This window comes from Variovorax sp. LjRoot84 (assembly GCF_964254305.1).
Taxonomy (GTDB): Bacteria; Pseudomonadota; Gammaproteobacteria; order Burkholderiales; family Burkholderiaceae_C; genus Variovorax.
Window position 1 is genome coordinate 2013666 of sequence record NZ_CAXUTE020000001.1, and the last position, 110442, is coordinate 2124107.

The 110442-nt window shown below is 67.2% G+C and carries 105 protein-coding genes, 1 tRNA gene and 2 pseudogenes (2 of these 108 running past the window's edge); 52 read left to right on the forward strand and 56 right to left on the reverse strand.

Features of this window, described 5'->3' with window-relative positions; translation table 11 throughout:
- Positions 1–275, forward strand: partial view of a metalloprotease PmbA gene (pmbA, locus tag ACSQ9I_RS10460; protein ID WP_093102386.1) — the 3' portion only. The gene continues 1096 nt to the left of window position 1, outside the view; the window shows 275 of its 1371 coding nt (coding positions 1097–1371); its start codon lies beyond the left edge, outside the window; the stop codon is at positions 273–275.
- Here the strand turns inward: pmbA and ACSQ9I_RS10465 are convergent.
- The 11 genes from ACSQ9I_RS10465 to nirB form a co-directional block, all read right to left on the reverse strand.
- Positions 272–736, reverse strand: a complete 465-nt coding sequence (locus ACSQ9I_RS10465) for an NUDIX domain-containing protein (RefSeq protein WP_093102388.1) — start codon at positions 734–736, stop codon at positions 272–274. The genes pmbA and ACSQ9I_RS10465 overlap by 4 nt on opposite strands.
- 2 nt (positions 737–738) lie before the next feature.
- Positions 739–1203, reverse strand: coding sequence for a GatB/YqeY domain-containing protein (locus ACSQ9I_RS10470; protein WP_093102389.1), 465 nt, complete (start codon positions 1201–1203; stop codon positions 739–741).
- Positions 1204–1301: 98 nt separating this feature from the next.
- Positions 1302–1514 carry a 30S ribosomal protein S21 gene (gene rpsU / locus ACSQ9I_RS10475; RefSeq protein WP_007833691.1) on the reverse strand — a complete coding sequence of 71 codons (213 nt, stop codon included), beginning with the start codon at positions 1512–1514 and terminating at the stop codon, positions 1302–1304.
- A gap of 112 nt (positions 1515–1626) precedes the next feature.
- Positions 1627–2829 carry an NAD(P)/FAD-dependent oxidoreductase gene (locus tag ACSQ9I_RS10480; protein ID WP_436313128.1) on the reverse strand — a complete coding sequence of 401 codons (1203 nt, stop codon included), beginning with the start codon at positions 2827–2829 and terminating at the stop codon, positions 1627–1629.
- 59 nt (positions 2830–2888) lie between these two features.
- A complete protein-coding gene (locus ACSQ9I_RS10485) occupies positions 2889–4019 on the reverse strand; it encodes a sterol desaturase family protein (protein WP_436313129.1) in 1131 nt (376 codons plus the stop codon).
- A 79-nt stretch (positions 4020–4098) separates the two neighbouring features.
- A complete protein-coding gene (cobA, locus tag ACSQ9I_RS10490; RefSeq protein WP_436313130.1) occupies positions 4099–4887 on the reverse strand; it encodes a uroporphyrinogen-III C-methyltransferase in 789 nt (262 codons plus the stop codon).
- Positions 4884–5798, reverse strand: a complete 915-nt coding sequence (gene ybiB / locus ACSQ9I_RS10495) for a DNA-binding protein YbiB (protein WP_436313131.1) — start codon at positions 5796–5798, stop codon at positions 4884–4886. Before ybiB ends, cobA begins: the two co-directional genes overlap by 4 nt.
- An 86-nt stretch (positions 5799–5884) precedes the next feature.
- The gene (locus ACSQ9I_RS10500) at positions 5885–8686 is read right to left on the reverse strand and encodes a nitrate reductase (protein ID WP_436313132.1); all 2802 of its coding nucleotides are present in this window, start codon (positions 8684–8686) and stop codon (positions 5885–5887) included.
- A 9-nt stretch (positions 8687–8695) separates the two neighbouring features.
- Positions 8696–9076 (reverse strand): nitrite reductase small subunit NirD, encoded by a 381-nt coding sequence (gene nirD, locus ACSQ9I_RS10505; protein WP_093102398.1) that lies wholly within the window; start codon positions 9074–9076, stop codon positions 8696–8698.
- 10 nt (positions 9077–9086) lie between these two features.
- The gene (locus tag ACSQ9I_RS10510) at positions 9087–9866 is read right to left on the reverse strand and encodes a type IV pili methyl-accepting chemotaxis transducer N-terminal domain-containing protein (RefSeq protein ID WP_436313133.1); all 780 of its coding nucleotides are present in this window, start codon (positions 9864–9866) and stop codon (positions 9087–9089) included.
- Positions 9867–9889: 23 nt separating this feature from the next.
- Complete coding sequence (nirB, locus tag ACSQ9I_RS10515) at positions 9890–12322, reverse strand: nitrite reductase large subunit NirB (protein WP_436313134.1); 2433 nt, start codon at positions 12320–12322, stop codon at positions 9890–9892.
- Between the two features lie 58 nt (positions 12323–12380).
- Here nirB and ACSQ9I_RS10520 point away from each other — a divergent pair, with 58 nt between their 5' ends.
- On the forward strand, positions 12381–14087 hold the full coding sequence (locus ACSQ9I_RS10520) for a protein kinase domain-containing protein (RefSeq protein WP_436313135.1): 1707 nt from the start codon (positions 12381–12383) through the stop codon (positions 14085–14087).
- 32 nt (positions 14088–14119) lie between these two features.
- Here the strand turns inward: ACSQ9I_RS10520 and ACSQ9I_RS10525 are convergent, their stop codons facing one another.
- Positions 14120–15397, reverse strand: coding sequence for an MFS transporter (locus ACSQ9I_RS10525; RefSeq protein WP_093102404.1), 1278 nt, complete (start codon positions 15395–15397; stop codon positions 14120–14122).
- A 277-nt stretch (positions 15398–15674) separates the two neighbouring features.
- Here ACSQ9I_RS10525 and ACSQ9I_RS10530 point away from each other — a divergent pair, with 277 nt between their 5' ends.
- Positions 15675–16928 carry a type IV pili methyl-accepting chemotaxis transducer N-terminal domain-containing protein gene (locus tag ACSQ9I_RS10530; protein ID WP_436313136.1) on the forward strand — a complete coding sequence of 418 codons (1254 nt, stop codon included), beginning with the start codon at positions 15675–15677 and terminating at the stop codon, positions 16926–16928.
- A gap of 21 nt (positions 16929–16949) precedes the next feature.
- Here ACSQ9I_RS10530 and ACSQ9I_RS10535 read toward each other — a convergent pair whose 3' ends face one another.
- From ACSQ9I_RS10535 to ACSQ9I_RS10550, 4 genes are all read right to left on the reverse strand, one after another.
- Positions 16950–17747 (reverse strand): ABC transporter ATP-binding protein, encoded by a 798-nt coding sequence (locus ACSQ9I_RS10535; protein ID WP_093102407.1) that lies wholly within the window; start codon positions 17745–17747, stop codon positions 16950–16952.
- 32 nt (positions 17748–17779) lie between these two features.
- Positions 17780–18703 (reverse strand): nitrate ABC transporter permease, encoded by a 924-nt coding sequence (gene ntrB / locus ACSQ9I_RS10540; RefSeq protein ID WP_436313137.1) that lies wholly within the window; start codon positions 18701–18703, stop codon positions 17780–17782.
- 10 nt (positions 18704–18713) lie between these two features.
- A complete protein-coding gene (locus ACSQ9I_RS10545; RefSeq protein ID WP_093102409.1) occupies positions 18714–19958 on the reverse strand; it encodes a CmpA/NrtA family ABC transporter substrate-binding protein in 1245 nt (414 codons plus the stop codon).
- 319 nt (positions 19959–20277) lie between these two features.
- Complete coding sequence (locus ACSQ9I_RS10550; RefSeq protein WP_436313138.1) at positions 20278–21579, reverse strand: nitrate- and nitrite sensing domain-containing protein; 1302 nt, start codon at positions 21577–21579, stop codon at positions 20278–20280.
- Between the two features lie 85 nt (positions 21580–21664).
- Here ACSQ9I_RS10550 and tsaD point away from each other — a divergent pair, with 85 nt between their 5' ends.
- The gene (gene tsaD, locus ACSQ9I_RS10555) at positions 21665–22717 is read left to right on the forward strand and encodes a tRNA (adenosine(37)-N6)-threonylcarbamoyltransferase complex transferase subunit TsaD (RefSeq protein ID WP_436313139.1); all 1053 of its coding nucleotides are present in this window, start codon (positions 21665–21667) and stop codon (positions 22715–22717) included.
- Here tsaD and ACSQ9I_RS10560 read toward each other — a convergent pair.
- The gene (locus tag ACSQ9I_RS10560; protein ID WP_436313140.1) at positions 22662–23393 is read right to left on the reverse strand and encodes an alpha/beta hydrolase; all 732 of its coding nucleotides are present in this window, start codon (positions 23391–23393) and stop codon (positions 22662–22664) included. The genes tsaD and ACSQ9I_RS10560 overlap by 56 nt on opposite strands.
- A 219-nt stretch (positions 23394–23612) precedes the next feature.
- Entirely contained in the window at positions 23613–23984 is a 372-nt protein-coding gene (locus ACSQ9I_RS10565) for an Hsp20/alpha crystallin family protein (protein WP_436303517.1), read from the reverse strand.
- A gap of 122 nt (positions 23985–24106) precedes the next feature.
- On the opposite strand from ACSQ9I_RS10565, the gene ACSQ9I_RS10570 reads away from it, so the two are divergent.
- The 25 genes from ACSQ9I_RS10570 to ACSQ9I_RS10690 all read left to right on the forward strand — a co-directional run bounded on the left by ACSQ9I_RS10570 (position 24107) and on the right by ACSQ9I_RS10690 (position 47916).
- Positions 24107–25390 carry a branched-chain amino acid ABC transporter substrate-binding protein gene (locus ACSQ9I_RS10570; protein WP_436313141.1) on the forward strand — a complete coding sequence of 428 codons (1284 nt, stop codon included), beginning with the start codon at positions 24107–24109 and terminating at the stop codon, positions 25388–25390.
- 20 nt (positions 25391–25410) lie between these two features.
- Complete coding sequence (locus tag ACSQ9I_RS10575) at positions 25411–26568, forward strand: pyridoxal phosphate-dependent aminotransferase (RefSeq protein ID WP_436313142.1); 1158 nt, start codon at positions 25411–25413, stop codon at positions 26566–26568.
- A gap of 211 nt (positions 26569–26779) precedes the next feature.
- A complete protein-coding gene (gene rpsO / locus ACSQ9I_RS10580) occupies positions 26780–27046 on the forward strand; it encodes a 30S ribosomal protein S15 (protein WP_007837783.1) in 267 nt (88 codons plus the stop codon).
- Positions 27047–27254: 208 nt separating this feature from the next.
- Positions 27255–29546 (forward strand): polyribonucleotide nucleotidyltransferase, encoded by a 2292-nt coding sequence (pnp, locus tag ACSQ9I_RS10585; protein WP_436313143.1) that lies wholly within the window; start codon positions 27255–27257, stop codon positions 29544–29546.
- 79 nt (positions 29547–29625) lie between these two features.
- On the forward strand, positions 29626–30624 hold the full coding sequence (locus ACSQ9I_RS10590) for an NAD(P)H-quinone oxidoreductase (protein ID WP_436308822.1): 999 nt from the start codon (positions 29626–29628) through the stop codon (positions 30622–30624).
- A gap of 11 nt (positions 30625–30635) precedes the next feature.
- The gene (gene tpiA / locus ACSQ9I_RS10595) at positions 30636–31388 is read left to right on the forward strand and encodes a triose-phosphate isomerase (protein WP_436313144.1); all 753 of its coding nucleotides are present in this window, start codon (positions 30636–30638) and stop codon (positions 31386–31388) included.
- Positions 31389–31427: 39 nt separating this feature from the next.
- Complete coding sequence (gene secG, locus ACSQ9I_RS10600; protein ID WP_436313145.1) at positions 31428–31862, forward strand: preprotein translocase subunit SecG; 435 nt, start codon at positions 31428–31430, stop codon at positions 31860–31862.
- Positions 31863–31981: 119 nt separating this feature from the next.
- Positions 31982–32066: transfer RNA gene (locus ACSQ9I_RS10605), tRNA-Leu, on the forward strand.
- Positions 32067–32123: 57 nt separating this feature from the next.
- On the forward strand, positions 32124–32483 hold the full coding sequence (locus ACSQ9I_RS10610; RefSeq protein WP_093102424.1) for an NADH-quinone oxidoreductase subunit A: 360 nt from the start codon (positions 32124–32126) through the stop codon (positions 32481–32483).
- 3 nt (positions 32484–32486) lie between these two features.
- Positions 32487–32966: a NuoB/complex I 20 kDa subunit family protein gene (locus ACSQ9I_RS10615; protein WP_021008163.1), complete on the forward strand. Its 480-nt coding sequence runs from the start codon at positions 32487–32489 to the stop codon at positions 32964–32966.
- 13 nt (positions 32967–32979) lie between these two features.
- On the forward strand, positions 32980–33588 hold the full coding sequence (locus ACSQ9I_RS10620; RefSeq protein WP_093102425.1) for an NADH-quinone oxidoreductase subunit C: 609 nt from the start codon (positions 32980–32982) through the stop codon (positions 33586–33588).
- 7 nt (positions 33589–33595) lie between these two features.
- Positions 33596–34849: an NADH-quinone oxidoreductase subunit D gene (locus ACSQ9I_RS10625; protein ID WP_093102427.1), complete on the forward strand. Its 1254-nt coding sequence runs from the start codon at positions 33596–33598 to the stop codon at positions 34847–34849.
- An 8-nt stretch (positions 34850–34857) separates the two neighbouring features.
- A complete protein-coding gene (gene nuoE / locus ACSQ9I_RS10630) occupies positions 34858–35382 on the forward strand; it encodes an NADH-quinone oxidoreductase subunit NuoE (protein WP_093102429.1) in 525 nt (174 codons plus the stop codon).
- Positions 35379–36722 (forward strand): NADH-quinone oxidoreductase subunit NuoF, encoded by a 1344-nt coding sequence (gene nuoF, locus ACSQ9I_RS10635; RefSeq protein ID WP_170855467.1) that lies wholly within the window; start codon positions 35379–35381, stop codon positions 36720–36722. Before nuoE ends, nuoF begins: the two co-directional genes overlap by 4 nt.
- Before the next feature lie 20 nt (positions 36723–36742).
- Positions 36743–38896: an NADH-quinone oxidoreductase subunit NuoG gene (gene nuoG / locus ACSQ9I_RS10640; RefSeq protein ID WP_436313146.1), complete on the forward strand. Its 2154-nt coding sequence runs from the start codon at positions 36743–36745 to the stop codon at positions 38894–38896.
- Positions 38893–39969, forward strand: coding sequence for an NADH-quinone oxidoreductase subunit NuoH (gene nuoH / locus ACSQ9I_RS10645; RefSeq protein WP_436313147.1), 1077 nt, complete (start codon positions 38893–38895; stop codon positions 39967–39969). The genes nuoG and nuoH overlap by 4 nt, the downstream gene beginning before the upstream one ends.
- Before the next feature lie 11 nt (positions 39970–39980).
- Entirely contained in the window at positions 39981–40499 is a 519-nt protein-coding gene (gene nuoI / locus ACSQ9I_RS10650; protein WP_093102433.1) for an NADH-quinone oxidoreductase subunit NuoI, read from the forward strand.
- A 39-nt stretch (positions 40500–40538) separates the two neighbouring features.
- Positions 40539–41186, forward strand: a complete 648-nt coding sequence (locus tag ACSQ9I_RS10655; RefSeq protein ID WP_093102435.1) for an NADH-quinone oxidoreductase subunit J — start codon at positions 40539–40541, stop codon at positions 41184–41186.
- Positions 41183–41491, forward strand: a complete 309-nt coding sequence (nuoK, locus tag ACSQ9I_RS10660) for an NADH-quinone oxidoreductase subunit NuoK (RefSeq protein WP_086922746.1) — start codon at positions 41183–41185, stop codon at positions 41489–41491. Before ACSQ9I_RS10655 ends, nuoK begins: the two co-directional genes overlap by 4 nt.
- Positions 41492–41500: 9 nt before the next feature.
- Entirely contained in the window at positions 41501–43537 is a 2037-nt protein-coding gene (gene nuoL, locus ACSQ9I_RS10665; RefSeq protein ID WP_436313148.1) for an NADH-quinone oxidoreductase subunit L, read from the forward strand.
- A 27-nt stretch (positions 43538–43564) separates the two neighbouring features.
- Positions 43565–45043, forward strand: a complete 1479-nt coding sequence (locus ACSQ9I_RS10670) for an NADH-quinone oxidoreductase subunit M (RefSeq protein ID WP_436303527.1) — start codon at positions 43565–43567, stop codon at positions 45041–45043.
- Between the two features lie 24 nt (positions 45044–45067).
- Positions 45068–46555, forward strand: a complete 1488-nt coding sequence (gene nuoN, locus ACSQ9I_RS10675; protein ID WP_436303528.1) for an NADH-quinone oxidoreductase subunit NuoN — start codon at positions 45068–45070, stop codon at positions 46553–46555.
- A gap of 15 nt (positions 46556–46570) precedes the next feature.
- Positions 46571–46876, forward strand: a complete 306-nt coding sequence (locus ACSQ9I_RS10680) for a DUF2818 family protein (protein WP_093102441.1) — start codon at positions 46571–46573, stop codon at positions 46874–46876.
- A 1-nt stretch (position 46877) separates the two neighbouring features.
- Positions 46878–47468: an NUDIX domain-containing protein gene (locus tag ACSQ9I_RS10685; RefSeq protein WP_093102443.1), complete on the forward strand. Its 591-nt coding sequence runs from the start codon at positions 46878–46880 to the stop codon at positions 47466–47468.
- A 10-nt stretch (positions 47469–47478) separates the two neighbouring features.
- Positions 47479–47916 (forward strand): DUF1178 family protein, encoded by a 438-nt coding sequence (locus tag ACSQ9I_RS10690; RefSeq protein WP_093102444.1) that lies wholly within the window; start codon positions 47479–47481, stop codon positions 47914–47916.
- 132 nt (positions 47917–48048) lie between these two features.
- Here the strand turns inward: ACSQ9I_RS10690 and ACSQ9I_RS10695 are convergent, their stop codons facing one another.
- Positions 48049–49833 (reverse strand): ABC transporter transmembrane domain-containing protein, encoded by a 1785-nt coding sequence (locus ACSQ9I_RS10695; protein WP_093102446.1) that lies wholly within the window; start codon positions 49831–49833, stop codon positions 48049–48051.
- A gap of 76 nt (positions 49834–49909) precedes the next feature.
- Between ACSQ9I_RS10695 and ACSQ9I_RS10700 the strand changes: the two genes are divergently transcribed.
- From ACSQ9I_RS10700 to ACSQ9I_RS10745, 10 genes are all read left to right on the forward strand, one after another.
- Positions 49910–50437 carry a MarR family winged helix-turn-helix transcriptional regulator gene (locus ACSQ9I_RS10700; RefSeq protein WP_436313149.1) on the forward strand — a complete coding sequence of 176 codons (528 nt, stop codon included), beginning with the start codon at positions 49910–49912 and terminating at the stop codon, positions 50435–50437.
- Entirely contained in the window at positions 50418–51890 is a 1473-nt protein-coding gene (locus tag ACSQ9I_RS10705) for an efflux transporter outer membrane subunit (protein WP_436313150.1), read from the forward strand. Before ACSQ9I_RS10700 ends, ACSQ9I_RS10705 begins: the two co-directional genes overlap by 20 nt.
- A gap of 28 nt (positions 51891–51918) precedes the next feature.
- On the forward strand, positions 51919–53238 hold the full coding sequence (locus tag ACSQ9I_RS10710; protein WP_436313151.1) for an HlyD family secretion protein: 1320 nt from the start codon (positions 51919–51921) through the stop codon (positions 53236–53238).
- 18 nt (positions 53239–53256) lie between these two features.
- The gene (locus ACSQ9I_RS10715; RefSeq protein ID WP_436313152.1) at positions 53257–54819 is read left to right on the forward strand and encodes a DHA2 family efflux MFS transporter permease subunit; all 1563 of its coding nucleotides are present in this window, start codon (positions 53257–53259) and stop codon (positions 54817–54819) included.
- A gap of 167 nt (positions 54820–54986) precedes the next feature.
- Positions 54987–55757, forward strand: a complete 771-nt coding sequence (locus ACSQ9I_RS10720) for an ABC transporter ATP-binding protein (protein WP_436290620.1) — start codon at positions 54987–54989, stop codon at positions 55755–55757.
- On the forward strand, positions 55758–56468 hold the full coding sequence (locus tag ACSQ9I_RS10725) for an ABC transporter ATP-binding protein (protein WP_436313153.1): 711 nt from the start codon (positions 55758–55760) through the stop codon (positions 56466–56468).
- Positions 56469–56490: 22 nt separating this feature from the next.
- A complete protein-coding gene (locus tag ACSQ9I_RS10730; RefSeq protein WP_436313154.1) occupies positions 56491–57684 on the forward strand; it encodes an ABC transporter substrate-binding protein in 1194 nt (397 codons plus the stop codon).
- Between the two features lie 34 nt (positions 57685–57718).
- Positions 57719–58594 carry a branched-chain amino acid ABC transporter permease gene (locus ACSQ9I_RS10735; RefSeq protein WP_093102459.1) on the forward strand — a complete coding sequence of 292 codons (876 nt, stop codon included), beginning with the start codon at positions 57719–57721 and terminating at the stop codon, positions 58592–58594.
- Positions 58595–58606: 12 nt separating this feature from the next.
- On the forward strand, positions 58607–59593 hold the full coding sequence (locus ACSQ9I_RS10740; RefSeq protein ID WP_436313155.1) for a branched-chain amino acid ABC transporter permease: 987 nt from the start codon (positions 58607–58609) through the stop codon (positions 59591–59593).
- 2 nt (positions 59594–59595) lie between these two features.
- A complete protein-coding gene (locus tag ACSQ9I_RS10745) occupies positions 59596–60534 on the forward strand; it encodes an SMP-30/gluconolactonase/LRE family protein (protein ID WP_436313156.1) in 939 nt (312 codons plus the stop codon).
- 15 nt (positions 60535–60549) lie between these two features.
- Here the strand turns inward: ACSQ9I_RS10745 and ACSQ9I_RS10750 are convergent, their stop codons facing one another.
- The 5 genes from ACSQ9I_RS10750 to ACSQ9I_RS10770 are packed head-to-tail and all read right to left on the reverse strand — an operon-like array spanning position 60550 to position 66266.
- Positions 60550–61593, reverse strand: coding sequence for a lipocalin-like domain-containing protein (locus tag ACSQ9I_RS10750; RefSeq protein WP_436313157.1), 1044 nt, complete (start codon positions 61591–61593; stop codon positions 60550–60552).
- A 2-nt stretch (positions 61594–61595) separates the two neighbouring features.
- A complete protein-coding gene (locus ACSQ9I_RS10755) occupies positions 61596–62666 on the reverse strand; it encodes a PLP-dependent cysteine synthase family protein (RefSeq protein ID WP_436313158.1) in 1071 nt (356 codons plus the stop codon).
- A gap of 27 nt (positions 62667–62693) precedes the next feature.
- A complete protein-coding gene (locus tag ACSQ9I_RS10760) occupies positions 62694–64481 on the reverse strand; it encodes a cytochrome c biogenesis protein DipZ (RefSeq protein WP_436313159.1) in 1788 nt (595 codons plus the stop codon).
- Positions 64482–64506: 25 nt separating this feature from the next.
- Positions 64507–65823, reverse strand: coding sequence for a sensor histidine kinase (locus ACSQ9I_RS10765; RefSeq protein WP_436313160.1), 1317 nt, complete (start codon positions 65821–65823; stop codon positions 64507–64509).
- A 23-nt stretch (positions 65824–65846) separates the two neighbouring features.
- Positions 65847–66266: an organic hydroperoxide resistance protein gene (locus ACSQ9I_RS10770; protein ID WP_436313161.1), complete on the reverse strand. Its 420-nt coding sequence runs from the start codon at positions 66264–66266 to the stop codon at positions 65847–65849.
- A 188-nt stretch (positions 66267–66454) separates the two neighbouring features.
- On the opposite strand from ACSQ9I_RS10770, the gene ACSQ9I_RS10775 reads away from it, so the two are divergent.
- The gene (locus ACSQ9I_RS10775) at positions 66455–67195 is read left to right on the forward strand and encodes a response regulator (RefSeq protein ID WP_093102472.1); all 741 of its coding nucleotides are present in this window, start codon (positions 66455–66457) and stop codon (positions 67193–67195) included.
- A 132-nt stretch (positions 67196–67327) separates the two neighbouring features.
- On the opposite strand, the gene ACSQ9I_RS10780 is transcribed toward ACSQ9I_RS10775, so the two are convergent.
- A complete protein-coding gene (locus ACSQ9I_RS10780) occupies positions 67328–67888 on the reverse strand; it encodes a thioredoxin family protein (protein ID WP_436313162.1) in 561 nt (186 codons plus the stop codon).
- A gap of 23 nt (positions 67889–67911) precedes the next feature.
- On the reverse strand, positions 67912–68289 hold the full coding sequence (locus ACSQ9I_RS10785) for a hypothetical protein (protein ID WP_436303542.1): 378 nt from the start codon (positions 68287–68289) through the stop codon (positions 67912–67914).
- Between the two features lie 302 nt (positions 68290–68591).
- Here ACSQ9I_RS10785 and ACSQ9I_RS10790 point away from each other — a divergent pair, with 302 nt between their 5' ends.
- Entirely contained in the window at positions 68592–69605 is a 1014-nt protein-coding gene (locus tag ACSQ9I_RS10790; RefSeq protein ID WP_436313163.1) for an alpha/beta fold hydrolase, read from the forward strand.
- Positions 69606–69624: 19 nt separating this feature from the next.
- Here ACSQ9I_RS10790 and ACSQ9I_RS10795 read toward each other — a convergent pair.
- Together ACSQ9I_RS10795 and ACSQ9I_RS10800 are read right to left on the reverse strand one after the other, a co-directional pair.
- Positions 69625–69957, reverse strand: a pseudogene (locus ACSQ9I_RS10795) (DUF2182 domain-containing protein); the annotation flags it as partial.
- A 33-nt stretch (positions 69958–69990) separates the two neighbouring features.
- Positions 69991–70911, reverse strand: a complete 921-nt coding sequence (locus tag ACSQ9I_RS10800) for a LysR family transcriptional regulator (RefSeq protein WP_436313164.1) — start codon at positions 70909–70911, stop codon at positions 69991–69993.
- Positions 70912–71045: 134 nt separating this feature from the next.
- Between ACSQ9I_RS10800 and ACSQ9I_RS10805 the strand changes: the two genes are divergently transcribed.
- On the forward strand, positions 71046–71786 hold the full coding sequence (locus ACSQ9I_RS10805) for an SDR family NAD(P)-dependent oxidoreductase (RefSeq protein WP_436313165.1): 741 nt from the start codon (positions 71046–71048) through the stop codon (positions 71784–71786).
- Positions 71787–71799: 13 nt separating this feature from the next.
- Positions 71800–72012, forward strand: coding sequence for a tautomerase family protein (locus ACSQ9I_RS10810; protein ID WP_093102484.1), 213 nt, complete (start codon positions 71800–71802; stop codon positions 72010–72012).
- 26 nt (positions 72013–72038) lie between these two features.
- Here ACSQ9I_RS10810 and ACSQ9I_RS10815 read toward each other — a convergent pair whose 3' ends face one another.
- The 9 genes from ACSQ9I_RS10815 to ACSQ9I_RS10855 all read right to left on the reverse strand — a co-directional run bounded on the left by ACSQ9I_RS10815 (position 72039) and on the right by ACSQ9I_RS10855 (position 81342).
- The gene (locus ACSQ9I_RS10815; protein WP_436313166.1) at positions 72039–73079 is read right to left on the reverse strand and encodes a MerR family transcriptional regulator; all 1041 of its coding nucleotides are present in this window, start codon (positions 73077–73079) and stop codon (positions 72039–72041) included.
- A gap of 102 nt (positions 73080–73181) precedes the next feature.
- Positions 73182–73952 (reverse strand): CPBP family intramembrane glutamic endopeptidase, encoded by a 771-nt coding sequence (locus ACSQ9I_RS10820; protein WP_436315735.1) that lies wholly within the window; start codon positions 73950–73952, stop codon positions 73182–73184.
- Between the two features lie 278 nt (positions 73953–74230).
- Complete coding sequence (locus tag ACSQ9I_RS10825; protein ID WP_436315736.1) at positions 74231–74980, reverse strand: AAA family ATPase; 750 nt, start codon at positions 74978–74980, stop codon at positions 74231–74233.
- 54 nt (positions 74981–75034) lie between these two features.
- Positions 75035–75499 carry a GNAT family N-acetyltransferase gene (locus ACSQ9I_RS10830; RefSeq protein WP_436315737.1) on the reverse strand — a complete coding sequence of 155 codons (465 nt, stop codon included), beginning with the start codon at positions 75497–75499 and terminating at the stop codon, positions 75035–75037.
- Positions 75500–75535: 36 nt separating this feature from the next.
- A complete protein-coding gene (locus tag ACSQ9I_RS10835; protein WP_093102490.1) occupies positions 75536–75784 on the reverse strand; it encodes a DUF3297 family protein in 249 nt (82 codons plus the stop codon).
- A 114-nt stretch (positions 75785–75898) separates the two neighbouring features.
- On the reverse strand, positions 75899–78433 hold the full coding sequence (locus ACSQ9I_RS10840) for an ABC transporter permease (protein WP_436313167.1): 2535 nt from the start codon (positions 78431–78433) through the stop codon (positions 75899–75901).
- 25 nt (positions 78434–78458) lie between these two features.
- Positions 78459–79703: an RNA polymerase sigma factor gene (locus ACSQ9I_RS10845; protein WP_436313168.1), complete on the reverse strand. Its 1245-nt coding sequence runs from the start codon at positions 79701–79703 to the stop codon at positions 78459–78461.
- On the reverse strand, positions 79700–80056 hold the full coding sequence (locus tag ACSQ9I_RS10850; protein ID WP_436313169.1) for a YciI family protein: 357 nt from the start codon (positions 80054–80056) through the stop codon (positions 79700–79702). Before ACSQ9I_RS10850 ends, ACSQ9I_RS10845 begins: the two co-directional genes overlap by 4 nt.
- Positions 80057–80091: 35 nt before the next feature.
- Positions 80092–81342, reverse strand: coding sequence for an MFS transporter (locus ACSQ9I_RS10855; protein WP_436313170.1), 1251 nt, complete (start codon positions 81340–81342; stop codon positions 80092–80094).
- Positions 81343–81512: 170 nt separating this feature from the next.
- On the opposite strand from ACSQ9I_RS10855, the gene ACSQ9I_RS10860 reads away from it, so the two are divergent.
- Positions 81513–83447 (forward strand): PhoX family protein, encoded by a 1935-nt coding sequence (locus ACSQ9I_RS10860; RefSeq protein WP_436313171.1) that lies wholly within the window; start codon positions 81513–81515, stop codon positions 83445–83447.
- Position 83448: 1 nt separating this feature from the next.
- Here the strand turns inward: ACSQ9I_RS10860 and ACSQ9I_RS10865 are convergent, their stop codons facing one another.
- From ACSQ9I_RS10865 to mutL, 9 genes are all read right to left on the reverse strand, one after another.
- Entirely contained in the window at positions 83449–84729 is a 1281-nt protein-coding gene (locus ACSQ9I_RS10865) for an amidase (RefSeq protein ID WP_436313172.1), read from the reverse strand.
- Positions 84729–86087, reverse strand: a complete 1359-nt coding sequence (locus ACSQ9I_RS10870; RefSeq protein ID WP_436313173.1) for an NAD(P)H-dependent oxidoreductase — start codon at positions 86085–86087, stop codon at positions 84729–84731. Before ACSQ9I_RS10870 ends, ACSQ9I_RS10865 begins: the two co-directional genes overlap by 1 nt.
- 117 nt (positions 86088–86204) lie before the next feature.
- The gene (locus ACSQ9I_RS10875) at positions 86205–87110 is read right to left on the reverse strand and encodes a phytanoyl-CoA dioxygenase family protein (RefSeq protein ID WP_436313174.1); all 906 of its coding nucleotides are present in this window, start codon (positions 87108–87110) and stop codon (positions 86205–86207) included.
- On the reverse strand, positions 87107–87802 hold the full coding sequence (locus tag ACSQ9I_RS10880) for a GntR family transcriptional regulator (protein WP_093102505.1): 696 nt from the start codon (positions 87800–87802) through the stop codon (positions 87107–87109). The genes ACSQ9I_RS10875 and ACSQ9I_RS10880 overlap by 4 nt, the downstream gene beginning before the upstream one ends.
- Before the next feature lie 81 nt (positions 87803–87883).
- Positions 87884–88531, reverse strand: a complete 648-nt coding sequence (locus tag ACSQ9I_RS10885) for an ABC transporter ATP-binding protein (RefSeq protein ID WP_436313175.1) — start codon at positions 88529–88531, stop codon at positions 87884–87886.
- The gene (gene miaA / locus ACSQ9I_RS10890; RefSeq protein WP_436313176.1) at positions 88528–89535 is read right to left on the reverse strand and encodes a tRNA (adenosine(37)-N6)-dimethylallyltransferase MiaA; all 1008 of its coding nucleotides are present in this window, start codon (positions 89533–89535) and stop codon (positions 88528–88530) included. Before miaA ends, ACSQ9I_RS10885 begins: the two co-directional genes overlap by 4 nt.
- Positions 89525–90715 carry a multidrug effflux MFS transporter gene (locus ACSQ9I_RS10895; protein WP_093102510.1) on the reverse strand — a complete coding sequence of 397 codons (1191 nt, stop codon included), beginning with the start codon at positions 90713–90715 and terminating at the stop codon, positions 89525–89527. The genes miaA and ACSQ9I_RS10895 overlap by 11 nt, the downstream gene beginning before the upstream one ends.
- Before the next feature lie 100 nt (positions 90716–90815).
- On the reverse strand, positions 90816–91769 hold the full coding sequence (locus ACSQ9I_RS10900; protein WP_436290601.1) for an alpha/beta hydrolase: 954 nt from the start codon (positions 91767–91769) through the stop codon (positions 90816–90818).
- Between the two features lie 160 nt (positions 91770–91929).
- Complete coding sequence (gene mutL / locus ACSQ9I_RS10905; protein WP_436313177.1) at positions 91930–93756, reverse strand: DNA mismatch repair endonuclease MutL; 1827 nt, start codon at positions 93754–93756, stop codon at positions 91930–91932.
- 50 nt (positions 93757–93806) lie between these two features.
- Between mutL and ACSQ9I_RS10910 the strand changes: the two genes are divergently transcribed.
- Positions 93807–94457, forward strand: a complete 651-nt coding sequence (locus ACSQ9I_RS10910; protein WP_093102514.1) for a DedA family protein — start codon at positions 93807–93809, stop codon at positions 94455–94457.
- A 54-nt stretch (positions 94458–94511) separates the two neighbouring features.
- Here ACSQ9I_RS10910 and ACSQ9I_RS10915 read toward each other — a convergent pair whose 3' ends face one another.
- Positions 94512–94790 (reverse strand): glycine zipper domain-containing protein, encoded by a 279-nt coding sequence (locus ACSQ9I_RS10915; protein ID WP_093102516.1) that lies wholly within the window; start codon positions 94788–94790, stop codon positions 94512–94514.
- Between the two features lie 43 nt (positions 94791–94833).
- Entirely contained in the window at positions 94834–96006 is a 1173-nt protein-coding gene (locus ACSQ9I_RS10920; protein ID WP_436313178.1) for an IS4 family transposase, read from the reverse strand.
- Between the two features lie 335 nt (positions 96007–96341).
- Here ACSQ9I_RS10920 and ACSQ9I_RS10925 point away from each other — a divergent pair, with 335 nt between their 5' ends.
- Positions 96342–97802, forward strand: a complete 1461-nt coding sequence (locus ACSQ9I_RS10925; protein WP_436290599.1) for an NCS1 family nucleobase:cation symporter-1 — start codon at positions 96342–96344, stop codon at positions 97800–97802.
- Positions 97803–97817: 15 nt separating this feature from the next.
- On the opposite strand, the gene ACSQ9I_RS10930 is transcribed toward ACSQ9I_RS10925, so the two are convergent.
- Together ACSQ9I_RS10930 and tsaE are read right to left on the reverse strand one after the other, a co-directional pair.
- Entirely contained in the window at positions 97818–99266 is a 1449-nt protein-coding gene (locus ACSQ9I_RS10930) for an N-acetylmuramoyl-L-alanine amidase (protein WP_436313179.1), read from the reverse strand.
- Positions 99263–99763 (reverse strand): tRNA (adenosine(37)-N6)-threonylcarbamoyltransferase complex ATPase subunit type 1 TsaE, encoded by a 501-nt coding sequence (gene tsaE, locus ACSQ9I_RS10935; RefSeq protein ID WP_436313180.1) that lies wholly within the window; start codon positions 99761–99763, stop codon positions 99263–99265. The genes ACSQ9I_RS10930 and tsaE overlap by 4 nt, the downstream gene beginning before the upstream one ends.
- On the opposite strand from tsaE, the gene queG reads away from it, so the two are divergent.
- Positions 99749–100819 (forward strand): tRNA epoxyqueuosine(34) reductase QueG, encoded by a 1071-nt coding sequence (gene queG, locus ACSQ9I_RS10940; RefSeq protein ID WP_436313181.1) that lies wholly within the window; start codon positions 99749–99751, stop codon positions 100817–100819. The two genes, tsaE and queG, sit on opposite strands and share 15 nt — an antisense overlap.
- On the opposite strand, the gene ACSQ9I_RS10945 is transcribed toward queG, so the two are convergent.
- Both ACSQ9I_RS10945 and ACSQ9I_RS10950 read right to left on the reverse strand, forming a co-directional pair.
- Positions 100806–101234, reverse strand: coding sequence for a hypothetical protein (locus ACSQ9I_RS10945; protein WP_436303562.1), 429 nt, complete (start codon positions 101232–101234; stop codon positions 100806–100808). The two genes, queG and ACSQ9I_RS10945, sit on opposite strands and share 14 nt — an antisense overlap.
- Positions 101235–101264: 30 nt before the next feature.
- The gene (locus ACSQ9I_RS10950) at positions 101265–102170 is read right to left on the reverse strand and encodes an AEC family transporter (RefSeq protein ID WP_093102526.1); all 906 of its coding nucleotides are present in this window, start codon (positions 102168–102170) and stop codon (positions 101265–101267) included.
- Positions 102171–102274: 104 nt separating this feature from the next.
- On the opposite strand from ACSQ9I_RS10950, the gene ACSQ9I_RS10955 reads away from it, so the two are divergent.
- From ACSQ9I_RS10955 to ACSQ9I_RS10965, 3 genes are all read left to right on the forward strand, one after another.
- Positions 102275–103249 (forward strand): tripartite tricarboxylate transporter substrate binding protein BugE, encoded by a 975-nt coding sequence (locus tag ACSQ9I_RS10955; RefSeq protein WP_436313182.1) that lies wholly within the window; start codon positions 102275–102277, stop codon positions 103247–103249.
- Between the two features lie 68 nt (positions 103250–103317).
- Positions 103318–104220 (forward strand): site-specific tyrosine recombinase XerD, encoded by a 903-nt coding sequence (xerD, locus tag ACSQ9I_RS10960; protein WP_436313183.1) that lies wholly within the window; start codon positions 103318–103320, stop codon positions 104218–104220.
- A 92-nt stretch (positions 104221–104312) separates the two neighbouring features.
- Entirely contained in the window at positions 104313–105275 is a 963-nt protein-coding gene (locus tag ACSQ9I_RS10965) for a Bug family tripartite tricarboxylate transporter substrate binding protein (RefSeq protein WP_436313184.1), read from the forward strand.
- Between the two features lie 42 nt (positions 105276–105317).
- Here the strand turns inward: ACSQ9I_RS10965 and ACSQ9I_RS10970 are convergent, their stop codons facing one another.
- The 4 genes and pseudogenes from ACSQ9I_RS10970 to ACSQ9I_RS10985 form a co-directional block, all read right to left on the reverse strand.
- Positions 105318–106295: a Bug family tripartite tricarboxylate transporter substrate binding protein gene (locus ACSQ9I_RS10970; RefSeq protein ID WP_436313185.1), complete on the reverse strand. Its 978-nt coding sequence runs from the start codon at positions 106293–106295 to the stop codon at positions 105318–105320.
- 48 nt (positions 106296–106343) lie between these two features.
- Positions 106344–106949 carry a peroxidase-related enzyme gene (locus ACSQ9I_RS10975; protein WP_436313186.1) on the reverse strand — a complete coding sequence of 202 codons (606 nt, stop codon included), beginning with the start codon at positions 106947–106949 and terminating at the stop codon, positions 106344–106346.
- Positions 106946–107458 (reverse strand): annotated as a pseudogene (locus ACSQ9I_RS10980) (CMD domain-containing protein); the annotation flags it as partial. The gene ACSQ9I_RS10975 and the pseudogene ACSQ9I_RS10980, both read right to left, overlap by 4 nt.
- 20 nt (positions 107459–107478) lie before the next feature.
- A complete protein-coding gene (locus tag ACSQ9I_RS10985) occupies positions 107479–108939 on the reverse strand; it encodes an FAD/NAD(P)-binding protein (protein ID WP_436313187.1) in 1461 nt (486 codons plus the stop codon).
- An 80-nt stretch (positions 108940–109019) separates the two neighbouring features.
- On the opposite strand from ACSQ9I_RS10985, the gene ACSQ9I_RS10990 reads away from it, so the two are divergent.
- The gene (locus ACSQ9I_RS10990; RefSeq protein ID WP_436313188.1) at positions 109020–109598 is read left to right on the forward strand and encodes a TetR/AcrR family transcriptional regulator; all 579 of its coding nucleotides are present in this window, start codon (positions 109020–109022) and stop codon (positions 109596–109598) included.
- An 86-nt stretch (positions 109599–109684) separates the two neighbouring features.
- Positions 109685–110442, forward strand: partial view of a thiolase family protein gene (locus tag ACSQ9I_RS10995; RefSeq protein ID WP_436313189.1) — the 5' portion only. Its footprint extends 376 nt past the window's final position; only the first 758 of its 1134 coding nucleotides appear in the window; its start codon is at positions 109685–109687; the stop codon falls past the right edge of the window.

Consider the following 110442-nt stretch of genomic DNA (forward strand, 5'->3'; position numbering starts at 1 on the left):
TCGATGCCATGCTCGCCAAGCTCGGCACCGGTCTGTTCGTGATCGAGCTCATGGGGCAGGGCGTCAACTACGTGACGGGCGACTACTCGCGCGGCGCCAGCGGCTTCTGGGTCGAGAAGGGCAAGATCACCTTTCCGGTGCAGGAGATCACGATTGCCGGCAACTTGAAGAGCATGCTGCTCGGCATCGAGGCGATTGGTGCCGATGCCTACAACTACGGTGCGAAGACCACCGGTTCGATCCTGGTGAACCGGATGAAGGTCGCCGGAAGCTAAGCCGCGTCTGCGAGCAGCGCCTCGCGCACCCTGGCGATGGCGTTGAGGTAGGGCGTGGTGAAGCCGTCCAGAGGCGCATCGGGCGCCAACCAGTTGAAGCTGAAAACGAGCCCGTCTTCTTCCGGACTGCCCATGGCCACGTGGTCGAAGGTCTCGGGCAGCGGCGATGGTGCGCGCATCAGGAACAGGTGCCAGAGCTGGGCATGCCGATGCACGTTGCCTTCGATGCCGGCCTCGCATTCGCGGTCCAGCGTGCCCAGCGGCTGCAGTTCGCCGCGGTAGTCGATGCCCGACTCTTCCAGCAGCTCTCGCCGCACGGCGTCTTCGGGCGCTTCTCCGGGCTCCACCGTGCCCTTGGGCAACTGCATGCTCTTGTCGCCGGGATGGTGGAAGACCAGCAGGCGGCCGCGGTCGTCCACCACGCAGGCGCAGGCCTTGTGGATCGCGGTGCGTGCCGTCATCCTCAGCCGCCCGAGAGCGCGGCCTTCACGGCAGCACTGACCTGGCCCATGTCGGCTTTGCCGGCCAGGCGGGTCTTGACCGCGCCCATCACCTTGCCCATGTCGCCGGGGCCCGCTTTGCGACCAAGTTCTTCGCCGAGTTCGGCCACGATGGCCCGGACCTCGGCCGCGATCTCGTCCGCGCCCATGCGCTGGGGCAGGTACACCTCCAGCACCTTGATCTCGGCGGCTTCCTTGTCGGCCAGGTCGGTGCGGCCGCCCTGGGTGAAGGCGGCGACCGAGTCCTTGCGCTGCTTGACCAGCTTGTCGACGATGGCCACGACCATCGCATCGTCGAGCTCGATGCGCTCGTCGACTTCCTTCTGCTTGAGGGCTGCGAGCAGCAGGCGGATGGTGCCCAGGCGCTCCGAGTCCTTGGCGCGCATCGCGGTCTTCATGTCTTCGGTGATCTGGTCCTTGAGACTCATGGCAGGCTTTCTTGACAGGCTAAAAACAAAAGCCGCGGCAGGTATCCCTGGCGCGGCTCTGAACCGGACGCTGGCTTCGGCGCCAGCGCGGCGGATGCTCAGTACAGCTTCTTGGGAAGCTGCATGCTGCGCACGCGCTTGTAGTGGCGCTTGACCGCTGCGGCCTTCTTGCGCTTGCGCTCGGCGGTCGGCTTCTCGTAGAACTCGCGGGCGCGCAGGTCGGTCAGCAAGCCGAGCTTTTCGATGGTGCGCTTGAAGCGGCGCAGCGCGACGTCGAAGGGCTCGTTTTCTTTAACGCGGATGGTGGTCATTTAAAAATCGGTCTTTGTTGAATTTGGCCTGGGGAAGATCGGGCCCCGGGCCGGGGTTCCTCAACTGAAAAATGGGGTAGGCCGTTGAGGGGAGGCCAAAGTTAGCCCGACATTATAGCGCGCGAGCGCAGGCATGGGCGCTGGCCCAGGCCCACTGGAAGTTGTAACCGCCGAGCCAGCCGGTCACGTCGACCACTTCGCCGATGAAATACAGGCCGCGCTGCTTGGATTCCATGGTTTGCGAAGACAGCTCGCGGGTGTCGATGCCGCCGGCCGTGACCTCGGCCTTCTTGTAGCCCTCGGTGCCGCTGGGGGTGATCTGCCAGCGTGCGATGCGCTCGGCCAGCGCGGCGAGCGCCCGGTCGGCCGCTTCGTTGATCGGACGCTGCAGCGCTGCGTCCTGCCCGACCCAGGCGTCCGCCAGCCGCGCGGGCACCAAGCCGGCCAGTTCGTTGCCGATGCGCTTGCGCGAGCGTTGCTTGGCCTCGCCGAGCGAGGCGCGCACGTCCACCCCCGGCGCGAAATCGATGGTGAGCGGGGCGCCCGGTTGCCAGTAGCTCGAAATCTGCAGCACCGCTGGGCCCGAGAGGCCGCGATGGGTGAAGAGCAGGTCTTCGAGGAAAACTGTGCGATCTTTCTTGGCGCCGGTTTCGATCTGCACCGGCAGCGCCAAGCCGGCCAGCTCGGCGTAGGGCGACCAGGCTTCGCCGCCGAAAGTCAGGGGCACCAGGGCGGGACGCGGCGCGACCACGCGCAGACCGAACTGCGCCGCGAGCCGGTAGCCGAAATCGCTGGCGCCGATCTGGGGAATGGAAAGGCCGCCCGTCGCAATCACCAGCTTGGACGTCTGGACGCTGCCCCGGCTGGTTTCGATCCGATAGCCCCCTCCATCCGAGAACGCGATCTCGCCGACGCTGCAGGGCTGCCAATGCGCGACGCCGCCGCTGGCGCACTCGGCCAGCAGCATGTCGATGATCTGTTGCGAGCTGCCGTCGCAGAAGAGCTGGCCCTTGTGTTTTTCGTGAAAAGCGATGCCGTGGCGCTGCACCAGTTCGATGAACTGCTGCGGCGTGTAGCGCGACAGCGCCGAGCGGCAGAAATGCGGGTTGTCGCCGATGAAATGGCGCTGCGGCGCGCGCACGTCCAGGTCGCGGTTGGTGAAGTTGGCGCGCCCGCCGCCCGAGATGCGGATCTTTTCGGCGATGCGCTCGCCGTGGTCGATGAGCAGCACCTTCAGGCCGCGCTGGCCCGCCAGTCCGGCGCAGAAGAGACCGGCGGCACCCGCGCCGACGACCACCGCGTCGAACGCGGTCATTCAGCAAACCTCCGCGCTGCGCGCTGCGGTGCGAGCCCCTTCGGGCGGCCGGGCGGGACTCATCCCTTCCACACGAACGGGAACTTCAGCTGCTTGAAGAAGCCGTTGGGCACGTAGTCGCCGACCACGCCGTAGCGCTCTGGCCAGAGCCTGGTGCTCTTGACGGCCGTGCCGAAGAGATAGTCGAGAAAGGCGTAGTGCGCGGCGTAGTTCTTGTCGATCGCCTCGTCGTCCTGGCTGTGGTGCCAGTGATGGAAGTTGGGCGTGACGATGAGGTAGCGCAGCGGCCCGAGGCGCACGCTCACGTTGCAGTGGTTGAAGACCGCCTGGAAGCCGACCACCACGATGTAGGCGTCGATCACTTCCTTGCTGAAGCCCAGCACGTAGATCGGCGCTAGCACCAGCGTGCGCGTGATCAGCAGCTCGAGGATGTGCTGGCGCGAGCCGGCCATCCAGTCCATGCTCTTGACGCTGTGGTGCACCGCATGCAGGCGCCACAGGAGCGGCACCTCGTGGTAGGCGCGGTGCGTCCAGTACTGCACCATGTCGGCCACCAGGATGATCAGCAGCACGCCGGCCCAGAAGGGCAGCCCCGCGATCCAGCCGCGCACGCCGTCGTTGGCGGCCCAGCCGAAGAGCTTGTGCACCAGCAGGTTGGTCGCCAGCAGCACGAAGCCCACGATCATGTGGTTGACGACGAAGTGGTGAAAGTCCGTCTGCCACTCGGCGCGGAACACCGGCTGGTCCTTGCGGTGCGCGAACAGTTTCTCGATGAAGATGAAGATCAGCGAAGAGCCCAGCAGGTCGAGGATGAACCAGTCGAGCCCGATGTAGGGCGTGTTGTCGGCGAAGTCGTTGACCGGCACCTTGTGGCCGCCGAGCAGCGCCGCCGCGGCCACCAGCAGGAAGGCGAAGGAGGAGAGCCAGCGCGAGCGGTTGAAGATGATGTTCACCAGCGAGAGGCCGCCGGAAATCACCATCGCAACGAGCAGCACGATGCGCATCACGTCGACGTTGTAGCTGCGGCGCAGCTCGGGCGTGCTGAGGTACTGCGGGAAGTGGAAGACGAGCACGCCCAGGAAGCACAGGATGCCCAGCGAGAGCGCGATGGTGCCGGTGACCAGGCCCTTGCCGCGTTGCAACTCGCCATGGCTTTCGGTGAATTCATTGAGTTTTTCGAGCTCCAGCATCCTGATCTCCCGCCCGTGTTCGAGGGCTGGAGGATTCTAGGGGTGGCGCCGGAACGTGCCGACAGGCCAAACGGCCGATTCAGGTACCGAAGCGCGTCGCCGGCAGGCCCGCCGCGGCCAGGCCGCGCAGCACGTCGCCGACCACGATCACGGATGGGCTGCCGAGCCCGGCTGCCGCCAGGTCGAAAGGCAGGCGCGCGAGCGTGGTCGCGATGTGGCGCTGCTGCGGCAGGCTCGCATGCTGGATCACGGCCACCGGCGTGTCGCCCGCCAGGCCGCGCAGCAGCTCGTTCTGGATATGGGCCACGCCGGTGACGCCCATGTAGATCACCAGCGTGAGCCGCGCGTCGCGCGCAGTGGCGGCCAGTTGCCGCCAGTCGGTCGGATGCTGGTCGGCCGCATGGCCCGTCTTGGCGTGGCCGGTGACGAACACCACGCCCTGCGCGTGGTCGCGGTGCGTGAGCGGCACGCCCAGCGCGGTGACGGCGGCGAGGCCAGCCGTGATGCCGTTGATCACCCGCACCTCGATGCCTTCTTCGCGCAGGTGCTCCACCTCCTCGCCGCCGCGGCCGAAGATGAAGGGGTCGCCGCCCTTGAGGCGCACCACGGTTTCGCCCTCGCGCACCGCGGTGATCATGAGCCGCTCGATGAAGGCCTGCGGCGTGCTCCTGCAGCCGCCGCGCTTGCCGACATGGACGATGCGCGCGCCGGGCCGCGCGTAGGCCAGGATCTCCTCGCTGACCAGGTCGTCGACCAGGAGCACGGTGGCCGCCTGGATCGCCTTGACGGCCTTGATCGTGAGCAGTTCGGGATCGCCGGGGCCGGCGCCGACCAGGGTGCAGCTGCCGTGATGGGAAAGGGTGCTCATGGGTGCTCCACCTGTTGGGCCAACTGCAGGACATGCTCGACCTGCTGCGCGATCGCGTCCGGCACCGGCGCCTGGCCGGCCAGCACGCGCCGCGTGTAGTCGGCCGTGGTCTCGATGTCGATTTCCTTGGGCAGCCCGGGCACCTCGGCTTGCGTGCCGGGCTCCTGGGTCTGCAGTGCGACGCGCCGGCCGCGCACGAAGCCGTCGACCTGCGCGGTGCGGCGCGGGTCGGCCACGCTCTCGCCCTCGAGTCCGCGCGAGAGCAGGGCGGTCATGCCCAGCAGCTCGAAGGTCGCTGCCATGGACTCGGCGTAGGCGGGATGCGTGTAGCTGCCGACCACCACGCAGGCGCCTTGCGTCGGTTGCATCAGCTTGACCACGCTGTGGCCGGGGTTGCGCAGGCCGACCACGCGGCGCACGTCGAGCAGGCGCTTGAGGCCGGGGCTGAGCAGCTCGGTCGGTGCGAAGACCGCCTCTCCGTTCGCGATGGGCCGGATGGCCGCGAGCGGCTGCACGTCGAGGGCCGCGAGCACGTTGGAGGCCAGCACCCGGGTCGATTCGGTGGCCGCGCCATGCACCAGCACCGGCAGGCCTTCGCGGGCCAGCAGCAGCGCGAGCAAGGGCGTGAGCACCGGCAGCCGGCGCGCGCCGTTGTAGCTGGGCAGCACCACCAGCGGCCGGCCGGTGGCGGGAAAGCGCGCCAGACGCGCATGGGTGGCATCGAGAAAGCCGGCCATCTCATCCGGCGTCTCGCCCTTGATGCGCATGGCCAGGCAGAAGGCGCCGGTTTCCAGGTCGGTCACGGTGCCGTCGAGCACTTGGCCGAAGAGGTCGCAGGCCTGCTCACGGTTGAGCGGCCGCGCGCCGCGCGCGCCGCGGCCGATTTCCTTGATGTAGTGGCTGATTCCCATGGGTAGGCCCATTGTCCCGCAAGGCTTATGCCGCAATACGGCTGCGCTTATGCCCTGGAAGGCAGGAAGGGAAGCCGTCCATGCGCTCATGATTGCTCGGCCAGGGCCGGTGCCGCGCTCGCGCGCACCATGCGCTTGAGCTCGGGCAGGCAGGAGCCGCAATTGGTGCCGCATTTCAGCGCGCCCTGCAATGTGGCGAGGCGATCGCCTTCGGGACCCGAAGCGGCCGTCAGGTGCTCGCCGATGGCGGTCTGCGTCACGCCGAAGCAGCTGCAGATGACCTTGCCGCGCGCCGCCACGCCGGCCGGGGCGGCGGCGCCGGGCTTGAGCAGCTGGCGGCCATAGGCCTGTGCAGGCAACTGGTCCTGCAGCAAGGTCTTGATCCAGGCCTCCGCACGCGTGTCGCCGGCCAGCAGGAAGCCTTCGAGGTGTGCGTCCTGGCCGTTGCGCACCAGCCGCGCAGCGCGCCGCTGCCCGTGCTTGGCATCGGCATAGCGCAAGGTGTCGGCGCCGCCGAGCCCCAACAGTCCCTCGATGCGGGCGAGCACATCGTTGGAAGGCGCGTCGTAGGCGGCCGCGCGAAAGAGGATGCCGGTGCGCTCCGGCCCGCTGCCCTCCAGGGCGCCGCCGGTGCCGAACGGTACGCAGCTGGCAAAGGGGAAGGACGGCATCAGTGCGCGCAGAGCCTCGCGGATGTCCAGGGACGCGTCCCGCGGCAGCCAGGCCACCGCCAGCAAGGACCAGGGCAGTTCGGCCTTGAGGATCTTGACGGCCGCGTGCTTGAGTTCGGGCTGCTTCGAATCGGGGCAGAAGGCCGGCGTCGTGAGCGCATTGACGCCGGCCAATGGCTCGCCGGTGCTGGAGCGGCCGCTGAGATATTCGCCGCCCCAGTGCATGGCGATGAACGCCTGGCTCATCCCCACCTCGGCGCTGGCCGCGACGGGCAGCACGATCGAGCCGCGCCGCGAGGTGACGTGCACCAGGTCGCCCTCCTTCAACTGGCGACGCGCCATGTCTTGCGCATGCATCTGCACCGTCGGCTCCGCTGCGTGGCCGAACAGGCGGCCCAGCGTGCCGGTGCGGCTCATGCCGTGCCACTGGTCGCGCAGGCGGCCGGTGTTGAGCGAGAACGGAAAGCGCGCCTCGCGGGCTTCGGCCACCGGTTTGTAGGCGACGTCGGCAAAGCGCGCGCGGCCGTCGGGCGTGGCGAACACGCCGTCTTCGTAGAGGCGCGCACGGCCGGTGGTCTCGCCTTCGCGCAGCGGCCACTGCTGCGGCGCGGCCTCGAGCATCGCGTAGCTCATGCCGGTGATGTCGAGATCGCGGCCGCGCGTGGATTCGCGGTGCTCGTTCCACACGGCTTCCGCACTCGCATAGGGGAACAGCGTGTTCGCACGCGCCAGCCGTGTTTCGAGCCGGCGCGCGAAATCCATCGCGATGGCCCAGTCGTCGCGCGTCTCGCCCGGTGCCGCGACGGCCGGCCGCACCCGCGAGACGCAGCGCTCGCTGTTGGTGACGGTGCCGTTCTTCTCGCCCCAGGTGGTGGCCGGCAGCAGCAGGTCGGCGAAGTCGCAGGTGGCGGTGGTCGAGAAGGCTTCCTGCACGACCACGAATTCGCAGCGTTCGAGCGCGCGGCGCACGGTGGCCTGGTCGGGCATCGACTGCGCGGGGTTGGTGCAGGCGATCCAGAGCGCGCGGATCTCGCCGTCGGCGGCGGCCTGGAACATCTCGACTGCGGTCTTGCCGGGCTTCTCCGGCACCGAAGGCACGCCCCAGAGAGCGGCGACCTCGGCACGATGCTGCGGGTTGGCGAGGTCGCGGTGCGCCGACAGCAGGTTGGCCAGGCCGCCCACTTCGCGGCCGCCCATCGCGTTGGGCTGCCCGGTCAGCGAGAAGGGGCCGGCGCCGGGCCTGCCGATCTGCGCCGTCGCCAGGTGCAGATTGATCAGTGCCGCATTCTTGGCGGTGCCCGACGACGATTGGTTGAGGCCCTGGCAGTAGAGGCTCAGCGTCGCGGCCGAGGTGGCGAACAGGCGCGCGGCCTGCAGCAGGTCGTCCTTGGAGATGCCGCAGACCTGCGCCACGCGATCGGGCGTGCAGTCGCGCACGGTGGCCTTGAGCGCCTCGAAGCCGCTGGTGTGGGCGGCGATGTAGCGCGCATCGGTCCAGCCTTCCCACAGTATCAGGTGCAGCATGCCGTTGAAGAGCATCACGTCGGTGCCCGGCTGGATGGCCAAGTGCAGGTCGGCGATCTCGCAGGTGTCGGTGCGGCGCGGATCGGCCACGACGATCTTCATCGCCGGGTTGGCCGCCTTCGCATCCTCGATGCGGCGGAACAGGATCGGATGGGCCCAGGCGGTGTTGCTGCCGGCGATGAACAGGCACTCGGCGTGCTTCAGGTCGTCGTAGCAGGCCGGCGGCGCGTCGGCGCCCAGCGTTTTCTTGTAGCCGGCCACCGCGCTGCTCATGCACAGGCGCGAATTGGTGTCGATGTTGTTGGTGCCGATCAGGCCCTTGGCCAGCTTGTTGAAGACGTAGTAGTCCTCGGTGAGCAACTGGCCCGAGACGTAGAAACCGACGGCGTCCGGGCCGTGCTCGCGCACGACCTGGGCGAACTTGTCGGCGGCCGTGTCGAGCGCAGTGTCCCAGCCGACGGCCTCGGGCGCCACACCGCGCTCGGCACGCCGCATCGGCTGCAACAGCCGCGTCTGCCGCGTGACCGCCGCGCTGGCGGTCAGGTGCAGCGTCGAGCCCTTGGTGCACAGGCGGCCGAAGTTGGCCGGGTGCTCCGGGTCGCCGCGCACGCCGGTGATCTGCGCGCCATCGGATTCGATGATCACGCCGCAGCCGACACCGCAGTACGGGCAGGTGGAGCGTGTTTCGTTCATGGCATGCCTTCAGGCTGCGACGGAGCGCTTCGGTCCCGCGACGGGGCGTTCGAGATCGGTGGCATGCGTCGCGAGTTCGCCTGCATCCAGATGGACCACACCGTCCGCGACCTTCACCGCGAAGCGCGGCGTGCATCCTTCATCCGGCGATTTCGCGCAGCCGTCGTCGAGCCCGATCGCCCAGTTGTGCAGCGGGCAGGCCACGCTGGTGCCGAACACGATGCCCTGGCTCAGCGGGCCGCCCTTGTGCGGGCAGCGGTCGAGCAAGGCGAAGACCTGGTTCTCGGCATTGCGGAATACCGCCACGTCCACGCCCGCAGGTCGTGCAACGCGTCGCGCGCCGAGCACGGGGATGTCGTCGATGCGGCAGATGACTTTCCATTCACTCATGGGGGTCTCTCTAGGTTTTGAGGTTGGAATACAGGCCGGTGATGCGATCCATGATCGCCAGCAGGTTCTCGCTGGTGACGAACACGTCGGACATGAGCTTGGGCGACGCACTCGCGCCTTCCAGACGCTGAAGGCCGTGGTTGAAGAACACCCACTGCGCGTCGGCCAGCACCAGTTCCTCCTTGATCTGCGTCGTGACCTCGGGCGCACTGCGCAGGGTTTCGAGTGCTGCAACGAACTCCGAGCGCGCCTTGGCGATCTCGGCCGCGCTGGCCGTCGGGTCGATCTGCAGGGCACTGGCCAGGTAGAACTTGGCCATGCGTTGCGACAGCATGCGCTGGCGGCCCGCGATGTTGACCAGCTTGCCCACCGACTTGCCCGAGGCCGCTTCGTACTGCACCGTGCCCTGGTGCGCCAGGGCGAGCACGGCGGCATCCAGCTTGACGACCTTTGCCGCTTCGTTCTTGCCGGGTGCGGGGCCCGTCAGTTCTCTCTTGAAATCGTTCCAGGCACCGTCGAGCGTGTCGTAGGTGCCGCGGATGGTGGGGGTAGGCGCGAAGGTCTTGAGCTCCACCAGTTGGCGGTCGAACAGGGCGATGGACCGGTCCAGCACCTGCTGGGCGTTGCGCGTCTCCACTTTTTGCACCAGCGCCAGGTAGGCCTTGCTCGCACGCTGCGAGAGCATGCGCTGGCGCCCCGCCTTGTTGATGGCGTCGTTGAGGTCGGCCACCTGGGCGCGTGCGCCCAGGCCGATCAGGGCGGTCGAGGCGACGAAGAGCCGTCTTTTCAAACCACTTCTCCGGCTTGCGGTTTTCATGCCGTCAGCGGCGCGAACTGCCGCACGTCGACCGAGGCCTGGCTCGACTCGAACCACGGATCGGGTTCGCCGTCGAGTGCGAACTGCAGCCGCTCCCACAGCGCCTTGCGGCCTTCGGCGTCCTCGAGAATCTTCTTCTTCACATAGTCCAGGCCCACACGGCCGATGTAGTGCACCGTGCGCTCGAGGTACCAGCCCTCTTCGCGGTAGAGCTGCAGGAACGCGCCCGCGTACTCCATCACCTCCTCGGAGGTCTTGACCTTCACGAGGAACTGCGCCACCTCGGTCTTGATGCCGCCGTTGCCGCCCACGTAGAGTTCCCAGCCCGAGTCGACGCCGATCACGCCCACGTCCTTGATGCCGGCCTCCGCGCAGTTGCGCGGGCAGCCCGAGACCGCGAGCTTGACCTTGTGCGGCGAGTACATGGCCCACAGCGCGCGCTCGAGGTCCTTGCCCATCTGCGTCGAGTCCTGCGTGCCGAAGCGGCACCACTCGCTGCCGACGCAGGTCTTCACCGTGCGCAGCGACTTTGCGTAGGCAAAGCCCGAGGGCATGCCGATGTCCTTCCAGACGTTCTCCAGGTCTTCCTTCTTCACCCCCAGGAGGTCGATGCGCTGTCCGCCGGTGACCTTGACGGTCGGGATCTTGTACTTGTCGGCCGCGTCCGCAATGCGGCGCAGTTCGTCGGGCGTGGTGTGGCCGCCCCACATGCGCGGGATCACCGAATAGGTGCCGTCCTTCTGGATGTTGGCGTGGCTGCGCTCGTTGATGAAGCGGCTCTGCGGGTCGTCCTTGGCCTCCTTGGGCCAGGTCGAGATCAGGTAGTAGTTGACGGCCGGGCGGCAGGTCGCGCAGCCGTTGGGCGTGCGCCAGCCGAGGCCGCGATAGACCTCATCGTGCGTGAGCCAGTGTTCCTTGCGGATCGCGTCGCGCACGTCCTGGTGGCTGGCGTCGGTGCAGCCGCAGACCGCCTTCTTCTTCGGCGTGGCCGAGTAGTCGCCACCGGCGGTGAACATCAGGATCTGTTCCACCAGCCCGGTGCACGAGCCGCAGGAGGCGCTGGCCTTGGTGTGCTTCTTGACCTCTTCGAGCGTGAACAGGCCCTTGTCCTTGATGGCCTTGCAGATGGTGCCCTTGCTGACGCCGTTGCAGCCGCAGACCTCGGCGTCGTCGGGCATGCTGGCGGCCTTGCTGTGGCCTTCGTGGCCGGTGTCGCCGATGTTCGACTCGCCGAACATCAGCTTGTCGCGGATGTCGCTCACGCTGCGGCCGTCGCGCAGCAGCTTGAAGTACCAGCTGCCGTCGACCGTGTCGCCGTAGAGGCAGGCGCCGACCAGCTTGTCGTCCTTGATCACCAGCTTCTTGTAGACGCCGCCGAAGGGGTCGCTCATCACGATCTCCTCGGTGCCTTCGCCGCCCATGAACTCGCCGGCGCTGAAGAGGTCGATGCCCGTCACCTTGAGCTTGGTCGAGGTCAGCGATCCGAGGTAGCGGCCGATGCCGAACTGCGCGAGATGGTTGGCCGCCACCTTGGCCTGCTCGAACAAGGGTGCGACCAGCCCGTAGGCGATGCCGCGGTGAGCCGCGCATTCGCCCACCGAGTAGATGCGCGCGTCGGTCACGGTCTGCATGGTGTCGGTGACCACGATGCCGCGGTTGCAATGCAGGCGCATCTTCTCGGCCAGCTCGACGTTGGGCCGGATGCCCACGGCCATCACGACCAGGTCGGCCGCGACCTCGGTGCCGTCCTTGAAGCGGATGGCCGCAACGCGTCCTTCATCGTTGCCGACCAGCTCCTGCGTCTGCGCGCCGATCAGGAACTTGAGCCCGCGGTCTTCCAGCGACTTCTGCAGCAGCTTTCCCGCCACGTCGTCGAGCTGGCGCTCCATGAGCCAGGGCATGACATGCACCACGGTCACGTTCATGCCGCGCAGCATCAGGCCGTTGGCCGCTTCCAGGCCCAGCAGGCCGCCGCCGATGACCACCGCGTTCTTGTGCGTCTTCGCGGTCTCGATCATGTAGTCGGTGTCGGCGATGTCGCGGTAGGCGATCACGCCCTTCAGGTCGTTGCCCGGGACGGGCAGCATGAAGGGGTTGGAGCCGGTGCACATCAGCAGGCGGTCGTAGGCGGCCTCGGTGCCGTCCTCGGCCCGCACGATGCGCTTGACGCGATCGACCTCGACCACCTTCTTGCCGGCGTGCAGCGTGATGTTGTTCTCGGCGTACCACTCCCAGCTGTTGAGCACGATCTCGTCGACCGTCTGCTCGCCGGCGAGCACCGGCGACAGCAGGATGCGGTTGTAGTTGGGATGCGGCTCGGCGCCGAAGACGGTGATGTCGTAGAGATCGGGCTCGATCTTCAGCAGCTCTTCGAGCGTGCGCACGCCGGCCATGCCGTTGCCGACCATCACGAGTTTCATCTTCTTCATGGGGTGGGACCTTTCAAGCAAAGAGGGGGCTCGCGGCTTGCGCGGACAATCGCGCGCCATGAGCTTCGAAGTAGAGATCGGCTACAGCAGCCACCGCGGGCCGCGCCCGCAGAACGAGGACTTCGCCGGCGCGGTGCATGCGCCGCGCGGCGAGGAGTCGCGCGGGCTGATCGCGGCGATCGCCGACGGCGTTTCTTCGGGCGGCCACGGGCTGGAGGCGGCGCAGACCACCGTCATCGGCCTCCTGGGCGACTACTTCGCCACGCCCGACACCTGGGAGCCGACGGTCGCGATGGACCGACTGATCGCCGCCCAGAACGCCTGGCTGGCCGATCACAACCGGCGCCGCCGCCAGGACAGCGCCATGACCACGCTGACCGCCCTGGCCCTGCACGGGCAGAGCTACACGTTGGCCCATGTGGGCGACACGCGCGCCTGGCGCGTGCGCAAGGGCGAGGGCGCGGCCATGCAGTTGAGCGTCGACCATGCGCTGGACCATCCCGACCTGCGCAGCCGCCTGACGCGCGCGGTGGGCCTCGACGACCACGTGCGCGTCGACTACATGCAAGGCGAGCTGCGCATCGGCGACTGCTTCGTGCTCAGCACCGACGGCGTGCACGGCGTGCTGAAGCCTGCGCGCGTGGCCGAGCTCGCGCTGGCCACCAATGCGCAGCAGGCCAGCGACGCGCTGGTTGACGCGGCGATCGCCGCCGGCACCCGCGACAACGCCACCGCGCTGGTCATCCGCGTGCTCGGGCTGGATGCACGCCAGCTGCACGACGAGCTGGGCGATGCGCGCCGCCTGGATCCGCCCGCGGCGCTGAAGGTGGGCGAGGTGCTGGACGGCTACGCGATCACCGCGCTGGTCGCCGACACCGGCGTGCACCGGCTCTACCAGGCGCGCCATGTGCCCACCCGCGCGCTGGTCGCGCTCAAGACCCTGCACCCTTCGCGCGCCAGCGACCCCGAGGAGCGCGCCATGCTGGCGCACGAGGCCTGGCTGGGCCTGCGCGTGGGCGGGCGCGGCGAGTCCGGCTTCGTGCGCGTGCACGAACGCGCCGACGACGCCAGCGCGCTCTACACCGTGTTCGACTGGCATGGCGGTCGCACCGTCGAACAGATGTTGCGCTCGGGCATGCGCCCGGCCGTGGCGGAGGTGGTGGCCGCCGCGGTCCAGATCTGCAAGAGCCTGGGCCGGCTGCACCGCCATGGCGTGGTGCATCGGGACATCAAGCCCGGCAATCTGCACCTGGGCGACGACGGCTGCTGGCGCATCCTCGACCTGGGCGTGGCGCTCTCGGGCCGAGAGGGCGCGGCGCAGCGCGAGCTGCATGCCGGCACGCCCAGCTTCATGAACCCCGAGCAATGGGAGGGCGTCGCGCCCGATGCCGGCAGCGACCTGTTCGCCCTCGGCGTGGTGCTGTACCAATGGCTGGGCGGGCGCCTGCCTTACGGCGAGATCGAGCCCTACCAGATCGCCCGCTATCGGCGCGATCCCGTGGCGCTCTCGCGCATCCGGCCGGACGTGCCGATCTGGCTCGACCATCTGGTGCGCAAGGCGGTGGCGCGCGATCCGCGGCAGCGCTTCGAGACCGCCGAGGAGATGCTGCTGGCGCTCGAACGCGGCGCGGCCCGCCCGGTCGGCGCGCCGGCCGCCACGCCGCTGGTGCGGCGCGATCCGGCCCTGCTGTGGAAGATCGCGCTGGCCGCGTCGCTGCTCTTCAACGCGCTGCTCGTCTACTGGCTGCTGTTCCTGCCGCGCTGAGCGCAGGAGGGAGGAGGGATGGCGCATGGGCATCACCGTCCGGCGCTGCGGCGCAGCGGCCGGACCGGCCGGTCGCCCTCGCCGGCTGGATCGACCGGCGTGCTGCGTGCGCGGCCGCCCTTCTCGGCCCAGGTCCGCGTCCAGCGGATCTGCATGACCCGCATGACGCCCAGCATCACCAGGGCCAGCACTGCGAACAGCATGAAGCCCCACATGTAGGTGCCCAGGTACTGCTTCGACAGGCCCATCGCATTGGGCACCAGGCCGCCGCCCAGGGCGCCGATCTCGCCGATCATCGAGCCGGCCACGGCCGTGGTCGTCGGCCAGCGCAGCGGCACCAGCTGGAACAGCGCGCCGTTGCCCGCGCCCAGGGCGGCAAAGCACACCATCAGCAGCAGCGTGGTGATCGCGAGCGAGCCGGAGGAGAGCCCGATCAGCGCCAGCGAGACCGCCGACACCACCAGCACCAGCGTCAGCGTGTTGACGCCGCCCCAGCGGTCGGAGATCCAGCCGCCCATCACGCGCACCGCCGCGCCCATGAACGCGGCCAGCATCGTCAGCTGGCCCGCCTGGACCTTGCTCACGCCGAACTGGTCGTAGTAGTAGGAGGGCAGGAAGGTGGTGAGGCCGATGAAGCCGCCGAAGGTGACGCCGTAGATCAGGCTGAAGGCCCAGCCGTCCTTTTCGAACAGGCAGGCTACGTGCTCGCGCAGGCCGGCGTGGCTGTCGACGTCGGGCGGCTCCTGCGCGAACAGCACCATCACCGCCATCGGCAGCAGGATGGCCACCGCCGCGACGCCGTAGACGGCCTGCCAGCCGAGCCATTGCGCCAGCGGCGGCGCGACCAGCACCGACAGCGCCGTGCCCACGTTGCCGGCGCCCACCAGCCCCATCGCCAGGCCCTTGTTCTGCGGCGGGAAGGAGCCCGAGCCCAGCGACAGGGCCACGCCGAAGCTGGCGCCCGCGATGCCCAGCAGCACGCCCATGGCCAGCAGGTCGTTGAAGCTGTGCACCATGAAGAAGCCGAACAGCATCGCCACCGCGATCAGCCCCATCTCCACCAGCGTGGCGTTCTTGCGCCCGATGTACTGCGACAGGATGCCGAGCGGAAAGCGCATCAGCGCGCCGGCGATGATCGGGATCGACAGCATCAGCCCCATCTGCGCGGGATTCAACTGGAAGGCCTCGCCGATGAAGGGCGCCATCGCGCCGTTCAGCACCCAGATGCAGCACGAGAACATGAAGTAGAAGAAGGCCGCGAAGAGGGTGGGTGCGTGCCCGGAGCGCAGGAATGACTTGAAACTGGACATGGCGGTGGCAATGCGTAAAGCATCCGCACAGCCGTGGCGCGGCTGCGTGGATGGGCGATGAATAGGAGTTTCCCGCCGGGAGCCGGCGGAATGGATGGGCGGTGAGCGAGTCCCTGCCGGGACCCGGGTCGGCGCGGAGGCCGAGGACTTCACCAAAGCGGTGCTTCGTTACACCGTGCCTTCCCTTAAGCAAGACGCGTGCCTGCCGCGAGAGGCTCGCTTCGCCTATGCTGCGCTCGCCCCCCTCGTTCGCGATCCAACTTCCATGATTCGACTCTTGCTCGTCTTGCCTGACTCCGATGCCGAGGTGCTGAGCCAAGTGCTGGCGGGCGCGGATGCCGCCGCCATCGGCTTCAGCACCTGCGACACGATGGTGCAGGAGGCCGCCATGCTCGCACCGCAACAGGTGCTGATCCACAGGCCCGCATCGATCCCTGACCTGCAGGCCGCCCTGCATACCTGGGCTGGCGCTCCGCCGCATCCGGTCGTGGTGATCAGCGAGCCGCTGTCGCCAGAACTGCATGAGGCGCTCGTCGAGTTGGGCGTGCACGCCTGGTCGTGCGCCGAAACCCTGGATGCACAGAGCCTGCGCGCCGTGCTGGCGCGCGCGCAGGCGCGCTGGCAGCGCGAGGCTGCGCTGCGCGACACGCTGGCGCGCTCGCTCGCCCATCTCGACGAGCGCAAGTGGGTGGACCGCGCCAAGGGGCTCCTGATGTCGGCGCGCGGCATCGGCGAGGACGCCGCGTTCGGCATGCTGCGCGGTGCAGCGATGCACGCCAACCTGCGGGTCGGTGAACTCTCGCGTTCGGTGGTCGAGGCGGCCCAGTGGGCCGAGGCGATCAACCGTGCCGGGCAGTTGCGCATGCTCTCGCAGCGGCTGGTGCGCCTGGCGGCGCAGGCGCTCGCGGATGTGGATGCGCGGCGCAGCCGCAGCCTGCGCGCGCAGTCGGTCGAGCGGGTCAAGGACAACCTCGATCACCTGGCTTCCCTCCCGCTGGATTCGACCTCGATGCAGGCGCTGGCGGCCGTGCGCTCGGCATGGGATGCCATGGATGCGGCGCTGTCCTCGCGGCTGTCCGCGGCCTCGCTGACCGCCATCGACGCCAGCGGCGAAGACCTGCTGGTCGCGGCCGAGGCGCTCACCGACGTGCTCGAATCCTCCGCGGGCCGCAGGGCCCTGCGCATCGTCAATCTCTGCGGGCGGCAGCGCATGCGCGCCCAGCGCCTGGCCAAGGACGCGCTGCTCGCCGCGATGCTGCCCGAGGGCGCGTGGAGCGCGCGCCTCGCGCCCACCATGGACACTTTCGAGGCCTCGCTGCTGGAGCTGGAGCGCGCGCCGCTGAGCTCGCCCGAGATCCGCGACGCGCTCCATGGCGCCCGCGACGAATGGCTGCGGCTGGTGCGCGGCGTGCGCCATGCCGACCGGGCCGAGGGGCGCGCCGATCTGGTGCGCGCCAGCGAGGTGCTGGCCGATACCTTCGACCGGCTCACCGCCTCGTACGAACACAGCCTGCAGGTCATCATGTCCTGAGCCTGTGTTCGGCTTGCTCGCTCAGGCCGCGACCTTCTCCACGTGCGCCTGGCGCGTGTAGAGAAAGTCGATTACGGCCTTGCGGGCGTGCACGTAGACGGGGTCTTCCGCGAGCTCGACGCGGTTGCGCGGGCGCGGGATGTCGACTGCCAGCACCTCGCCGATGGTGGCGGCCGGGCCGTTGGTGAGCATGACGATGCGGTCCGACAGGAGCACCGCCTCGTCGACGTCGTGGGTGACCATCACCACCGTGCTGTGCGTCTTCTGCACGATGGCCAGCAGCTCGTCCTGCAACTTGGCGCGCGTCAGCGCGTCGAGGGCGCCGAAGGGCTCGTCCATCAGCAGCACCTTGGGTTCCATCGAGAGGGCGCGCGCAATGCCCACGCGCTGTTTCATGCCGCCGGAGATTTCGCCGGGGCGCTTCTGCGCGGCCGGCGTGAGGCCGACCAGCGCGAGCGCCGCTTCGGTGCGCGCCCTGAGCTGGGCCTTGTTCTCGGTCGAAGCGAACACGCGCTCGACGGCGAGGTAGACGTTCTCGTAGCAGGTGAGCCAGGGCAGCAGCGAATGGTTCTGGAACACCACCGCGCGCTCGGGCCCCGGGCCCTTGATCTCGCGGTTGGCGCACAGCAGCACGCCCTGCGTGGGCGTGGTGAGGCCGGCGATCAGGTTCAGCAGCGTGGACTTGCCGCAGCCCGAATGCCCGATCAGCGTGATGAACTCGCCCTTGGCCACCTGCAGGTTGATGTCGCGCAACGCGAGGAAGCTGCCCTTGGGCGTCTTGAAGCGCTGTTCGACGTCGTGGATTTCGATGTACTTCATGATGGACCGATCGTCCTGAGCTTGTCGAAGGGTCATGCCTTCACCTCTTCGAACGTGAATGCGGTGGCGATCCGGATCAGCGCGAACTCGAGCACGAGCCCGACCATGCCGATGACGAAGATCGCGATGATGATGTTGGCGACGTTGAGGTTGTTCCACTCGTCCCAGACCCAGAAGCCGATGCCGACGCCGCCGGTCAGCATCTCGGCCGCCACGATCACCAGCCAGGCGGTGCCGACCGCGAGGCGCACGCCGGTCAGCATGTAGGGCAGCACGGCGGGGAACAGGATCTTGGTGAGGATCTTCCACTCGGAAAGATTGAGCACGCGCGCCACATTCATGTAGTCGCTGGGCACGCGCTGCACGCCCACCGCGGTGTTGATGATCATGGGCCAGATCGAGCAGATGAAGATGGTCCAGATCGCGGCCGGGTTGGCGCCCTTGAAGACCAGGAGGCCGATCGGCAGCCAGGCCAGCGGCGACACCGGTCGCAGCAGGCTGATCAGCGGATTGAACATGCGCGAGAGGAACTCGAAGCGACCGATCGCGAAGCCGGCCGGGATGCCGACCGCGGCGGCCAGCCCGAAGCCGAGCGCCACGCGCTGGAGCGACGAGAGCACGTTCCAGCCCACGCCCTGGTCGTTGGGGCCCTTGCTGTAGAAGGGATCGCTGAACACGGTCAGCGCCTGTTGCCAGACGGCGGCCGGCGACGGGAAGCCGGTGGTGCTTTTCAGCGCCACGAGTTCCCAGATCAGGACCAGCAACGCAAAGCCAAGGATCGGCGGCAGCACGCGCAGCCAGATCCAGCTGAAGTCGCGCGGGGCGCGGGGCGTGGTCTCTTCCTGCGCGAGCTCTGCAGGCGGGACGGAGGCGGCCGCGGACTTCCTGGCGGCTGCCGGCGTGGCGAGCTGCCCCTGGGCAGCCTCGAGCGGGGAGTGAAAGACGGCACTGACCATGGCGGGCTCCTCAGGCATTGACCTTGAACGACTCGGCGTACTTCTTCGGATCCTTGCCGTCCCACACCACGCCGTCGATCAGCTTGCTGCTGCGCATCGTGTCCTTGGGAACGGAGGTCTTGGTCGCGGCTGCAGCCTGCTTGTAGATGTCGATGCGGTTGATCTCCGTGGCCACCTTGAGGTAGTCCGGATGCTCCTTCAGCAGGCCCCAGCGCTTGTGCTGCGTGAGGAACCACATGCCGTCGGACAGGTAGGGGAAGGTCGCCGCGCCGTCGTTGTAGAACTTCATGTGGTTCGGGTCGTCCCAGTTCTTGCCCAGGCCGTTGGTGTAGCGGCCCAGGATGCGCTGGTTGATGGCGTCCACGCTGGTGTTGACGTAGCTCTTGTCGGCGATGGTTTCGGCCATCTTGTTCTTGTTCTGCAGGCCGGCGTCGATCCACTTCCCGGCTTCGAGAATCGCGGCCGTCACGGCGCGCGCCGTGTTGGGGTATTTCTTGACGAAGTCGCCGGTGGTGCCGAGCACCTTCTCGGGATGGTCCTTCCAGATGTCCTGCGTGGTGACGGCCGTGATGCCGATGCCGTCCATGATCGCGCGCTGGCCCCAGGGCTCGCCGACGCAGTAGCCGTCCATGTTGCCCACGCGCATGTTGGCAACCATCTGCGGCGGCGGCACGGTGATGACCTTGGCATCCTTCAACGGGTTGACGCCGTTGGCGGCCAGCCAGTAGTAGAGCCACATCGCGTGGGTGCCGGTCGGGAAGGTGTGGGCGAAGGTGTATTCGCCTTTCTCCTTCGCCATCACCTTGGCCAGCGAGGCGCCGTCGACCGCGCCCTTGTCGGCCAGTTTCTTCGACAGCGTGATCGCCTGGCCGTTGTTGTTGAGGGTCATCAGGATGGCCATGTCCTTCTTCGGCCCGGCGGTGCCGAGGTGCACGCCGTAGATCAGGCCGTAGAGCACGTGGGCGAAGTCGAGCTCGCCATTGACCAGCTTGTCGCGCACGCCGGCCCAGCTGGCTTCCTTGCTCGGCACGATCTTCACGCCGTACTTCTTGTCGATGCCGAGCACCGAGGCCATGACGACGCTGGCGCAGTCGGTCAGCGGGATGAAGCCGATCTTGACTTCCTCCTTTTCTGGCTTGTCCGAGCCTTGGGCCCAGACGGCTGCGCGCAGGGCGGGGTCGAGCCCGACCGCGCCGATGGCGGCGGCTTGCAGCACGCGGCGGCGATTCAACTTCGGTTTCAGCAAATCGGTCATGGGGCGAGCTCCGGAATGAAGAAAAGACAAAAAGCACAAAACAAAAAAGGCGTCCCGACCACGCACGGGCCGCTCGATAACGAGCCCTTGCGGGATGGGGACGCCTTTGTCCGGTTCGGTGGGTCGCACCCGCCGTTGGATGCCACCTGCCTGAAGACCCTTGCAGGTCTATGCAGGTTTGTTAAGCAAACTGCGTGCCAGCAGTTCAGAGGGGTGGTTTGCTATCAAATCGATAGCCTCCAAAGTCCGCGTCGTGAGGCAAGAGGCGCCGAATCCCTTGAACTGCGATCGAGGCACAGTTGTTGTGCAGCGCACCAATTCAGGTGCGAGGCGCCCGGGACGCCGGCTCGCCGGGCAGGTATTCGGCCATCGAGAGCACCGATTCGGCGACGTCGACCAGCCTGCGGTTCTGGCTCATGGCTGTCTGGCGCAGCATCTTGTGCGCCTCCTCCTCGCTGAGGCGGCGGTGTGCCATCAGCAGGCCCTTGGCGCGTTCGACCAGCTTGCGCTCGTTCAGGGCCGCGCGCACGGTGTCGAGTTCGTCGCTCATCGCCTGCAGCCGGTGCGACTGCTCCTGCACCATCTCCAGAATCGATCGCTCGAGCTGCCGGCCGTAGGGCGTGGCTGAACCCATGGTTTGCGGGTGGCCCGGCGCGTCTGCAGCGGGCTGCTCGTCGAAGAAGACTGCCGCCGGTGTACCCGCCTCGCGCGCCAGCTTGGCCAGCAGCGCGTCATGGGCCTGCAGCTCGGCCCGGGCCTGGCTCGTTTTCTGTTCGCAGACCCGGCGCAGGTCGGCGGCCAGGCGCTCTTCGATCGATTGCATGGCGTCGATGCGCCGGCTGCAGCAGTCGAACCAGGTCTGGCTCAGTTCGGTATCGAGTGCCACGCCGGCGGGTGCCGCGCAGGCGATGCGGCGCAGCCGTTCCTGCTCCGCCAATTGAGCGGGGGATTGACTGCTGCGCCAGAGCTCGGCGATGCGCGCGCCCGAGAACTCGGCGAAGACCTGGAAGCAGCGCTCCTGCGATTCGATCAGATGCAGCCATTGCTGCTGGCGCGCGCTGTCGTTGTGGCCCGAGGCGAAGGCCGCGGCGCCGCAGGCGCGCTCCTGGCCGGCGAACTCCTTGCCCTGCATGAAATTGAACATGGCCACCAGCTGGCGAGAGATTTCCGGGTCGGTGGCGCCGTCCGCGGCCTCGAACACGACTGCGAGCAGCCCTGCGATCAGCTTGACGAAGGCGGCCGTCGCCTCAGCCGGGCTGAGCTCCAAGGCGCCGACGCGACGGCGCAGCTCGGGCAGGCCCTCGAGGCCCGGCAGCACCCAGGCGATGCGGCTGAACAGGCGCGCACCGTTGCCGATGCGGCCCGCGTCGGCCTCGAGCTGATCGAACGAAGCGCGCACCGCCTCTTCCACGCGCAGGCATTCGGCGATCTGCTCGCTGCGCTGCGAGACGAAACGGTGGCCACGCGACGCCAGCAGCACGTTCGAGATGCCGCGTTCGCGCTGCAGCGCATGGACCAGGCGGCCGATCGTGCCGACCAGCGCGCTGGTGCGGGCGAGCTGCTCCAGCGCGTCGATTTCGCAACGCAGGGCGGCCATCAGAAAGCTCAGTCCGGATTTCATCGTGGGGCGGCATGGCTGAAGAGCCATCCTAAGGACATGCAGCAACATCCGTGCCCCGACATCGTGCGCACCCTACACTCGTCGCATGTTTGTATTGGGAATCGAATCGTCCTGCGACGAGACCGGCGTGGCCCTGGTCGAATCCGGCGCGAGCGGCTTGCCGCGCCTGGCCGCGCACGCGCTCCACAGCCAGATCGCGATGCACCAGGCCTATGGCGGCGTGGTGCCCGAGCTGGCCAGCCGCGACCACATCCGGCGCGTGCTGCCCCTGGCGCAGACGGTGTTGTCCGAGGCCGCCCGCTCCCTGGCCGAGATCGACGTCGTCGCCTACACGCGCGGGCCGGGGCTGGCCGGCGCGCTGCTGGTAGGCGCCGGCGTGGCCTGTGCACTGGGCGCGGCGCTTGGCAAGCCGGTGCTGGGCGTGCATCACCTGGAAGGCCACCTGCTGTCGCCCTTTCTCAGTGCCGATCCGCCCGAGTTCCCCTTCGTCGCGCTGCTGGTCTCGGGCGGTCACACGCAACTGATGCGGGTCGACGGCGTGGGGCGCTACGAGCTGCTCGGCGAGACCATCGACGACGCAGCAGGCGAAGCCTTCGACAAGAGCGCCAAGCTGATGGGCCTGCCCTATCCCGGCGGCCCCTGGCTCGCCAAGCTGGCGGAGGAGGGCGACGCCGCGGCCTTCAAGCTGCCGCGGCCCCTGCTGCACAGCGGCGACCTCGACTTCTCCTTTGCCGGCTTGAAGACGGCGGTGCTGACGCAGGCCAGGAAACTCGGCGGCGAGCTCGAAGCGCGCAAGGCCGATCTGGCCGCCTCGACCCAGGCCGCGATCGTCGACGTGCTGCTGAAGAAATCACTGGCCGCCATCGAACAGACCGGGCTGGACCGGCTGGTGGTGGCCGGGGGCGTGGGTGCCAACCGGGCTTTGCGCGAACAGCTCAATGCGGCATGCGCGAAGCGCGGCGTGCGCGTGCACTACCCCGAGCTGCACCTGTGCACCGACAACGGCGCCATGATCGCGATGGCCGCCGCGATGCGCCTGCAGGCCGGCCTGGGGCAGGCGAGCGAGCGCTATGCCTTCGACGTCAAGCCGCGATGGCCACTGGCTTCGCTCTGCGCGCCGGAGCCGGAGTTCGGGTAGTCGAGCCTTTCTTGCCGTGCGAGGGCAGCGGCAGCACCTCGAGCACCTTGCGCCAGAGTTGCGACCACTGCGGCCAGTCGTGGCCGCCTTCGGTGGTGAACACGCGCCCGGCAGGCAAGGCCTCCGCCAGCAGGCGGTGATTGGCGGCGAAGCGGTCGGCGAGGCCGAAACCCAGGTACAGCGGCGGCAGGCCCTTGGCGGGCTTGGAGGCCGCGTACTGCTGAAGCCAGGGCCAGAGCTTGCGATCGACCTCCTGGTCCGGCGGCGGGCCTTCGGGCGCCTTCCAGGCGCGCAGGCCGCCGGCCTTGTGGATCTCGGCGCCGACCGGCCGCCGTCCGAGGTAGGGCGCCAGCGCCACGATGCCGTCGACGGCGCCGGGCTTGGCCAGTTCGTGGATCAGGGCGCCGAAACCGCCGATCGAGATGCCCACCAGCCAGATCGACTTGTAACCCGTCGCACGCTGCGGCCGGAGGATGTCGTGATGCAGCCGCTCGATGAAGGTCTGGTCGTAGTAGTACGACACGTCGGCGTCGACGAGCAGGGCGTCGGCCGCCAGATCCCGCTCCCTGACCGCGCTGATGAAGCCTTCGCGCTCGAACTCTTCAGGCTTCAGGAACGCGCCCGGCAGGAACACCAGCAAGGTGTCCGACCGTGAATCGTCGTGAGCAAGTTTCAAGTGCGTTTTCATGGCGCTTCGTCGAGCGCCCGAGACTTCTTTCTGCTGCCCGCAGTCAAGGTATCGAACGCCAATTAGGAGGAAAGCATTTGAAAAAAACGCCACAAATGTGACGTTCTCTGCACTTATTTTGAGTTCAGAAATGAATCAGGTCGGCAACAAAAAGTTACCGGCCCGATTACCTTCTTGCGTCTTCCAAGCTTCTGAAACAATTTCGTATCAGTTGATGGCGAGCTGGGCGGCGTTGCTGACGGGGACCAGCTTGCCCAATTTCAGAGTCAGCACGCCATTCTCGAGCTTGGCTTCGCTGGTGGCGACCTCGATGTCCTGCGGCAGTTCATAAGCGGCCTTGAATTGGCGTTTTGCATCTGCCTTGCTTTCGATGCGAACCACGGCACCTTCGATGCCGATCGTCAGGTCTTCGCGCGAGAAGCCCGGAACGTCCATCGTCAGCGTCCAGGTCTTTTCGTCCTGTTCGACATTGAGCGAGCGGCGCGCGGCAGAAAAGGCATCGTTCACGAAGCGCTCGAGGCGCTGGTCATAGGCGCGCGGCACGAAGCGGGCGGTGCGAATTGCGGGTGCAAAAAACATGATGGGAACTCCTGAATGAACACAATGAGGACAAGAATGTGTGTCCCTTACACTGCGCGGCGTTTCAAACAACACAAGTGCCGCTTGCCACCTCATCTAGGCGCGGCGGGGGGCGTTTCAAGATGAGTTTTTCCAGCTTTATTTGGCGCCGCAAGGCCTTGAAATTCGCCGCTATGGCGCTATGCGCGGCGGCGCTCGCGCCGGTGTATGCGCAGCCCGCGCCGCCGATCCGGCTCGCGCTGATCGAAAGTATGAGCGGGCCCTTCGCCAACACCGGCGAAGCGGTGTTCCGCAACCTGTTGTGGGCCGTGGAGCGCGTGAATGCGCGCGGCGGCGTCAAGCTGCCCGGCGGCGCCCGCTTTCTGCAGCTGGACCGCTATGACAGCAAGGGCCAGAACGAGGAGGCGCTGTCGGCGCTGCGCGCGGCCATGGACGACGGCGCGCGCATCGTGCTGCAAGGGAATTCGTCGGCTACGGCGGCCGCACTGGTGGACGCCATCGAGAAGAACAACGAGCGCGACCCGCCGCGCCGCGTGCTGTTCCTCAACTACTCAGCGGTCGATCCGGTGCTCACCAACGAGCGCTGCAGCTTCTGGCACTTTCGCTTCGACGCGCATGCCGACATGCGCGTGACGGCGCTGATGGACGTGCTGAAGAACGACGCAGCGCTCAAGCGCGTCTACCTGATCGGGCAGGACTACAGCTTCGGCCAGGCCGTGCTGCGCGAATCGAAGCGGCAGCTCGGCGCGCTCCGGCCGGATGTGCAGATCGTCGGCGACGAGTTGCATCCGATGGGGCGCGTGAAGGACTTCGCGCCCTACGCCAGCAAGATCCTCGCGAGCGGCGCGCAGGCCGTGATCACCGGCAACTGGGGCAACGACCTCACGCTGCTGGTGAAGGCGGCGCGCGAGGCGGGTTTCAACGGCAGCTTCTACACCTTCTACGGCAACGCGCTCGGTGCGCCGGCGGCCATCGGCGATGCCGGCATCGGCCGCGTGGTCGCTGTGGCGGATTGGTTGCCGAACGTGCAGACGCGAGAGTCCGAAGCCTTCTACCGCGCCTTCCGCGAGCGCTTCCCCAAACCGGCCGAGGATTACGTGCACATGCGCATGCAGTTGCTGGTCGAGTCGCTGGCCCAGGCGGTCGAACGCGCCGGCAGCGTCGACACCGTGGCCGTGGCGCGCGCGCTCGAAAAGGCCGAGGTCACGCTGGCGGGCCAGAGCGGCCGCATGCGCGCCGCCGATCACCAGTTCCAGCAGGCCCTGGTGGTCGGCGTGATGGACAAGCAGGGCACGCCCGGCGTGAAGTTCGACGTCGAAGGCTCCGGCTACGGCTTCCGCGTCGTGAGGACAATCCCTGCAGAACGGGCCGAGATGCCCACCAGCTGCAAGATGCAGCGCTCCTGAATTTCCAAGGAACAGACACGATGCGCGAAGCCATCCACAACCTCGAAGCCTCCAAGATCCGTGAGGTCGCCAACGCCGGCCTGGGCCGCAGCGACGTGCTGGCCTTCTGGTTCGGCGAGAGCGACGAAGTGACGCCCGAGGTGATCCGCCAGGCGGCGATCGATTCGCTGCAACAAGGAGAAACCTTCTATGCTCACAACCTGGGCCTGCCGGAACTGCGCGAGGCCGTTGCGCAGTACATGAGCGGGCTGCATCCGGCGATCGAGGCCTCGCGCATCGCCATCACCTCGGGCGGCGTCAATGCGCTGATGCTGGCGGTGCAGGCGCTGGTCGATGCGGGCGACGAAGTGGTCGCGGTCACCCCCGTGTGGCCCAACCTGACGGCGCAGCCCGCGATCCTCGGTGCGCGCGTGCGTTCCGTGCCGCTGGTGCCGAAGGCAGGGCAATGGACGCTCGACCTCGACGCGCTGCGCACCACGGTCACGCCGGCGACGAAGCTGCTCATCGTCAACGCGCCGAACAACCCGACCGGCTGGACCCTTGCGAGCGCGGAGCAGCAGGCGATCCTCGACCACTGCCGTCAGACCGGCACATGGATCCTGGCCGACGAGGTCTACGAGCGGCTCTATTTCGACGCCACGCCGAAGGGATGCGCGCCCAGCTTTCTGGACATCTCGACGCCGGACGACCGGCTCGTCGTCGCGCACAGCTTTTCCAAGAGTTTCCTCATGACCGGTTGGCGCCTCGGCTGGCTGGTGCTGCCGCCGGTGCTGATGGACGGCATGGGCAAGCTGATCGAATTCAACACTTCCTGCGCGAGCGTGTTCACCCAGCGCGCCGGCATCGCTGCGCTGGCGCACAGCCAGGAGATCACGCCGCGCGTGGTCGCGCACCTCAAGGCCTGCCGCGACACGCTGGTGCCCTTGCTCGCCGACATCCCGGGCGTCCAGGTGGCGCCCGCGCGCGGCGGCATGTACGCATTTTTCAAGCTCGAAGGCTTCGACGATTCGCTGGTGCTGGCCAAGCGCCTGGTGGCCGAGGCCGGGCTCGGGCTTGCGCCGGGGAGCGCTTTCGCACCCGAGGGGCAGGGCTGGCTGCGCTGGTGCTTTGCCTCGAAGGATCCGCAACGCCTGGTGCAGGGCGTCGAGCGGCTCAAGACTTGGCTGGCAGCCCGATAGTCGTTCGGGTTTTCATGCCAGGGATGCCACCGATCCGGCTTTGCCGGTCGGTCGGCATCGCCCCCGGTAGGGGGAAGGCGCGCGCGACACAAAGTGCGCGAAGCCCGGGAGCGGGTTATAATCCCAAGGCTTTGCATGCCGCAAGGCGCACGGCGGGTGCAGTTCCAGCGCCCGCCGCAAGTCAAACATTCCGGAACAGGAAAATCATCAAATGATCGCAGCCTCCATCAAGGCGGAAGTTGTCAAGGACAACGCCCGCGCCGCCAACGACACCGGCAGCCCCGAAGTGCAAGTCGCACTGCTGACCGCCCGCATCAACGAACTCACCCCGCACTTCAAGACGCACGCCAAGGACCACCATGGCCGCCGCGGCCTGCTGCGCATGGTGAGCCGCCGCCGCAAGCTGTTGGACTACCTCAAGTCCAAGGACGCCGACCGCTACACCGCGCTGATCGCCAAGCTGGGTCTGCGCAAGTAAGGCCGAATCGCATGCAAGAACGCCTGGGTTAGTCCGCTAGCTCAGGCGTTTTTTACTTCGGAGCCGCCAAAACAGAGCGAAGCTGTGTCATTCCAACGAAGTTCACGCCGAATTTCTCTGGAATGGCATCGTGTTCTGGAAAGCGCTCCGGCCCCGCGGGGTCTGTGATCACCACAGGCAAACCCGCTAATCAAAACAGGAGCTAAACATGAGTCTCTTCAACAAAGTCACCAAGACCTTCCAGTGGGGCGGCAAGACCGTCGTTCTGGAAACCGGCGAAATCGCCCGCCAGGCCAGCGGCGCCGTGATCGTGGACATCGAAGGCACCGTCGTGCTGGCCACCGTCGTCGCTTCCAAGGCAGCCAAGCCGGGCCAGGATTTCTTCCCGCTGACCGTCGACTACATCGAGAAGACCTATGCCGCCGGCAAGATCCCCGGCAGCTTCTTCAAGCGCGAAGCCAAGCCCAGCGAACTCGAGACGCTGACCTCGCGCCTGATCGACCGGCCGATCCGCCCGCTGTTCCCCGAGGGCTTTTTGAACGAAGTGCACGTGGTGATCCACACGCTGTCGCTCAATCCCGAAGTCGACGCCGACATCGCCGCCATGATCGGCACGAGCGCCGCGCTGTCGATCTCCGGCATTCCCTTCAGCGGCCCGATCGGCGCCGCGCGCGTGGGCTATATCAACGGTCAGTACGTGCTGAATCCGGGGCAGACCGAGCGCAAAGATTCGCAGATGGACCTGGTCGTCGCCGGCACCGAAGCGGCCGTGCTGATGGTCGAGTCCGAAGCCCTGCAGCTGAGCGAGGAAATCATGCTCGGCGGCGTGGTGTTCGGCCATGAGCAGGCCAACATCGCGATCAATGCGATCCACGAACTCGTGCGCGACGCCGGCAAGCCGGTGTGGGACTGGCAGCCGCCGGCCGAGGACGAAGCCTTCGTCGCCAAGGTCAAGGGTCTGGCCGAAGAGAAGCTGCGCGCCGTCTACCAGATCCGCAGCAAGCAGGCTCGTACGCAAGCCCTGCGCGAGGCCAATGCCAGCGTGATGGACGCGCTGAAGGAAAGCGGCGAGCCCTTCGACGCGGGCAAGGTCAACGACCTCCTGTTCGCGATCGAATCGAAGATCGTGCGCAGCCAGATTCTCTCGGGCGAGCCGCGCATCGACGGCCGCGACACGCGCACCGTGCGTCCCATCGAGATCCGCAACGGCGTGCTGCCGCGCACCCACGGCTCGGCCCTGTTCACGCGAGGCGAAACCCAGGCGCTGGTCGTGACCACGCTCGGCACCGAGCGCGACGCGCAGCGCATCGACGCGCTGGCCGGCGAGTACGAAGACCGCTTCCTGTTCCACTACAACATGCCTCCCTTCGCCACCGGTGAAGTGGGCCGCATGGGCTCGACCAAGCGCCGCGAAGTCGGCCACGGCCGTCTGGCCAAGCGCGCCCTCGTGGCCTGCCTGCCGACCAAGGAAGAGTTCCCCTACACGATCCGCGTCGTGTCGGAAATCACCGAGTCGAACGGCTCCTCGTCGATGGCTTCGGTCTGCGGCGGCTGCCTCTCGATGATGGATGCGGGCGTACCGATGAAGGCCCACGTGGCCGGCATCGCGATGGGCCTGATCAAGGAAGACAACCGCTTCGCCGTGCTGACCGATATCCTGGGCGACGAGGATCACCTGGGCGACATGGACTTCAAGGTGGCCGGCACGACCAACGGCATTACCGCGCTGCAGATGGACATCAAGATCCAGGGCATCACCAAGGAAATCATGCAGGTCGCCTTGGCGCAGGCCAAGGAAGCGCGCATGCACATCCTGGGCAAGATGCAGGAAGCGATGGGCGAGGCCAAGGCCGAAGTCTCGAGCTTCGCGCCGCGCCTGTTCACGATGAAGATCAACCCCGAGAAGATCCGCGACGTGATCGGCAAGGGCGGCTCGGTGATCCGCGCGCTGACCGAAGAGACCGGCACGCAGATCAACATCGACGAAGACGGCACCATCACCATCGCTTCGACCGACCCGGCCAAGGCCGAAGCGGCCAAGAAGCGCATCGAGCAGATCACGGCGGAAGTCGAGATCGGCAAGACCTACGAAGGCCCGGTCACCAAGATCCTCGACTTCGGCGCACTCATCAACCTGCTGCCCGGCAAGGACGGCCTGCTGCACATCAGCCAGATCGCGCACGAACGCGTCGAGAAGGTGACCGACTACCTGAGCGAAGGCCAGATCGTGAAGGTCAAGGTGCTCGAGACCGACGAGAAGGGCCGCGTCAAGCTGTCCATGAAGGCGCTCACCGAGCGTCCGGCCGGCATGGAGTTCAGCGAGCGTCCGCCGCGCGAAGACCGCGGCGAGCGTCGCGAGCGTGGCGATCGCCCGCCGCGTGCCGAGCGCGCACCGCGCTTCGACAACGCCGAACGCGGCGAGCAAGCTGGCGAGCAGGCGGTGGCGGTCGAACAGGACCAGCGGCCGCAAGAGCCCAACGGCGGCGACCGCCAGCCCTGAGAGGCGAGGGCGGTGACGCCTTTGCCGTCATTTCACCGTGCGTCTGCCCGCCAGGGCGGGCGCTGCAGCCGAGACCAGCATGAAAGCCATTGAAATCACTTCGTACGGCGCTCCCGAGGTGCTGCGCGTGGCCGAGCGCCCCGCGCCGGTCGCGGGCGCGGGCGAGTTGCTGATTCGCGTGGCCGCGAGCGGCGTGAACCGCCCCGACGTGCTCCAGCGCACCGGCAACTACCCGGTGCCGCCGGGCGCTTCGGATTTGCCGGGGCTCGAGGTCGCGGGCGAGATCGTTTCGGGCGATGCCGCCGCGATGCGTGAGGCTGGCTTCGCCGTCGGCGATCGCGTCTGCGCGTTGATCGCGGGCGGCGGCTATGCAGAACTCTGCGTGGCGCCCGTGGCCCAGTGCCTGCCGGTGCCCAAGGGCTGGAGCGATGCCGAGGCGGCTTCGCTGCCAGAGACCTTCTTCACCGTGTGGAGCAATGTGTTCGATCGGGCCCGATTGCAAAAGGGCGAGACTCTGCTGATCCAGGGCGGCTCGAGCGGCATCGGCGTCACGGCCGTCCAGCTCGGCAAGGCCTTCGGCGCGACGGTGATCGTGACGGCCGGCAGCGACGACAAGTGCGAAGCCTGCAGGAAGCTCGGCGCCGACCATGCGATCAACTACAAGACGTCCGATTTTGTCGAAGAGGTCAAGCGCCTCACCGGCGGCAAGGGCGTTGACGTGGTGCTCGACATGGTGGCCGGCGCCTACGTGCCGCGCGAGATCGAATGCATGGCCGAGGACGGCCGGCTCGTGATCATCGCAGTGCAGGGTGGCACAAAGAGCGAATTCAATGCGGGCCTGGTGCTGCGCAGGCGGCTCACGATCACCGGTTCGACCCTGCGTCCGCGGCCGGTGGCATTCAAGGGTGCGATCGCAAAGGCCTTGCGCGAAAAAGTCTGGCCGCTGCTCGAAAGCGGCGCCGTCAAGCCCGTGATCCACAGCACCTTCGCCGCACAGGGCGAGCCCAGCGGCGCGGCGCAAGCCCACGTCCTGATGGAATCGAACCAGCACATCGGCAAGATCGTGCTGACCTGGTGAACAAGACAGACATGACGACAAAGAAAAAGCTCATCGCCGGCAACTGGAAGATGAACGGCAGCCTCGCGGCCAACGAGGCGCTGGTGAAGGCTCTGCTGCAGGGCGTCGGCACGCCTTCGTGCGACATCGCGGTGTGCGTTCCGACGCCGTACCTGGCGCAGGTGCAGGCGCTCGTCGCCGGATCGCCGATCGCGCTGGGCGCGCAGGACGTGTCGGCGCAGCCGCAAGGCGCATTCACCGGCGAGCAATCGGCGGCCATGCTGAAGGACTTCGGCGTGCGCTATGCGATCGTGGGCCACTCGGAGCGTCGCCAGTACCACGGCGAGACGGACGAACTGGTGGCGGCCAAGACCGCCGCTGCGCTCGCGAACGGCATCGCGCCCATCGTCTGTGTCGGCGAAACGCTGGCAGAGCGCGAGGCAGGACACACCGAAGAGGTCGTGAAGCGCCAGCTCGCGGCGGTGATCCATGTCAATGGCCACTGCATCAGCGAGATCGTCGTGGCCTACGAGCCCGTCTGGGCCATCGGCACCGGCAAGACCGCGACGCCCGAGCAGGCGCAGGCGGTGCACGCCGTGCTGCGTGCGCAACTGCACCACGCGGCGAGCGAACACGCGGCAGGCATCCGCATCCTTTACGGCGGCAGCATGAATGCAGCCAATGCGACCGAATTGCTGGCCCAGGCCGACATCGACGGCGGCCTGATCGGCGGCGCTTCGCTGAAAGCGCCCGACTTTTTGCAGATCATTGCTGCGGCACGCTGAGACCAGCGCAGCCGCGAACGAATTTAGGAGTTAGAACGAATGAACGTGGTCCTCAATATCCTGGTGGGCGTACAGATGCTCACCGCACTCGCGATGATCGGCCTGATCCTGATCCAGCACGGCAAGGGCGCCGACATGGGCGCGGCCTTCGGCAGCGGCAGTGCGGGCAGCCTGTTCGGCGCCAGCGGCAGCGCGAACTTTCTTTCGCGCACCACCGGCGTTCTCGCCGCCGTGTTCTTCGCATGCACCTTGCTGCTCGCCTATTTCAGCCATGCACGGCCGACGGGCGGCGGCAGCCTGCTCGAGCGCGCCACGATCGGCGCGCCGGCGCCGGCGCCCGCCCCCGCACCTTCGGGCCCGGCATCGCAGATTCCTTCCGGCAACGCACCTGCTGCTGCGGCACCGGGCACGAATGCACCGGCTTCGGCGCCTGCTGCACCGGCTTCGGGCGCTGCGCAGATCCCGACCAAGTGATCCTGTCGTTTTCGATGCGGTCACCGAGCGAAAACGACTTCATTTCAGGGTAAACTCTAAAGCTGTCCGGAAAGCCAAAACCCTATCGGGTTCCTCATGCCATCCGGACACACAAAACCGCGGTCGTGGTGAAATTGGTAGACACGCTATCTTGAGGGGGTAGTGGCGAAAGCTGTGCGAGTTCGAGTCTCGCCGACCGCACCAAATCTCGCCGACAGGAAGCTTCATCTTCCTGTCGGCGTCAAGCGGTAAAAGACCCCGATGAACCTCGATTCCTACCTTCCCGTCCTGTTGTTCATCCTGGTCGGAGTCGGTGTCGGCGTCGCACCGCAGGTTCTCGGTTACATCCTCGGCCCCAATCGGCCCGACGCTCAAAAGAACGCGCCCTACGAATGCGGCTTCGAAGCCTTCGAAGACGCGCGCATGAAGTTCGACGTGCGCTACTACCTCGTGGCGATTCTCTTCATTCTTTTCGACCTCGAAATCGCCTTTCTCTTCCCGTGGGCGATCGCGCTCAAGGAAATCGGTCCGGTCGGTTTCTGGGCCATGATGATTTTTCTCGCCATCCTCGTCGTGGGCTTCGTCTACGAGTGGAAAAAGGGCGCGCTCGACTGGGAATGAACAATGGCCATTGAAGGCGTCATGAAGGAAGGCTTCGTCACCACCACCTACGACTCGGTGGTGAACTGGGCCAAGACCGGATCACTGTGGCCGATGACCTTCGGCCTCGCATGCTGTGCGGTGGAAATGATGCACGCGGGTGCCGCGCGCTACGACATCGACCGATTCGGCATGCTGTTCCGCCCGAGCCCGCGCCAGTCCGATCTGATGATCGTGGCCGGCACGCTGTGCAACAAGATGGCGCCGGCGCTGCGCAAGGTCTACGACCAGATGCCCGAGCCCCGCTGGGTGCTGTCGATGGGCTCGTGCGCCAACGGCGGCGGCTACTACCACTACAGCTACTCGGTCGTGCGCGGCTGCGACCGCATCGTGCCGGTCGACGTCTATGTGCCGGGCTGCCCGCCGACCGCCGAGGCGCTGCTCTACGGAATCATCCAGCTCCAGCAGAAGATTCGCCGCACCAACACGATCGCGCGTGCCTGAGAAGCGAGAGACGATGACCGACTTTGCTATTTCTCCCGAGGCACTGCAGACCCAGATCGCCGAAACGCTTGGCGCCAAGGCCAAGAGCGTCACCCTCGCGCTCGGCGAAGTGACGGTGGTGGTCGGCGCGGCCGACTATCTGGAAGCCGCGACCCTGCTGCGCGACGCGCCCGGCTGCCGCTTCGAGCAGCTGATCGATCTCTGCGGTCTGGACTACTCCGACTACCGCGAAGGCGAGTGGGAGGGCGAGCGCTTCTGCGTGGTGACGCACCTGCTTTCCGTGAGCCTCAACCAGCGCGTGCGCCTCAAGGTGTTCGTGCCCAACGAAGATCTGCCGGTGATCGATTCGCTGACCGGCATCTGGAACGCCGCCGGCTGGTTCGAGCGCGAAGCCTTCGACCTCTACGGCATCGTGTTCGAAGGCCACGACGACCTGCGCCGCATCCTGACCGACTACGGCTTCATCGGCCACCCGTTCCGCAAGGACTTCCCGGTCTCGGGCCATGTCGAGATGCGCTACGACGCGGAGCAGAAGCGCGTCATCTACCAGCCGGTCTCGATCGAGCCGCGCGAGATCACGCCGCGCGTGATTCGCGAAGACAACTACGGCGGATTGCACTGAGACCGACATGGCCGAAATCAAGAACTACACGCTGAACTTCGGACCCCAGCACCCCGCGGCGCACGGCGTGCTGCGCCTGGTGCTCGAGCTCGACGGTGAAGTGATCCAGCGCGCCGATCCGCACATCGGGCTCCTGCACCGCGCGACCGAGAAGCTCGCCGAGACACGCACCTACATCCAGTCGCTGCCCTACATGGACCGGCTCGACTACGTCTCGATGATGAGCAACGAGCACGCGTACTGCCTCGCGATCGAGCGGCTCATGGGCCTCGACGTGCCCATCCGCGCGCAGTACATCCGCGTGATGTTCGACGAGATCACGCGCCTCTTGAACCACCTTCTGTGGCTGGGTGCGCACGGCCTGGACTGCGGTGCGATGAACATGCTCATCTACTGCTTCCGCGAGCGCGAAGACCTGTTCGACATGTACGAGGCAGTGTCGGGTGCGCGCATGCACGCGGCCTACTATCGGCCGGGCGGCGTCTACCGCGACCTGCCGGACGCGATGCCGCAGTACAAGGTCAGCAAGATCAAGAATGCGAAGGCGATCGAGCGCCTCAACCAGAACCGCCAGGGTTCGCTGCTGGACTTCATCGACGACTTCTGCAAGCGCTTCCCGAAGATGGTCGACGAGTACGAGACGCTGCTCACCGACAATCGCATCTGGAAGCAGCGCACTGTTGGCATCGGCGTGGTAACGCCCGAGCGCGCGCTGAATCTCGGCTTCACCGGCCCGATGCTGCGCGGCTCGGGCGTCGAATGGGATCTGCGCAAGAAGCAGCCCTACGAGGTCTACGACCGCATGGACTTCGACGTGCCGGTAGGCAAGACCGGCGACTGCTACGACCGCTATCTCGTGCGCGTCGAGGAAATGCGCCAGGCCAACCGCATCATCCAGCAGTGCTCGGCCTGGCTGCGCGTCAACCCGGGCCCGGTGATCACCGACAACCACAAGGTCGCGGCGCCGGCGCGCGAGTCGATGAAGGCGAACATGGAGGAACTGATCCACCATTTCAAGCTCTTCACCGAAGGCTTTCACGTGCCCGAAGGCGAGGCCTATGCCGCCGTCGAGCATCCCAAGGGCGAGTTCGGCATCTATCTCGTGAGCGATGGCGCCAACAAGCCCTACCGTCTGAAGATCCGCGCTCCGGGCTTCCCGCATCTGGCGGCGCTCGACGAGATGTCGCGCGGCCACATGATTGCCGACGCGGTCGCGGTGATTGGCACCATGGACATCGTGTTCGGCGAGATCGACAGGTGAGCGAACGAATGACCACCCACAGCAGCAACCAGGCGCCGCTTTCGGCTGCCACGCTGGAGCTTTTTGCGCGCGAGGTCGCCAAGTACCCGCCGGCAGGCAAGCAGTCGGCCGTGATGGCCTGCCTCGCGATCGTGCAGAAGGACGAAGGCTTCGTCAGCGTGCAGCGCGAGCGCGAGATCGCCGCCTACCTGGGCATGGCGCCGATCGCGGTGCACGAGGTCACGACCTTCTACAACATGTACAACCAGCAGCCGGTGGGCAGGTTCAAGCTCAACGTCTGCACCAACCTGCCGTGCCAGCTGCGCGACGGCGCGGTGGCGCTGGCTCATCTCGAGAAGAAGCTGGGCATCCAGATGGGCGAGACCACGGCGGACGGCATGTTCACGCTGCAACAGAGCGAGTGCCTCGGCGCCTGCGCCGATTCGCCTGTGATGCTGGTCAACGACCGCACCATGTGCAGCTTCATGAGCAACGAAAAACTCGATCAGCTGATCGACGGCCTGCGTACCTCGACGGCGGAGGGTGCGCAATGATGACGCCCGAACAAGTGCTCTCGCAGTTCCAGGCCACCGGCGTCCAGACCTGCTTTCACGACCGCCATATCGAGCCGCAGATCTATGCCGGTCTCGACGGCACCAACTGGCGCCTGGCCGACTACGAAGCGCGCGGTGGCTACAAGGCGCTGCGCAAGATCCTCGGCGAAGGCATCACGCCCGAGCAGGTGATTGCCGAAGTCAAGGCCTCGGGCCTGCGCGGCCGCGGCGGCGCGGGCTTCCCGACCGGCCTCAAGTGGAGCTTCATGCCGCGCCAGTTCCCGGGCCAGAAGTACCTGGTCTGCAACTCGGACGAAGGCGAGCCCGGCACCTGCAAGGACCGCGACATCCTGCAGTTCAACCCTCACATCGTGATCGAGGGCATGGCCATCGCCGCCTATGCGATGGGCATCAGCGTGGGCTACAACTACATCCACGGCGAGATCTTCCAGACCTACGATCGCTTCGAAGAAGCGCTGGAAGAGGCGCGCGCCGCCGGCTTCCTGGGCGATGCCATCCTGGGCAGCAGCTTCAATTTCCAGCTGCATGCGTCCCATGGCTTCGGCGCCTACATCTGCGGCGAAGAAACCGCGCTGCTCGAATCGCTCGAAGGCAAGAAGGGCCAGCCGCGCTTCAAGCCGCCGTTCCCAGCGAGCTTCGGGCTCTACGGCAAGCCGACGACCATCAACAACACCGAGACTTTCGCTGCGGTGCCGTGGATCATCGTCAACGGCGGTCCGGCCTACCTCGAATGCGGCAAGCCGAACAACGGCGGCACCAAGATCTACTCGGTCAGCGGCGACGTCGAACTGCCCGGCAACTACGAAGTGCCGATGGGTACGCCGTTCTCGAAGCTGCTCGAACTCGCCGGCGGCGTGCGCAAGGGCCGCCAGCTCAAGGCCGTGATTCCCGGCGGCTCGTCGGCGCCGGTACTGCCGGCCTCGATCATGATGGAGTGCACGATGGATTACGACTCCATCGCCAAGGCCGGCTCGATGCTGGGCTCGGGTGCGGTGATCGTGATGGACGACAGCCGCTCGATGGTCGAGTCGCTCAAGCGCCTCTCGTACTTCTACATGCACGAGTCTTGCGGCCAGTGCACGCCGTGCCGCGAAGGCACGGGCTGGCTCTGGCGCGTGGTGGACCGCATCCACAACGGCCACGGCAAGCCGAGCGACATGGAGCTGCTCAATTCGGTGGCCGACAACATCCAGGGCCGCACCATCTGCGCGCTCGGCGACGCCGCCGCGATGCCGGTGCGGGCCATGATCAAGCACTTCCGTCACGAGTTCGAGGCCTTGATCCCGGGCTACGTCCCGAAGGCACCCGTCAAAGCCTGAGCGCGAAAACACATACATATATGGTTGAAATCGAACTCGACGGCAAGAAGGTCGAAATCGTCGAAGGCAGCATGATCATGCATGCGGCCGACAAGGCGGGCACCTACATCCCGCACTTCTGCTATCACAAGAAGCTCAGCATCGCGGCCAACTGCCGCATGTGCCTGGTCGACGTCGAAAAGGCGCCCAAGCCGATGCCGGCCTGCGCCACGCCGGTGACGCAGGGCATGATCGTGCGAACGAAGAGCGACAAGGCGATCAAGGCCCAGCAGTCGGTGATGGAGTTCCTGCTGATCAACCATCCGCTCGACTGCCCGATCTGCGATCAGGGCGGCGAATGCCAGCTGCAGGACCTGGCCGTCGGCTACGGCGCTTCGTCCTCGCGCTACGAAGAAGAAAAGCGCGTGGTCTTCCACAAGGACGTGGGCCCGCTCATCAGCATGGAAGAGATGAGCCGCTGCATCCACTGCACGCGCTGCGTGCGCTTCGGCCAGGAAGTGGCCGGCGTGATGGAGCTCGGCATGTCGCATCGCGGCGAGCATGCCGAAATCGAAACCTTCCTCGGCGATTCGGTCGACTCCGAGCTCTCGGGCAACATGATCGACCTCTGCCCCGTGGGCGCGCTCACCAGCAAGCCCTTCCGCTACAGCGCCCGCACCTGGGAACTCTCGCGCCGCAAGTCGGTGAGCCCGCACGATTCGACCGGTGCCAACCTGATCGTCCAGGTCAAGAACAACCGCGTGATGCGCGTGGTGCCGCTCGAGAACGAAGAAGTCAACGAATGCTGGATCGCCGACCGCGATCGCTTTTCGTACGAAGCATTGAACGGCCCCGAGCGCCTCACGCAGCCGATGCTCAAGCAGGGCGGCCAGTGGCAGCAGGTCGACTGGCAGACCGCGCTTGAGTACGTGGCCAATGGCCTGAAGCAGATCAAGACCGACCATGGCGCGCAGAGCATCGGCACACTCGCCAGCCCGCACAGCACGCTCGAAGAGCTGCACCTGGCCAAGCTGCTGACGCACGGTCTCGGCAGCGGCAACATCGACTACCGGCTGCGCAACGCCCAGTTCAACGCCTTCGAAGGCGTGCGCTGGCTCGGCACCTCGATTGCATCGCTGTCGCAACTGCAGCGCGCGCTCGTGATCGGCAGCAACCTGCGCAAGGACCATCCGCTGTTCGCGCAGCGCATTCGCCAGTCGGTGCGCAAGGGTGGCGTGCTGAGCGCGCTGACCTCGCCCGAACTGCTGGCCGACCACGAAGCCTGGGCCATGCCCGTGGCGAACGCCGTGCGCGTGGCGGCGCAGGACTGGGTGGATGCGCTGGCCGAGATTGCCGGCGCGGTTGCCGCCAGCACCGGCGTCGCGGCGCCCGTGGCCAGCAGCGATGCGCCTGGCGATGCAGCCAAGGCCATCGCAGCGTCGCTGCTCGGCGGCGAGCGCAAGGCCATCCTGCTCGGCAATGCGGCCGCTCACCATGCCGACGCCGGCGCGCTGCTGGCGCTGGCGAACTGGATCGGCGCCCAGACCGGCGCAACCGTCGGCTATCTCACCGAGGCCGCCAATACGGTCGGCGCGCAGCTGGTCGGTGCCCTGCCCAGGGACGGCGGCCTGCACGCGGGCGACATGCTCGCCGGTGGACTCAAGGCCGTGATGCTGCTCAACACCGAGCCGGTGTTCGATGCGGCGGCCGCCGCATCCGCGATCGAGGCACTCACGCACGCCCAGATGGTCGTGACGCTGAGCCCCTTCAAAGCCAACCTCGAATTCAGCGACGTGCTGCTGCCGATCGCACCCTTCACCGAGACGCCGGGCACCTTCGTCAACGCCGAAGGCCGCGTGCAGAGTTTCCATGCGGTCGTGAAGCCGCTCGGCGAAGCGCGTCCGGCCTGGAAGGTGCTGCGCGTGCTGGCCAACCTGCTGGGCCTTTCGGGCTTCTCCTTCGAATCGACGGCCGATGTGCTGGCCGACATCGGTGCAGGCGCCAGCGTGCCGGCCGACAAGCTGAGCAATGCCACCGCGGCCCGTCTCGACGGTGAGCGCACCGCCCATGCTGCGCCGCCGGTGGCGGCAAGCATCTATCAGCTCGACTCGATCGTCCGCCGCGCACCGTCGCTGCAACTGACGGCCGACGCGCGCGCGACGCACATCGTGGCCGCGCAGGAGGTGTTCGCATGATCGACACCCTGCACGGCTTCGGCCAGGGCCTGGTCGCGGCCCACTGGTGGACCGGCCTCGCCTGGCCGGTGATCTGGACCCTGATCAAGATCGTCGTCGTGGTGCTGCCGCTGATGGGCGCGGTCGCCTACCTCACGCTGTGGGAACGCAAGGCCATCGGCTTCACGCAAATTCGCCTGGGCCCCAACCGCATCGGTCCGCTGGGCCTGCTGCAGCCGATCGCCGACGCGCTCAAGCTCCTGACCAAGGAAATCATCCTTCCCACGGTCGCGAACAAGGGCCTGTTCCTGCTCGGCCCGATCATGACCATCATGCCGGCGCTGGCCGCCTGGGTCGTGATTCCGTTCGGTCCCGACGTCGCGCTGGCCAATATCAATGCCGGCCTGCTGTTCGTCATGGCCATCACCTCGCTCGAGGTCTATGGCGTGATCATCGCGGGCTGGGCCTCGAACTCGAAGTACGCGTTTCTCGGTGCGCTGCGCGCCTCAGCGCAGATGGTCAGCTACGAAATCGCGATGGGCTTCTGCTTCGTCGTCGTGCTCATGGTCTCGGCCAGCCTCAACATGACCGACATCGTGATGGGGCAGGGCAAGGGGCATTTCGCCTCGATGGGCATCGGCTTCCTGTCGTGGAACTGGCTGTCGCTGCTGCCGATCTTCCTCGTCTACTTCATCTCGGGCCTGGCCGAAACCAACCGCCATCCCTTCGACGTGGTGGAAGGCGAATCGGAAATCGTCGCCGGCCACATGATCGAGTACTCGGGCATGAGCTTCGCGATGTTCTTCCTGGCCGAGTACGCCAACATGTGGCTGGTCTCGATCCTGTGCGCGGTCCTGTTCCTCGGCGGCTGGCTGCCTCCCTTCGACTTCCTAGGCTTCATCCCGGGCTGGATCTGGCTGGGCATCAAGACCTTCGTCGTGGTCACCATGTTCCTGTGGGTCCGCTCGACCTTCCCGCGCTTCCGCTATGACCAGATCATGCGGCTCGGCTGGAAGATCTTCATTCCGGTCACGCTGGTGTGGCTGGTGGTGGTCGGCGCCTGGATGCAGACCCCGTACAACATCTGGAAATAACTGGAATCGCCATGTCTGCGCACACCGCAACCTCGCCGGCGCCGTTTTCACTCAAGGACTTCCTGTCCAGCTTCATGCTGGTCGAGCTGTTCAAGGGGCTCGCGCTGACCGGCAAGTACGCCTTCAGCCGCAAGATCACCGTGCAGTTTCCCGAAGAGAAGACGCCGCTGTCGCCGCGCTTCCGCGGCCTGCATGCACTGCGCCGCTACGAGAACGGCGAAGAGCGCTGCATCGCCTGCAAGCTCTGCGAGGCCGTCTGCCCGGCGCTCGCGATCACCATTGAATCGGATGTGCGCGACGACGGCTCGCGCCGCACCACGCGCTACGACATCGACCTGACCAAGTGCATCTTCTGCGGCTTCTGCGAAGAGAGCTGCCCGGTCGACTCCATCGTCGAAACCCACATCTTCGAATACCACGGCGAAAAGCGCGGCGACCTGTACTTCACCAAGGACATGCTGCTGGCCGTGGGCGACCGCTACGAAAAAGAAATCGCCGCCAACAAGGCGGCGGACGCCAAGTACCGCTGAAGCGGGACTGGCCCGAACTTCAAAAAACCAACCCGATCCATGGACGTCAAGACCGGCCTGTTCTACCTGTTTGCCGCGGTGCTGCTTTTCGCGGCCTTCCGCGTCATCACCGCGCGCAACCCCGTGTATGCCGCGCTCTATCTGGTGCTTGCGTTCTTCCAGGCATCGGCGATCTGGCTGCTGCTGCGCGCCGAGTTCCTGGCCATCTCGCTGGTGCTCGTCTACGTCGGCGCGGTGATGGTGCTGTTCCTGTTCGTCGTGATGATGCTCGACATCAACGTCGACGCGCTGCGCGAGGGCTTCTGGAAGCACTTCCCGCTCGCGGCCGGCGTCGGCGCGCTGATCGCGCTCGAAATGGCCGCGGTGCTGATGGGCGGCTTCCGCCTCGCCGAGCCGAAGACCGCCATGGCCTCCGGGCCGGGCACTTCCAACACGCTCGAACTCGGCAAGCTGCTCTACACGGAGTACCTCTACCCGCTGGAGATCGCTGCCGTCATCCTGCTGGTCGCCATCGTCGCGGCCATCGCGCTCACGCTGCGCACCCGCAAGGACAGCAAGTACGTGAACCCGTCCGACCAGGTGCGCGTGAAGGCGCGCGACCGCGTGCGCATCGTGCAGATGCCCGTCACGCGCGCGGCGCAGCCTGCCGCTGCAGAAACACCGGCAGCCGGGGAGACCAAGGCATGACGCTCACGCTCGGACACTTTCTCTCGCTGGGTGCGATGCTTTTCGCGCTGTCGGTGATCGGCATCTTCCTGAACCGCAAGAACCTGATCGTGCTCTTGATGTGCATCGAGCTGATGCTTCTTGCAGTCAACGTGAACTTCGTCGCCTTCTCGTACTTCCTCGGCGACATGCACGGCCAGATCTTCGTGTTCTTCATCCTGACCGTGGCCGCGGCCGAGTCGGCCATCGGGCTGGCGCTGCTGGTCCTCTTGTTCCGCAACAAGTCGAACATCAACGTCGACGAACTCAACGCGCTCAAGGGCTAGGACTGACATATGAGCGCAACTCTCTCCGCATCCGCACTGCTGGCCGTGCCGCTGGCGCCCCTGGTCGGCTCCGTGCTGGCCGGCCTGTTCGGCACCAAGTTCGGCGGCAACCACATCGGCCGCCGCATCACGCATTCGCTGACCATCCTCGGCGTCTTCATCGCTTTCGTGATCTCGGCCATGACGCTCAAGAGCGTGGTCGCCGACGGCGCCCGCTTCAACGCCACCATCTACGAATGGATGGTGGTCGGCGGCCTCAAGATGGAAGTCGGCTTCCTGGTCGACGGCCTCACCGCGATGATGATGTGCGTCGTGACCTTCGTGTCGCTGATGGTGCACATCTACACCATCGGCTACATGGAAGAAGACGAGGGCTACAACCGCTTCTTCGCCTACATCTCGCTCTTCACCTTCTCGATGCTGATGCTCGTGATGAGCAACAACATGCTGCAGCTGTTCTTCGGCTGGGAGGCGGTGGGCCTGGTGTCCTATCTGCTGATCGGCTTCTGGTACAACAGGCCGAGCGCGATCTTCGCCAACCTCAAGGCCTTCCTGGTCAACCGCGTGGGCGACTTCGGCTTCATCCTCGGCATCGGGCTGATCGCCGCCTACGCCGGCACGCTGAACTACGCCGAGGCCTTCGCCAAGGCCGACGCGCTCGCCAAGCTGAGCTTCCCCGGCACCGAGTGGATGCTGATCACCGTGATCTGCATCTGCCTGTTCATCGGCGCGATGGGCAAGAGCGCGCAGTTCCCGCTGCACGTGTGGCTGCCCGATTCGATGGAAGGCCCGACCCCGATCTCGGCGCTGATCCACGCCGCGACCATGGTGACGGCCGGCATCTTCATGGTGGCGCGCATGTCGCCGCTGTTCGAGCTCAGCGACGCGGCGCTTTCCTTCGTGCTCGTGATCGGCGCCATCACCGCGCTCTTCATGGGCTTCCTGGGCATCATCCAGAACGACATCAAGCGCGTGGTCGCCTACTCGACGCTCTCGCAGCTCGGCTACATGACGGTGGCGCTCGGCGCCTCGGCGTACTCCGTCGCCGTGTTCCACCTGATGACGCACGCCTTCTTCAAGGCGCTGCTGTTCCTCGGCGCCGGCTCGGTGATCATCGGCATGCACCACAACCAGGACATCCGCTGGATGGGCGGCGTGCGCAAATACATGCCGATCACCTGGATCACCTCGCTGGTGGGCTCGCTGGCGCTGATCGGCACGCCTTTGTTCGCGGGCTTCTACTCGAAGGACAGCATCATCGAAGCCGTGCACGAAAGCCATCTCTGGGGCGCGGGCTTCGCGTACTGGGCGGTGCTGGCTGGCGTGTTCGTCACGGCCTTCTATTCGTTCCGCATGTACTTCCTGGTGTTCCATGGCAAGGAGCGCTACAACCAGAATCCCGAGAACAATCACCACGGCGACGATGCGGAACCGGATCCGCACGGTCATCACCACGATCACAGCGTGCCGCACGAGTCGCCCTGGGTGGTCTGGCTGCCGCTGGTGCTGCTGGCCATTCCCTCGGTCGTGATCGGCTACATGACCATCGATCCGATGCTCTTCGGCGGCTTCTTCAAGGACGCGATCATCATCGACGAGAGCAAGCACCACGCGATGAAGGAACTGGCCGAGGCCTTCCACGGCCCGATGGCGATGGCCCTGCACGGCCTCACTGCCGCGCCGTTCTGGCTCGCGCTGGCCGGCGTGGTGATGGCCTGGTACATGTACCTCGTCAATCCGGCGCTGCCGGCGGCGATCAAGCGCGCCTTCGGTCCCGTCCATCGGCTGCTCGAGAACAAGTACTACATGGACTGGATCAACGAGAACCTCATCGCGCGCGGAACGCGCGCGGTGGGCACCGGTCTCTGGAAAGGCGGGGACCAGGGGGTCATCGACGGCGCCATCGTCGACGGCTCGTGGAAGGCGATCGGCCGCGTCGCCGGCGTCGTGCGCTGGATGCAGTCCGGCTACATCTACCACTACGCGTTCGCGATGCTGATGGGCATCTTCCTCCTCATGACGTACTTCGTCTGGTTCAACAGGTAAGCGCAAAGCGCCGGAGATAAAACAAAAATGGGTTTGTTGAGCCTTGCCATCTGGGTGCCGATCGCGTTCGGCGCCGCGCTGCTGGCCTTCGGTAAAGACGAGCATGCGAACGGCGTGCGCTGGATCGCGCTGGTCGGTTCGATCGCGAGCTTCCTGGTCACCATTCCGCTGTACACGCGCTTCCAGACCGGAACCGCCGCAATGCAGTTCGTCGAGAAGGGAAGCTGGATCGAGCGCTTCAGCATCCACTACCACGTCGGCCTCGACGGCCTGTCGCTGTGGCTGGTGCTCTTGACCGCGTTCATCACGGTGATCGTGGTGATCTCCGCGTGGGAGGTGATCACCGAGCGCGTCAACCAGTACATGGGCGCCTTCCTGATCCTTTCGGGCCTCATGATCGGCTCCTTCTCGGCGCTCGACGGCATCCTGTTCTACGTTTTCTTCGAAGCCACGCTGATCCCGATGTACCTGATCATCGGCATCTGGGGCGGCCCCAACAAGATCTACGCGGCCTTCAAGTTCTTCATCTACACGCTGCTCGGCTCGCTCCTGATGCTGGTCGCGCTGATCTACATGTACAACAAGTCGGGCGGCAGCTTCGACATCCTGAGCTGGCACAAGCTGCCGCTCAGCGCGAGCGCGCAGACCTTCCTGTTCTTCGCCTTCTTCGCGGCCTTCGCGGTCAAGGTGCCGATGTGGCCGGTCCATACCTGGCTGCCCGACGTGCACGTCGAGGCGCCCACGGGCGGTTCGGCCGTGCTGGCCGCGATCATGCTGAAGCTCGGCGCCTACGGCTTCCTGCGTTTCTCGATGCCGATCGCGCCCGATGCTGCGCACGAATGGGCCTGGCTCATGATCGGGCTGTCGCTGATCGCGGTGATCTACGTCGGTCTGGTGGCGCTGGTGCAGCAGGACATGAAGAAGCTGGTGGCCTATTCGTCCGTGGCGCACATGGGCTTCGTGACGCTGGGTTTCTTCATCTTCAACGAGCTCGGCGTGTCGGGCGGCATCGTGCAGATGATCGCGCACGGCTTCGTCTCTGGCGCGATGTTCCTCTGCATCGGCGTGCTCTACGACCGCGTGCACTCGCGCCAGATCGCCGACTACGGCGGCGTGGTCAACACCATGCCTAAGTTCGCGGCCTTCGCGCTGCTGTTCGCCATGGCCAACTGCGGCCTGCCCGCCACCGCCGGCTTCGTCGGCGAATGGATGGTGATCCTCGGCGCGGTCAAGGCCAATTTCTGGCTCGGCCTGGGCGCCTCCACGGCGCTGATCTTCGGCGCCGCCTACACGCTGTGGATGTACAAGCGCGTCTACCTCGGGCCGGTGGGCAACGACCATGTGAAGGAACTGAGCGACATCAATGCGCGTGAGTTCCTCATGCTGGGCTTGCTCGCGGCCGCGGTGCTGTGGATGGGCATCTATCCCAAGCCCTTCACCGACGTGACGAATGCCTCGGTGGCCGAGCTGCTGCGCCACGTGGCGACGCCCAAGCTGCCCCAATGAGTCCAAGCTGAACAAGAGAACGAGATGATTGACAAACTCAGCTGGATGACGATCTACCCCGAGGCGGTGCTGCTGGTCATGGCCTGCATCATCGCGCTGGTCGATCTGTCCACGACCAGCACGCACCGCACGCGCACCTACGTGCTGACGCTGCTCACGCTTGCCGTGGTGGCCTTTCTCACTGCGCTCCAGGCCACCGAGGGCAAGACCCACTACGGCTTCGCCGGCATGGTCGTGAGCGACCCGATGGGCAACTGGCTCAAGTGCTTCGCGACGCTGGCGCTGATGGTCACGCTGGTCTACGGCCGGCCCTATGCGGCCGACCGCGGCATGCTGAAGGGCGGCGAGATGTTCACGCTGAGCATGTTCGCCTTGCTCGGCATCTTCGTGATGATCTCGGGCAGCAACTTCCTTCTGATCTACCTCGGGCTCGAACTGCTCACGCTGTCGAGCTACGCGCTGGTCGCGCTGCGTCGCGACAACGCGGTGGCCAGCGAAGCCGCGATGAAGTACTTCGTGCTCGGCGCCATGGCCAGCGGTTTCCTGCTCTACGGCATGTCGATGATGTATGGCGCGACCGGGTCGCTCGACACCAACGAGGTGTTCAAGGCCATCGCGAGCCGCAAGGTCAACCACCAGGTGCTGGTTTTTGGGCTGGTGTTCATCGTCGCCGGCCTGGCCTTCAAGGTCGGCGCAGCGCCTTTCCACATGTGGGTGCCCGACGTCTACCAGGGCGCGCCGACCGCGGTCACGCTGATGATCGGCTCGGCGCCCGAGCTGGCGGCCTTCGCGATCATCATCCGCCTGCTGGTGGAAGGCCTGCTGCCGCTTGCGATCGACTGGCAGCAGATGCTCGCCTTGCTCGCCATCGCATCGCTTCTGGTCGGCAACCTGGCGGCCATCGCGCAGACCAACCTCAAGCGCATGCTGGCCTATTCGACCATCGCGCAGATGGGCTTCATGCTGTTGGGCCTGGTGGCGGGCGTGGTCAACAACAACACCTACAACGCGCAGTTCGCCTACAGCGCCTCGATGTTCTACATCGTGACCTACGTGCTGACCACGCTGGCGAGCTTCGGCATCATCCTGCTCTTGGCGCGCGAAGGCTTCGAGAGCGAGGAGATCACCGATCTCGCCGGCCTCAACCAGCGCAGCCCGCTCTATGCCGGCGTGATGGCGCTGGCCATGTTCTCGCTGGCCGGCATTCCGCCGCTGGTCGGCTTCTACGCCAAGCTGGCCGTGCTGCAGGCGCTGATCGCGTCGGGGCAGGGCCTGTACATCGCGCTGGCGGTGTTCGCCGTCGTGATGTCGCTGATCGGCGCCTTCTATTACATCCGCGTGGTCAAGGTCATGTACTTCGATGCGCCGGTCACCGCGAGCACGGTGTCGGCGCCGCGCGACGTGCGCACGGTGCTGACGATCAACGGCGCGCTGATCCTGATCCTCGGCATCGTGCCGGGGGGGCTCATGACGCTCTGCGCGCAGGCGATCGTGGCCACGCTGGCCAACTAGCAGGGCCTGCCCTAGGTGTCGCAGGGCGCATCGGTCTGGGTCGTGCTGCTGGTGGCGCTGGCGGCGGCCAATCTGCCCTTCGTCAACGAGCGGTTGTTCGGGCTGGTGCCGCTGTCGGCGCGCACCAAGTCGCTGGGCCTGCGACTGGCCGAACTCTTGCTTCTCTACTTCGTGGCCGGCGGCGTCGGCCTCCTGTTCGAACGCCGCGCGGGCCAGATCGCGCCGCAGGGTTGGGAGTTCTACGCCGTCACCGGCGCGCTTTTCGTCGTGCTGGCCTTTCCCGGCTTCACCTGGCGCTACCTGCTCAAGCATCGGAAATGACATGGACGACGCACATCTGAGGGAAGAGGGCACGAACAGCGAGCTGCTGTTCAAGGGCAATTTCCTGCACGCCAAGCGCGACACCGTGCGCCTGCCCGACGGCAAGAGCGCGACGCGCGAATACGTGATCCACCCGGGCGCGGTGGTGGTGGTGCCGCTGCTCGACGACGGCCGCGTCGTGCTCGAGCGGCAATACCGCTACCCGATCGGCCGCGTGATGACCGAATTCCCGGCCGGCAAGCTCGATGCCGGCGAAGACCCGCTTTTCTGCGGCCAGCGCGAGCTGATCGAGGAAACCGGCTACAGCGCGCGCGAATGGGCCCACGCCGGCGCCATGCACCTGGCGGTGGCGTACTCGACCGAGATCATCCACATCTACTTCGCGCGCGGCCTGTCGCTGGGCGACCGGCAGCTCGACCACGGCGAGTTCCTCGACGTCATCACTGCCACGCCGGACGAGCTGTTCGGCTGGTGCCGCGACGGCACCGTGTCCGACGCCAAGACGCTGACCTGCACGCTCTGGCTGCAAAACGTCCTGTCGGGCGCATGGGCGCTCGACTGGCAAACGCCCGCCGCACCCGCCGGCGCCTGATAATCCGCGCATGAAGGTCCTCAACCTCCAATGCGCCCACGGCCACGGCTTCGAGGGCTGGTTCGCGTCCAACGAGGCGTTCGAGACGCAGCTCGCCGGCGGCCTCGTGTCCTGCCCGATCTGTGCCGACACGGCCATCACCAAGCTGCTGGCCGCGCCGCGCCTGAACCTCGGCAGCCCCAAGCCGCCTGCCGAAGCGCCGAGCGCGCCTGCCGCCGAGAGCTCGCCTGAAGCACGCTGGATGCGTGCGGTGCGCGAGGTGATGGCCAAGACCGAAGACGTCGGCGAACGCTTCGCCGACGAGGCCCGCAAGATGCACTACGGCGAAGCCGAGGAGCGCGGCATCCGCGGTCAGGCCACGCGCGAGGAAGCGCAGACCCTGCTCGACGAAGGGATCGCGGTGTTTTCGCTGCCCATCCCGCCCGCCCTCAAAGAAACTCTGCAGTAAAGCTCTCCCCCAGGCTTGCCCACTTCGTGTGGCCGCCAACCCCTTCACCGGGGGCAACACCAGCGGCCCGGCAAAGCCGGTTCCGCGGTGTTCCTGGTATGGCGAATGCGAGTTGGCTGCCTGCCGGTGTGCCTACGAGGTGAACTGCAGCGCCGCGAGGCGTGCGTAGACGCCGTTCTGCGCGACCAGCGTCGCATGCGTTCCCTGTTCCACGATGCCGCCGTGGTCGAGCACCACGATGCGGTCGGCCTTCTGCACCGTCGCGAGCCGGTGGGCGATGACCAGCGTGGTGCGGCCCACCATCGCGGATTCGAGCGCGGCCTGCACCATGCGCTCGCTCTCGGCATCGAGCGCGCTGGTGGCTTCGTCGAGCAGGAGCAGCGGTGGGTTCTTGAGCATCGCGCGCGCGATCGCGATGCGCTGGCGCTGCCCGCCCGACAGGCGCACGCCGCGCTCGCCGAGGAAGGTGTCGTAGCCCTCGGGCAGCGCCTTCAGAAATCCGTCGGCAAAGGCGGCGCGCGCGGCGGCGTGGACTTCTTCGACGCTCGCATCGGGCCGGCCGTAGCGAATGTTTTCCAGCGCGCTGGCCGAGAAGATCACTGCGTCCTGCGGCACCAGCCCGATGCGCGTGCGCAGTTCGTCGAGTGACAGCTCTGCGAGCGAAGTGCCGTCGAGCGCGATGCGGCCCGATTGCGGGTCGTAGTAGCGCAAGAGCAGCTGGAACACCGTGCTCTTGCCCGCGCCGCTCGAGCCCACCAGCGCCACGGTTTCGCCCGGCGCCACCGCGAGGCTGAAGTCGCGCAGCGCCGGGGTGCCGGGCCGCGAGGGGTAGTGGAAGGTGACGCCCTCGAAGCTGACCGCGCTGCCGGCGGCGGGAACCACCGCCTTGGCCGGCTGGGCCGGCGAGACGATGACCGGCCTGGCGTGCAGCAGCTCCATCAGGCGCTCGGTGGCGCCGGCCGCGCGCAGCAGGTCGCCGTAGACCTCGCCCAGCACCGCGGCGGCACTGGCCAGGATGATCACGTAGACCACCGTCTGTCCGAGGTGGCCGGCCGTGATGTCGCCGCGCAGCACCGCCTGCGTGCCCTGGTACAAGCCCCACAGCAGCGCCGCCGAGGTCGCGATGATGATGAAGGCCACCAGCACCGAGCGCGCCTTCGTGCGGCGCACCGCGGTGCGGAAGGCGTTGTCGGTGGAGGCGTCGAAGCGGGCCGCTTCGCGCGCTTCGGCCGTGTAGCTCTGCACCACGGGAATCGCATTCAGCACCTCGGCCGCGATGGCGCTCGAATCGGCGACGCGGTCCTGGCTGGCCCGCGAAAGCCGGCGCACGCGGCGGCCGAACCACATGCTCGGCAGCACCACCAGCACCAGGATGCCGAGCACCTGCACCATCACATAGGGGTTGGTCCAGATCAGCATGGCCAGCGCGCCGCTGCCCATCACCGCGTTGCGCAATCCCATGCTGAGCGAGGAGCCGACGACGGTCTGCACCAGCGTCGTGTCGGCCGTCAGGCGCGACAGCACTTCGCCGGTCTGCGTGGTCTCGAAAAAGGCCGGGCTCTGGCGCAGCACATGGGCGTAGACCGCGTTGCGCAGGTCCGCCGTGACCCGCTCGCCGAGCCAGCTCACGGTGTAGAAGCGCGCCGCCGAGAAGATGCCGAGCGCCACGGCCACGGCGAACAGGGCCAGGAAATGCTCGCGCAGCGCCATGGCCTGGGCACCGCGGTCGGCGGCGATCAGGCCGCCATCGATCAGGCCGCGCAGGGCCAGCGGGAACACCAGCGTGGTCGCCGCCGCCAGGACCAGAAACACGGCAGCCAGCAGGATCTGGGTGCGGTAGGGGCGCAGAAAAGGGGTCAGCCCGGTCAGTGATTTGGGAGAGCCCTTGGCGAGCGAGGGCGAAGCGGGGGAAACCATGACTTCGATTCTAGCCAACGCTTGCCGCCTCAAAGGCAGCCTTGACAATAGTTGTCGTGACAATTAATATCGCGCCATGTCCGATTCCCCAAGCCCAGGAGCCGTACCGCCGGCCGCCGACTTCTACAAGCCGGAGAATTACCAAGCCGAGGAAAGCGTCGGCCACATGATGCGCCGCATCACGACCCTCGTGAGCCAGGCGGTCGCCAGCGACATGTGGGAACCGGGCGCGCCCACCTTTCCGCAATGGGCGCCGCTCTACAAGCTCCACCTGGGCCACGCCACCACCGTCGCGGAACTCGCGCGCGAGTGCCAGCTCGACACTGGCGCCATGACGCGCCTGCTCGACCGTCTCGAAGCCAAGGGCCTGTGCCGGCGCGTGCGCTCCGTTTCCGACCGGCGCGTGGTCAACATCGAACTGACCGACGAGGGCCGCGCCGCCGCCCGACAGGTACCCCATGTCCTATGCCGCGTGCAGAACGAGGCGCTTGCCGGCTTCACCCGTGAGGAGTGGGTGCAGCTCAAGGGCTATTTGCGCCGCATCCTCGACAACGCACAGGCCGTCGCGGCCCGTGGAGAAAAAGATGAATCCGCTTCTTCTTGAGTTCGCGCGCCGCCGCGCGATCGCCATGGCCGCTGCCTTGGCGGTCCTTGTTCTGGCCGGTTGCGCCGACATGGCGCACATCGATTCGCACGCGAAGCTGCGCGATGCCGATTCACTGGGGCTGGGGAGCGCGCAGGCCGCACCTGCCATCGACAGCCAATGGTGGCTCGGCTTCGGCGATGCCCAGCTCAACGCCCTGGTCGGCCAGGCGCTGGAAGGCAATCCCAATCTGCAGGTCGCGCGTGCGCGCCTTGCCCGCGCACAGGCCTCGACCGCCATCGCCGAGGCGGCCGGCAAACCGCAGATTGACGGCGAGCTCGATCTCACGCGGCAGAAGTTCAGCGGCAATTACATCTACCCGTCGCCGCTCGGCGGCTCGATCCAGGAGACCGGCACGCTGCAGCTCAATGCCAGCTGGGAGCTCGACTTCTTCGGCAAGAACCGCACCGCGATCGAGGCGGCCATCGGCAGCGCGAATGCCGCGGTCGCCGATGCCGACGCCGCCCGCGTCCTTTTGGCCAGCAACATCGCACGCGGCTATTTCCAGTGGGCCCGGCTGAACGACCAGCTGGCCGTGGCCAGGCGCACGCTGGCGCAGCGCGAAGAAACGCTGAAGCTGGTGCGCGACCGCGTCTCCGCCGGGCTCGACACGCGCCTCGAACTGCGCCAGAGCGAAGGCGGCCTGCCGCAGGCGCGCCAGCAGATCGAGTCCTTCCGCGAACAGATCGCGCTTGCGCAGCACGCGCTCGACGCGCTCGTTGCCAAGCCGAATGCGACGCAGGGCTTGGCCCCGCCAGCGCTCGGCGGCATCCGGCCGATCGCGCTGCAGCCCATGATCCCGGCCGACCTGCTGGGACGGCGCGCCGACATCGCGGCCGCGCGCTGGCGCGTCGAAGCCGCCACCAGCGATGTCGCGAACGCGAAGACGCAGTTCTATCCGAACATCAACCTCGTGGCCTTCGCCGGCTTCTCGAGCATCGGCTTCGACAACCTGGTCAAGTCCGGCAGCCAGCAGTGGGGCGTGGGCCCGGCCGTCCGGCTGCCGATCTTCGAAGGCGGCCGGCTGCGCGCCAACCTGCGCGGCAAGGCCGCCGATCTCGACGCCGCGATCGAGAGCTACAACGCCTCCGTGCTCGATGCGGTGCGCGACGTCGCCGACCAGGTCGCCAGCGCGCAATCGGTGACGCGCCAACAGGCCGAGCAACGCGACGCGCAGAGCGCGGCCGAAGCCGCCCACGACATCGCCGTGCAGCGCTACGGCGCCGGCCTCGGCAACTACCTCAACGTGCTGACGGCAGAGACCTCCGTGCTCGCGCAGCGCCGCGAAGCGGTCGACCTCGCCGCGCGCGCCCTCGACACGCAGGTCGGCCTGGCCCGCGCGCTGGGCGGCGGCTGGCAGCCCGCCACTTCGACCACTGCTGCGGCCGGCACGACACCGACCCCGCATCCCTGAACACCGCGCGAAACCGAAAGACATCTCCATGGACAGCAAGGACAACACCGACACGACCGTCCCGGCCCAATCCGTCGCCGAGGCGGCGCCTTCCAGCAGCAAGCGCCGCCGCGCGCTGACCGCACTCGCCTCGGTGGTGGTGCTGGCCGGCGCCGGCTGGGGCCTCTACGAATGGCTGGTCGCGAGCCACTACGAGTCGACCGACAACGCCTACGTGCAGGGCAACGTGATCCAGATCACGCCGCAGATCGGCGGCACCGTGATGGCCATCATGGCCGACGACACCGACCTCGTGAAAGCCGGCCAGCCGCTGGTGCAGCTCGATCCGGCCGATGCGAAGGTCGCGCTCGACCAGGCCGAGGCCGCGCTCGCGCAGACGGTGCGCCAGGTGCGCACGCTGTACGCCAACAACGGCTCGCTGGCCGCGCAGGTCACGCTGCGCCAGTCCGACATCGTCAAGGCGCAGAGCGACATCGCGCGCGCCCAGGACGACCTGAAGCGCCGTCAGGCGCTCACGGGCAACGGCGCGGTGTCGAAGGAAGAACTCAACCACGCCGAGACGACGCTCGCCAACGCGAAGAGCGCGCTCGCGGCGGCGCAGGCCGGCGTGGTCTCGGCGCGCGAACAGCTCGCGAGCAACCAGTCGCTGACCGAAGGCACCAGCGTCGAGCAGCACCCGAGCGTGCTGGCCGCCGCCGCCAAGGTGCGCGAGGCCTATCTCGCGACACAGCGCGTCGCGATGCCGGCACCGGTCGAAGGCTACGTGGCCAAGCGCACCGTGCAGCTCGGCCAGCGCGTCGCGGCCGGCACGCCGATGATGTCGATCGTGCCGCTGAACCAGGTGTGGGTCGACGCCAACTTCAAGGAAGTGCAGCTGCGCAGCATCCGCCTCGACCAGCCGGTGAAGCTCACGGCCGACGTGTACGGCAAGAAGGTCGAATACACCGGCCGCGTCGCCGGCCTCGGCGTCGGCACCGGTGCCGCCTTCGCGCTGCTGCCGGCGCAGAACGCCACCGGCAACTGGATCAAGGTGGTGCAGCGGGTGCCGGTGCGCATCGCGCTCGACCCCGAGCAGCTCAAGGCCAATCCGCTGCGCGTGGGCCTCTCGATGGATGCCGAGATCGACGTCACGCAGAAGGGCGGCAAGATGCTCGCCGACGCGCCGCGCGCCAGCGCGCTGAGTCAGACACAGGTCTACAGCCGGCTCGACCAGGGCGCCGACGCCGAAGTGCAGCGCATCATCGCGGCCAACATGGGCCGCGGCGCAGCGCTCGCGAGCACGGCGCGGCCCGCGGGCAGTGCCGCCTCTGCGGCAGGTGCATCGCCCTCGCACGTCAACCCGATCTGATTCGACGGCTTGCGCACGATGGCGACCGCTTCGGCTCTTCCCGCACCCCTGCCGCCGCTCGAGGGCTCCGCCCGGCTGTGGGGCACGATCGCGCTCTCGGCCGCGACCTTCATGAACGTGCTCGACACCTCGATCGCCAACGTCTCGCTGCCAGCCATCTCCGGCGACCTCGGCGTCAGTTCGACGCAGGGCACCTGGGTCATCACCAGCTTCGCGGTGGCCAACGCCATCGCGGTGCCGCTCACCGGCTGGCTCACGCAGCGCTTCGGCCAGGTGCGCCTGTTCATGGCCAGCGTGCTGCTGTTCATCATCAGCTCCTGGCTCTGTGGGCTGGCGCCCAACATGACGACGCTGATCGCGTTCCGCGCGCTGCAGGGCTTCGTCGCCGGGCCGATGATTCCGCTGTCGCAGACGCTGCTGCTGTCGAGCTACCCGAAGGCCAAGGCAGGGCTTGCGATGGCGATGTGGTCGATGACTACACTGGTCGCGCCCGTGATGGGGCCGCTGCTCGGCGGCTGGATCACCGACAACATCTCCTGGCCCTGGATCTTCTATATCAACATCCCGGTGGGCCTGCTTGCCGCGGCCATCACCTGGGGCATCTACCGCAAGCGCGAGAGCACGACGCGCAAGGTGCCCATCGATGCCATCGGCCTCGGGCTGCTGGTGCTGTGGGTGGGTTCGCTGCAGCTGATGCTCGACAAGGGCAAGGAACTGGACTGGTTCCATTCGGCCGAGATCGTGACGATGGCAGTGGTGGCGGTGGTCGGCTTCGCCTTCTTCCTGGTCTGGGAGCTGACCGACAAGCACCCGGTGGTCGACCTCTCGCTCTTCAAGCGCCGCAACTTCTGGTCGGGCGCGCTGGCGACGGCGGTGGCCTACGGCCTGTTCTTCGGCAACGTCGTGATCCTGCCGTTGTGGCTGCAGCAGTACATGGGCTACACGGCGACGCAGGCCGGCATGATCATGGCGCCGGTGGGCCTGCTCGCGATCGTGTTCTCGCCGATCGTCGGCCTCACGGTCGGCAAGATCGATCCGCGCCGCTACGCCACCTTCTCCTTCCTGGTGTTCGCGCTGGTGCTGTGGATGCGCTCCAACTTCAACACCCAGGCCGACTTCTGGACCATCATGATCCCGACCGTGATCCAGGGTGTGGCGATGGCCTTCTTCTTCATTCCGCTGGTGACGATCACGCTGTCGGGCCTCGCGCCCGATCGCATCGCGGCGGCTTCGGGGCTGTCGAACTTCGCGCGCATCACCGCGGGCGCCATGGGAACCTCCATCGCCACCACGGTGTGGGAGAACCGCGCCGCGCTGCATCACGCGCAGCTGGTCGAGTCGGTCAACCAGGGCAATGCGGCCGCGAGCAGCGCGATGGCCGGGCTCGGCAGCAGCGGCTTCAGCGCCGAACAGGTGCTGGGGCAGCTCAACCGCATCGTGGACCAGCAGTCCTTCATGCTGGCCGCGAATGATGTGTTCTATGCATCGGCGGTGCTGTTCCTGCTGCTGATTCCCTTCGTCTGGCTGGCCAAGCCGACGCGCGCTGCGGGTGCCTCCGATGCAGCCGCCGGCGCCCACTGACGCTCTCTTCCAACCAGCTGCCGCTGGTTGCAGTGCAGCATAGGCATTTGCCCCAGTAGGCAAGTTTGGTTACCGCTGCAAACAATGCGGTCCGCGCAACCATGGTGGTGCGCTCAGATGGACCGCATGACTGATCTTTCCTGCCAGCACACGGGCGACCGCGCGAGATGAGCGACATCATTCTCGAAACACGCCAGCTCACCAAGGAATTCAAGGGCTTCACCGCGGTCAGCAAGGTCGATCTCTCGGTCGTTCGCGGATCGATCCATGCCTTGATCGGCCCCAACGGCGCCGGCAAGACGACCTGCTTCAACCTGCTGACCAAGTTCCTCGAGCCCACTTCGGGAACCATCCTGTTCAACGGGATGGACATCACAAACGAGCGCCCGGCGCAGATTGCGCGGCGCGGCATCATCCGCTCGTTCCAGATCTCGGCCGTGTTCCCGCACCTGACCCTGCTCGAGAACGTGCGCCTGGGCCTGCAGCGCGCGCTCGGCACTTCCTACCACTTCTGGAAGAGCGAGAAATCGCTGAAGCCCCTCGATGAGCGCGCCCGCACGCTCTTGGCCGAGGTGGGGCTGGAAGAACTCGCCGACGAGCAGACCGTGAACCTGCCCTACGGCCGCAAGCGCGCGCTGGAGATCGCGACCACGCTTGCGATGGAGCCCGAGCTGATGCTGCTCGACGAGCCCACGCAGGGCATGGGCCACGAAGATGTGCACCGCGTGGCCGAACTCATCAAGCGCGTGTCGGCCGGCCGCACCATCCTGATGGTGGAGCACAACATGAGCGTGGTCTCGACCATCGCCGACACCATCACGGTGCTGCAGCGCGGCGCCGTGCTGGCCGAGGGGCCGTATGCCGAAGTCTCGAAGAATCCGCAGGTGATGGAAGCCTATATGGGCACCACCGACGGCCAATTGCAAGGAGCGCATTGAATGGCCGTTCCTGCACTCGAAATCAAGGACCTCCACGCCTGGTACGGCGAGTCGCATGTGCTGCATGGCGTCGACATGGTGGTGCAGCCCGGCGAGGTGGTCACGCTCCTGGGCCGCAACGGTGCGGGGCGCACCACCACGATGCGGGCCGTTCTGGGCCTCACCGGCGCGCGCAAGGGCAGCATCAAGGTCGACGGCGTTGAAACCATCGGCATGCCCACGCACCGCATCGCGCACCACGGCATCGGCTACTGCCCGGAAGAGCGCGGCATCTTCGCAAGCCTGTCGGCCGAGGAAAACCTGCTGCTGCCGCCCGTGCTGAAGGGCGCAGGGCAGGGCATGTCGGTGGACGAGATCTACGCGATGTTCCCCAACCTGGCCGAGCGCCGCAACAGCCAGGGCACGCGCCTGTCGGGCGGCGAGCAGCAGATGCTGGCGGTCGCGCGTATCCTGCGTACCGGCGCCAGGCTGCTTCTGCTCGACGAGATATCCGAAGGCCTGGCGCCCGTGATCGTGCAGGCGCTGGCCCGCATGATCCACATGCTGCGCGGCAAGGGCTACACCGTGGTCATGGTGGAGCAGAACTTCCGCTTCGCCGCGCCGCTGGCCGACCGTTTCTACGTGATGGAGCACGGTCGCATCGTCGAAAAGTTCGGCGCAACCGAACTCGAGGCCAAGATGCCGGTGCTCCATGAACTGCTCGGCGTCTGATCATTTTTCTGAAGGAGTCAACATGAAAACGCAACTCACCGCACTCGCGCTGGCCATCGGCGCACTGGCCCTTGCTTCCGGCGCACAGGCGCAGGACAAGGTCACGATCGGGTTCGTGACCGACATGTCGAGCCTGTACGCCGATCTGGAAGGCAAGGGGGGCGCCACGGCGATCCAGATGGCAATCGACGACTTCGGCGGCAAGGCGCTCGGGAAGCCGATCGAGCTGCTCTCGGCCGACCATCAGAACAAGGCTGACATCGCCGCCTCCAAGGCGCGCGAGTGGATCGACACGGCCGGCGCCAGCATGATCTTCGGCGGCACCAATTCCGGCGCGATGCTTGCGACAGCCAAGGTGGCGCAGGAGAAGAAGCGCGTGTTCTTCACCAACGGCGCGGCCAGCTCGGCGCTCACCAACGAGCAGTGCACCCCGTACACCGTGCACTACGCCTACGACACCGTGGCGCTGGCCAGGGGCACCGGCGGCGCGGTGGTCGATACCGGCGGCAAGACCTGGTTCTTCCTGACGGCCGACTACGCCTTCGGCCATGCGCTCGAAGCCGACACCGCCAAGGTGGTGAAGGAAAAGGGCGGCACGGTGGTCGGCGCGGTGCGCCATCCAACCAACGCCTCGGACTTCTCGTCCTTCCTGCTGCAGGCGCAAAACTCCAAGGCGCAGATCCTGGGTCTGGCCAACGCCGGCGGCGACACCATCAACTCGATCAAGGCCGCCAAGGAATTCGGCATCGGCAAGACCATGAAGACGGCGGGCCTGCTGGTGTTCCTGACCGACATACACAGCCTTGGCGTGAAGAACACGGAAGGCCTGCTCCATACGACCAGCTGGTATTGGGACCTGAACGACGACACGCGCAAGTTCGCGGCCCGCTACTTCGAAAAGACCAAGCGCATGCCCACCGACATCCAGGCGGCCGACTACTCGGCCACCACGACCTACCTCAAGGCGGTCGAGGCGGCCAAGTCGACGGATGCCGACAAGGTGATGGAACAGCTCAAGAAGCTGCCCATCAACGACTTCTATGCCAAGGGCACCATCCGCGCCGATGGCCGCATGGTGCACGACATGTACCTGGTGGCGGTCAAGTCGCCGGCCGAGTCGAAGAAGCCCTGGGACTACTTGAAGGTGGTCAAGACGCTGCCGGGCGACCAGGTCTTCACGACAAAAGCCGAGAGCAAGTGCTCCCTCTGGAAATAAGCTGACTCACTGATCTCGTTCATCGCCTTCCCGTATGCAAATTTCACTGCCTGCCCTGCTGAGCCAGCTCCTTCTCGGGTTGGTCAACGGATCGTTCTACGCGATCCTGAGCCTTGGGCTCGCAGTGATCTTCGGCCTGCTCAATGTGATCAACTTCGCGCACGGCGCGCTGTTCATGCTGGGCGCCGTGCTGACCTGGATGGCGATGAACTACTTCAACGTCAACTACTGGGTGATGCTGGTCGCGGCGCCGATCATCGTCGGCTTGTTCGGCGTGCTGATCGAGCGGCTGCTGCTGCGCTGGATCTACAAGCTCGATCATCTCTACGGTCTCCTGCTCACGCTCGGCCTCACGCTGCTGATCGAAGGCGTGTTCCGCTCGGTCTACGGCGTCTCGGGCCTGGGCTACGACGCGCCCGATGCGCTGTCGAGCGCCACCGATCTCGGCTTCATGGTGCTGCCCAACTACCGTGCCTGGGTGGTGGCGGCCTCGCTCGTGGTCTGCTTCGCGACCTGGTTCGTGATCGAGAAGACGCGGCTGGGCGCCTACCTGCGCGCAGGCACCGAGAACCCGCGCCTGGTCGAGGCCTTCGGCGTCAACGTGCCGCTGATGATCACGCTGACCTACGGCTTCGGCGTCGCGCTCGCAGCCTTCGCGGGCGTGCTGGCGGCGCCGGTGATCCAGGTCTCGCCGCTGATGGGGCAGAACCTCATCATCGTGGTGTTCGCGGTGGTCGTGATCGGCGGCATGGGCTCGATCATGGGAGCCATCTTGACCGGGCTCGGCCTCGGCGTGATCGAGGGCCTGACCAAGGTCTTCTATCCCGAGGCGTCCTCCACCGTCGTGTTCGTGATCATGGTCATCGTGCTGCTCATCCGGCCGGCCGGCTTGTTCGGAAAAGAAAAATAAGACGCGAGCCGCATGAAAAAGCTATCCCTCGTCATCTACCTGCTGCTGCTCGTCGCGCTGATCGTGGCGCCCTTCGCCGGCGCCTACCCGGTGTTCGTGATGAAGCTCATGTGCTTCGCACTGTTCGCCTCGGCTTTCAATCTGCTGCTCGGCTACACCGGGCTCCTGTCTTTCGGCCACGCGGCCTTCCTCGGCGGCTCGGCCTACGTGGCGGGGCAGGTGATGAAGGTCTGGGGCCTGACGCCCGAACTGGGCCTCATCGCCGGCACGCTCACCGGCGCCTTGCTGGGCTGGCTGTTCGGCGTGCTGGCGATCCGCCGTCAAGGCATCTACTTCGCGATGATCACGCTGGCGCTGGCGCAGATGATGTTCTTCGTCGCGCTGCAGGCCAAGTTCACCGGCGGCGAGGACGGCCTGCAGGGCGTGCCGCGCGGCCGGCTCTTCGGCCTGCTCGATCTGCAGAACGACCTCACCATGTACTACGTGGCGCTGGCGATCGTGGTCGCCGCCTTCCTCTTGATCGTGCGCAGCATCCATTCGCCCTTCGGTCAAGTGCTGAAGGGCATCAAGGAAAACGAGGCACGCGCGCTCTCACTGGGCTACGACGTAAGCCGCTTCAAGCTGCTGGCCTTCGTGATCTCGGCGGCGCTCTCGGGCCTGGCCGGTTCGCTCAAGACCCTGGTGCTGGGCTTCGCCACCTTGTCCGACGTGCACTGGACCGCGTCGGGTCAGGTCATCCTGATGACGCTGGTGGGCGGCCTGGGCACGCTCTCCGGCCCGCTGGTCGGCTCGGCCGTGGTGGTGCTGCTCGAGAACAAGATCGGCGAGTTCGGCAACCTGCTCGCGCGCATCACCACCATCGACTGGTTCAACACCCTCGGCGAGTCGGTCACCATGGTCACCGGCCTGATCTTCGTGATCTGCGTGCTGGCCTTCCGGCGCGGCATCATGGGCGAGATCATCGCCTTCGTCGAGCGGCAGCGCGGGCCGCGCGCCTAGCCATGTGGCAGCCCGCTGAACGTTACCCCGACTCCGCCATCGAAATCCTCGACCCGCGCTTCGCGAAGTACCGCATCACCAGCGCCGCCGTCGAGCGGCTGGCGACCGGCTTCCGCTGGGCCGAAGGACCGGTGTGGTTCGGCGACGGCCGCTACCTGCTGTGGAGCGACATTCCCAACAACCGCGTGATGCGCTGGGACGAGGAGACCGGTGCGGTCAGCGCGTTCCGCAAGCCCTCGAACTTCGCCAACGGCCATACGCGCGATCGCCAGGGGCGACTCGTCAGCTGCGAGCACGGCACGCGGCGCGTGACGCGCACCGAGTACGACGGCAGCATCACCGTGATCGTCGACCGCTTCGAGGGCAAGCGGCTCAACTCGCCCAACGACATCGTCGTCAAGTCGGACGATTCGATCTGGTTCACCGATCCGCCCTTCGGCATCCTCGGCCACTACGAAGGCCATGCGGCCGAGGCCGAGCTGCCCACCAACGTCTACCGCGTCGACGGCCGCACCGGCGAGGCCACGGTAGTTTGCGGCGACGTCAACCGGCCCAACGGCCTGTGCTTCTCGCCCGACGAGCGCCGGCTCTATGTGGTGGAGTCGGGCACCTTGCCGCGCCGCATCCGCGTGTTCGACTTGAGCGATGACGGCCGCCGGCTCCAGAACGACCGCGTGTTCCTGCAGACCGAGATGGAGGGCTCGCCCGATGGCTTCCGCTGCGACGTCGACGGCAACCTGTGGGCCGGCTGGGGCACCGGCGAGGGCCGCGACGGCGTGATGGTGTTCGCGCCCGACGCCACGCCGATCGGGCGCATCGCATTGCCCGAGCGCTGCGCCAACCTGTGCTTCGGCGGCATCGCGCGCAACCGGCTCTTCATGGCGGCGAGCCAGTCGCTCTATGCGCTCTACGTCAACACGCAGGGTGCGCGCGGCGGTTGAGGCGCCTCACATGCCTCACATGCGAAGGGCCTGCGCGTAGCCGGTCATCTCCAGATAGCCGCGGCCGACGCGCCGCCCGCCGTCGTCCTGCAGATCGCTCAGGCCTTCCCAGTAGACGGCGCCGGTCGAACCCCGGCTGTCGAGCTCCTGATCGTCGAGCAGTGCCTGCACCCTGAAGACGCCGGCCGGCGTCTGGATGCGCCATCGGGTCGGGTAGGCCGCGCGCGTGCGCGGGCTGGTCCAGGTGCTTTCGGCGTCGAAGCGCAGTTCGTCGTGGCCGAACACGCGCAGCGTTCCGTCGGCGCTGCGCAGCGACCCGCCGAACCACAGGGCTGTGCCGTCGCGCCGGCGTATGCGAAAGGCCATCAGTGCGCCGCCGTCGTCGAGGTTCATGCCGATCCAGTCCCAGCCGGCCGCATTGGGATGCAGGTAGGCTTCGCTCCACTCGTGATCGAGCCATGCCTTGCCCTGTACGTCGAAGCCGCGGCCTTGCAAGGTGAGGCGGCCCTGCGTCGCGAGCTGCGGTTCGCTGTAGTAGTAGCTGGCCTGCTCGGCATCGGGGCCCTTGCGCGAGAGGCCGTCCTTGCCCTGCAGCAGCACCGGCTGGGTGGCTGAAAAACGCAGGTCGAGCCCGAAGCCCTCGGCCGGCAACTTGGCCGTGTAGCCCTCGGCGTCGCGCTTCAGCGTCCAGTTGCGCAGCCGGACGTCGGTGCCCTCTTCGGCGGCCGACGCCACGCCGAAGCCCGCACGCGCGATGCGCTCGTCGTGCCAGAGCTTGCGGCCTTCAAGATCGGTGAGTGCCGCATGCGCAAAGATCAGCTGACGCGCCGCGAAGTCCGAGCGCATCGCCTGCGTCGCAACGACCCGCGAGCGGAAGAAGGTGAGCTGGAAGCCGAAGTCGCGTGCCCCGGCCTGCGCATGGCCGGTGATGTACCACCACTCGGTGCGCAGATCCGAATGGCTGCCGAAGTCGCGTGGAAACCGCAGCATGCGCGGCGGCAGCGCCCATGCCGCCGGCGCCGCGAGTGCCGACAGAAGCACTGTACGGCGCGACAGCATGCTCAACTCGCCAGCAGTGCGTCGACGCGCTGCTGCGCCGCGTTGCAATCGCCGAAGGCATTCGCCACCCACGCCGCATCGTGGTAGCTCGGCAGGTAGCGCTCGCCCGCATCGCACAAGAGCGACAGGATCGAGCCTTGCCGCCTCGCCGCGCGCATCTCGCCGGCCAGCGCCAGCATGCCGATGAAGTTGGTGCCGGTCGACGGGCCGACCTTGCGGCCCAGCAGCGCCGAGAGCGCGCGCATCGCGGCGATCGAGTCGGTGTTCGGCACCTCGATCATGCGGTCCACCAGCGAAGGGATGAAGCTGGCTTCCACGCGCGGCCGTCCGATGCCCTCGATGCGCGAGCCCGGCGCCGTCAGCGTCGCGTCGCCGGTGCGGTGGTAGGCCGCGAACACCGAGCCCTCGGGATCGGCCACGCAGACCTGCGTGTCGTGGCAGCGGTAGCGCACATAGCGCCCGATGGTCGCGCTGGTGCCGCCGGTGCCGGCGCCGACCACGATCCAAGCCGGCACCGGGTGCCGCTCGTGCGCCATCTGCTGGAACATGCTCTCGGCGATGTTGTTGTTGCCGCGCCAGTCCGTCGCGCGTTCGGCGTAGGTGAACTGGTCCATGTAGTGGCCGCCCGCGCGCTCGGCAAGCGTTCGGGCTTCGTCGTAGACCTCGGCCGCGTGGTCGACGAAATGGCACTGGCCGCCGTAGAAGGCGATCTGTGCGATCTTCTCGGGCGAGGTGCTCTTCGGCATCACGGCGATGAAGGGCAGACCCAGCAGTCGTGCGAAGTAGGCCTCGCTCACCGCGGTCGACCCGCTCGAGGCCTCGACGACCGTGGTGCGCTCGCCGATCCAACCGTTGCACAGCGCGTAAAGGAAGAGCGAACGCGCCAGCCGGTGCTTGAGGCTGCCGGTCGGGTGCGTCGATTCGTCCTTGAGGTAGAGGTCGATGCCGTGCGCGGCGAAGGCCGGCAGCGGCAGGGGGATCAGGTGCGTGTCGGCGCTGCGCTGGTAGTCGGCCTCGATGCGGCGGATCGCGCTGCCGAGCCAGAGGCTGTCGGGAGGGGAGGCATGGGTCACGCCGACGAGTCTACAAGCCCTGTGCGCTCAACCGAAGGTGAACGCGTAGGCTTGCGCGCCGGCGTCGAGGAATTCGATCTCGAACAGGCGGTCGTTGCCGGGCGACGCCTGGCGGACGAGCTGGTAGAGCCGCTGCCCGTCGATCGTTCCGTTGCCCTGGGCGTCGATGTCGAAGCCGTGGTCCGTGAGCGGCGGCTTGCCGTCCACCAGCACCTTGAAGCGCACCGGTTTGCCGTCGGCCGAGGGACCGAGCACCAGGTGCAGGTCGCGCGCATGGAAGCGCAAGGCGATGCGGCCGTTGGCGCGGTTCGCGACTACGCGCTCGCGTTCCACCGTCCAGTCGCCGGCGAGCGCCCAATGGTTCGTTCGCAGCGAAGCGGCAGCCTGGTAGGCGTTCGCGCGATCATTCGCGATGCCTCCCGGCGAAGCGAAGCCGTGCGTGCGTTCGTAGCCCAGATAGGTTTCTCCGGACAACGCGGGTGAAGCGCCCGGCGCGGCCTGGACGCCTTCGCCCTGCGGCGCGACCAGCCCGGCCGGAACATGGCTTCGCCCAGCCTCGGCCAGCAGTTGCTGGATGATTCGTTCCAATTTCTCGTACCGGTTCTCTCCGAACTGGTGATGGCGGATGCGCCCCTCTGCATCGATGACATAAAAGGCGGGCCAGGCCTGGTTGTCGAAGCCGCGCCAGATGGCGAAGTCGTTGTCGATGGCGACCGGAAAGTCGATGCGAAGGTCCTTCGCCGCCCAGCGCACGTTGGCCGGGCGCTTCTCGAACGCGAACTCGGGCGCATGCACGCCGATGACCACCAGGCCCGCATCCTTGTACTTCTCCGACCATGCGCGAAGGTAGGGCAGGGTGCGCAGGCAGTTGATGCACGAGTAGGTCCAGAAGTCGACCAGCACCACCTTGCCGCGCAGGTCTTCGGTCGTCAGCGGGGCGGAGTTGATCCACCCGGTCGCGCCAGCCAGTGAAGGAAAGACGCCCTCGATTCCGAGCATTCGCGCGGGTGCCGGTTCGCGGGCGGCTGCCGTCGGGATCAGCCCGGTCTCCTCGGGACGGAGGCTCGTATCGGCGGGCTGCGGCTTCTGGCGCTCGATCTTCTCGACGAGCGCCTGCTCCAGTGCCGACGTGGTGCCGACCGAGAGCCGGGCGAGCAAGCCAGTGTCCAGGCCCAGTGCGATGGCGGTGACACCCACCAGAACTGCCGCACCGGCGCCACGCCGGATCCACTCGCCCGTGTGGAGCGATCCCTTCAGGGCCGCGAACACGCGCCCGCCGAACAGCAGCGCTGCCGCCAGCGAGGTGCACGCGCCGGCCGCATAGGCCAAGAGCAACAGCGAGGTGCCGACGCTGGCGCCATTGAGTGCTGCGCCGGTCAGGATCAAGCCGAGGATCGGACCCGCGCAGGGCGCCCAGAGCAGGCCCGTGCCCACGCCCAGCAGGAGCGGCGAAAAAACGGAAGGCCGCGTGGAAGTCCCATCCGCCTGGGAGTCGGACAGCCGGATGCCGAGCGCGACGAGCGGCCTGCTCAGACGGTCGGCCACGGTCGGGAACAGCAGCGTGACGCCGAACACCGCAAGCAGCGCGATCGCGGCGTAGCGCCCGTACTCGTTGAGCTCGACCACCCAGCCGCCGCCCACCGCGGCCAGCGTGGCGATGGCGGCAAAGGCCAGCGCCATGCCGAAGAGAAGGGGCAGGCCGTGCGATCGGAACGGCCGGTCGGCGCGCGCGAACACGAAAGGGAGCACCGGCAGGATGCACGGGCTCAGGATGGTGAGCACGCCGCCCAGGTAGGCCACGATCAGAACGAGCATGATGTTTCTCGATGAGGTGCTGCGGTCAGGCCGCGCCGGGTTTGAACAGGGTCACGCGGGCTTCGAGCCCGCCTTCGCTGCGGTTGTGCAGGCTGAGCTCCGCGCCCATCGCCATCGCGAGCTGGTGCGCGATGGCGAGTCCCAGGCCCGTGCCGCCGGTGCTTCGGTTGCGCGAGCTTTCGACCCGGTAGAAGGGCTTGAGCACGGCCTCCAGCTCGTCGGGCGGGATGCCCGGTCCGTTGTCGAGCACCGCGACGACCAGCCGGTCCGCCTCGGCATGCACCCGCACGCGCACGTCGCTGCCGAACTTCAATGCGTTGTCGATCAGGTTCACGAGGATCCGGCGCAGGGCATTGGGGCGCGTCACGATCGGCGCGTCGATGCGTCCCTCCAGCTGCACGGCCTGGCCCGAGTCCTCGTAGTCGGCGACCATGCTTTCGAGCAGCGCATCGGCATCGATGCGCAAGGGCGGTTCCGTCGCGCCATGCAGCGTGCGCGCATAGGTGACGCCTTCTCTCACCAGCGCGTTCATGGCATCGAGGTCCTGCCGGAATTTGAGCTGGTCCTTCTCGTTGTCCATCAACTCGGTGCGCAGCCGCATCCGGGTGATCGGCGTCTGCAGATCGTGCGAGATCGCCGCCAGGATCTCCACGCGCTCGGCCATGTAGCCGGCGATGCGCCGCTGCATCGCATTGAAGGCGCGTGCCGCGTGCGCCACTTCGGTGGGGCCTTCTTCGCCGAGCGTCCGGGCCTTCAGGTCGGGCCCGAGTTCGTCCGCCGCCGCGGCGAGCCGCGCCAGCGGCCGTGTGACCAGCCGCACCGCGAACCAGGCGCAGACGGCCAGCACCACGAGCTGGATCGCCAGCAGCCACATGACCCAGTTCGACACCGGCATGCCTACCCGTCTTGCATCGACGATCACCGGGCTGCCGTCCGCCAGCTTCACCTGGATCCGAAGGCCTTCGGTCGGTTCGGCGACCTGTGCCACCTTCACGACCTCGAACGGATGCAGCGCGTTGACGATGGCGGCGGCGAACTCCTGCGCCAGCGGCGTCGCGGGCGCGGGGGCCGTGACGCTGCCGTCCAGCATGAAACGGTAGTTGCGCCGCTCCAGCCGGCCCAGCCAGCTCGCGCGCTCCGCGGCGGGCAGGCGATCCAGGATGGCGATCGAACTCGCGATGTCGCGCTCGATGCCGCTCATCATCAGCTCGCGCAGCGCCATGCTGCGCTCGTAGCGGATCGCTGCGAAGGTCAGCAACTGCGCGATCGCGAGGCCCACGACGATGATCAGCGTTACGCGGGAGAACAGCGAGCGGGGGATCAGCCGGTGCATGGTGGGCATGGATGGGTTATAGACCCCGCCGCTCAGACCAGGTTGATCTCGACGCCGATGTTGCCCCGCGTGGCTTTGGAATACGGGCAGGTCTGGTGTGCGGCATCGACGAGGGCCTGGGCGACTTCGCGCTCCACACCGGGCATGCTGAGCTTGAGTCGGGCCTGCAGGAAGTAGGCGCCGTCCGTGGTGCCCAGGTCGACTTCGGCGTCGACGGCGAGGTCGGCCGGGAGCTTGACCTTCATCCCGGCCGCAGCGATCCCGATCGCGCCGATGAAACAGGCCGACCAGCCGGCGGCGAACAGTTGCTCGGGATTGGTGCCGCTGCCCGCGGTGCCGGGAGACGAGAGCTTGATGTCCAGGCGGCCATCGGAACTGCGGGATTCGCCGTTGCGACCGCCCGAAGAGGTGCGGGTCTTGCCGGTGTAGATGACTTTCTCGATGCGTGTCATGGTGGATTCCTTGGTTGGTTGAAGAACTGACGGCACGATTGTTGGTGCGGATCCTCCGGAAGGAAGCGAACTTCGTATTCCTGTGTATCCGGACCGTCTTTCTCAACAGTAAATTTCACAATCGTCGACCTCGGCGCGGGCGCGGACTACATTGCGCTTGCAACACCTGCGTTCGAAGCCACACTGCCATGACTCCCAAGACTTCCGACCACATCCTCATCGTCGACGACGACCGCGAGATCCGCGAACTGCTCACCACCTACCTGGTCAAGAATGGCCTGCGGGTGGTCGCCGTGCCCACTGGCCGGCACATGCGCGCCGCGCTGGAGGAATCGGGCCCCTTCGACCTGATCATTCTCGATCTGATGTTGCCGGGCGAGGACGGGCTGACGCTGTGCCGCGACCTGCGCACGGGCAAGTACAAGGCAATCCCCATCCTGATGCTGACGGCGCGCAGCGAAGAGGCCGACCGGATCCTCGGCCTCGAGATGGGCGCCGACGATTACCTGGCCAAGCCCTTCTCCGCCCGGGAACTGCTCGCGCGCATTCGCGCCGTGATGCGCCGCACCCGGATGCTGCCTCCCAACATGCGCTCGACGGAGGCGGCCCAGAAGCTGGCCTTCGGTGAATGGCAGGTGGACACCACCGCGCGGCACCTGCTCGATGCGAGCGGCACGATGGTCGCGCTGAGCGGCGCCGAGTACCGGCTGCTGCGCATCTTTCTCGATCACCCGCAGAAGGTGCTGAGCCGCGACCAGCTGCTGAGCCTGACGCAAGGCCGGGAGGCGGACCTCTTCGAGCGCTCGATCGACCTGCTCGTGAGCCGGCTGCGCCAGCGGCTGCGCGACGACGCGCGCGAGCCGCGCTACATCAAGACCGTGCGCAGCGAAGGCTACGTGTTCGCATCGGCGGTGGAAGCGCTCGACTGAGGCGGCCAGGTGCGGGCTCGCCTTTCCGGCCCCGTGCGTTGACGGGCCGTGATGCAATGGCAACTCGTCGGATTGCGGATCTCGTGCGAGATGCCGCCCGCCAGGAAGAGCAGGGCAAGCCAGATCTTCATCTCAGGAGCCCGCGGGCCGCTGCTCTGCAAGAAGCGCCTGGATCTTCTTCTCGGTTTCGCCGTAGCGTCCCTCGCCGAAGTGCGAGTAGACGATCTTTCCCTCTTTGTCGATCAGGTAGACGGCAGGCCAGTACTGGTTGTTGAAGGCCTTCCAGGTCGCGTAGCTGTTGTCCTGCGCGACCGCGTGCTTGATCTGCAGTTTCTTGATCGCGTCCTGGACGTTCTTGGTCGACTTCTCGAACGCGAACTCCGGCGTGTGCACGCCCACCACGACCAGGCCCTGGTCCTTGTACTTCTCGTGCCACTCCTTGACGTAGGGCAGGTGGTTCAGGCAGTTGATGCAGGTGTAGGTCCAGAAGTCGATGAGGACCACCTTGCCGCGCAACTCTTCCATCTTCAGCGGCTGGGAGTTGAGCCAGGTGTCGATTTTCTGGAACTCCGGTGCCGACCGGGTCCCGCCGGCAGCGGTGTCGCCGCCGATCGGAGGCGTAGCGAAGGTGAGCGCGGCCACCGAGACGGCGGCGACCACGGCGAGCGGAAGTGCGATGGATCGGATGTTCATGGCGATGACTTTCGATTTCGGATTCAGCGCAGCGTGGTGCCGCCTTCGACCCGCGTCTGGCGCGTCGAGGAAGCCCTGTCGATGTCGTAGTAGGCGGGCACGCGGCTGCCCGCGAAGGCTTCGACGCGCAGGTTCTGGTTGGGGGCGTGTGCGCGTGCGCGCGCTTCGGCCAGCACCGCGGCGCGGTCGCGCGGCGCTGTCGGCGCGGCAGCCACGACGGAAGAAGCTGCATCCGAATACGGGTTCGCGGCGTGCGCCGCTGCCACCGCCTGTGCGCGGACCTCGCTGCGGCTCTGCGTCGACTGGAGCTGCAGGACGCCGTGGTATTCCTCGGCATAGGCCTGCGTGACGGCAAGCACGGCGAACGAGGCGGCGATGGCGATGCGGGAGAACTTCTTCATGGTGATTTCCTTCGGGTGAGTGATGAGGCTTGCTTGGAAGCGAACGGATTCTTGGTCACGTTCGTCCTCGCCGGCGCACATCGCGTATGCCTCTGTATCAGCGCGAGAAATCCACACATTACGTTTCGCAGTCGGGTGTTCAAGGCCGAGTCTGCGCTGTTTGCATCGACTCTTGTATGCCTGTGTATCTACAGGCGCCGAGGTACGCGCACATACAAGATCGCACTCGGCGTGACACATCACGCATACATGTCGCGAATCCAATGGAGCCATCGCCAATCACTGCATTCAAAGGAACGCACATGCCCGAAGCAATCAATCGTCAACGCCGCATTTTTCTGGGGAGTGTCGTCGCGAGCGTCGCAGCTGCAGAACTGGCATTCATGGGTGTCGCCAACGCAGCGACCAAGCTGCCGAAGCTCGAACCGATCAGGCAGATCCGGGCCGGCGAGCTGGATGTCGGCTATTACGAAACCGGGCCTGCCGACGGCATCCCGGTGCTGCTGCTGCACGGCTATCCCTATGACATCCACAGCTATGTCGATGTTGCGCCCCTGCTGGCCGCGCGCGGATGCCGCGTGATCGTGCCGCACCTGCGCGGACACGGCAGCACCCGCTTCCTCGACAGCGCGAACCCGCGCTCCGCCCAGCAGGCCGCCGTGGCACTGGACCAGATCGCATTGCTGGATGCCTTGAAGATCGACCGTGCCGTGATGGTCGGCTACGACTGGGGCGCGCGCACGGCCTGCATCATCTCGGCGCTCTGGCCGGAGCGCTGCCTCGGGCTTCTTTCGGTCAACGGCTACATCATGACCAACCTTCCGGGCAACAAGCTGCCCCTGCCGGCAAAGGCGGAGCACGGCTGGTGGTACCAGTACTACTTCGCCACCGAGCGCGGCCGTGCGGGCCTCGAGGGGAACCGGCGCGACATCGCACGCATCCTGTGGACGACGAACTCGCCGAAGTGGAAGTACGACGACGCCACCTTCGAACGCACGGCCGCGTCCTTCGACAACCCGGACTACGTGCAGATCGTGATCCACAACTACCGCTGGCGCCTGAGCCTCGCGGACGGCTTTCCGCAGTACGCCGAGCTGGAGAAGCGGCTTGCCGCGCTGCCTTCGATCAGCGTTCCCACCATCACCATGGACGGCGACTCCGACGGCGTCGTGCCGGCCACCGACGGCAAGGCCTATGCCTCGAAGTTCACGGGCCCGCGATCGCACCGGATCGTGAACGCGGGCCACAACGTGCCGCAGGAGGCGCCGCAGGCCTTTGCCGATGCCGTCTGGACGCTCGCGTCTGCGCGCGGCTGAGGCAGGCGCCGGCGATTTCCTAGCCAGAGCCTGCCATCAGTTTGATGCCACCCAGGGCGATCAGCACCATGCCGAGCGCTGCAGCCAGACGGTCCCCGCGAGGCAGCAATTTCTCGAGCGCGACGGCGATCGAAAGCGCGGCGACCCAGGCGAGGTTCATGACCCCGCCGACGAACAGCAAGGCCATCAGCGCCCAACAACAGCCCACGCAGAACAGCCCGTGCCGCGCCCCCATGACGAAAGCACCATACACGCCAGGGCGCCATTCTCCGAGCAAGAAGCCCAGCGGCGTTCCACAGCGCGAAAGACACATGCGCTTGAGGCGCGAGAACTGGTAGACGCCAGCGATGGCTGCTGACGGAGATACGGAAGAACTTCTCGGTGTTCAGGGCGTAGGGAGTCGCAATTCAGCGATCAGAAAGTCGATGAAGGCCCGGACCCGCAGCGGCGTGTGCCGGCGATCGGGATAGATCAGCGAGAAGGGGCGAGAGCGGCCTCCGGCTTCGGGCAGCAGCTCCTGGAGGCCGCCACGGCGCAGGTCCTCCTGCACGATGTAGCGGTAGGTCTGCAAGAGCCCGGCGCCATGGCGCGCCAAGGTCACCATGCCCATGTAGTCGTCGGCGCAGCGGTAGCTGGGCGGCGTCTCGAGTTCGATGTCCTGTCCGTCGCGCCTGAAGAGCCAGGGCACCGGTTGTCCGGTGCTGGGCAGCACGAACTGGATGCACTCGTGCCCCGCCAGCGCCTCGAGCGAATCCGGCCTGCCCGCGCGAGCCAGGTAGGAGGGCGCGGCCACCAGCACCAACTCGGCGTCTTCGAGCTTGCGCGCGATGAGGCCGGAGTCCGGCGGCGCGCGTCCCCGAATCGCGAGGTCGAAGCCTTCGCCGGTGAAGTCGATATTGCGGTTGCTCAGGTGAAGCTCGATCCGCACCTTTGGGAAGCGCTTGCTAAAGCGCGGCAGCAACGGCAGCACGCGGTAGTGGCCATAAGGTGAGGCGATGCTGAGACGCAGCACGCCGGCCGGGGCCTGCTGCTCGCCGGTGAGCTGGCTCTCGGCATCGCGCATCAGGCTCAGCGCCTGGCGGCACTGTTCGTAGTAGGCGCGGCCCCCGTCGGTCAGATGAATCTGGCGGGTGGTGCGCACGAACAGGCGAACACCCAGGCGTGCCTCGAGCCGTGCAATCGAGCGGCTCACGGCGGCGGGGCCGAGGCCGGCGGCCAGGGCCGCGGCGGTGAAGCTTTCCAACTCGGCGGCGAGACAGAACAGTTCCAGGCTGCCGAGCATCAGATCGTCGAATTGGCGGCTCATGCTTGTTCCATAGAGTAACTAATGAAGTGACAGTCTATGTCTTTATTCACCCCAGGTGCATCAATACCATTGACCCATGTTTTCAAACCCAGGTGCCGCCTCAAGCAGTGGACGCCCTTACCAGGAGAAACGAAATGACCCAACGCTCGCCTCAAACCGTGATCGTCACAGGTGCCTCCAGCGGCATCGGCCTTGCCATCGCGCGAGCCTTCCTGCGCCGCGGCGACAACGTCGTCGGGAACGCGCGCACGCTCGAGCGCCTGCAGGCCGCTGGCCTCGCGCAGGACGTTCCAGACCAGTTCCTCGCGGTTGCCGGGGACGTCGCCGATCCGGCGACTGCCAAGCGGATCTTTGCCGAAGCGGTTGCACGTTTCGGCCATGTCGACGTGCTGGTCAACAACGCGGGCATCTTCACCCCGAAAGCCTTCGCCGAGTACACGGCCGCGGATGTCGATGCGCTGGTCGGCACCAACCTCAAGGGCTTCTTCTACGTCTCGCAGGAAGCGGTGCGCCACATGACGCCGCGCAAGCAGGGCCATATCGTCAACATCACGGCCAGCCTCGCCTTGCAGCCGAATGCCAGCGTGCCCGCGCTGCTGCCGGTCCTGGTCAAGGGCGGTCTCAACGACGCGACCCGGGCGCTGGCGCTCGAACTCGCGCCGCACAACATCCAGGTAAATGCCGTCGCACCCGGGATCATCGACACGCCGCTCTACACGCCGGACATGCACGCCTTCCTGAACACGCTGCAGCCGGCAGGCCGGATCGGCGCGCCGGCGGACATCGTGGACGCGGTCCTGTACCTGAGCGATGCATCCTTCACCACGGGCGTCGTCCTGCCGGTGGATGGCGGCATGAGCACAGGCAAGTGGTGAGGGGAGGCCAGCCATGCCCTACGTCAACATTCAAGTGACTCGCGAAGGCGTGACCGCAGAGCACAAGGAGCAGCTCATCGCCGGTGTGACCGACCTGCTGGAGCAGGTGCTGAAGAAGCCGCCGGAACTGACCTTCGTCGTGATCGACGAAATCGACACCGACAACTGGGGTCATGGGGGTCGATCCGTGACCGCGCGGCGCCGCGAAGAGGCGAAAGCGAAATAGCGGCGTCGGAAAGAAGATGCCCAGGTTCAGCGATTGCGGGTCGGTTGTCGCCACGCAATAAGCCCTGCTGTTCTGGCCCGTACTTCAGGCGAAGCCAGACAGGTGGCGACAGCCTCATAGCCTGGAGCGCCGGGATATGGGGCGACCTGAGTCGGTGGACTGTGGTTCGCGGGGCAGAGGATGATTGCTTCGTCCGGACCGACAGCAGACAAGTCGAGGATTGCGCAGGAGCGAGTGAGCATGAAGATCGGCCGCGCGCCGGATCCACGGCGGCGCAGCCGGGCAATCAGAGCCTCTTGGGTGGCTTGGTCTAACCCTTGTTCGATCATGTCCACGACCAGGGCATCCGGCCCGTCTGCTTCTAGCCCAACGAGCAATGCAACCAAGGCATCCGACAGCGTAGCGCCATCCTCTACAAGCCAGGCCAGGGCCTGATCGAGCCGAGACCTCAAATGGGGCGCGCCGTTCAGCCGTGATTTTGCTGCTGCACCGCCATCTGCAAGTCTCTCCAGGCCAAGCAAGGCGGCGTTGGGCAGCGCTTTGGCGAGGCATTGCGCCAGTCGGGTCTTGCCGCTGCCGAGCGGACCGATGATGTAGTTCAGAGGCCGGATTTCGCGAAGTTCGAATCGCTCCCCACCCCAAGGCCACGGCAGGTCGAATGCGACGCGGACCTCCGAGACGGGCGCCAGCAAGCCCGCCAGTTCGCCAATGGTCGGAGTCTGACCTTGCGCAACGTTGCTTCGCAAGCCACGGACCTTCTCGACAGTGTGTGCAAGTTGACGAAGTTGCGCTTCCAGCGCTGTTTGGTGAGCGGCCAATGTTTGCTCCAGGCCTTGGGAATTGCCTTCCAGCACCCGTCCCACTTGGGCAAGACTGAAGCCGAGCGCGCGAAGAGCGACGATTTCGGCAGCGCGAGTCATCTCCCCTTGACCATAGGCGCGCCATCCCGCCGTGGTTCGGCCAGGGTCCACCAGGCCGCGCTGCTCATAGAGCCGTAGAGCCTTGGCCGAAACGCCGAGCTGCCTCGCGGCTTCGGACGGACTCAGATACTGGGCGGGAGATCGCATGAAACGTTCCTTTCGATCGATCTTCCCTTTTTAAAGGGTGCCCCTGGGGTCGGGTCAACAGTTGGCCTGACGGGCCAGGTCTGACGCGTGCAGGGCTTGCGCCTAAGGGCTGCGCTGCTCGGGCAATTGCTGGCCACTGCGATTCGTGAGCATGCGCCGCAACGCAATAGCACCACAAGCGGCGGCCGCCAGAGACGCGGTCCACATCGAAAGAACAGCTTCAATGGACAGCTCGCCGTTCGTGCTTTGCGCCAAGCCAGTCAGCACGATGGTTCCACTGTTGTACGCGCCATGAAGCGCGATGCACGGGATGAGAGACCGGGTCCGCTCATAGAGCCAGCCCAGAATTGTTCCAGCGACGAGACCGACCAGGAACTGGTACATGTTCAGATGAACGGTCCCGAAGAGCACGGCCGATCCGAAGATTGCCGTTGAGCGCGAGTACCGTTCGAGAAAGCCTCTCAGCACGATTCCCCGAAAAAGCATCTCTTCAAGCACCGGCGCAAGCACGCAAACCGCCAGCACCGTGGCGATGTCGTTGGTGCCAACGCGTTGAAAGAACTGCTCTTCCCAAGCAGAAAGCGGCGCAATGCGAACCAGGAGTTCCTGCACGTATCCCATGAACAGCAGCAGCGCGGGCACGAGCAGCAGCACTGGCGGGACTATCAGCGCCAGCGTCGCCTTCGCCGACGACGGAGAGTCGTGACACAAGCTGCGATAGGTGATGTTCCGGAAGTGCATCACGAGGGCGAAGACACACCCGTTGCCAAGGAGCACCGTCAAGGCCTGGTGCTGCTCCAGCGATAGCCCAAGCATTCCATTGGCGTCGCGAAGCGCAGATGAGACAACGACCTCGCAAAGCACCAGCGCCACGTACAAGAGAAATGCTTGGTGGGCCGTCGGAAATGGCTCCAACCTATTTCGCATCAGGCGGTACTCGTGAGATGCCGAGCGGCAGCAGGCACATTGCCATTTCTCGACGCAAGTAAAGCCAGCTCGATGCCGGAACCCCAAAACTTCATCTCGATGCGCTTCCTGTTGTTGCTTGACCCGGGGCTTACCCAGGAGGCAGAGATGATACGAAGTGTTTCGCTCACCCTGAGGCGCGCATATTGGCCGTCCGCTGACTCTGTCTCAACAGCTTCGATGAGCTAACGTTCCAAAAGAATGCGAAGCATGCGCTCCGGGTTGGCGAGGAAGTCGCGGGTGACCTGGAAATGCTCGGTGTCCTCATAGGCAACCTTCGCAACTCCTTTCTTGCTGCATTGATAGATGCATGCATCGGGATAGGCCATGAGGATCGGCGAGTGAGTCGCGATGATGAATTGGGACGCGTCCAGGACGAGGTCATGCATGCGCGACAGCACGGCAAGCTGCCGTTGGGGCGAGAGAGCGGCCTCCGGTTCGTCGAGGATGTAGATGCCTTGCCCGCCGAAGCGTTCCATCATGAGCGCCATGAAGGATTCGCCATGTGACTGTTCATGCAACGAGCGGCCGCCGTAGGAGTCGATGGCAGGTGGTCCGAACGAGGGCTCGGCATCGAGATTCTCGATCTCGGTGGCGACGTTGAAGAAGCTTTCTGCCCGCAGGAAGAACCCGTCGCGAGGCCGTTTGATGCCCTTGGCAACGCGAAGGTATTCGTGCAGCTCCGAATGCGATTGCCGGGTTCCGAAGCGGAAGTTCTTGCTGCCGCCCTCGGCATTGAAGCCCAGCGAGACTGCAATGGCTTCGAGGAGCGTCGACTTGCCGGACCCGTTCTCCCCCACGAAGAACGTGACCTTCGGATGAAGGTCGATGTGTTCGAAGGAGCGAATCGCCGGCAGGCAGAACGGGTACCGCTCGAACGACTCGACCTTGTTGCGCAGCAGGGCGACGCGACTGACGTACTGGGTTGAGATCATGAAATCCAAGCGCGCGAGCGTAGGGGAAACTGCCTTGCGTCGAGCGAGACCGCCCTACAGATCCAGCGCCAGAAACTTGGTGCCTGGAATCGGGTTGAAGACGTAGGGCTCGATCGATCTGAACCCTAGCGACTGGTAGAGGCCTTGAGCGGCGCCCATTGTGGGCAGCGTATCGAGACAGATGCGGGCGTACCCTGCTTCACGCGCCTCCTGACAGACGCGTTCCGCGAGTCGTCGCCCGAGCTGCTCGCCGCGTGCCTGGGGCCGGACGTAAAGGCGCTTCATCTCGCCCGTGCTGGCGTCGATGGGGCGAAGCGCGATGCACCCGAGCGCGTCCGTACCTCTCCATGCAAGCAATATGCGGCCGGCAGGCGGCTCGTACTTGCCGGGCAATGCGGCCACTTCAGCTTCGAAGCCCTGGAATTCCAGGTCGATGCCCAAGCTTTCGGCGTACTCGCGAAAGAGGACGCGCACCGTGTCCAGGTCGCGCGGCAGCTCGGCAGCTTTGATCTCAATCATCGTCATCGAATCGTGCCATGACTGCCGATGTTCGCTCTATCGGTAGAACGCCTCGACCTTGCCCTTCAGCTTGATCAGCAGCGGTTTGCCCTTGCGATCCAGCGTCTTGCCTGCGGGCACCTTGATCCAGCCTTCGCTGATGCAGTACTCCTCCACATCGGCGCGCTCCTTGTCGTTGAATCGGATGCCGATGTCGTGCTCGAAGACGGCAGCGACGTGATGGGGGCTGCGCGGATCGATGGATAGATGATCGGGAAGAGGTGGGGTTGGCGTGGCTTCGGTCATGGATGTGGGTTCCTCGTTCGACACCGGCCCGCAGCCGACTTCACGGCGAGACCAAGACCGATGACGGTGCGTGATGATATGGCCGCGTTTGGCCGCACCGCCGGCGCCATGCCCTCACCAGTCTTCCTTGACCGCCAGCACCGCATCGCGCGCGGCCGCCGCGCGCCCAGCCAGCCAGGCGGTGACGGTGCCGGCAACCACCACCGCGGCGCACAGCGCGGCCAGGCGCGCCCACGGCACCAGCAGGTCCATGGTCCAGTGGAAGCTCTGCGGATTGACCACGTGCACCAGCACCACCGACACCGCGAGCCCGAGCGCCAGGCCGGCGAGGGCGCCGATGGCGGTCCAGGCCGCACCTTCGCCGGCCACCACCGCGAGCACCTGGGTGCGCGTGAAGCCCAGATGCGCGAGCAGCCCGAACTCCTTGCGCCGCGCCAGCACCTGCGCGCTGAAGCTGGCCGCGATGCCGAACAGGCCGATGCCGATTGCCACCGCCTGCAGCCAGTAGGTGACGGCGAAGCTGCGGTCGAAGATGCGCAGCGAGGTCGCGCGCAGCTGGCCGACGGAGGCGATCTCGATCGGCTCGGCGGCGGCGGCCTCGCGCACCGCTTGCTGCACCTGCGCTTCCGACGCACCCGGCGCAAGCCACAGCGAGATGTCGCTCACGCTGCGGTCGCCGGTCAGGCGCTCGAAGTCGCGCGCATCCATGGTGATGGCGCCGAACTGCCGCACGTAGTCGCGCCACACGCCGGCGACGAAGAAGCGCTTGCCGCCGCCGAAGGCCTTGGTGAGCGCTTCGAACTCCGTGCCCGGCTTCGCGCCGTAGAGCTCGACCATCGCCTCGCTCACGTAGATGCCCACCCGGCCCGCGGGTACCGGAAGTGCTGCACCCAGGAGCGGCAGCGAACGTGACGCCTCATCGTCCAGGCTGCGCGAGATCAGCGTGACAGCCGGCCGCGCCGGATCGAGCAGCAGAGCCCGCGTGCGCAGCGTGCCGGTGCGCGCCACGCCGGGCAGTTGCGCGAGCGCCTGCACGAAGGCCGGCGTGAAGGCGGCCTGCTCGCTTTGGCTCGAACTGCCGGCGGTGGCGCTGCGCACATAGAGATCGGCCGGCAGCACCACGTCGAGCCAGCGCGTCACCGACTCGCGAAAGCTCGCGACCATCACGGTGAGCGCGACCGCGAGGCTCAGGCTCGCGACCACGCCGCTGACGGCCACCGCCGCCGTGCCGCGCATGCGCCGCGCGCGCTCGATCGCGAGCATCGGCAACACGCGGTGCGCTGCGAGCGGTGCGAGCCGGCCGTAGAGCAAGGCAATCAGCCAGGGCAGGGCGGCGATGCCGCCGACCAGCAGGAAGCCCACCGAGAGATACGCCGCGATAGGGATGCCGAAAACCGCCGGCGCCGTTGCCAGCGCCGCACCGGCCGCGATCAGCAGCAGGGCCAGCTTGTATGCGCCGCCCTGCGCGGGCGCGGCGCCCAGGCCCTTGAGCGTCTGCGCTTCGGGCAGCGCCTGGGCCGCACGCGCGGGCCACCAGCCGCCGACCCCCGCGGCGAGCACGCCGAGGCCGCCATAAAGCAGCGCCGCGCCCGAGCTCCAGCGCAGGGTCGGCGCAACGCCGTCGAAGTAGCCGCCGCCAAGATCGCCGCCCAGCACCCGCAGCGCGACGGCGGCGAGCGCGGTGCCGAGCGCGATGCCGGCGACGCTGCCGAAGAGGCCCAGCACCAGCGATTCGGCGAGCACCAGCCGCAGCCGCTCGCGCGGCGTGAGGCCCAGCACGCCGAGCAATGCGAACTGTTGCGCGCGCTTGGCGACGCTCAAGGCCAGCACCGAGAACACCAGGAAGGCGCCGGTGAACAAGGCCACCAGCGCGAGCACCGTGAGGTTCACGCGGTAGGCGCGCGAGAGATTGCTCACGCGCTCGGCCGCATCGCCCGGTTCGGCGATCTGGATGCTTGCGGGCCAGCTCGGCGACTCCTGCAGCGAACGGATGAAGGCCGCGCGGTCGATGCCGGGCGCGAGCCGCAGGTCGATGCGCGTGAGCTGGCCTCCGCGGCCGAAGAGATCCTGCGCCGCGCCGATGTCCATCACCGCCAGCGCGCTGCCGCCGGCCGCCACCTGGCCGGCCACGCGCAGTGCGTGTTGCTGCGTGCCGATGCGCAGCTGCACCGTGGCGGCGGCTTCGCCCAGCGCGGTGCGCGCGGCGGCATTGAGGAACAGCGTGTCCGGCGCGAACAGCGCAAAGCGGTCGGCGTCCTTCGCCGGCTGCGGCATCAGCGCGGGCGCGATCGTGGGCAGCACCAGTGCATCGACGCCGATCACGCGCAGCGCGATGCGGCGCTCGCTGCCCGCGACGAGCGCCACCGCCTGTGATTCCAGCACCGGGCTGGCGAGCGTCACCTGCGGATGCTGCGCCACGCGCGCGAACACGGCCTCGTCGAAGCCGCCTTGCGCGGCGCGCAGTTCCAGGTCCGGCTGGCCGTTGACCGAGCGCACGGCGCTCGCGAACTCGTCGAGCGCCGATGCGTTGATGAGCTGCACCGAGAAGGCCAGCGCCACGCCGAGCATCACTGCCAGCACCGCGGCGGCATTGCGCCATGGATGGTGGCGCAGTTCCTGCCAGGAGAAGGTACGAAGAAGCGCTCGCATGGAGCTGGCGATTCTGCGCGTTCGCTCAAAGCCGTTCGGCTTGCACGGCCAGGTAGGCGCGCACCGCCGGGCTGGTGCTGAGGCCGGCCGCGCGCGCATAGGCCTCGCGGGCTGCGGCGGGCTCGCCGGTGCCGCCGAGCAGGTGGGCGCGCGCGGCCCAGTAGGGCTGATAGCTCGCGACTTCTGCGATGGCGATGGCATCGAGCGCCTGCAGGCCCGCGGCCGATCCTTCGGCGATCGCCACCGCGCAGGCGCGGCTCACGCGGGCCCCGATGCTCGGGCGCCATGCGAGCAGCCCGTCATAGAGCGCGACCAGCGCATCGGGCGGAACCTGCGCACCCAGCCGGCGCGCGCAGTGGGCCGACTGGATCGCGGCCTCCATCTGGTAGGCGCCGAGCGACTTCATGCCCGCTGCATGCTGCAGCGCCTGTTCGGCCTGCGCGCGCATCGCATGGTTCCAGCGCGCGGTGTCCTGCACGTCGAGCGGCACGTAGTCGCCGGCTGCGCCGCGCCGCGCGGCGGCACGGCTCTCGCAGAACAGCATCAGGGCCAGCAGACCCAGCGGCTCGGGCTCATCGGGCATCAGGCCGCACAGGATGCGGCACAGGTCGATGGCTTCGCCGGTGAGGCCGCGTTGCGCAGCATCGGCGCCATCGACGTCGTCCCAGCCGGTGCCGTAAGCCGCGTAGATGCCATCGAGCACATCCTGCAGCCGCTGCGGAAGATCGCGGGTTTGCGGAAATTCGAAAGGAATTCCGGCCGCGCGAATGCGCGCCTTGGCGCGCACCAGGCGCTGGCCGAGCGTGGACGGCGCGACCAGGAAGGCGCCCGCCATGCGCGCCGCGTCGAGCCCGAGCACGGTCTGCAGCATCAGCGGCGCGCGCGCCGCAGCATCGATCGCCGGGTGCGCGCACACAAAAAGGAGGCGCAGCCGCTCGTCCGGCACGGCCTCGCCGCCGGCCGTGTCGGCCGTGAACTCGTCGGCCAGCAGAAGCAGGGTCTGCGTGGCCTCGTCCTGCACGCGGCTGTGGCGCCATGCATCGAGCGTGCGGTTACGCGCCACGCTGAGCAGCCAGGCCTCGGGCTGATCGGGAATGCCTTCCTGCGGCCAGCGCTCGAGCGCGCGGGCGAAGGCATCGGCCAGCGCATCCTCCGACGCGGCGATGTCGCGCGTGCGCGCCGAGAGGATCGCGACCAGCCGGCCGTAGGACTGGCGCGCGGCCTTCTCGGCGGCCTCGTGCGCTGCGTGGATTGCAGCAGACCCCGTCACATCTCGGGTGCGGTGAATACCGGGCGCACCTCGACGCCGCCCGTGCTGGCACAGGGCGCGCGCGCGGCCCACTCGAGCGCGGCGTCGAGGTCCGGCACCTCGATCACGAAGTAGCCGCCGAGCTGTTCCTTGGTGTCGGCAAAGGGGCCGTCCTGCACTTGCCGCTTGTCGCCGCGCACGCGCAGCGTGGTGCCGGTCATCGGCGGATGCAGGCCGTGGCCGTTCTGCACGATGCCCGACTGGCGCACCGCGCCCACATAGTCCATCCAGCTGGCGCGGTGGGCCTGCGCGGCGGCATCGTCGCGCTGGTCGAACTCGGATTGGGGTTGATAGAACAACAGCATGTATTGCATGGGGAACTCCGAAAAGGAACATCGAGCAGGATCGCTCAACCCAATGACGGCTGGCAAGCGGGCATTTCGACAGCCGGTGCCGGCAATTGCCGCAGTGCGCGAACCGGCGAGCGAAGGATCAGCCAGGCCTGCAGCACGAAGCCCGCCAGGGCCAGCAGCAGGCAGGCCGGCTCGCCCCACGTCGCGCCGACGATGCCGCCCAGGGCCGCGCCGACCGGACGGGCGCCGGCATTGACCGTGAGGAACACGGCCGAGACGCGGCCCAGCATCGCGTTGGGTGTCACCGTCTGCCGCAAGGTGGTGGATGTGATGACCCAGACGATCGGCCCCACGCCGAACAGGAACAGCGAGATCGCCGCGAGCGCGCCGCTGGGCACCACCAGCGTGGCCGTCATCAGCAGCGCCGCGAGCACCGAAGACACAGGCCCGAACTGGATCGCCCGGCCCAGCGGCATCGCGCCGACCATGCGCGAAGCCAGCAGCGCGCCAGTCACCATGCCGGCGCCGCAGATGCCCAGGCTCAGGCCGACCGCGCCGACGCCCAGTCCCAGCGTGCGCACCGCATAGGGCACGTAGGCAGCCTGGAGCACGAACCAAGAGGTGTTCCATGCCGCGGCCGTCAGCAGGATGGGCCGCAGCAGCTCGTGCCGCCACACGAGGCGCGCTCCATCCTGCAGTTCGAGCAGCGGATGGCGTGCACTCGGGCGTGTGCGCTGCGGCTCGGCAATGCGCAGCAGCAGCACGACGGCCGATACCGACAACATCGCGGCCAGCACGAAAGCCGCAGGCGCGCCGAGCCACGCCACCAGCGCGCCGGCCAGCGCCGGCCCGGCGGCGAAGGCGGCGCTGCGCGCGAGTTCGAGCCGCCCGTTGGCGCGGGCCAGCGCTTCGCGCGGGACGAGCGCCGGCACCAACGCCGGCGCCGCGATGTTGAAGCCCACGGTGCCGACGGCGCCAATGAAGCCGAGGAGCGCCAGCCATTCGATCGACGGGCGGGCCGTCGCCACGACCGCGAGCAGGCCCAGCAAGGCCAGCGCCCGCAGCGCTTCCGCCCACAGCATCAGGCGCTGCCGCGAGGTCCTGTCGGCGATCAGGCCCAGGGGGATCGACAGCAGCAGGAAGGGCAGGGTCTGCACCGTGGCCAGCATGCCGATCTCGCCCGGGCCGGCGCCGAGCGCGAGCACCGCCACCAGCGGCACGGCGGCCAGGCTCAGCTGCTCGGCCGACTGGGCTGCCAGGTTGGACCAGGCCAGCTTGACGAAGGGGCGGGGGAGTTTCGGATCCATGCGCTTCCTGCAAGAAATGAAGTCGCGATCATCGACCGTAGGCCGCTTCGACGCTGGCCGTATGCGGACCTGTGAATGCGAGCCTCCGAAGCCCTCGCGCCCTGCGCTCGTCACAGAGTTTTCATGCGAAGCGCGGAGCATCGGCCGGTTACCCACACCACAGCAAAACAATGGCCAAAGATTTCGACCGCATGGAGGACTCCAACCGGAGTGCCAATCCCACTATTCACGAGGTCTCCGACCCGGCACGCCGCATCTTCGTGCGCGGCGGCCTGGCGGCAGCAGCCAGCGGCTTGTTCGCACCGTTCGCGCTCGGCACGCTGGCCGGCTGCGCCGCGACCGGCGGCGCCGGCAACCCGGCTGCCCTCGGCCGCGGCATCGGCTTCAAGAGCGCGCCGATGGCTGCCATCGATCGCGTCGCGGTGCCCGAGGGCTACACCGCGCAGGTGCTGTACCGCTGGGGCGACCCGGTGGGGATCGCCGGCCAGATGCCGGCCTTCAAGCCCGACGGCTCGAACAGCGCGGCCGAGCAGGCGCTGCAGGCCGGCATGCACCACGACGGCATGGCCTTCTTCCCCGTCGAGGGCTCCTCGCAGCGCGGCCTGCTGGTGATGAACCACGAGTACGTGGACGACGGCCTGCTGCACGCCGACGGCATGAAGACCTGGACGGCAGAGAAGGTGCGCAAATCCATGCACGCGCACGGCGTCTCGGTGATCGAGATCCAGCGCGAGGGCAGCGCGTGGAAGCAGGTGATGCCTTCGAAGTTCGCGCGCCGCATCACCGCCCTGACGCCGATGACCATCACCGGCCCGGCCGCCGGCCACCCGATGCTCAGAACTGCCGCCGATCCGAGCGGCACGCGCGTGCTGGGCACCTACAACAACTGCGCCAACGGCCAGACGCCCTGGGGCACCTATCTGACCTGCGAAGAGAACTTCGCCGACTACTTCGAGGGCGTCGACAATCCCGACGCGCACCAGCGCCGCTGGGGCATCCGCAAGGGCAACGGCTCCAAGTACCGCTGGCACGAGCATGAAGAGCGCTTCAACGTCGCGCGGCATCCGAATGAATCCAACCGCTACGGCTGGGTGGTCGAGATCGATCCGCAGGGCCCGAGCTCCACGCCCGTCAAGCGCAGCGCGCTCGGCCGCGCCGCGCACGAAGGCGCGGCCACAGCGCTGACGGCCGATGGCCGCGCGGTGGTCTACATGGGCGAGGACTCGCGCTTCGAATACATCTACAAGTTCGTCAGCCGCGACCGCGTCAAGCCCGGCGGCTTCGCGGCCAACCGCGAGCTGCTGGACCATGGCACGCTGTACGTCGCGCGCTTCGACGTCGACGGCACCGGCGAATGGCTGCCGCTGGTGCAAGGCCAGGGGCCGTTGACCACCGACAAGGGCTTTGCGAACCAGGGCGACGTGCTGATCAAGTCGCGCCAGGCCAGCGACGCGCTGGGCGCCACCAAGATGGATCGGCCCGAATGGACCACGGTGGACCCGATCACCAAGGAGGTCTACTGCACGCTGACCAACAACAGCAATCGCGGCGCCGCCGGCCAGCCCTTCATGGACGCGGCCAACCCGCGTTCCAACAACACCATGGGCCAGATCATCCGCTGGAAGGAAGGCGGCGATCTCGATGCCACCAAGTTCGCCTGGAACCACCTGGTGCTGGCCGGCGACCCGAAGCAGGGCCGCTCGGAAGCGCAGGGCAACTTCAAGGGCGACACCTTCGGCAGCCCCGACGGCCTGATTGTCGATGCGCGCGGCGTGCTGTGGATCCAGACCGATGCGTCGACCTCGACGCTGGGCAAGGGCGACTACAGCAGCCTGTCCAACAACCAGATGCTGGCCTGCGATCCCACCAAGGGCGAGATCCGCCGCTTCCTGGTCGGCCCGTCGGGCTGTGAAGTCACCGGGCTCACGGCCACGCCCGATCTCAAGACGTTGTTCATCAACATCCAGCATCCGGGCGAGCCTGCCAACGAGCGCAGCGATCCGGAGCGTCCGCTGGCCGTGTCGAAGTGGCCCGACGGCGCCGGCCGGCCGCGCTCGGCGACGGTTGTCATCACCAAGAACGACGGCGGCGTGATCGGTACCTGAGTCAGCCGGCTGGTTGTGTCAGGACGCGGTGCAGGCTGCCGGCCACAGCCAGCAGCTCGCGCTCGCGCTGCGCATGGCCGACCAGCTGCATGCCGATCGGCAAGCCTTGCGGCCCCAGCAGGCCGGGCACGGCGACGCAGGGCGCGCCGAGCAGGGTCCAGATGCGGTTGAAGACCGGGTCGCCGGTGGCGGCCAGGCCCGCCGGTGCCTCGCCGGGTGCGGCGGGCACCAGCAGTGCATCGACATCGCGCATCAGCTCGGGCAGCAGCCGGCGGGCGATGGTGGCTTGCGCCAGCGCCTGTGCGTAGGTCTCGTCGGTGCAGTCGCGGCCGCCTTGCAGCAATGCGCTGAGTGCCGCGCTGAGCTGTTCAGGATGCCGGCGCCATTCGGTGTCGAGCTGGCGCGCGGCCTCGAAGGCCATCACGGTTTTCTGCGCCTCCACCAGCCCGGCCAATGCGCTGGGCAGGACGATGTCGCCCAGCGTGACGCCGGCCGCACCGGCCAGCTTCAGCGCCTGCTCGAAGGCCGCGGCGCCGCCGGCATCGATGGCCGGCCATTCGTGCGTGCGGCAAACACCGAGGCGCAGCGCGCGCGGCGCAGGCGTTGGCAGCGGCGCGAAGGCCATCCCGTTCATCGCACCGCGCATCAGCTCCAGGTCGTCGGCGCTGCGCGCCAGCCAGCCCAGGGTGTCCAGCGAGGGCGAGAAGGGCTTGATGCCTTCGAGGCTCAGCGCGCCGAAGCTCGGCTTGAGCGCGAACACGCCGCAGAAGGAGGCGGGGCGAATCAGCGATCCCGCCGTCTGCGTGCCGAAGGCGATCGGCACCATGCCGTCGGCCACCGCGGCGGCCGAGCCGCTGGACGAGCCGCCGGGCGTATGGGCCGGGTTGTGCGGGTTGGCCGTGGGTCCGGGCGAGAAGTAGGCGAACTCTGTGGTCACGGTCTTGCCCATCACGAGCGCGCCGGCCGCGCGTGCGAGCGCCACGCAGGCGGCATCGGCCGCGGGGCGGAAGCCCTCGTAGATCGGCGAGCCGTAGCGCGTGGGCATATCGGCGGTGGCGATGAGATCCTTGACGCCGATCGGCACGCCGCCCAGCAGACCGGGCCGGCCGCGCGCGTCCAGCGCGCGGGCTGCGGCGATGGCGCCCTTGGTGTCGAGGTGCTGCCAGGCATGGATCAGCGGCTCGCGTTCGGCGATGCGCTCGAGGGCGGCGCGGGCTGCTGCTTCGGCCGTCATCGTGCCTGCGGCCATGGCCTGGCGCAGGGCGACTGCGGTCAACCCCATCAGGCGGCCTTGGCTTGCGCCGGCGCGAACATCGACTCCATCTCGTGGCGGATCTTGTAGGCGTGGGTCGTGGTGTCCATCGCGACGTCGGCCCAGCAGAGGCTCTGACCCTTCTTCACCGGGCGCACCAGCTTGATGTTGTGCGCGAGGCCCAGCGGCAGGCCGCCGATGCGCATCGAGCGTTCGGCCGGCAGCAGCTTGCCCCACACGGTGTAGCCGCCTTCGCCGTCGAGCGTCTCGCCCGCCGCGAGGTCGCGCTTGGCGGTGGCCACCACGTCGGCGTTCCAGCAGCTGGCGACGCCGGTCGCTTCGCCGCGCAGCGCCACGCTCGCGACCGAGACGCCGACCTCCAGCCCGATCAGGTGCCAGCGCTTGTAGAGCGTGAAGTAGCGCCCGCTCGGATCGGTATGCGCGTTGTATTCCTCGAAGCAGTTCTTGATGTACTCGGTCTCGGCCTCGACCGTGACCCACACGCCCATGCGGATGTCGTAGGGGATCTTGCGGCCGTCGGCCTCGAGCGAGGACACCACTTCGACCATGCCCTTGCGTTCGAGCACGCCGCCTTCGTTCTTCGGCCGCGTGACGAAGGGAATGTCTTCCACGCTTGCCGGCGGATAGAGCAGGCCGTCGGAGGGCACGCCGAGGCCGGTGGCGTTAGCCACCGCAGCGCTTTCGATCGAAGGCTTGGAACCGTCGAGGAAGCTGTTGAACATCTTCGGGTTGAGCCCGCCGCGCAGCGCCTGCTCGGGCGTGAGACCGTAGTTGCCCCACACGGTCTCGGGCGTCGATTCACTGAAGTGCGGCAGCCACTTGTGGCCGCGCCCCGCGGCCACCACGGGAAAGCCGCAGGTGCGGGCCCAGTCGACCAGGTCGCAGATCAGCGCCGGCTGATCGCCGAAGGCGAGCGAATACACCACGCCCGTCTGCTGTGCGCGGCGCGCCAGCAGCGGGCCACAGAAGGCATCGGCCTCGACCGTGACGTTGACCACGTGCTTGCCGTGCGCGAAGGCATCGAGGCAGTGGTCGACCGCGGCCACCGGATTGCCGGTGCACTCGACCACGATGTCGATCGAAGGCTCGCGCGTCACGGCCTGCCAGTCTTCGGTGATCCAGGTGCTGCCGGTTTGCAGCGCTTCCTGCACCGAGCGGGCGGCCGCGCGCTCGGGCTTCCAGCCGACGCGTTCGAGGTTGGCGCGCGCCGCGGCGGGCGAGAGGTCGGCGATGGCGACCAGCTGCACGCCGGGCGTGCGCGGAATCTGCGCCAGGTACATCGAGCCGAACTTGCCGGCGCCGATCAGGCCGATGCGCACCGGCTTGCCGTCGGCCGCGCGTTGTTGGAGTCGGGTGTAAAGGCTCATGTGCTTCCTAGTAACCGTTCGCACTGAGCTTGTCGAAGTGCTGCGTCGATCGACAGCGGCTTCGACCCTTCGACCGGCTCAGGGCAGGCCGAGCTCAGCCCGAACGGATGGTGGTGTTCAGGCGGCGGCGAATTCCAGTTCATCCAGTGAAGTGCGCAGCGCGCTCTCGGGCAGGCCGTTCTTCCACGGCACCTCGACCGGGTAGGGCTTCAGCAGGCAGTCGTCCGGCAGCATCTCGATCGGCGTGAAGTCGCGGTGCGCGATGTACTCGGGCCGCTTGAAGCGCCGGATGTGGTTGCTGACCGCGCATAGGCTCAGGTACACGGCCACGCGGTCGAAGGGCGAGAGGTTGCTGCCCGAGGCATGCACGAGGCAGCTGTGGAACAGGATCATCGAGCCGGCGGGGCCCTTGGGCGAGACGATGCCACCCCCGACGTGGCGGCCCGCCGCGTCGTAGTGCCCTTTGCCACCCGCGCGATCCACCAACTGGCGGATCAGGTCGTTGTCGACCGTCCACAACGGATAGCTCGTCGTCGTGAGATCGTGCTTGGCTTCGACCACGCCCTCCACATGGCTGCCGGGAATGAACATCAGCGGGCCGTTGTGCTCGTTCACGTCGTCGAGAAAGATCGCGACGTTCATCGCGCGCTCGGTGGGCATCAGGTCGTCGTTGAGCCAGGTGCCGTAGTCCTGGTGCCATTGCCAGACGTCGCCCTCGAAGGCCATCTTGCCGTTGATCTTGAACTGGTGCATGTAGACCTGTTCCTCGAACAGATCGCTCACCGGGCCCACCATGCGCGGATGGCGCGCAAGGCGCGCGAAGGGCTCGCTGATCAGGTGCGCGGCGAAATTGGTGCGCACGGCGTCCGAGCCTTTCTCGCGCACGTTGAAGGCCTCGCGCCGGCTGTAGAGCTCGGGCACTGCGTCCGTGAGCACCTTGGTCTCTTCGGCAGAGAAGTGGCCGGGGAAGAAGAGGTAGCCGTCGCGCTCGAATTGCGCGCGCTGCTCGGGGCTGAGTCTCATGCGGTATCTCCTGCTTGGGTGGGGGTGTGGGCGGAAAGACGTTCGGCCAGCCGCATGCCGAGGGTTCGGCTGGCCTGCGCGCCGTGCTCCTCGCTGAGGCGTGCGGCGGTATCGGCATCGCCGGCCGCGATGGCGCGGGCGATCGCCTCGTGCTCGTCCCACAGCGACTCGCGCTGCGGCACGGACTGCAGCACCGCGCCCATGGCACGGCGCAGGTGGCGCCAGTGCTGGTCGGCGCTTTGCGCGATCAGCGGGTTACCGGATGCGACGTAGATGGCATGGTGAAAAGCCATGTCGGCATCGATCATGGCTTCGACGCTGCGACCGCGCGCGGCACGGCGGCCGCGCTCGATCAGCTTGGGATCGATCTTGAAGCGCTGCTCGGCCGCGAGCCGCGCCGCTAGCACGTCGAGCGCGCCGCGCACCTGGTAGACCTTGGCGGTCCATTCGGCATCGAGCGGCGCGACCAAGAGGCCGCGGCCCGGCGCGTCGAGCACGAAGCCGTCTTTCTTCAAGAGGCGCAGCGCCTGCAGCACCGGCTGGCGCGAGACGGCCAGGCGCCTGGCCAGGTCTTCCTGCGTGATGCGCTCGCCGGGCGCCAGCGAACCGCCGCTGATAGCGTCGAGCAACGCGCGGTAGACCTGGTCGACGAGGTCGGGGGCGGCGGCGATCTGGACGAGCTGGGCGGGCATCGGCGGGGTCGTTCTGAACTCTGTATACAGAATACGACAAGCGGCGACGGCCGCGACCTGGGGCTTACCCCAGGCCGGGGATCAGGCCCGGATGCCGCTCGCGCTCAGATGCAGCACGCGGTCCGCACGCGCCGCGGCCGCCTCGGAATGCGTCACCAGCACCAGCGAAGCGCCGTGCTCGCGCGTCTGCGCCAGCAGCACGTCCATCACCTTCGCGGCGGTCTTCGGATCGAGATTGCCGGTCGGTTCGTCGGCCAGGAGCAGCGCCGGTCGATGCACCAGTGCGCGCGCGATGGCCACGCGCTGCAGCTGGCCGCCGCTCAGCTGCTGGGGCAAGCGCTCGCCGAGACCGCCCAGCCCGACCGCGTCGAGCATGTGCGCCACGCGCGCTGCGTCGGGTTGCGCGAGCAGCATCAGCGGCAGCGCGACGTTCTGCGCCACGTCCAGGTGCGGCAGCACATGGAAGGCCTGGAACACGAAGCCGACGTGTTTGCGGCGCCACAGCGCGCGCGCCTCGGCATCGAGCGCGCCGATGTCGATGCCGTCGTGCACGACGCTGCCGGCGTCCCAGCTGTCGAGCCCGGCCATGCAGTTGAGCAGGGTGGACTTGCCGACACCCGATTCGCCGACGACAGCGACGAACTCGCCCGGCGCGACTTCGAGCGACACCTGCTCGAACACGGTCGCGTCGCCGTAGCGCTTGGCCAGCTCGCTGATCCGCAGCGTCATGCGATCTCGCACACCTGCTGCACGATGCGCTCTATCGCATCGGGCGCCTCGGCCGCGTTCACGCGGCGTTCGGGCATGCTGCGCAGCCAGGTGATCTGGCGCTTGGCCAGTTGGCGCGTCGCAGCGATGCCGCGTTCCCGCAGTTCGGCCATGGGAAAGAGGCCGTCCAGCGCCTCCCAGGCCTGGCGATAGCCGACGCTGCGCATCGAGGGCAGCTCGGGCGCGAGATCGCCGCGCGCGCGCAGGGCCCGCACCTCGTCGAGGAAGCCGCCCGCGAGCATCGCGTCGAAGCGTTCGGCGATGCGATGGTGCAGCCAGGCGCGCTCGGTGGGTTCGAGCGAGAAGAGCGCGATCGGCGGCATTCCGCCCGCTCCTTGCTCGGCGTGGAAGCTGGCCATGGTGCGGCCGCTTGTCAGCCACACCTCCAGCGCGCGTTGGATGCGCTGGCTGTCGTTGGGCGCGAGCCGCGCGGCGGTGACGGCATCGACTTCGGCCAGCCTGGCATGCATCGCAGGCCAGCCCAGCGCGGCGGCTTCGGATTCGAGCTGCCGGCGCACGGCAGGGTCGGCCGCGGGCATGGCATCGATGCCGTCGGCGAGCGCCTTGAAGTAGAGCATGGTGCCGCCCACCAGCAGCGGCAACCGGCCGCGCGCGCGGATCTCGGCGATGAGCCGCGTGGCGTCGGCCACGAAGGCGGCCGCGCTGTAGGGCTCGCGCGGATCGCGGATGTCGATCAGGTGGTGCGGCGCTTCCGCGCGCTCGGCGGGCGTGGGCTTGGCGGTGCCGATGTCCATGCCGCGGTAGACCAGGGCCGAATCGACGCTGACGATCTCGACCGGCCGCACGCGCGCGATCGCGAGTGCGGCCGCGGTCTTGCCCGATGCAGTCGGGCCCGCCAGCGCGACGTAACTTGCCCCCACGCTCGGCACTGGCGTGTCCTCGCTGCCCCCCGAGGGGGCGCTCACGCCTCGGGGCGGCCCAGCGGCGCTCGGCTCAATGCCCATGCGCCTCGCCGTACTTGCGCACCAGCGTCCAGGCGATCAGCGCGATGCACACGCTCCAGAACCACATGCCGAGCGCGAGCGGCATCACGGTGCCGTCCATGTGCGCGCCGAGCCAGCCGCCGATGCCGAAGGCCGCCAGCATCATCAAAAAGCCATTGAGCGCCGAGGCCGCGCCGGCAGCCTGCGGAAAGGGGCCGACCGCACCGGTCTGGCCGCAGGGCTGGTGCACGCCGTGCGCCAGCATGATCAGCGTGAGCGGCGCCACGATGGCGGCGACCGAGTGCACGCCGGCCAGCGCCAGCAGTCCCATCGCGCTGCCGCCGGTCAGCGTCAGCAGCGACGCGCGCGCCACGCTGCCGCGCACGCCGTAGCGCGGCAGCCAGCGCCGGCAGACGAAGGTGCCCGCGATGTAGGCGAGCGAGCTCCACAGCATCACCAGGCCGTACTGCGTCTTCGTGAGGCCGAGCACCTGGATGAAAACGAAGGACGAGGCGGCGAGAAAGGTGAAGAGCAGGCCATAGGCCGCCGTCGTCAGCGCCGAGAAGGCGAGGAAGGTCGGGTTGCGCAGCACCATTGCCCAGGTGGAGAAGAGCGTGGCGAGGCGCAGCGCATCGGGGTTGGGGCGCACCAGCGTTTCGCCGAAGCGCAGCGCGATCAGCGCGAGCGTGACGGCACCGAAGAGTGCCGGCGCCAGCAGCGCGATGCGCCAGCCGAACAGGTCGGACACCAGGCCGCCCACCGGTGCGCACAGGCAGGCGATCAGGCCGAGGCCGGTGAGCGCGCGCGACATGACGCGTGCGCCGTCGGCCGGCTGGTAGAGATCGCGCACGATCGCGCGCGCTGCCATCACCGCGGCACCCATGGCCGCGCCCTGCAGCGTGCGCCAGACGATCAGCAGCTCGATCGACGGCGCGACGGCGCCGCCGAGGCTCGCCACCACATAGCCGCCCAGGCCCCACAGCAGCACGGGCCGGCGTCCGAAGCGGTCGGACAGCGGCCCGAACACGAGCTGCGCGCAGCCGAAAGCCAAGAGCAGCGCGCTCAGCGTGAGCTGCGCCTGCGACATGCGCGCGCCGAAGCCGCTGGTCAGGGCAGGGAGCGCGGGCAGGTAGAGATCGGTGGTGACGGGCTGGATGCCCAGCAGCAAGGCCAGCGTGAGCACGACCAGCGCGGGCGACATGGCCGTTGCACTCGGCGCGGATTGCGAGAGGGCCGGTGCGTCGGGAGGGGGCGGCATGCGCCCAAGGGTAACAAAGCCGGCGCGGCGGGCGCCAGCGGCCCTAAATCGCTTGGCCGGACGACTGGGCTTGCTGCTGCAGGACGGTCGCGGGCACGGCCGGGGCCGGTGCGCTGCTGCTGCCGTCGCCGGCGGCCATCTCGGTCGGCGGCTCCTTCATGCGAAACAGCTGCGACAGGGCGGCGCGGTACTGCGCCTGGCCCACCGAACCGGTGCTGTGGTGCGAGCCGCCCTCGACCAGCACGAACTGCTTGGGCACAGTGGCCGCCTCGTAGAGCTTGCGGCCCAGGGTCGGGTTGATCAGGCTGTCGGCAGCGCCATGCACCACCAGCAGCGGGGCGCCGATGTTCTTGACCTTGCTGACCGCCTCGAAGCGCTGGGTGATGAAGGGACCGAAGGGCAGCCAGCCCCATTTGAAGCTGCTCACCACGTCGGCGATGGAAGTGAAGGTGCTCTCGACGATGGTGCCGCTCTCGTCGTTCACCCGCGAGGCCAGGTCGATGCCGATCGCGCCGCCCAGCGAGTGGCCGAAGATGTAGCGCGGCTGCTGGGGATGCCGTGCCGCGAGCCAGATCCATGCGGCGCGCGCGTCTTCGCGGGCCGAGTCTTCCGAGGGCAGCGCCTTGCTGCTCTTGCCGAAGCCGCGGTAGTCGATGGCCAGCACCGAGAAGCCCAGCTCGTGCATGCGCCGCATGCGCGGTGCCGAGCCCGCCACGTTGTAGCGCGCGCCGTGCAGGTAGAGCAGCACGGGCGTGTTGGCCGATTCAGGCGCGCCGCCGAGCCAGAGGCCGTGCAGGCGGGCCGGCCGGCCCGTGACGGAGGACTGGAAGTCGATCCAGACATGGTCCATGCCCTCGGTCATGGATTCGGAATTGCCCCAGCTGCGGTCGCTCGGCTGGAAGATCCATTCGCGCTGCCGCTCGTCGAGGGTGGAGCAGCCGGCCGCCAGCAAGGCGACCAGCGCTGTAGCGGATGCGAAGAGGGACCAGGATTTCATGGGCAAGGCTGAAAGACAGGTGCTCGGCCGGAAAGTTCAACAAAAGACTGCATGCAACGTGCGTGCCCGGTTTGTCGATGACCCCTGAAAACCCTCGGTTACGTGACCAACAGATGCCAAATGTGAGGAATTTGGCAGCTTTTCCCCGGCGCTCGCGGGTTCAGCGCCCGCGCATGAACAGCGAATCGAGCTCGCGGATCGAGACCTGGCGCCAGGTCGGCCGGCCGTGGTTGCACTGGTCCGAGCGCTCGGTGGCTTCCATCTGGCGCAACAGGCCGTTCATCTCGTCGATGGTCAGCCGGCGGTTGGCGCGCACCGCGCCGTGGCAGGCCATGGTCGACAGCAGCTCGTTCTGGGCCCGCTGCACCACGGTGCTGGCGTCGTGGTGGGCCAGCTCGGCCAGCACGCTGCGGGCGAGCTCGACCGGGTCGCCGTCGGCCAGGGTGCCGGGCACCGCGCGCACCGCCAGCGTGCGCGGCGAGAAGGGCGTGATCTCCAGGCCCAGCGAGGGCAGCACGGCGGCGCACGCCTCGGCGGTCGCCACTTCCTGCGGCGTGGCAGCGAAGGTGGCCGGGATCAGGAGCGGCTGGCTCGTGATCGCGGCGCCGTCGAGCTGGGTCTTCAGCCGCTCGTAGACGATGCGTTCGTGCGCCGCATGCATGTCGACGATCACCAGGCCCTGGCTGTTCTCGGCCAGGATGTAGATGCCCTGCAGCTGGGCCAGCGCGCGGCCCAGGGGCCAGGCCTGGGCCTCATCGGCGGCTGGGGCGGGCTTGACCTGCGCAGGCGCGGTGAAGGGCGTGGCCGGCGTCGCGGCAATGTCGTTGCGCTCGCCGGGCCACATGGCGGCCGCGTCGCCCAGACCCCGTTCCGCGGCGAAATGGATCGCCGGCTGCGTCCACGAAGGCACGGGTTGCGGCGAAAGCGGCTTGAAGAAGGGCTCGGCGGCCACCGCTGCCGCTTCGCCGGCCCGCGGCGCAGCCAGCGCGTTCTCGATCGCGTGGCGCACCGCCTGGTGCACCTCGCGCCCGTCCCGGAAGCGCACTTCGATCTTGGTGGGATGCACGTTGACGTCGACGCGTGCCGGATCGATCTCGAGATAGAGCGCGTAGACCGGCTGGCGCTGGCCGTGCAGCACGTCTTCGTAGGCGCTGCGCACCGCGTGGGCCAGCACCTTGTCGCGCACGAAGCGGCCGTTGACGTAGAAGAACTGCTGGTCGGCGCGCGAACGTGCCGCATCGGGAATGCCGGCGCGGCCCGCCACGCGCACCGGGCCCGCGGCATGCTCGACCGCCACGCTCTGGGCGACGAAGCCCTCGCCGAGCGCATCGGCCAGGCGCCGGTCGCGCGCATCGGCGGCGCGCCACTGCTCGACCAGCCGGCCTTCGTGCCAGACCGAGAAGCCCACATCGGGCCGCGCCAGCGCATGGCGCCGCACCGCCTCGATGCAGTGCGCGAGCTCGGTGGCATCGGTCTTCAGGAACTTGCGCCGGGCGGGCGTGGCAAAGAACAGCTCGCGCACCTCGACCGTGGTGCCGGCCGCGCGCGCCACCGGCCTCAGCTCGCCGGTGCGGCCGTCGAGCGCGAAGGCGCTGTCGGCCGCGTGGAAGCGCGACTGCAGGCTGAGCTCGGCGATGGCGTTGATGGCGGCCAGCGCCTCACCGCGAAAGCCCATCGTGCCTACCGTCTCCAGGTCGTTCAAGCTGGCGATCTTGCTGGTCGCGTGGCGGCGCAGGGCCAGCGGCAGCTCGTCGCGCGGCAGGCCCTGGCCGTCGTCCTCGACCGAGATCAGCCGCACGCCGCCGGCCGAGAGTCGCACCGTGACGTGCCGTGCGCCGGCGTCGAGCGCGTTGTCGAGCAGTTCGCGCACCACCGACGCGGGCCGCTCCACCACTTCGCCGGCCGCGATCTGGCTGATCAGTTCGTCGGGAAGTTCGCGGATCGGACGGCGCGCGGCTGGGGCGAGGGAGGAGGGGAGAGCGCTCACCGGGGCATTCTAGAAGGGGGCTCGCGAAGCTGCCCGGATAATGCGCGTCCATGGAAATCATCAGCTTCTTCATCGACTTCATCCTGCATGTCGACAAACATCTCGAGGCCTTCGTCGTCGCCTACGGGCCCTGGGTGTATGCGCTGCTGTTCCTGATCGTGTTCGTCGAGACGGGGCTCGTGGTGATGCCCTTCCTGCCGGGCGACTCGCTGCTCTTCATCGTCGGCGCGCTGTGCGGCGCGGGGCTGATGAGCTATTCGATCGCGGTGCCGATCCTCATCGTGGCCGCGATTCTGGGCGACCAGTGCAACTACAGCATCGGGCGCTATTTCGGGCCCAAGGTCTTCCAGTGGGAGAGCTCGCGCTTCTTCAACCGCAAGGCCTTCGACCAGGCGCATGCCTTCTACGAGCGCTACGGCGGCGTCACCATCATCCTCGCGCGCTTCATGCCCTTCATCCGTACCTTCGCGCCCTTCGTCGCGGGCGTGGCCGACATGACGCGCACCAAGTTCACGCTCTACAACATCGTCGGCGCGCTGTTGTGGGTGCTGGGCTTGTGCACGGCGGGCTACCTATTCGGCAACATGCCCTTCGTCAAGGAACACCTCGACAAGATCATCTGGGCGCTGATCTTCGTGCCGGGCCTGATCGCGGTCTTCGGCGCCTGGCGCGCGGGCCGCACGCCTTCCTCGGTGCGTTGAAAACAAAAAAGGCGCGTCCTCGGACGCGCCTTCGATCATGCAAGAGCCGCGAGCTCAGTAGTTCGGGCCGTTGTAGGGGTAGTAGCCGCCACTGCGTTGTCCGCGGTAGTAGTTGCGCTCGTCGGCGCGGCGACCCACCTGGTTACCGATCAAGCCGCCGATGGCGGCGCCACCCACGGTGCTGGCAGTATTGCCGCCGATCGCATTGCCGATCACTGCACCACCCACGGCGCCGCCGGCCGTGCCCCACTGCTCGTTCGGTCCCGCTGCGCAACCCGCCAGGGTCATGACGGTCGTGGCCGCTGCAGCCGTGATCCAGAGACGTGTCTTCATGGTGTCCACCTTTCAATCAGTGATGAAGACCACTGCTGTCCGGTTAAAAGTTGAACAAATTCAACTGGTTAGCGGTGTTGGGTAGCTCGGTTTGGGACAGATCGGCCTGCAGGGCGCATGAAAGCTCGGTTTTCTCGAAGACGGAGACCGACAAGATCTGTAGACAAGTGTAGAGAGAGGCGTCGAGTTGAAGCTCCTTCTTGACAATGGCGATGAGCACGTAGGTGGCCACGGCGCACCAGACCTGCGTCTTGACCGCGTTCTCGCTGTTGCCCATGAAGTGCTTGATGCGCAGGTGCTGCTTGATCCACTTGAAGAACAGTTCGACCTGCCAGCGGCTCTTGTACAGCGCGGCGATCGTCAACGCCGGCAAGGCCATGTGGTTGGTCAGGAAGATCAGCGTCTTGCCCGATTCGGGGTCCTTGAATCGAATTCGCCGCAGGTGCTGGGGATACTTCTTGGCCGAGTAGTGCCCATTGAGCATGACCTGCTGGTCGCTGATGATGCCAGTGCTGCGATCGGTCGGCGCCGAATAGACTCGCCTGGCATCCATTGGCGACTTCGCACGCGTGACGAAGAAGGCGCCGGCCTGAGTCAGTGCATGCAGCCTCTCGAAATCGACGTAGCCGCGATCCATCACGTAGAACGCGCCGGGCTCGAAGACCAGCATGTCCAGCACGTTCACGTCGTGCAGCTTGCCGTCGCTGATGTGGATGAATGCGGGGATGGCCCCGCGCAGGTCCAGCAGCGTGTGCAGCTTGATCGCCGCCTTGGTGGAGCGGAACGGCGCCCAGGAGAACAAGCTCAAGCACAGATCGATGGTGCTGGAATCCAGGGCATAGACCGTGTTGTCCAATTCCACGCCGAGCACGGAGTCGCCCAAGTAGAGCCTGCGCGCACGCCGAATGAGCACAGCCGCAAGATCGGACCAGATGCGCCAATCGCGCGATTCGTTGGCATCGGCCAAGGTCGAGCGTCTGACGGCCGAGCGAAAGCCCATGGCATAGAGCTTGTTGGCGTTGGCCGAGAGGCTGGCCTCGATATCGCGCAGGCTCTCTCGCCACGTCAGCTGAGCAAACGCCATGGCGCGGAACTGCTCGGCGCAAGACAGCGTGCGCACGCCCGAGTTGCCGCCGTAGCGTTGCACGATGCGAGCGAAGCTGGTCCATGGCACGAACTCCATGACTTGAGCGAACAAAGTCTTGCCGATGTGCACACGCTCTCCCCGGGGCTGCCAAACCGGGGAAAGTACGCGGTTCTTCGTGATCGAAGTTCAAATCGGCACCAAACAAAATCGGCCTGCAGCCCGCGCCAATGCTTGATCTCAGCCCCGCAGCGGATCATTTAACCGGACAGCAGTGGATGAAGACATTCTGTAAAAGCCCTGCGCCACGGGTGTAGGAGTCCGCCGCACCCCCTTGCCCGAGAGCATGCGCTGCATTCGTGCAACAAAGAGCGCGCGTTCCGCAGGCGGCGACGCATGGCAGGCGGTTGCGAGGGCCGGCCAAGAAAGCTAGTCTGCGCGCATCGACGCATTCCCAGGAGGCAGCCATGGAGATCCGCAATCCTTCCCCCGGCCTCTACAACGAGGATCTCGCACCCGCCAAGGTGCGCAACTGGGGCGCCTTCAGCATCTTCAACGTGTGGACCTCGGACGTGCACAGCCTGTGGGGCTATTACCTGGCGGCCAGCCTGTTCCTGCTGTGCGGCAGCTTCACCAACTTCCTGCTTGCGATCGGGCTCGGTTCGCTGCTGATCTTCTTCCTCATGAACCTGATCGGCTACGCCGGCGAAAAGACCGGGGTGCCGTACCCGGTGCTGGCACGTGCGTCCTTCGGCGTGTGGGGCGCGAACCTGGCGGCGCTGGTGCGGGCCGTGGTGGCTTGCTTCTGGTACGGCGCGCAGACGGCGGCCGCGTCGGGCGCCGTGGTCGCCTTGCTGATCCGCAACGACAGCATGCTCGAGTTTCACAAGAGTACGCAGATCCTCGGCCATTCGGGCCTGGAGGTGGTCTGCTACGTGGTGATCTGGGCGCTGCAACTGCTCATCATCCAGAAAGGCATGGAGACGGTGCGCAGGTTCCAGGATTGGGCCGGCCCCGCGGTATGGATTGCGATGCTGATCCTGGCCATCGGCCTGTGCGTCAAGGCGGGCGGCTTCTCCTTCGACCACGGCATTCCGCAGGACGTGCTGCTGGCAAAGACCAAGGACGCCGGCGTGAGCGGCGAGCCGGGCTCCTTCTGGGCCTTGATGGCGGTGGCTGCGACCTGGATCACCTACTTCGCCGCGCTGTACCTCAACTTCTGCGATTTCTCGCGCTACGCCAAGAACAAGGACGCGGTGAAAAAAGGCAACCTGTGGGGCCTGCCGGTCAACCTGGTCGCCTTCTCGCTGGTCGCCGGCATCACGACCATCGCGGCCTTCAAGGTCTACGGTGAAGTACTGCTGCACCCGGAGCAGATCTCCGCCAAGTTCGACAGCTGGGTGCTGGCGCTGATCGCCGCCATCACCTTCGCGGTGGCCACGCTGGGCATCAACGTCGTCGCGAACTTCGTCTCCGCCGCCTTCGACATTTCGAACGTGTTCCCCCGGCAGATCAGCTTCAAGAAGGGCGGCTACATCGCGGCGGCGATTGCGCTGGTGCTCTATCCCTTCGCGCCCTGGGAGGGCAATGCCGCGAATTTCGTCAACGCCATCGGCGCCACGATGGGGCCGCTCTTGGGCGTCATCCTGGTCGACTACTACCTGGTCGCGAAAGGCAACATCAATGTCGCGGCGCTCTACGACGAGAACGGCGAGTATCGCTACGAGGGCGGCTGGAACGTCAACGCGCTCGTGGCCGCGGGCGTCGGCAGCGTGTTCTCGACCCTTCTTCCGAATTTCACCAGCCTGCTGCCGGCGTGGTGGAACACCTACGGCTGGTTCTTCGGCGTGCTGATCGGCGGCGGCGTGTACCTGCTGATGGCGACCCTGCGGCCGCGCACCGCGGTCGCCGCAAGTGCAAAGGCCTGACCGCGGCAACGCGCGCTACAGCTGACGGCTGCGCGCCAGCGGCGGGTTCTGCGCAAAGTAGCGCTGGATGCCGCGCATCAGCGCGTCCGCGAGGTTTTCCTGGTACTCGACGCTCCGCAGCTTGGCTTCTTCTTCCGGGTTGCTGATGAAGGCGGTCTCCACCAGCACGCTCGGGATGTCGGGCGCCTTGAGCACCGCGAAGCCGGCCTGCTCGACCTGCGGCTTGTGCAGGCGCGCGCCGATGCCGCGGATCTCGCCGAGCATCGCGCCGCCGAGCTTGAGGCTGTCGTTGATCTGCGCCGTGGTGCTCATGTCGAGCAGGGCGCGCTGCACCTGGACCTCGTGCGTGCCCACGTTCACGCCGCCGACCTTGTCGGCCTGGTTCTCCTTGTTGGCGAGCCAGCGCGCTGCGCTGCTCGAGGCGCCGGTCTGGCTCAGCGCGAACACGCTGGCGCCGCGCGCTTCGGGCGTGGTGAAGGCATCGGCATGGATGCTCACGAACAGGTCGGCCTGCACGCGGCGCGCCTTCTGCACGCGCGTGCCCAGCGGCACGAAGAAGTCGGCATCGCGCGTGAGAAAGGCGCGCATCGGATTGCCGTTGACGCTGCTCCCATTGATGCGGTCGCGCAGCCGGTGCGCGACCTGCAGCACGATGTCTTTTTCGCGCGTGCCGTTGGGGCCGATCGCACCCGGGTCTTCGCCGCCGTGGCCCGGATCGAGCGCGACGATGATGATGCGGTCGGTGCCGCTCGCGGTCGCGCCGCCGTTGCGCGCGGTGGCGGAAGAGGGCGGCGGAAGGGGTGTCACCGGCGTCGTTCCCGCCACGGGCGGCAGCGGCGCCGGAACGACCAGCGCCTGTGCGGGCGGCGAGGAAGGCGAGGGGCGCATCGACTGCTGCGCCATCAATTCGCCCAGCGGATCGACGGCCGGGGGCGCGGGAGTGCGCGGCGCGATGCCCGCGACGGTGCCGTCGCGGCCGGGGGCCTTGGGCGCATCGCGCAGCCGCTCGGCGATCAGGGCTTCCAGCGGATCGAGCGCCTGCTGCGGATAGAGGTCCAGCACCAGCCGGTGCTGGTAAGCGGCCACCGGCGCCAGCGAGAAGACCTGAGGGGCCACCGACTGCTTGAGGTCGAACACGATGCGCACCACGCTGGGCGCGAACTGGCCGACGCGCAGGCCGTTGATGAAGGGGTCGTCGGGCTTGATCTTGCCGACCAGCTCGCGTAGCGCGGGATTGAGATCGATCCCGTCGATGTCGACTGCGAGACGCGGCGGACTGCCGACTACGAGCTGTTGCGAATGCAGGCGGCCGTCGGATTCGATGGTGACGCGCGTGTAGTCGGCCGCCGGCCAGACGCGCACCGCCACGATGGTGGCGCCGCGCGCGATCTCGTGCACGCCGAGCAGGAGGGCGATGCTGCCGCCCTGCAGCAGTACGCGTCGTTTCAGTTGGCCGGCTTTCATGCGCTGGCGGCGGCGAGCAACCGACTGCCGCGCGGCGTGTTCGCGTGCAGGGTCACAGTGCGGGTGTCGTCGGTCATTGCTTCGATTTTAATAGCAAGGTCTGCAAGCGGAATGCGCCCTGCAGCGTTTTCGGGCCATTCCGCGAGTTTGAGGCCCGAACCCGCGAAGATGTCACGGAAGCCGGCATCGTCCCATTCGTGCGGATCGCTGAAACGGTAGAAATCGAAGTGGAAGATGGCCAGGCCGCCGGGCGCCTCGTGCGGCTCGACGACCGCGTAGGTCGGGCTCTTGATGCGCGAGCCGATGCCGAGCGCGCGCAACAGGTGGCGCACGAAGGTGGTCTTGCCGGCGCCGAGGTCTCCATGCAATGCAATGAACGCGTCAGCCAGGTCGGGCGATGACGCGAGTGCGCGCGCCAGCGCGTCGCAATCGTCTTCGCTGCGCCAGCGTTGCACGAGGCTTTGCGTTTCTACAATCGGCAGGTGATCGGCAGCCATCAACTCGTGAATCGGATTCAGGCCTTGGCCCGGGAGCTCGGATTCTCCCAAATCGGGATTGCGGGCGTCGATCTGTCGAGCGCGGAAGAGGGCCTCATGCGATGGCTGGCCGAAGGCTTCCATGGCGAGATGCACTACATGGCCGCACATGGCACGCGGCGCGCGCGGCCGGCCGAGCTGGTGCCGGGCACGGTGTCGGTGATCACCGCGCGCATGGATTACCTGCCGCGCAGCACGCCCGAGGATTGGCAGGCGGTGGAGTTCGACCGGCTGCGGCGGCCGGCGGAGGGCATCGTGTCGGTCTATGCGCGCGGCCGCGACTATCACAAGGTCATGCGCTCGCGCCTCGCGAAGCTGGCCGAGCGCATCGCCGACGAAGTGGGCCCCTTCGGCCACCGCGCCTTCACCGATTCGGCGCCGGTGCTGGAAGCCGAGCTGGCATCGCGCAGCGGCCAGGGCTGGCGCGGCAAGCACACGCTGGTGCTGGACCGCGACGCGGGCTCGATGTTCTTCCTGGGCGAGATCTATGTCGACATGGCGCTGCCGCCGAGCGCGCCGGTCACGGCGCATTGCGGCACCTGCAGCGCCTGCATCGAGGTGTGCCCGACGCGCGCCATCATCGCGCCGTACCGGCTCGACGCGCGGCGCTGCATCTCCTACCTCACTATCGAGCACGCGGGGCCGATCCCGCTCGAGCTGCGGCCGCTGATCGGCAACCGCATCTACGGCTGCGACGACTGCCAGCTCATCTGTCCTTGGAACAAGTTCGCCAAGAAGAGCGCGCTGCCGGACTTCGATGCGCGCGACGGGCTCACCGGCCGCCAGTTGGGCGAGCTCTTCGCGTGGACCGAGGAGGACTTCCTGCGCTACACCGAAGGCAGCCCGATCCGCCGCATCGGCCATGAACGCTGGCTGCGCAATGTGGCGGTGGCGCTGGGCAATGCCTTGCGTGCGGGCGACGATGGGGCGCGCGAGATCCTCGCGACGCGGCGCTCGCATCCCAGTGCGCTGGTGCGCGAGCACGTCGAATGGGCGTTGGACTTCAGCGCCGCATGATCGCCGAGACCTGCGCCGTTCCCGCGTCGAGCGAACGCATCGAGTTCAGCCGCAGCGAGGCGTATTTGAGGACCGGATTGTTGATCAGCTTGCCGCTGAAATACCCGTTGAAGCGCGTGTCCTTGCAGCCGCTGATCGTGAGGTCGAGCGAGGCGTTGGCCGGCGAAACGAAGTCGACGCTCGAGCCCGTCATCGTGCAGGCGGCGCCTGGTACCTGGCCGCGCACCGTGCCGTCGGGATCGATCTGCATCGCGCCCGCGTGGACCTCCGGCGGACCCTGTGCGCCGGTGTCCTGCTGGACCACGTAGAAAAGAAAAGGCCCGCTCCACGCACCGTGGTAGCGGGTGTGCTCCTGCGCCTGCGCCTGCACCGCCCCCGCGAGCAATGCTGCGACAACGGCCGGTAGGTAGCGCATCGTGCGATGGTAGCGACTGATGATGACGGTTCAGCGCGAGAGTGCCAGGGCGAAGGGCAGGCTTGCCACACCGAGCAGCGTCGACAGCGTCACGAGGCCCGCCACGTAGGCGCCGTTGTAGCCCATGCGCGCGGCCAGCACGTAGGCGCTCGACGCAGTCGGCACCGCGGAAAAAGTCATCAGCACCGCGGCCTGGGCGCCGCCGAGCTGCAGTGCGCCGGCCAGGCCCCAGGCGATCAGCGGCAGCACGAGATGCCGGATCGACAGCACCGACACCGCCAGCACCTTGCCGCGCGCGAGCGTCGCGAACTGCATGCCGGCACCGGCCGCCATCAGGCCGAGCGCGAGCGATGCGGCACCGATGCGCGTGAGCGTCGGCTCGAGCCAGTTCGGCACGCTGAAGCCGAGCAGGTTGGCGACCAGGCCGCTGAGCGTTGCGATGATCAGCGGGTTGCGGATCAGCTGCCGCGCCAGGCCGGTCTGCGCATGCCGCGCCATCGGCCACACGGCGGCGATGTTGAAGAGCGGCACGCACACGCCGATCAGCACCGCGATCATCAGGAGCCCCGCGGGGCCCGCCATGCGGTCGGCCAGCGCGAGGCAGATGAAGGAGTTGAAGCGGAAGGCGACCTGCGCGCTGGCCGCGTGATCGCTGCGGTCGATGTGCGTGCCGATACCGGGCAGGAAGGGCAGCATGTAGGCGAGCGCGATGCCGGCCAGCCCGACGCCGACGCCGGCCGTCAGCAAGTGCGAGGTGGCGCCGAAGTCGAGCGGGCTGCGCACGATCGAGTGGAACAGCAGCACCGGAAAAAGAAAGTAGTAGACCAGGCTCTCGACCTGGTCCCAGACGCGGCGGTCCAGCGGGGTGTAGCGGCAGAGCAGCCAGCCGCAGGCGATGAGGGAGAAGTCGGGGAAGAGCAGTTGGGCATAGTTCACCGGTCGAGGATAAACGGCCGATTTCCATGGGTTATCCACCAACTGGGGCGCTCGCGGACCCGTTAGCATCCTGGCTTCGCTTTTCGACCTCCAGGAGCTCTTCAATGCAACGTCGTCAATGGAATGCACTCGCCGGCGCCGCCGCGCTGGCGCTGATCGCCGGCCCCAGCTGGGCGCAGGGCTACCCCAACAAGCCCATCGAGCTGCAAGTGCCTTTTGCACCGGGCGGCACCACCGACATCGTGGCCCGCGTGATTTCCGAGCCTTTGGGCAAGGCGCTGGGCCAGAGCGTGGTGGTGATCAACAAGGCGGGCGGCGGCGGCATCGTCGGCGCGGCGGAGACCGCGCGGGTCGCGCCGGACGGCTACAAGCTCGGCGTGGCAACCGTGTCGAGCACGGCCGCCAACCCGGCGATCAACCCCAAGGTGCCCTACGACCCGATCAATGACTTCACGCCGATCATCAACATCGCGGCGACGCCGAACATCATCGCGGTGCACCCGAGCTTCCCGGCCAAGAACTACGCCGAGTTCGTGGCCGAGATCAAGAAGAATCCGGGCAAGTATTCGTACGCCTCCTCGGGCACCGGCGGCATCGGCCATCTGCTGATGGAGCTCTACAAGAACCTGACCAGCACCTTCATCACCCACATTCCCTACCGCGGCGCTGGTCCGGCGCTGAACGATGTGGTGGCCGGCCAGGTCCCGATCATGTTCGACAACATCCCGTCGGCGCTGCCCTTCATCAAGTCCGGCAAGCTGGTGCCGATCGTGGTCTCGGCGCCGCAGCGGCTGAAGGACCTGCCCAACGTGCCGACCTTCAAGGAAGTCGGGCTCGAGCCGGTCAACCGCATGGCCTACTACGGCATCCTCGGGCCCAAGGGCCTGCCGAAGGAAGTGGTCGACAAGATCAACGTCGGCGTGAAGAAGTCGCTCGAAGACCCGGCGGTGCGCAAGCGCATCGAGGACACCGGCTCGCTGATCGTGGCCAACACGCCGGAGCAGTTCGCCGCGCAGATCAAGGCCGAATACGAGGTCTACAAGCAGGTGGTCGCCAAGCAGAAGCTCACGCTCGACTAGGCCGACTTTCCTCGATCCAGAGCCGCCCGCGCCCCGGGCGGCTTTTTTCTTTTGCTATCTTGCACGGCATGACCGCGGCCATCGACACGCCCGAAATCGACGACTTCATCGACGCGCTGTGGCTCGAGGACGGCCTGTCGAAGAACACGCTGGCGGCCTACCGGCGCGACCTCGCGCTGTTCGCGCAGTGGCTCCAGGCCCAGCGCGGCAGCGCGCTGGACGCCGCGCGCGAAAGCGACCTGCAGGCCTACATGGGCGCGAAGCTCTCCGACAAGGGCAAGGCCACGTCGGCCAACCGCCGGCTCACGGTGTTCAAGCGCTATTTCCGCTGGGCCCTGCGCGAGCAGCGCATCGCCGCCGATCCGAGCCTGCGGCTGGCGCCGGCCAGGCAGATGCCGCGCGCGATCAAGACCCTGTCGGAAAAGCAAGTCGACGACCTGCTCGCCGCGCCCGAGGTCGACACGCCGCTCGGTCTGCGCGACCGCGCCATGCTCGAGCTGATGTATGCGAGCGGACTGCGCGTGAGCGAACTGGTCGCGCTCAGGGTGTTCGAATTGAGCCTCAACGACGGCGTGCTGCGCGTGCTCGGCAAGGGCAGCAAGGAGCGGCTGGTGCCTTTCGGCGGCGAGGCGCGGCGGTGGATCGAGCGCTACCTGCACGAGTCGCGCCCCGCCATCCTGGACGGGCAGCAGACCGCCGACCTGTTCGTCACCGCGCGCGGTGCGGGCATGACGCGCGTGATGTTCTGGATCATCGTCAAGAAGCACGCGCTGGCGGCCGGCATCCACGTGCCGCTGTCGCCGCACACGCTGCGCCATGCCTTCGCCACGCACCTGCTCAACCACGGCGCCGACTTGCGCGCGGTGCAGTTGCTGCTCGGCCATGCGGACATCTCGACCACCACGATCTACACCCACGTCGCGCGCGAGCGTCTCAAGCAGCTCCACGCGCAGCATCATCCGCGCGGCTGAGGTGCAGGGATTTGCTGCATATCGGAATGCCCTGACGCTCAGCGACATGATTGCGGCGGCATCAAAATGAATGCTCGCAAGGAGACGCAGCAATGAGTTGCAGGAAAGCATGGGCCGCCATGGTTCTCTTCGCGGCGGCTTCGGTGGCACAGGCGCAGGCCGTGCCGAAGACCATCCGCATGGTCGTCGCCTATCCGACCGGCGGCGTCAGCGACATCGTCGCCCGCGCGCTGGCCGACAAGCTCGGCGCGCAGCTGGGCAGCACCGTGGTGGTCGAGAACAAGGCAGGCGCCAGCGGCACGATCGGCATGGACGCGGTTGCCAAGGCGGCACCGGACGGCGCGACGCTGGGCTTCTCGGCCATCAGCCCGCTGGTGCTGAATCCGCATCTGGGCAAATCGCCCTTCGATCCGCAGAAGGACATCGCGCCGGTGGCGAGCGTCATGTATTCGCCGGTGCTGCTGCTGGCCACGGAAGCGACCGGCACCCGCAACTTCCGCACCCTGATCGACGATGCGCGCGCCCGGCCCGGCGCGGTGCGCTGGGCCACTTCGGGCCAGGCCTCGCTCGGCCACATCGTGCTCGAGGAATTGCGTGCGACCGCGAAGGTGGACATCACCCACGTGCCCTACAAGGGCGGGGCACAGCAGATGAACGATGCGCTGGGCGCGCAGTTCGAGATTCTTTCGATCAATGCCGGGCCCGCCGTCGCACCGCACATCCGTTCCGGCAAGCTGCGCCCGCTGGCCGTGGGGGCGCCGGCGCGGCTCGAAAGCCTTCCGAAGGTGCCGACGCTGGGCGAGCTGGGCTATCCGGAGGCCAACCTCACCTCGTTGTTCGGCGTGTTCGCCCCGGCCGCCACGCCACCGATCCTGATCGCCAAGTACAACGCGGAGATCAACAAGGCGCTCGCCAGCCCCGAGCTGCGCGCCAAGTTGACGGCCACCGACAACGTGCCGACCGGTGGCGGTGCCGAGGCCTTTGCCGACGAGATCGCGGCCGAGTACGAGAACAATGCGCGCATCGTGAAGGCGGCCGGTATCAAGATGGACTGAGGCGACCTTTGCCGGCACGCGAGCCGGGCCTGCGTCCCGGGCTCATTCGGTCTTGATGCCGCCTTGGCGGATCACGCGCTCCCAGCGCTGGAAGTCGTCTGTCACCACGCGGTCCAGTTCCTTCGGCCCCCCACAGGCGGGAACGGCCCCCAGGCCCTTGAAGCGTTCCTGTGTCTCCGGGAGCAGGCAGACGGCCGTCATCTCGCTGGCCAGCTTGTCGATCAGCGCGGCCGGGGTCTTGGCCGGCGCCAGCAGCCCGACCCAGACCGGCACCTCCAGCCCTTGAACGCCGGTGGCCTCCGCCATCGTCGGCGCTCCATGCATGGCACTCATGCGTGCTTTCGTGAAGGTGGCCAGAACGCGTGCCTTCTTGTCTTCCACCATCGGGTCGATCGAAGAGGTGCTGGTCACGATGGCCGCCACCTGTCCACCCAGCAGGTCGGTGATGGCGGGACTGCCGCCACGGTAGGGCACGTGGAGAAGCTTCACGCCCATGGACTGCGCGAAGAGCTCGCCGGTCAGATGCGAGACCGAGCCGTTGCCGCTCGATCCGAAGCTGACCTCCCCGGGACGCGCCTTGGCATCGCGCACCAGGTCGGCCACGCTGGTGTAGGGGCTCTGCGCGCGCACCGACAACGTCATCGGCGTATCGGCCACCAACGCGACCGAAACGAGGTCGCGCCGGGGGTCATAGGGCAGCTTGGCATTGAGGTGCGGCGCGATCGAGATGGCACCGCCGGTGGCGAGCAGCACCGTGCTGCCATCGGGCGTGGCCTTGGCAACGGTGTCGGCGCCGATCACGCCGCCGGCACCGGCCTTGTTGTCCACGACGACCGGATAGCCCAGCCGTTCGGCAAGCTTGGTGCTCAGGTAGCGGGCCATCGCGTCCTGTGCGCCGCCGGCTGCAAACGGCACGACGATGCGCATCGTCCTGGCACCGGGGGCGGTCTGCGCCTGGGCCGAAACGCATGCCAGCGCCACCACCGCGGCGACGACACCAGGAACAAGACGAAGCTTCATCGGGCACTCCAGGGAAATGGGAAGAAAAATGAATGGGCCGGGCCGGCGTCAGGGCGCGACGGGTTGTTGCTGCGGGAACACCGGTTCGCCCAGGTTCAGCATCAAGCGGTTGGCCCACGCGAAGATGGCGACCGAGTGAATCAGGTCCAGGATCTCCGTCTCGTCGAGGCCGGCGTCTTTCAGTGCGCGGATGCTGTCGGCCGACACCTGATCGGGCGCAGCGGTCAAGGCGATGGAGAAGCGCGCGATCGCCTGCTCGCGCGGCGTGGTGCCGGCCGTGTGCGGGTCGTCGAAGACCTGCGTGATCACGTCGTTGCGCTTGGCCAGCTGCTCGAAGCGTTGCGCATGCACCGATGCACAGTAGACGCAGCCGTTGATGCGCGACACCACCGTGGCGCCGAGCTCGCGTTCAGCGCGCGACATGCCGCCGGGCGCGTACATGATGGCGTTGAACGCGGTCGAGCGTTGACGCAGGATTTCAGGCTGGTGCACCAGAAAGAGGTAGTAGTCGGAGACCTTGGCCTTGGGATGGCTTTCTTCCAGTACCGCGATCTGCTCGGGCGTGGCCTGGTCCAGCGTCACGACGTCGAGCCAGGCGCTCCAGCCCAGCGTTTCGTTGGTGAAGCCGCGCGATCGGATGATGCCGTTGCTCATGCGCCGGCCTCCAGGCTCTTCATCGCCTTCAGACCTGCCGCCAGCCGCGTCTGGTACGAGAGGAACGCGATCAGTTGCGACAGGGCCACCACGGCCGGCGTGGCTACGCCGGCGGCCGGCAGCGCCTGCACGGCCACACGGTCGCCTTCGACCGGACGCTCGATCAGCGTACGGGTGAACGTGAGCAGTGCTTGCAGGCGCGCATCGCCTGCGCCTTGGGCCGTGCCGCCTGCCACCGCCTCGATCAGCCCGGCTTCGGTGCTTTCGGCCTGCAGCCGCTCGCGGTAATGCGCGGCCAGTTCGGGGGCCGGCGTCAGGCGGCATGCATACAACGCCACCAGCAAACGCTCGCGCAGCGAGAGGCCCGGCAGCGCAGGGTCGAACAGCGCGTCGTAGCTGCCCTGAGTCGCGGCCGCCACCTTGTCGCGCTGGTGGCGCAGCGCATGGGTGGCGCTGCCTTGCCCTGCGGCGTCGAGGCCGACGATGCGGTCGACCAGGTCCTCGGCCGGGTTGTAGGAGGTGGATGAGCTCATGTGCGTTGTCCTTCTTCGATGGCGGGGGAATCGGCCGGCGTCCATTCGTTGCCCAGCAGCTCGGGCTCGTCGTAGGCTTGCAGGCGGGTGTAGTGCATCTCGATGTCTTCGCGGTAGAGCAGGCTGGCAATGCCTTGCGCCAGCCGCTTCGCGCCATCGCTGATGGCGGGGATGTCGCCGGAGACGGTGCCATGCGTCAGCGCGGCGGGGTAGCAGAAGCAGTGCACGCGCGAGAGGCCGGGGCAGGCGCCCGGCCGCCTTTCCTGCAGCTCGAACGCGGCGCCCAGGTCGGGCGAATCCGCGAGTTCGGCGTCTTCCTCGCCGGCCGGCGGGGTGTAACGGTCTTTCCATGCGCGGATGTGCGGCGCCAGCGCTGCAAACTCGGGCCGCGCATGCCAATCGATGCGGAAACCGGTCGACAGGATCAGGAAGTCCAGCGTGAACAGGCCCTTGGAGGTGTACGCCTTCAACAGCCCGTCGGTCCACTGCACATCGAGAATCGCGCAGCCGAGGTTGAAGCGCGCATTCGGACGTTGCGACACGCGCAAGGTGCTGCCCTGCGGCGGCGGGGTCTGCTGCACGTTGATGTAGTGGCGGATGCGCCATTTCCATGCGTCGGGCAGGTCCAGAAAGCCGTGCGTCATGCCGGCGTTGCCCGCGCCCTTGCCCTTGTTGACGCGCGGGATGTCGGGGCGGCGGATCAGCAGGTCCACACTGGCCGCGCCGGCTTCCAGCGCGGTTGCCGCGCTGTCCATTGCCGAGGCACCGGCGCCGATCACGCCGACCCGCATGCCGGCCAGCGTTCGGTAGTCCATGGCATCGGACGAATGGGCCCAGCGTTCGGGCGGCAGGAGGCGTGCGAAGGCCGGGACCCAGGCGCCGCCCAGGCCGTCGCGGCCGGTGGCCAGCACCACGCGCCGGGCCAGGACCGTGCCGCGCCCGTCGGGCGATTCGATGTCCAGGGCCACCAGACCATCGGCGCGCGGCAGCACGGCGTGCACGCGGTGCTGGTTGCGGACGTCCAGTTCCAGTACGCGGCGGTACCAGCGCAGGTAATCCATCCATTGCAGGCGGGGGATCTTGTCGAGCGCGTCCCAGGCAGGCAGGCCGAACTGGGCCTCGAACCAGGCGCGGAAAGTCAACGACGGCAAGCCCAGCGCCGGGCCGGTCAGTTGCTTGGGCGAGCGCAGCGTCTCCATTCGGGCCGTGGTCGCCCACGGGCCTTCGAAGCCTTCGGGGGACTGGTCGAAGATCGGCGCCTTGATGCCCAGTTGCAGGAGCGCCGCAGAGGCTGCCATGCCTGCCATGCCGCCGCCGATGATCGCTACCGGCAGCACATCGCTGCCCTGGTGCGGAAGGGCGATCACCCAATCCTTGGACGGCAGATCCAGCCAGGCCAGGTCCTGGCGCACGCGTGCTTCCAGAGCGGCCAAGCCGGGAGTGAGGGGTTGTGTCATGAAGGAATCTTAGAGGGGATGAATTTCGCAATGAGGGGCATGCGCTTGTCTTTCGGAATTACCTACCTTATAGTAGGTAAATGAATGCGACTTCGACCGACTTGGCCGGCGCCTCCACGCGGGAGCAGATCCTGCGCGTGGCGCGAGAGCTGATCCAGACGCGCTCCTATCTGGGCTTCAGCTTCCAGGACGTGGCCAACGCGATCGGCATCCGCAAGCCCAGCCTGTATCACCATTTCCCGACCAAGGAAGCGCTCGGCATCGAGGTGCTGCGCGAAGCCATGCAGGCTTTCAAGGACTGGACGGTCGCCAAGGAGCGCTCGCCGCAGGCCGCGCTGGATGCCTATTTCTGCATGTACCGCAACGGGCTGCATGCCGGCGAGGGCGTTTGCCCCGCGGGGGCGCTTGCGCCCGGCTGGGATTGCATCAACGACGAGCTGCGGCAGGCGGTGCGCGACTTGCGCAGCGCGCAGGTGCTTTGGCTCACCGGCGTGCTCGGGGCGCTGGCCTCGGGCCGCAAGCCGTCGGCACCGGTCGGCGAGTTGGCCGCCTATGTATTTGCCGTCTGCCAGGGCGCGCTGCTGGCCGCGCGCATGACCGGCCGCGTGGACGATTTCGATGAAAGCATTGCCCAGTTGAAGCGCTCGCTCGCGAGCTGACACCGTTGTCGAGGCACGTTCAAGCGTGCCTTATTTTTGTCTCGAATGGCTACCGATTGGTAGGTAGTTATGCAAAGGAGAAACCCATGAAAGCCGTCATCGCCGGGTACGCCCGTTCCCCCTTCCATTTCGCCAGGAAGGGCGCCCTGGCCGAGGTGCGGCCCGACACGCTGGCCGCAGAAGTGGTCAAGGGCCTGTTGCGGCGCACCGACCTCGACCCCTCGCTGCTCGAAGACATCCTCCTCGGCTGCGCCTATCCGGAAGCCGCGCAGGGCAACAACCTGGCGCGCATCGTCGGGCTGCTCGCCGGGCTGCCGCACGAGGTCGGTGGCATGACGGTCAACCGCTTCTGCGGCTCCTCGATGCAGGCGGTGCACATCGCGGCGGCGCAGATCGAGTCCGGCATGGGCGACGCCTTCCTGTGCGTGGGCGTGGAGTCGATGACGATGGTGCCGCAGGGCGGCTTCAACTTCTCGCCCAGCCCCGAGCTGAAGGCGAACACCGATGCCTACATCTCGATGGGCGAAACGGCCGAGAACGTGGCCGAGCGCTGGCATGTGAGCCGGGCCGACCAGGAGGCGCTGGCCGTGCAGTCGCACCGGAAGGCGGCCGCCGCGCGCGATGAGGGGCGGCTCGCCGGCGAGATCGTTCCGATCGCCGCAGTTTCGGGTGAATTGATCAGCGCCGACGGCTGCATCCGTCCGGCCACCTCGCTCGAAGCGCTGGCCGGACTGAAGCCGGCGTTCCGGTCCGACGGCGTGGTCACGGCCGGCACCTCCTCGCCGCTCACCGACGGCGCGGCCGCGGTGCTGGTCGTGAGCGATGCCTTCGCCGCCAGGCACGG

Excerpts from the sequence above, each read along its gene's own strand:
- ACSQ9I_RS10465 (WP_093102388.1), bottom strand. The coding sequence starts at position 736 with ATGACGGCACGCACCGCGATCCACAAGGCCTGCGCCTGCGTGGTGGAC.
- ACSQ9I_RS10470 (WP_093102389.1), bottom strand. The coding sequence starts at position 1,203 with ATGAGTCTCAAGGACCAGATCACCGAAGACATGAAGACCGCGATGCGC.
- rpsU (WP_007833691.1), bottom strand. The coding sequence starts at position 1,514 with ATGACCACCATCCGCGTTAAAGAAAACGAGCCCTTCGACGTCGCGCTG.
- ACSQ9I_RS10480 (WP_436313128.1), bottom strand. The coding sequence starts at position 2,829 with ATGACCGCGTTCGACGCGGTGGTCGTCGGCGCGGGTGCCGCCGGTCTC.
- ACSQ9I_RS10485 (WP_436313129.1), bottom strand. The coding sequence starts at position 4,019 with ATGCTGGAGCTCGAAAAACTCAATGAATTCACCGAAAGCCATGGCGAG.
- cobA (WP_436313130.1), bottom strand. The coding sequence starts at position 4,887 with ATGAGCACCCTTTCCCATCACGGCAGCTGCACCCTGGTCGGCGCCGGC.
- ybiB (WP_436313131.1), bottom strand. The coding sequence starts at position 5,798 with ATGGGAATCAGCCACTACATCAAGGAAATCGGCCGCGGCGCGCGCGGC.
- ACSQ9I_RS10500 (WP_436313132.1), bottom strand. The coding sequence starts at position 8,686 with ATGAACGAAACACGCTCCACCTGCCCGTACTGCGGTGTCGGCTGCGGC.
- nirD (WP_093102398.1), bottom strand. The coding sequence starts at position 9,076 with ATGAGTGAATGGAAAGTCATCTGCCGCATCGACGACATCCCCGTGCTC.
- nirB (WP_436313134.1), bottom strand. The coding sequence starts at position 12,322 with ATGAAGAAGATGAAACTCGTGATGGTCGGCAACGGCATGGCCGGCGTG.
- ACSQ9I_RS10520 (WP_436313135.1), top strand. The coding sequence starts at position 12,381 with ATGAGCTTCGAAGTAGAGATCGGCTACAGCAGCCACCGCGGGCCGCGC.
- ACSQ9I_RS10525 (WP_093102404.1), bottom strand. The coding sequence starts at position 15,397 with ATGTCCAGTTTCAAGTCATTCCTGCGCTCCGGGCACGCACCCACCCTC.
- ACSQ9I_RS10535 (WP_093102407.1), bottom strand. The coding sequence starts at position 17,747 with ATGAAGTACATCGAAATCCACGACGTCGAACAGCGCTTCAAGACGCCC.
- ntrB (WP_436313137.1), bottom strand. The coding sequence starts at position 18,703 with ATGGTCAGTGCCGTCTTTCACTCCCCGCTCGAGGCTGCCCAGGGGCAG.
- ACSQ9I_RS10545 (WP_093102409.1), bottom strand. The coding sequence starts at position 19,958 with ATGACCGATTTGCTGAAACCGAAGTTGAATCGCCGCCGCGTGCTGCAA.
- ACSQ9I_RS10550 (WP_436313138.1), bottom strand. The coding sequence starts at position 21,579 with ATGAAATCCGGACTGAGCTTTCTGATGGCCGCCCTGCGTTGCGAAATC.
- tsaD (WP_436313139.1), top strand. The coding sequence starts at position 21,665 with ATGTTTGTATTGGGAATCGAATCGTCCTGCGACGAGACCGGCGTGGCC.
- ACSQ9I_RS10565 (WP_436303517.1), bottom strand. The coding sequence starts at position 23,984 with ATGTTTTTTGCACCCGCAATTCGCACCGCCCGCTTCGTGCCGCGCGCC.
- ACSQ9I_RS10570 (WP_436313141.1), top strand. The coding sequence starts at position 24,107 with ATGAGTTTTTCCAGCTTTATTTGGCGCCGCAAGGCCTTGAAATTCGCC.
- ACSQ9I_RS10575 (WP_436313142.1), top strand. The coding sequence starts at position 25,411 with ATGCGCGAAGCCATCCACAACCTCGAAGCCTCCAAGATCCGTGAGGTC.
- rpsO (WP_007837783.1), top strand. The coding sequence starts at position 26,780 with ATGATCGCAGCCTCCATCAAGGCGGAAGTTGTCAAGGACAACGCCCGC.
- pnp (WP_436313143.1), top strand. The coding sequence starts at position 27,255 with ATGAGTCTCTTCAACAAAGTCACCAAGACCTTCCAGTGGGGCGGCAAG.
- ACSQ9I_RS10590 (WP_436308822.1), top strand. The coding sequence starts at position 29,626 with ATGAAAGCCATTGAAATCACTTCGTACGGCGCTCCCGAGGTGCTGCGC.
- tpiA (WP_436313144.1), top strand. The coding sequence starts at position 30,636 with ATGACGACAAAGAAAAAGCTCATCGCCGGCAACTGGAAGATGAACGGC.
- secG (WP_436313145.1), top strand. The coding sequence starts at position 31,428 with ATGAACGTGGTCCTCAATATCCTGGTGGGCGTACAGATGCTCACCGCA.
- ACSQ9I_RS10610 (WP_093102424.1), top strand. The coding sequence starts at position 32,124 with ATGAACCTCGATTCCTACCTTCCCGTCCTGTTGTTCATCCTGGTCGGA.
- ACSQ9I_RS10615 (WP_021008163.1), top strand. The coding sequence starts at position 32,487 with ATGGCCATTGAAGGCGTCATGAAGGAAGGCTTCGTCACCACCACCTAC.
- ACSQ9I_RS10620 (WP_093102425.1), top strand. The coding sequence starts at position 32,980 with ATGACCGACTTTGCTATTTCTCCCGAGGCACTGCAGACCCAGATCGCC.
- ACSQ9I_RS10625 (WP_093102427.1), top strand. The coding sequence starts at position 33,596 with ATGGCCGAAATCAAGAACTACACGCTGAACTTCGGACCCCAGCACCCC.
- nuoE (WP_093102429.1), top strand. The coding sequence starts at position 34,858 with ATGACCACCCACAGCAGCAACCAGGCGCCGCTTTCGGCTGCCACGCTG.
- nuoF (WP_170855467.1), top strand. The coding sequence starts at position 35,379 with ATGATGACGCCCGAACAAGTGCTCTCGCAGTTCCAGGCCACCGGCGTC.
- nuoG (WP_436313146.1), top strand. The coding sequence starts at position 36,743 with ATGGTTGAAATCGAACTCGACGGCAAGAAGGTCGAAATCGTCGAAGGC.
- nuoH (WP_436313147.1), top strand. The coding sequence starts at position 38,893 with ATGATCGACACCCTGCACGGCTTCGGCCAGGGCCTGGTCGCGGCCCAC.
- nuoI (WP_093102433.1), top strand. The coding sequence starts at position 39,981 with ATGTCTGCGCACACCGCAACCTCGCCGGCGCCGTTTTCACTCAAGGAC.
- ACSQ9I_RS10655 (WP_093102435.1), top strand. The coding sequence starts at position 40,539 with ATGGACGTCAAGACCGGCCTGTTCTACCTGTTTGCCGCGGTGCTGCTT.
- nuoK (WP_086922746.1), top strand. The coding sequence starts at position 41,183 with ATGACGCTCACGCTCGGACACTTTCTCTCGCTGGGTGCGATGCTTTTC.
- nuoL (WP_436313148.1), top strand. The coding sequence starts at position 41,501 with ATGAGCGCAACTCTCTCCGCATCCGCACTGCTGGCCGTGCCGCTGGCG.
- ACSQ9I_RS10670 (WP_436303527.1), top strand. The coding sequence starts at position 43,565 with ATGGGTTTGTTGAGCCTTGCCATCTGGGTGCCGATCGCGTTCGGCGCC.
- nuoN (WP_436303528.1), top strand. The coding sequence starts at position 45,068 with ATGATTGACAAACTCAGCTGGATGACGATCTACCCCGAGGCGGTGCTG.
- ACSQ9I_RS10685 (WP_093102443.1), top strand. The coding sequence starts at position 46,878 with ATGGACGACGCACATCTGAGGGAAGAGGGCACGAACAGCGAGCTGCTG.
- ACSQ9I_RS10690 (WP_093102444.1), top strand. The coding sequence starts at position 47,479 with ATGAAGGTCCTCAACCTCCAATGCGCCCACGGCCACGGCTTCGAGGGC.
- ACSQ9I_RS10695 (WP_093102446.1), bottom strand. The coding sequence starts at position 49,833 with ATGGTTTCCCCCGCTTCGCCCTCGCTCGCCAAGGGCTCTCCCAAATCA.
- ACSQ9I_RS10700 (WP_436313149.1), top strand. The coding sequence starts at position 49,910 with ATGTCCGATTCCCCAAGCCCAGGAGCCGTACCGCCGGCCGCCGACTTC.
- ACSQ9I_RS10705 (WP_436313150.1), top strand. The coding sequence starts at position 50,418 with ATGAATCCGCTTCTTCTTGAGTTCGCGCGCCGCCGCGCGATCGCCATG.
- ACSQ9I_RS10710 (WP_436313151.1), top strand. The coding sequence starts at position 51,919 with ATGGACAGCAAGGACAACACCGACACGACCGTCCCGGCCCAATCCGTC.
- ACSQ9I_RS10715 (WP_436313152.1), top strand. The coding sequence starts at position 53,257 with ATGGCGACCGCTTCGGCTCTTCCCGCACCCCTGCCGCCGCTCGAGGGC.
- ACSQ9I_RS10720 (WP_436290620.1), top strand. The coding sequence starts at position 54,987 with ATGAGCGACATCATTCTCGAAACACGCCAGCTCACCAAGGAATTCAAG.
- ACSQ9I_RS10725 (WP_436313153.1), top strand. The coding sequence starts at position 55,758 with ATGGCCGTTCCTGCACTCGAAATCAAGGACCTCCACGCCTGGTACGGC.
- ACSQ9I_RS10730 (WP_436313154.1), top strand. The coding sequence starts at position 56,491 with ATGAAAACGCAACTCACCGCACTCGCGCTGGCCATCGGCGCACTGGCC.
- ACSQ9I_RS10735 (WP_093102459.1), top strand. The coding sequence starts at position 57,719 with ATGCAAATTTCACTGCCTGCCCTGCTGAGCCAGCTCCTTCTCGGGTTG.
- ACSQ9I_RS10740 (WP_436313155.1), top strand. The coding sequence starts at position 58,607 with ATGAAAAAGCTATCCCTCGTCATCTACCTGCTGCTGCTCGTCGCGCTG.
- ACSQ9I_RS10745 (WP_436313156.1), top strand. The coding sequence starts at position 59,596 with ATGTGGCAGCCCGCTGAACGTTACCCCGACTCCGCCATCGAAATCCTC.
- ACSQ9I_RS10750 (WP_436313157.1), bottom strand. The coding sequence starts at position 61,593 with ATGCTGTCGCGCCGTACAGTGCTTCTGTCGGCACTCGCGGCGCCGGCG.
- ACSQ9I_RS10760 (WP_436313159.1), bottom strand. The coding sequence starts at position 64,481 with ATGCTCGTTCTGATCGTGGCCTACCTGGGCGGCGTGCTCACCATCCTG.
- ACSQ9I_RS10765 (WP_436313160.1), bottom strand. The coding sequence starts at position 65,823 with ATGCCCACCATGCACCGGCTGATCCCCCGCTCGCTGTTCTCCCGCGTA.
- ACSQ9I_RS10770 (WP_436313161.1), bottom strand. The coding sequence starts at position 66,266 with ATGACACGCATCGAGAAAGTCATCTACACCGGCAAGACCCGCACCTCT.
- ACSQ9I_RS10775 (WP_093102472.1), top strand. The coding sequence starts at position 66,455 with ATGACTCCCAAGACTTCCGACCACATCCTCATCGTCGACGACGACCGC.
- ACSQ9I_RS10780 (WP_436313162.1), bottom strand. The coding sequence starts at position 67,888 with ATGAACATCCGATCCATCGCACTTCCGCTCGCCGTGGTCGCCGCCGTC.
- ACSQ9I_RS10785 (WP_436303542.1), bottom strand. The coding sequence starts at position 68,289 with ATGAAGAAGTTCTCCCGCATCGCCATCGCCGCCTCGTTCGCCGTGCTT.
- ACSQ9I_RS10790 (WP_436313163.1), top strand. The coding sequence starts at position 68,592 with ATGCCCGAAGCAATCAATCGTCAACGCCGCATTTTTCTGGGGAGTGTC.
- ACSQ9I_RS10800 (WP_436313164.1), bottom strand. The coding sequence starts at position 70,911 with ATGAGCCGCCAATTCGACGATCTGATGCTCGGCAGCCTGGAACTGTTC.
- ACSQ9I_RS10805 (WP_436313165.1), top strand. The coding sequence starts at position 71,046 with ATGACCCAACGCTCGCCTCAAACCGTGATCGTCACAGGTGCCTCCAGC.
- ACSQ9I_RS10810 (WP_093102484.1), top strand. The coding sequence starts at position 71,800 with ATGCCCTACGTCAACATTCAAGTGACTCGCGAAGGCGTGACCGCAGAG.
- ACSQ9I_RS10815 (WP_436313166.1), bottom strand. The coding sequence starts at position 73,079 with ATGCGATCTCCCGCCCAGTATCTGAGTCCGTCCGAAGCCGCGAGGCAG.
- ACSQ9I_RS10825 (WP_436315736.1), bottom strand. The coding sequence starts at position 74,980 with ATGATCTCAACCCAGTACGTCAGTCGCGTCGCCCTGCTGCGCAACAAG.
- ACSQ9I_RS10830 (WP_436315737.1), bottom strand. The coding sequence starts at position 75,499 with ATGATTGAGATCAAAGCTGCCGAGCTGCCGCGCGACCTGGACACGGTG.
- ACSQ9I_RS10835 (WP_093102490.1), bottom strand. The coding sequence starts at position 75,784 with ATGACCGAAGCCACGCCAACCCCACCTCTTCCCGATCATCTATCCATC.
- ACSQ9I_RS10840 (WP_436313167.1), bottom strand. The coding sequence starts at position 78,433 with ATGCGAGCGCTTCTTCGTACCTTCTCCTGGCAGGAACTGCGCCACCAT.
- ACSQ9I_RS10850 (WP_436313169.1), bottom strand. The coding sequence starts at position 80,056 with ATGCAATACATGCTGTTGTTCTATCAACCCCAATCCGAGTTCGACCAG.
- ACSQ9I_RS10855 (WP_436313170.1), bottom strand. The coding sequence starts at position 81,342 with ATGGATCCGAAACTCCCCCGCCCCTTCGTCAAGCTGGCCTGGTCCAAC.
- ACSQ9I_RS10860 (WP_436313171.1), top strand. The coding sequence starts at position 81,513 with ATGGCCAAAGATTTCGACCGCATGGAGGACTCCAACCGGAGTGCCAAT.
- ACSQ9I_RS10865 (WP_436313172.1), bottom strand. The coding sequence starts at position 84,729 with ATGGGGTTGACCGCAGTCGCCCTGCGCCAGGCCATGGCCGCAGGCACG.
- ACSQ9I_RS10870 (WP_436313173.1), bottom strand. The coding sequence starts at position 86,087 with ATGAGCCTTTACACCCGACTCCAACAACGCGCGGCCGACGGCAAGCCG.
- ACSQ9I_RS10875 (WP_436313174.1), bottom strand. The coding sequence starts at position 87,110 with ATGAGACTCAGCCCCGAGCAGCGCGCGCAATTCGAGCGCGACGGCTAC.
- ACSQ9I_RS10880 (WP_093102505.1), bottom strand. The coding sequence starts at position 87,802 with ATGCCCGCCCAGCTCGTCCAGATCGCCGCCGCCCCCGACCTCGTCGAC.
- ACSQ9I_RS10885 (WP_436313175.1), bottom strand. The coding sequence starts at position 88,531 with ATGACGCTGCGGATCAGCGAGCTGGCCAAGCGCTACGGCGACGCGACC.
- miaA (WP_436313176.1), bottom strand. The coding sequence starts at position 89,535 with ATGGGCATTGAGCCGAGCGCCGCTGGGCCGCCCCGAGGCGTGAGCGCC.
- ACSQ9I_RS10895 (WP_093102510.1), bottom strand. The coding sequence starts at position 90,715 with ATGTCGCCCGCGCTGGTCGTGCTCACGCTGGCCTTGCTGCTGGGCATC.
- ACSQ9I_RS10900 (WP_436290601.1), bottom strand. The coding sequence starts at position 91,769 with ATGAAATCCTGGTCCCTCTTCGCATCCGCTACAGCGCTGGTCGCCTTG.
- ACSQ9I_RS10910 (WP_093102514.1), top strand. The coding sequence starts at position 93,807 with ATGGAAATCATCAGCTTCTTCATCGACTTCATCCTGCATGTCGACAAA.
- ACSQ9I_RS10915 (WP_093102516.1), bottom strand. The coding sequence starts at position 94,790 with ATGAAGACACGTCTCTGGATCACGGCTGCAGCGGCCACGACCGTCATG.
- ACSQ9I_RS10925 (WP_436290599.1), top strand. The coding sequence starts at position 96,342 with ATGGAGATCCGCAATCCTTCCCCCGGCCTCTACAACGAGGATCTCGCA.
- ACSQ9I_RS10930 (WP_436313179.1), bottom strand. The coding sequence starts at position 99,266 with ATGAAAGCCGGCCAACTGAAACGACGCGTACTGCTGCAGGGCGGCAGC.
- tsaE (WP_436313180.1), bottom strand. The coding sequence starts at position 99,763 with ATGGCTGCCGATCACCTGCCGATTGTAGAAACGCAAAGCCTCGTGCAA.
- ACSQ9I_RS10945 (WP_436303562.1), bottom strand. The coding sequence starts at position 101,234 with ATGCGCTACCTACCGGCCGTTGTCGCAGCATTGCTCGCGGGGGCGGTG.
- ACSQ9I_RS10955 (WP_436313182.1), top strand. The coding sequence starts at position 102,275 with ATGCAACGTCGTCAATGGAATGCACTCGCCGGCGCCGCCGCGCTGGCG.
- xerD (WP_436313183.1), top strand. The coding sequence starts at position 103,318 with ATGACCGCGGCCATCGACACGCCCGAAATCGACGACTTCATCGACGCG.
- ACSQ9I_RS10965 (WP_436313184.1), top strand. The coding sequence starts at position 104,313 with ATGAGTTGCAGGAAAGCATGGGCCGCCATGGTTCTCTTCGCGGCGGCT.
- ACSQ9I_RS10970 (WP_436313185.1), bottom strand. The coding sequence starts at position 106,295 with ATGAAGCTTCGTCTTGTTCCTGGTGTCGTCGCCGCGGTGGTGGCGCTG.
- ACSQ9I_RS10975 (WP_436313186.1), bottom strand. The coding sequence starts at position 106,949 with ATGAGCAACGGCATCATCCGATCGCGCGGCTTCACCAACGAAACGCTG.
- ACSQ9I_RS10985 (WP_436313187.1), bottom strand. The coding sequence starts at position 108,939 with ATGACACAACCCCTCACTCCCGGCTTGGCCGCTCTGGAAGCACGCGTG.
- ACSQ9I_RS10990 (WP_436313188.1), top strand. The coding sequence starts at position 109,020 with ATGAATGCGACTTCGACCGACTTGGCCGGCGCCTCCACGCGGGAGCAG.